Raw genomic sequence first — 112850 nt, 5'->3', positions numbered from 1 at the left:
GCACTCCGTCCATATCGGACAACCAGCTCTCTATCGGCCTGCGCTCGTTCACCGTTCTCCTGAGTGTCGGGGGCAACTTTCACCACTTTCCATGCGAATCCAGAATGACAGGTGCCCGGCCCGGTCCGTCACCCACGCCGCACCCTGCCGCGACCGTCGTGACCAGGGCGCACTGCCGGATTCCGGCCCCTGCGGCTAGAGTCCCTGAAGGTGGAGCGAATCGAGATCAACGGGGCCCCCGCCGCCGTCGAGGATCTTCGGCATCCGGCCCTGCGCAATTACGGGCACTTCAGCGCCATGCAGGTGCGCGACCGCAGGGTCAGGGGCCTGGGCCTGCACCTGGACCGGCTGGACGCCGCCACCAAGGAGCTGTTCGGCCGCGAGCTCGACGGCGAGCTCGTTCGCGCCCGCGTCCGGCACGCGCTGAGGGGCGACGTCCACGACGCCTCCGTGCGCGTCTACATCTTCGGCCGCGACCTGCCCACCTGGGGCGAGGTCGAGCCGTGCGTCATGGTCACCGTCCGGCCGCCGCAGGACCCGCCGAACCCGCCGCGCAACGTCTGGCCCGCCCCCTACCAGCGCCCGGTGCCGCACATCAAGCACGTCGGCGGCTTCGGCCAGACGTACTACCTGCGCATGGCCGAGCGCGCCGGATACGACGAGGCCCTGCTGGTCGCGCCCGACGGCACCATCGCCGAGGGCGCGATCACCAACATCGGCTTCTCGGACGGCGAGTCGATCGTCTGGCCGGAGGCGCCCATGCTGCGCGGGATCACGATGGCGCTGGTCGAGCGGGGGCTGGCCGAGATGGGCGTCCCGGCCCGCCGCCAGGTCGTGCGCCTGGCGGACCTGCCCGCGCTGCGGTCGGCGTTCCTCACCAACTCCTGGGGCATCATGTCGGTCCAGCGAGTGGGCCGGCAGCGTCTCACCGTCGACTATCCGCTGATGAAAACCCTCCAGGACGCCTACGAGAGGAACCCCTGGGACCTGATCTGAACGCCGGGAAGCCCGTCCACGGCCGACGGCGGCCACGCCGCACCGAGCAAACCGGACGCTAGGGCGCCAGGGCCGTCAGGGCCTCCTCGGCGCGGCGCATGGACGCGTCGGGGTCTGTGTCGAGGGCGGAGATCTCGGGGTCGAAGTTGAGGTCGTGGAACAGCTCGGTGAGGCCCGTGGACGCCAGCGCCTCGACGTCCGCGCGGATCTCCTGCGGCGAGCCGGTCAGCCGCGGCCGGTCGGGCAGACCCGCCTCGCGCAGCTTGGTGACGCCCCGGCAGATGAACCTCAGCGACTCCGGATCGCGCCCGGCCTTGCGAGCCGCGTCCTTTACAATGTAGATCTGCTCGTTGGATGGTGGCCAGGTCGGCGCGGCTGGAGCTGATCCAGCCGTCGGCCAGCTCCCCCGCGCGGCGCAGCGCCACCTCGGCCGTCCCCCCGAGCAGCACCGGCGGCGGGCCGGGGCGCGGCTTCGGGTCCTGGTGGGACGGCGGGATCTCGTAGAACTCCCCCCTGTGCGAGATGACCTCGTCGGTCCAGAGCCGCCGCAGCACCTGCAGGCACTCCACCGCCCTGCGCCCCCGGCCCTCCATGGGGACGCCCGAGGCCGCGAACTCCTCCGGCAGCCACCCGAGCCCGAGCCCGGCGTCCAGGCGCCCTCCCGAGACGGTCTGCAACGTCGCGAGCTGCTTGGCGAGCAGGGCCGGCGAGTAGAACGGCAGGTTGACGATCGCGAGCCCGAGCCGGATGCCCTCTGTGACGCCCGCGAGGTACGACAGGGTGACGATCGGATCCTGCACGGCGCGGTAGACCGGGCCCATCGGGTGGCCCACCGGGTAGAGCAGCCGCTGGAACGTCCACAGCGAGGCGTAGCCCAGCTCCTGCGCCCGGCGCGCGACGCGGGCCATGTTCGCGGGCGTCGCCCACGGGCCCGACACGGGCACCCCGAAGCCGATCTCCATGAGATCACCTTACGACCCGGACGTCGCCGTAGATTGGACCGGTGACGGTGCGGGACGAGGACGCGTCGGCCTCCACTCTGGCGCGGCGCCTCGCGCGCGTCGCCGGCGAGGGGTCGTGGACATTGCTGAAGCACACCCGGGTGACGGTCGTCCGCGCCGGTGACGTCGTGGTCAAGGCGCACCCGCCCGGCACCGACGAGACGGCGCTGGCCGCGCGCCTGCGCGTGGCCGCCGGGCTCCCGGGCGTGCTGCTGCCCCCGGCGTCGCCGCGGGTCGAGCACGTCGGCGGCCGCCCGGTCACCGTGTGGCCGGCGGGCGAGCCCGTGGACCCGGGTGATCCCGGCGCCGCGCCCTGGGAGGCCGCCGCGGGGCTTCTCGCACGCCTGCACGCCGTTCCCGTGGACGACCTGGCCCTGCCCCCGGCCGGCGGCCCCGCGCGGGTGGCCCGCGCCGTCGCGCTCCTGGACGGCCTGGACGGCGGGTACGCGGCGCCGGAGGCGGTGATCCGCGAGGCCTTCCGCACGCTGCCCCCGGACGCGAGGCCGGTGCCCGAGGGTCCCGCGCGCCCGGCGGCCCCTCCCCCGGTCGTCCCGAGCCCCCGGCCCCCGGACGGCGGCGGGCCACCGCGGGCGCGGCTCACGCACGGCGACTGGCATCTCGGGCAGATCATCCGGTACCAGGGCGATTGGCTGCTGATCGACGTGGACGACCTCGGCGTGGGCGTCGCGGCGTGGGATCTGGCGCGGCCCGCCGCCTGGTACGCCACGGGCCTGCTGGACCCGGCCGCCTGGCACCGGTTCCGCGGCGCCTACCTCGCCGCGGGCGGATCGGCCGTGCCCGCCGGGGATCCGTGGCGGGAACTGGACGTGCCCGCCCGCGCGTTGACGGTGCAATTGGCGGCCACGGCTGTGGCTGCGGCGGGCGCGGAGGGCCGCCCCCTCGACGAGGTCGAGCGGGCCCTGGTCTCGTCCTGCGGACGGATCACGCGCACCGCCGCCGCGCAGTAGGGTCGCCTCAGGCCAGTTTGAAGGAGATCGCCTCGATGCGTTGCCCGAAGTGCAGCGGTAACATGCGGACCTTTGACCGCAACGGCGTCCACATCGAGCAGTGTGACAACTGCCGCGGCATCTTCCTGGACTACGGAGAGCTCGAGACCCTGTCCAGGATCGAGAACCAGTGGGCACAGCAGCAGTACGCCCCGCCGCCCCCGGCGCACGGCGGCGGCCCGGCCTGGGGTGCCCCGCAGCACGGGCACCACCGGGGCCACCACCAGCGCAGCTGGGTCGGCATGCTCTTCTCGAGCTGACGTACGCCTGTGCCTATGGCCTCGCTCCGCTCGGCTGTTCGGGGCGCCTTGGAGTCGGTGATCTTCCGCCGTCACGCGCAAGGGATCGTTCCTCACCCTTGCGCGTGACGACTCCAGAACACCGCCGCGCCCCGAACTGCGCTATGGCCGCGCCTCCGGCACGGCGGTTCGAGGCGCGGAGCCGGCGCGTCAGCGGGGGAACTCGTCCGGGTCCACCTCGGAGCTCGTCGCGTTCCCCCCGAGCACCGACTGCAGGCTGATCGTCCAGATCGTGCGCTGGATCACGGTCGCGCCGCGCACCGTCCGGAACGACAGGGACCTGTCGAACCGCTTGAACACGCAGTCGCGCGTGAAGAGGCGCGAGCCCTTCTCCCAGTCGGCGCCGCTGGTGTAGTAGACCTTGTAGTTGCCGTCCGGCACGCCGTTGATCGTGACGCTCTTCTTCTTGCGGATGTAGAAACGGGTCACCACGCTCTTGCCCCGCACCATGCTGAGCACGGTGTCGAAAGACCCGCCGTTCTTCACGGTCAGGCGCCCGAGCCCGCCCCGCGGGCCTCTGCGGACGAACGCGCCGTTGGCCGGCCGCCGCGTCTGTTCCTTGGGCGTTCTGAGCTTGGCGACGTCGGCCGGGTAGTCACCCTTGGCTGCGAGGTCCCGGCCCGCCGATCTGACCTCGCCGAACCCGTCGGCCTTGCCGAGCCGGGCGAGGACGGCCGAGGGCGCGCACAGGGAGTGCCCGGCGACGCCGTCGCGCAGGGTGCCGAGGTCGCCTTCCAGCCCGCGCAGCGCCGCGAGGTAGTCGGTGTGCTCGGCGGTGACATCGGGGGGCGGCGTGGCCGCCGAGAGGCCTTCCACGGCGTCGCTCGTAGCGTTCTGGGCGCGTTCGAGCCGCTGGTCCAGCGACTTCATCGAGCGCGACTTGGCGAGGCCGTCCAGGGCGGTCCGCAGCGGGCCGGCCGTGTCCGCGAGGGTCGTGCGGTAGGCCGCGGACACGTCCACCGTGGGACTGGCGGAGACGCCGCCCTCGGGGGCCGAAGAGCCGGAGGAGCCCGAGGAGTCCGGTGGGGCTGATGTCGCCGGTGTGGCGGGACCCGGCGTGCACGCGGCGAGCGAGGCCGCCGAGGCGAGGGATAACGTCAGGGCAAGCGCGGCGGGAGTCCGCCGGGAGGCGCGCATCCGGAAATGATCGATCACGCCCGGACGACGCGTCAAGGCGATATGCCGGGCGGACAGTACGACAAAACGGGCAGGCCAGTCGATAGGGCAGAAAACCAGGAGGGAACGCGGCAGTCCCGGGACGGGCCCCTCGCGCACGTGGCCACCCCTCACCCGGACGGCCCGGAGCGGGCCGCCGGAGGACGGTCAGGGAAGGGGGCGGCGGCCGGGGAAGCCCAGCTCGCTGCGGTGGTACCAGCCGAGCGTGGTCTCGCCCTCGATCCAGCACAGGCGCACCGACTCGCCGGACAGGACGGCCGGGAAGTCGACGAGCAGGGGCGCGACGCCCTTGACCTCGATGCCCTGGTCGCCGAACCAGCCGAGGATCTCGGCGACGCGCGCCTCCAGCGCCTTGGCCTCGGCGATGCCCCCGAGCCGCGAGCGCCCGGTGCTCGCCAGGTCGTGGCCGATCTCGGCCAGGTCGGCGCGGATCGCGATCAGGTCGTTCGCGTACCCGAGCAGGGCCGGCATGAGGGCACGGGCCTCCTCGACGGTGAAGATCCTGTTCACCACGGCGCCGCCGGTGATCCGCCCCGCGCCTTGATGGCCTTGGAGCAGCGTGCCAGCAGGGCGCGCAGCGTCTGGCGCTCCTCGGGGGTGAACTCGTCGAAGATGCGCCGCTCGATCGCCACCGCCCGCTCGTCGGCGACCCGCAGGGCGGCGCGGCCGGCGTCGGTGAGGTGGGTCTGCAGGACGTTGCGGTGCCAGCGGTGGCGGGTGCGCCGCACGAGGCCGCGTCCCTCGAGGTTCCTGATCACGACGGTCATCGCCTGGGGCGTGACCATGCAGGCGCGGCCCAGCGCGGCCGAGGAGATGCCTGGATTGTCGGCCAGGGCGAACAACGCGGCGTACTGCGGGACCGTCAGGCGGGCCGTCCTGACCGCCTCGTTCCTGGCCGCCATGAGCTCCTGCTCGACCCGCTTGATGTCGAACCCCAGCCGCTCTCCGGCGGGCATGCTCATGACCGACATGCTATATGACCTTGGACGACACCTCACGAGCCGCCGCTCCCCCCGCCTTCCCGCTCACGTCCGCGGGATGCGCCCGGGGCCGCCCGGAGCCATGGTCACACGCGCGGTCACGGTCACACGCGCGGGGCCACCGGCGCGCGGGAGACGGGCGCGTCGTCGTCGAGGGCGTCGCGGATCACCTCGTCCACGTCCAGTTCGACCACCCAGACGCACCGCTCGTCCCCCTCGCGCCGCCGCGCCCCTCCCTCGTCGCGCCCGGCGTGGCCGCCGTTCACGGTGGCGCACGCCTCGTCCACGGGAGGCCGCGAGCGGCTGAAGGCCGCGCGGAAGACGCGCTCCTCGCCCACCAGACGGCACAGACCGATCACCCTGGTGTACACGAGAGGAGCCTCCCCGTGCCCGGGACGGCACCCCGCCGTCGCCAGGCCGCCGCCGAGCGCCCGGGCGACCGCCTCGGACAGCATCGGATCACTGCTCATGTGCACCTCCGGTAACCGAGTGTGTCGCCATGGTGACACCTTCGCGTCGGCCGGGTGGCCGGAAGGCCGGAGCCGGGGGAGTTTTCTTCACCTCGGGTGGCCGTATGTCCGCAGGTGAATAAGTCATGACGAGGCGGGCATCGCCCCGCCCGCCCGCCATGCGCCCCCCTAGGACGGCGGCCGTGAGAAGGCGGCGAGCAGGCGGTCGGCGGCGAGGGACGGCGTGAGGGTGCCCTCCAGCACCTCGCGCTCGACCTCGGCGCTCAGCGCCCTGACCCCAGGATGGTCCAGCAGGCGGGTGAGCAGGCGCTCGCGCACCAGCGTCCAGGTCCAGCCGACCTGCTGGCGGCGGCGCTTGGCCGCGAGGTCCCCGGAGGCCTCCAGCCGGTCCTGGTGGCGCACGATCGTGGCCCACAGCTCGGGCAGCCCGGCCTCCTCCAGGCCGCTGCAGGTGAGCACGGGCGTGTCCCAGGTGCCGCCGCCCCCCCGCAGCAGCCGCAGCGCGCCCGCGAGCTCCCTGGCGGCCTTGCGCGCGTCCATCTCGTGCGGGCCGTCCGCCTTGTTGACCGCGATCACGTCGGCCAACTCCAGCACGCCCTTCTTGATGCCCTGGAGCTGGTCGCCGGTCCGCGCGAGCGTGAGCAGCAGGAAGGTGTCGACCATCTCGGCGACGGCGGTCTCGGACTGCCCGACGCCCACGGTCTCGACCAGGACGACGTCGAAGCCCGCCGCCTCGACGACCACCATCGCCTCGCGGGTGGCCTTGGTGACGCCGCCGAGCGTCCCGGAGGTGGGCGAGGGCCGGATGAACGCGTTCGGGTCGGCCGACAGGCGCGCCATGCGGGTCTTGTCGCCGAGGATGCTGCCGCCCGTGCGCGTCGAGGAGGGGTCCACGGCGAGCACGGCGACCCGCAGGCCCTGGCCGGTCAGGTGGACGCCGAGCGCGTCGATGAACGTCGACTTGCCGACGCCGGGCACGCCGGTGACGCCGACCCGCCTTGCCTTGCCGGACAGGGGGGTCAGCTCGACGAGCAGCCGCTGGGCCAGGTCCCTGTGGTCGGCGCGGGTCGACTCGACCAGGGTGATGGCCCGGGCGATCCAGCCGACGGACCCCTCGCGGACCCCCTGGACGTAGGACTCAAGCACCGGCATGGCCCAGCCGGGTGGACAGGTCGCGCAGCAGGTCCAGCGCCGCGTCGGCGATCACCGTGCCCGGCGGGAATATCGCGGACGCCCCGGCCTCGCGCAGCGCCGCGAAGTCGCCCGGCGGGATGACCCCGCCCACGACGATCATGATGTCGTCGCGGCCGTGCTCGGCCAGCCGGTCGCGCAGCTCGGGCACCAGCGCCAGGTGCCCGGCCGCCAGGGACGAGACGCCGACGACGTGCACGTCCGCCTCGACGGCCTGGCGGGCGACCTCGGCGGGCGTCTGGAACAGCGGGCCGACGTCGACGTCGAACCCGAGGTCGGCGAAGGCGGTGGCGATCACCTTCTGGCCGCGGTCGTGGCCGTCCTGGCCGATCTTGGCGACGAGGATGCGCGGCCTGCGGCCCTCCTCGCGCGCGAACGCGGCGCTGGCCGCCCTGACCTTCTCGACCCCGGCGGCGTCGCCGGCCTCCTCGCGGTACACCCCCGAGATGGTACGGACCTGCCCGGCGTGCCGTCCGAAGACCTCCTCCAGGGCGTCGGATATCTCGCCGACGGTCGCCTTGGCGCGGGCGGCGTCCACGGCCAGGGCCAGCAGGTTGCCCCCGCCGGCGGCGCCCCGGGTGAGGGCGGCGAGCGCGTCCCGGCAGGCCCGCTCGTCGCGCTCCTCGCGCAGCCGGCGCAGCTTCTCGATCTGCTGGGCGCGCACCGCCGTGTTGTCGACCTTGAGCACCTCGATGTCCTCGTCGGACCCGGCGCGGTACTTGTTGACGCCGATCACCGGCTGCCTGCCGGAGTCGATGCGCGCCTGGGTACGCGCGGCGGCCTCCTCGATGCGCAGCTTGGGCAGCCCCGCGTCGATGGCCTTGGCCATGCCGCCCGCCGCCTCGACCTCCTGGATGTGCCCGTGGGCGCGGCGCGCGAGCTCGCAGGTCAGCCGCTCGACGTAGGCGCTGCCGCCCCACGGGTCGATCACACGGGTCGTGCCCGACTCCTGCTGGAGCAGGAGCTGGGTGTTGCGGGCGATACGCGCGGAGAAGTCGGTCGGCAGGGCGAGCGCCTCGTCCAGGGCGTTGGTGTGCAGCGACTGGGTGTGCCCCTGGGTGGCCGCCATCGCCTCCACGCAGGTGCGCACCACGTTGTTGAACACGTCCTGGGCGGTGAGCGACCAGCCGGACGTCTGGCAGTGGGTGCGCAGCGACAGCGACTTGGGGTTCTTCGCGCCGAAGCCCTTGACGAGCCCGGCCCACAGCAGGCGCGCGGCGCGCAGCTTGGCGACCTCCATGAAGAAGTTCATGCCGACGCACCAGAAGAACGACAGGCGCGGCGCGAACGCGTCGATGTCCAGCCCGGCGGCCACCCCGGCGCGCAGGTACTCGACGCCGTCGGCGAGCGTGTACGCCAGCTCCAGGTCGCAGGTCGCCCCGGCCTCCTGGATGTGGTAACCGGAGATCGAGATGGAGTTGAACTTCGGCATCCGCTCGGAGGTGTAGGCGAAGATGTCCGAGATGATCCGCATGGACGGGCCGGGCGGGTATATGTAGGTGTTGCGGACCATGAACTCTTTGAGGATGTCGTTCTGGATGGTCCCGGCGAGCTGCTCGGGCGCCACCCCCTGCTCCTCGGCCGCCACGATGTAGAGCGCCAGCACGGGCAGCACGGCGCCGTTCATGGTCATGGACACGCTCATGCGGTCGAGCGGGATGCCGTCGAAGAGCTGCCGCATGTCGTAGATCGAGTCGATCGCCACGCCCGCCATGCCGACGTCGCCGGCCACGCGCGGGTGGTCGGAGTCGTAGCCGCGGTGGGTGGCGAGGTCGAACGCCACCGACAGCCCCTTCTGCCCGGCGGCGAGGTTGCGCCGGTAGAAGGCGTTGGACTGCTCGGCGGTGGAGAACCCGGCGTACTGGCGGATCGTCCACGGCTGGGTGACGTACATCGTCGGGTACGGGCCGCGCAGGTAGGGGGCGACGCCGGGGTAGGTGGACAGGAAGTCCAGCCCGTCCAGGTCCTCGGCGGTGTAGAGCGGCTTGACGCCGATGCCCTCGGGCGTGTCCCACACCAGGTCGCCCGGGTCCTTGCCGGTCTGCTCCTGGACGGCGCGCGCCCACGCGGCCGGGTCGGCGGGGCCCGTGCCGCCGCCGGTCAGCGGGACTCCCGTGAAGTCGGGGATCATGGGGCCACTCCCAGGTCGTCGAAGGCGGCGCGGAGCACGCCGAGGGCGTCGCACCCGGCGTACAGCAGGGCGTCCACGCCGTCGTACTCGCCCTTGCCCGCCAGCCAGATCTTCTTCGCGCCGGCCCGCCTGAGCGCGGCGGCGACGGGGGCGGCGTGCTCGGCGTAGAGCTTGTCACCGGAGCACAGGCAGGCGACGGGCGTGCCGCTGCGGGCGAACGCCTCGGCGATGGCTTCGGGGTCGGTGCCGGGGCCGGCGGTGCCCGGGCCGGCAGTGACGGTGGCGAGACCGCCCGCCTCGAAGAGGTTGGCGGCGAAGGACGCCCGCGCGGTGTGCGCCGCGACCGGGCCGATGGTGGCCAGGAAGACCACGGGCCGGGGCCCGGCATCGGCGGCACGGTCGGCGCGGTCGCGCAGGTCCTCGTAGGCGCCCGCGTAGCGGACGCGGGGCAGCCCTCCCCTGGCGGGCTCGGGCGCGGGCGGCCTGACCGGGCGCCGCTCCCTCAGGTCGGGGAACTCGCTGACGCCGGTGACGGGGTACGCGCGGTGGGCGATGTCGCGGGACCGGCGCGCCCAGGTGGCGGCGAGCCGCTCGGGGATCAGCCGGTCCAGGGCCGCGGCGGCTCCGCCGGCGCGCTCGATGTCCTGGAACCACGCCCAGGCGGCCTCGGCGAGGTCGGCGGTGAGCCGCTCGACGTACCAGGAGCCGCCGGCCGGGTCCAGGACGTGGGCCACGCCGGCCTCCTCGACCAGCAGGGAGTGGGTGTTGCGCGCGATGCGCCGGGCGAAGGCGTCGGGCAGGCCGAGCCGCGCGTCGAAGGGCTGGACGGTGACGGCCTGCGCGCCGCCGGTGCCCGCTCCGAAGCAGGCGAGCGTCGTGCGCAGCATGTTCACCCAGGGGTCGCGGGCGGTCATCATCGCCGAGGAGGTGACCGCGTGCTGGACCTGCCCGCCGTGCCCGGGGACGCCGCAGGCCTCGGCGACCCGCGCCCACAGCCGCCGGGCCGCGCGGAACTTCGCGATCGTGAGGAACTGGTCGGCGGTGGCGGCGTACCGGAACTCGATCTGGCCGAACGCCTCCTCGATCGGGAGGCCGCCGTGGGTGAGCGCGCGCAGGTAGGCGACCCCGGTGGCGATCGAGCAGCCGAGCTCGTCGGCGTCACCGCCACCCGCGTCGTGATAGGGGGTGGCGTCGACGGTGATCGCGCGCAGCCCGGGGTATCCGGCGGCGCGGCGGGCCAGGGCGGCCAGCGCGGCGGGTTCGGCGAGCGAGGTCTGGACGCCGGTGCGGGCGCGCAGGCCGAGGGGGTCGGCGCCGAGGTTGCCGCCCGCGGGGCCGGCGCCGAGCCCGGCGGCCAGCCGGAGGTAGACGTCGGCGGCCTCCGCCGTGCGGGCGCCGGCGTCGAGCACGACCGGGGCGAGGTCGAGGTAGACGCCGTCCAGCGCCTGGGGCAGGGCGGCCGGGTCCAGGCCGCCGTCGCCGAGGACCAGCCACAGCGAGGTGACGCCGTTCTCCAGGTCCGCCAGCACGGCCTCGCGGGTGGCGGCCGGGTCGGGGTGGGCGTGGCGCTGGCGCACGTCCCAGCCCCCCGGCGCGGCGCCCGCGGCCCGGGCGCCCCTGACGTACGGCGCGAATCCGGGAAGCCCGGCGTCCCCGGGCAGGTCGGCGGCGTCGTACAGCGGCGCGACGGTCACGCCGTCGTAGGTGGTGAAGGACATGGAGGCCAGGGCCTCCTCGGGCGAGCCCACCTCCACGCCGGATTTGCGCAGCACGCCCACGGCGAGCCGCCCCCAGTCGTCCCGCGTGGCGGGAGTGAACCCGGCGGCCGGTCGGAACTCCTCAGGCTGCACCCTCATGTCCCGGATCGTAAGCGCTCGTCTCTCGGGCCGGGACGCCGGGGACCCCTCTGCGAGATCGGTATCGCTCGGCGTGACCAGGAGGGCGGCGGCCGGGAGGACCGTCGAAGATCAGGTCTCCCGGCCAGGACCGGAGGGCGGGCGGTCTGGCAGCCCGTCAGGAGAGCGGGGCCTCCCAGGCGGCGTCCCAGGTGACCTTGCCGACGACGCCATCGGGGTCGAGGCCCTGCTCGCGCTGGAAGGCGACGCACACCGCCTTGGAGGCGGGCCCGTAGGCACCGTCCGCGTCGATGTTCGCGCCGCGCTTCTTCATCTGGGCCTGCCAGGTGCGGACGTCGTCGCCGCGCATGACCGGCGGGTACTTGAGCAGGCGGCCGGGGAACTTCGGGTGGCCGCCGGGCTCGGGGGGCGTCTGCCCGCCGCCCGGCCGGGGCGCGCCCTTCTTGACCCAGGCGTACAGGGTGTCGCCGGGGCAGTCGGTGGAGTAGCCGTCGCGGTGGCCCTTGATCTCCGGGCCGGCGCCGCCGGTCTCGCGGAGGTAGTCGATGGCGTCCAGGACGCCGTGGAGCATCTCGTCGTTGGGCTGGATCAGGCCCGCGTTGCCGACGAGGGCGAGGACGGCGTAGTGGCCGCTGTTGAGGTCGGGGCCGTTGGCGGCGGGCAGATGCCTGGGGCCCCGGCCGACGAAGACCTTACGATGCGGACAACTGACCATACTGTATCCGATATCCAGCCAGCCGTTGCCGTCCATGTGGAAGTTCTGGATGGACCTGACCATGGCGACGCAGCGGTCGTGGTCGTCCAGGATCGCCGGTTCCACGCGGCCGCCCGTGTAGTGGACTTTGACGCCTTTCGTGGAGGTCAGCGTGGAATAGGAACCTCTGGGGGCACGGGCGCCCCAGTCTTTGCGCGACACGATGTCGATGGCCACGAACAACTCCAGGGGGAACGAGCGCTTTCCGGACCGGCCCGCGGACCCGCCTTGCCACCCCCGCGCCGAACCCCGGCTTCACGGCGCACGGCGAGCGGAATCCGCATCTTGCCAACCCTATCCGCATGCTGATGCCCACATGGGCGGTTCGGCGATGCCGGTTTCTCGATGCCGACTTGTTTGCATCTCTGCGCGAAAATGCTTGGACTTCCCGCACAAACGGCTGAATCATGAATATATGTCCATTGTGGAGGAGGTCCGTTTCCCCGCCGCGGAAGCCCTGCCCATGCGGCTGTGGCTTGACGACGGCGACTCGCCGATCGATGTCATCGACGCGCTGGCCCTGTCCCCGTTCGCCAACGGGAACCAGCCCTACGCGCGTTCCGCCAGCCTGGAGCGGGTGCGTTCCGACGCGGCGCTGATGCCCGCCCAGGCCCGACTGACCCGCTCCGCGCGCGAGCAGGACGGCCGCGAATCGCGCCTGGCGTGCGGGGACGGCTGGACGCTCCGGGCCGTCCGGTACAGCAACCGCGCCGCCGTGGTCACCGTGACGGCCGTCAGCGACGAGCTCGCCCGCTCGGTGCTGGAGGAGGCCACCAAGGACGCGGCCGAGCCGATGCCGCAGGACAGCGGCCACGTCGACATGGGGTTCTGGTGGACGGGCGCCCGCGGGCCCCGCCGCACCGAGCGCCCCATCAGCGCCCCGCTGTGGCCGGCGATCCAGGCGAACTATTCCAAGGCGGCGCGCACGGGACTGGAGGGCCTGATGCGCGTGACACCGTCCGAGGTGGACGGGCGGCTGATCCTGTTGCACGGGCCGCCGGGCACGGGCAAGACCACCGCGCTGCGGGCCGTGGCCCGCGAATGGGCCGAATGGTGCCAGGTCGACTGCGTGCTCGACCCCGAGCGGCTGTTCGCCGACCCCGGCTACCTGATGGAGGTCGCCGTCGGGTACGACTCCGACGACGACGGCCACCGCTGGCGCCTGCTGGTGCTGGAGGACTGCGACGAGCTCATCCGCGCCGAGGCGAAGGAGGCCACAGGGCAGGGGCTGTCGCGCCTGCTGAACCTCACCGACGGGCTGCTCGGGCAGGGCAGGGACGTGCTGGTGGCGGTGACCACCAACGAGGAGCTGTCCCGGCTGCACCCGGCGGTCGTACGCCCGGGCCGCTGCCTGGCGCAGGTCGAGGCGGGCCGCCTGCCGTACGACGAGGCCGTCCAGTGGCTGGGCTCCACCGAGGGGGTCGGCCGGGCGGGGGCGTCGCTGGCGGAGCTGTTCGCGCTGCGTTCCGGACGGGCCTCCTCCGTCCCCGCGGCGCCCGCGGAGACGACCGGCCTCTACCTCTGACGGCCCCTCCGCCCCGATCGCGGGGCCTGATCCGCTACCTCGGCACCGGTCCGGCTTCGGCCGCCCTCCGCGCGGCCGCCGCCGGGCCGGTCCGGGTCAGCAGGGCCGGCTCGGTGCGGGGCAGCCCCCGCCCGGCGGCCGGGACGGGGTCCGGCTCCGCCGCCTCGCTCCCCCAGAACGGGCCGGAAAGGCCGAGCTCCTGGAACAGCGCGCGGGCCTCGTCCGGGGTGCGCCTGCGGTACTCGCGGGTGAGGCGGCCGGCGTACCACCGGGTGGCCAGCAGCCACAGCGTGCGCATGCCGAGGATCACCCCGCGCGGGTTGCGGGTCTCGCGCAGCCACCGCCCGACGTGCTCCTCGGAGCAGAACAGCGACTGGTGCGCGCAGGCGTACACCACGTCGTCCCACATGCGCGGGATCGGCACCAGGAAGTGGGCCACCAGGTCGGCGGACGGCGGCTCGTCCGGGCAGACGTCCAGCGCCAGGGCCCGGCCGCAGCCGGGGCAGTGGGTGGCGACCAGGCACGGCTCGCCGACCAGCGCGGGGATCGCGAACGAGTCCCAGGCGCAGCCGCCCCACCACTTGACCCGCGGGCCGGCCACGACGAACCCCAGCGGCGCCGCCGACCAGGGGTGTGCCATGACGATCCGCCGCCTGTCGCCGTCCAGCACGAGCAGGTGGGCGTCGTGGAGCGCGCGGAGCGCCTCGAGCGCATCGGGCGTCCCGATGCCGAGCTCGGCGGCGACCTCCTCGGGCCGCGGCGGCTCGCCCTGCTCGGCGAAGCGCCGGTAGACGAGGACCCGCACGTCTGCGAGATCGTGCATGAAACTGACGATACCCATCCTGACCTGGGTCGATACCGGCAGTCCCGCGGGGGCGCCGCGGCCGGGCCGACCCGCGCGGGCGGGGCGGCGATACGTAAACCATCCGATGTGCCCGATGATCCCCGAAACCACAATCGGCAAGGTGGTCACCCCATCGCCCGTCGGACTCAGCCGTGTAACCCACCACCGGTGGACCGCCGTGGTCCCCTCGGAGAGCGGCGTGACCGGCTACCTCGATCCGTTCGGCGGCGAGACCACCACCTGGCCGTACGCGCGGTGGACCTCCGAGGAGCGCGAGATCGGCTTCCCCGCCACCGAGCTGGTGCCCTCCTGGACGGCGGCGGCGCCCAAGGGCTCGTGGCTGCGCGTCGAGCTGCGGGCGCGCACGGTGACCGGCGGGCTGACCAAGTGGTACGACATGGGCCGCTGGGCCGAGGGCGCCGACGACATCCACCGCACCTCGCTGCCCGGCCAGGGCGACGAGGACGGCGACGTCGCGGTCGACACCTTCGTCGCGGCCCGTCCCGTCATCGCCTACCGGCTGCGGATCACCCTGTACGGCGCGGGCGCGCGGGTGCGCGCGGCCGGGGTGATGGCCTCGGCGCCGCCCCCGCGGGCCGGGGTACCGGTCAGCGCGCCCGGCGAGGCCCGCGGCGCCGAGCTGGACGTGCCGCCGCGCTCGCAGTGGCTCCACGCCGGCCACTACCCCGAGTGGGGCGGCGGCGGGGACTCCTGGTGCAGCCCCGCCTCGGTGACCATGGTGCTGCGGTACTGGGGGGCCGGGCCGGACCCGGGCGAGCTGGCCTTCGTCGACCCCGCCGACCCGTGCCCGGCCGTGGACCACGCCGCCCGCGACATGTACGACCACAGCTACCAGGGCACGGGGAACTGGCCGTTCGCGGTGGCGTACGCCGGGCGGTACGGGATGGACGGGTTCGTCACCCGGCTGCGCTCGCTGGCCGAACTGGAACGCTTCATCCGCGCCGGCGTCCCGGTGATCACCTCGCAGTCGTTCAAGGAGCGCGAGCTGCCCGGCGCGGGGTACTCGACGGGCGGCCACCTGATGGTGGTCACCGGGTTCACCCCCGAAGGCGACGTGATCGCCAACGATCCGGCGGCGCCGTCCGACGACACGGTCAAGAGAACCTATCCGCGGGCCGCGTTCGAGCACGTCTGGTTACGCGCGGCCGGTAGCGGGGGAATCGTCCATGTCATCCACCCGCTTGATGTCCCGCTTCCGTTTCCGTTCGCATCCTCAGAGGGCACCTGGTGATCGAGTCTCCCATCACTGCAGCCGACGTCGCACGCGTGGACGACCGCCCGTTCTGGGCCGACATCGTGCCCGCCCCGGGCGGGGAGGAGGTCTGGTGGGACGAGCCGCGCCCGGCCGAGGGCGGGCGCCGGTGCGTGGTGCGGCGCACCCCGGACGGGCGGGTGAGCGACGTGCTGCCGCCGGGCTGGAACGCGCGCAACCGGGTGATCGAGTACGGCGGCCGGTCCTGGCGGGCGCTGCCCGGGGGCGGGCTGGTGTTCACGCACTGGGACGACCAGCGGCTGTACCGCCTCGACCCCGGCGGGGAGCCCGTGCCGCTCACCCCGAAGGGGCCGTCGCGGTACGCGGACCTGATCGTCCCCGGTGACCCCGCCGACGAGGTGTGGTGCGTGCGCGAGACCGAGGACCGGCGCGACCTCGTGGCGGTGCCGCTCGGCGGCGGCCCGGTCCGGGTGGTCGCGACGGCGCAGCACTTCCTGTTCAACCCCCGCGTGTCCCCGAACGGGCGGCAGGTCGCCTGGATCGGCTACGACCACCCCAACATGCCCTGGGACGGCACCTTCCTGTGCGTGGCCCCCCTGCGCGACGACGGTACCGCCGGGGCGTACCGCGTCGTCGCGGGCGGGCCCGAGGAGGCCGTGGCGCAGTTCGAATGGCGCGACGACGACGCGCTGTACGCGGTCACCGACCCGACCGGCTGGTGGAACATCCACCTGGTGCCGCTGGACGGCGGCGAGCCGCGCGACCTCACCCCCATCCCGCAGGAGTTCGGCGACGCGGCCTGGAAGCTCGGCTACCGCTGGTTCGCCCTCGCCGGGGACAGGATCGTCGCCGCGTACGGCACGGCCGACGGCAAGCGGCTCGGGGTGCTCGACCCCGAGACCGGGGAGATGAGGGACGTCGCGGAGGAGTACACCTACTGGGCGCCCACCATCTCGGCCTCGCCGGACGGCGCGCGTGTGGTGGGCGTGGCGGCGACGCCGTACAAGCCGTTCGAGGTGGTCCGGGTGGACCTGGCGAGCGGGGCGTGCGAGGTGCTGTCCCCCGCCAAGGAGCTTCCCGGCCCCGAGGTGCTGCCCGTGCCGCTGCCCATGGAGTTCGGCGGCGTGCACGCGCACGTCTACCCGCCGCGGGGCGCGCGGGACGGCGTCCCCTCCCCGTATGTGATGTTCGTGCACGGCGGGCCGACCGGCGTCAGCCCGCTGGTGTTCGACCTGGAGATCGCCTACTTCACCAGCAGGGGCATCGGCGTCGCCGACGTCAACTACGGCGGCTCGACCGGGTACGGCCGGGAGTACCGGGAGCGGCTGCGCCACAACTGGGGCATCGTGGACGTCCGCGACAGCGAGACCGTCGCCCGGGGGCTGATCGAGGCCGGGCTCGCCGACCCGGAGCGCGTCGCCATCCGCGGGGGCAGCGCGGGCGGCTGGACGTCGGTCGCGGCGCTCGTGCACAGCGACGTGTTCCGCGGCTGCGTCGCCCGCTACGCGATCACCGACCCCGAGGGGTGGGCGCGGGAGACCCACGACTTCGAGTCCCGGTACCTGGACGGCCTGATCGGCCCGCTGCCCGAGACCCGGCAGCGCTACCTGGACCGCTCCCCCACCCTGCACGCCCACCAGGCGTCCGGGCCCGCGCTTATGATGCATGGCCTGGAGGACGCCATCGTCGACCCCGGGCAGGCCGAGCGGTTCGTCGCCGCGTTGGAGGCGCACGGCGGCCGGTGGGCGTACCTGACGTTCCCCGGGGAACAGCACGGCTGGAGACGAGAGGAAACCATCGTCGCGGCGCTTGAGGCCGAGCTCGCGTTCTACGGGCTCATCTTCGGCTTCCCCACCCCCGAGGTGCCGCCGTTGACGTTGAAAGGACCAAAGTGAAAGAGGTAGCGAGCATCTGCTCGGACCTGCTCAAGATGGACACGACCAACGACGGCACGCCGGACGGCTCGGGAGAGCGCGTGGCGGCCGAGTACGTCGCGGGGCTGCTCTCGGAGGCGGGCATCGAGCCCGTCGTCTTCGAGTCGGCGCCCCGCCGCACGAGCGTGGTGGCCCGCGTCCCGGGGGACGACCCCGAGGCGCTGCTCGTCCACGGCCATCTGGACGTCGTCCCCGCCGACCCGTCCGAGTGGAGGCTGCACCCTTTCTCGGGTGAGGTCGAGGACGGGTGCGTCAACGGGCGCGGCGCGGTGGACATGAAGGGCACGCTGTCCATGACGCTGGCGCTGGTGCGCGAATGGGCGCGCACCGGGCGGCGGCCGAAGCGGGACATCGTGCTGGCGTTCCTCGCCGACGAGGAGGCCACCGGCGAGTACGGCGCGGGCTACGCCGTGACCCGCCACCGCGACCTGTTCGAGGGCTGCACCGAGGCCATCAGCGAGTCCGGCGGCTTCAGCGTCCAGGCCGGCTCCGGCGACGCCCGCGTCTACCCCGTCGCGGTGGGCGAGCGGGGCACGGCGTGGATGAAGGTGACGGCGCACGGCGTGGCCGGGCACGGGTCCAAGCCGCCGGTGGACAACCCGGTCGCCGAGCTGTGCCGGGCGCTGGCGCGGCTGGCCGACCACCGCTGGCCCGTACGGATGACGCCCGCCGTGGCCGAGCTCATCGACAGGCTCGGCCGGGCGCTCGGGACGACGATCGACCTGGACCGGCTGGACGAGGAGGTCGAGCGGCTCGGCAGGGCGGGCACGCTGTTCAAGGGCGTGATCCGCAACTCGGCCAACCCGACGATGCTGGATGCCGGGTACAAGGTCAACGTCATCCCCGGCACGGCCGAGGGCCACGTGGACGGGCGGTTCCTGCCGGGCTTCCGGGACGAGTTCCTGGAGACGGTGGACAAGCTGCTCGGGCCGAAGATCACCCGCGAGTTCGTCAGCTTCGACGACGGCGTGGCCTCGCCGACGTCGGGACTGTTCGACGAGCTGTGCGCGGCCCTGCTCGCCGAGGACCCGACCGGCCGCCCGGTTCCGTACGTCATGACCGGGGGCACCGACGCCAAGTCCTTCGCCAAGATCGGCATCCGGGGGTACGGCTTCGCGCCGCTGCTGCTGGACCCCACGCTGGACTACTTCGGGATGTTCCACGGCGTGGACGAGCGCGTCCCTGTCGCCGGCCTGGAGTTCGGCGTCCGCGTCCTGGACCGGCTGCTGACCTCGCCGGCCGCCTGAGTTTCGAGGGCCTTCACCAATGGGGGCAGGAGCACTGGCACTCCTACCCCCATTGGGGTACAAGGCAGCGCCTCGCGACCGGCGGCGGGAGTACGGCGGCGATCCCCCGCGCCCCGCCGCCTCCGTATCGCGCTCGCGACGGCGGCCGTCGCGGCCTTCTGGCTGCTGGTCCTGCTGCCGCTCGTCACCCGCGGGGCTTGAGCACCGCGTCGATGATGTAGAGGGTCGCGTTACGGGTCTGGACGTTGCCGCAGAGGACGCCGGCGCCGTCGGCCTTGTAGGTTTCACCGGAGACGCTCGTGGTCACCTTGCTGCCCTCCAGCGTGGTGAACCCGCCGCTCTTGAAGTCGGCGGGCGACTTGCGTCCCTCGACGATGTGGTAGCCGAGCAGCCTGGCCAGCGCCCGCTTGTCCCCGACGATCTTGTCGAACTGGTCCTTGGGGATCTTCGCGAAGGCCTCGTTGGTCGGCGCGAAGACCGTGATGTCCTTGGCCGAGTTCGCGGCGTCCTCCAGCCCGGCCTTCCTCACGGCGGCGACCAGCGTGGACAGCTCCGGAATGTGCGAGACGGCGGTGGCCAGCGGCTCTTTCGCGACCTCGGAGAGACTGCCGGGGCCGGACTTCGGCAACGACCCGCATCCGGACCCCACCGGCGAGGGCGACGGGGCGGCGTGCGCGGCGGCACCGGAGGTGAGAACCGTGAACGACAGGGCGGCCACTGCCGGAAGGGCGGAAAGTCGGATTCGCATGCCGGTCCCCTTTGCGTCGGCGACCTTTTCAATTATCGCCGAGCGCCCGCCCCCGGTGCCCATGCCAGGGAAGACCTGCGGCAAACGTCCCCCATCGCCGCCTGCCCGGACGGAATGCGCGGGCAGGCAGGGGGAGATCCTTATCCGGCCTCAGTGGCAGTGCTCGGCCGGGGCGCCGGTCTCGTAGGTGTCGTGGTGCGGGAACTCGTTGACGTACCGCTGCCGGCCGAGCGGCGTCAGGTCCAGGTAGTTGTACGTCGTCAGCAGCAGGTCCGGCCCGCGCCCGTACGTCGAGTACGTGTGGAAAACGCGGTTGCCGTCGCGCAGGAAGACGCTCAGCCCGTGGGCGTCCTGGCCCTTGCCGACGAAGAAGCCGATGCCCTTGGACTCCAGCGTCGCCTTGTCCATGTAGTTGTACTGGGAGGGCGCGACGATGTCCTCGTCCGCGGTGACGTGGAAGTCGTAGTTGAAGTCGTTGTCGTGCGAGGAGTAGAACGGCAGCGTCCAGCCCATGCGCTGCCGGAACCGCTCGATGTTCGCGATCGGGGCGCGGGAGACCAGCGCCAGCGTGGTGTCGGCGCTGTTCAGGTGCCGGACGTCACCCACGTTGTCGACCAGGAACGAGCAGCTCGTGCAGCCGACGTCGCTGTCGTGCATCCACATGAAGTGGTAGGTCATGAGCTGGCGGCGCCCCTCGAACATGTCGATGAGGCGGGCCTTGCCGTCGGGGCCCTCGAACACGTAATCCTTGTCGACCTCGACCATGGGCAGCGCGCGCCGCTGGGCGGTGACCGCGTCACGTGCGCGGGTCGCCTCCTTCTCTTTCGCCAGCAGCTCCTTGCGAGCGGCCAGCCACTCGTCGCGCGACACGATCGGCGGTGTTTCCACCGGTCCTCCTTGTGATCCGAAGCGAACGGCCCCCGGCGTCATACCGACGTACGTCATGCTCGCGTACCCGCGCGCGGACTGCCAAACGACCCCAGAAAGCGCGCCGGGCGCTCTGGGGTTGACGAATCCCGGGTTTATCCGGTAGCCGAACTCGGCCGTCGTCGCGAATTAATCGCCCGCATTCCTGCCGCGTTTCCGATATCCACGGCCGCCATGCCATTCGACGCTTTCCCCTCATTCACCGGCCCCTTGGACCCGGTTCAGACCCGGTTCGCCGGCACGACGAGTCGCGGCGCTCGATCCCGCCGCCGACCGCGGCATCGGGTGGCTGCGCACGGCCGAGGAGCAGGGGGTCAGCGCCGAGCTGCTGACCCCGTTCACGACCCTCATGGAGCGCCGCCTGGCCGGGGGCCACGGCGACGAGGGCACCACCGGCGTGATCGACCTGCTCCTCCGCCGAGGCGCCCCGCCGCTTTCCGGCCCGCGCCGGTCAGCCCTTGGGTGTGAGGACCGAGTCGATCAGGTAGAGGTTGGCGTTGCGGGTCGGGATGTCGCCGCAGAGGACCTTGGCGCCCTCGACCTTGATCTTGCCGCCGGACCCCTTGGTGGTGAGCTTGCCGCCTTCCAGCGTCGTGAAGTCGCCCTTCTTGAGGTCCGCCGGCGTCTTACGCCCCTGGACGACGTGGTAGGTGAGGATCTTGGTCAGCGCGGCCTTGTCCTTCTCGAGCTTGTTGAGCTTCCGCTTGCCGAGCTTGTCGAACGCCTCGTTGGTCGGCGCGAACACGGTGATGTTCTTGGCCGAGTTCAGCTTGCTCGTCAGCCCGGCCGCCACGAGGGCCGAATGGAACGTCGACAGGTCCGGCAGGTGCGCCGCCGCCGTGTCGACCCGGAGCCTCCCGAGGTCGGCGAGGCTCCCCCGTCCCGACGAGGGCAGCGATTTGCACGCCGGCCCCACCGGCGCGGCCATCACTCCTCGGACGGACGAGAGCGGAGACGCCTGCACGGATGCGGGGGTGACCAGGCCCCAGGCGGACGCCGATGTGAGCGTGCCTCGGTCGTACCGGGGCGAAAGGTCCTGGACGGAGCCGCGCGCCGCCGTGGTGACGGTCGCCAGCGACAGAGCCGCCACGATCGGGAGGGCGAGAAGACGAGTGCGCATATGCCTGTCCCCCTGTTCCACGCGATTCTCGCGCTTGAGGGCGGCCGTCAGGCAGGGGTCGGCACACGGCCGACCGGCCGCAGGAAAGTGCCGCCCGGCGCTCGCGGACGACGGTGCCGCCCGGTGCTCGCGGACGACGGCCACGATCTCACCGTCGCACGACCAGGCGGTCCCGGACGCTCCTCCGCGAACGGAGCCCCGGCCCGCGGGCGACCCTTCAATTATCGCCGCGCGGCCGCCCCCGCCCCCCATGCCAAGCACCACAACCCCCCAAACCTCCCCCATCACCACCCCCTCCCCCTAGCCAAACCTCCCCCCGAGCACAGACACCCACAAGAAACCCCGCGAACCTCCCAATTCCTGTCCGCCCGGCCTCGTCCGGCGCCCACCACGCCCCCGCCGCCTGGCCGGGGCGCCGCCGCACGGCCCGTCATGGGTACGCCCCCCTGCCGAACCTGGTACGAGACACCATGCGCGGTTGAGTATCTCCGCCGTTCACCCGCCCGGAGCTCGCTTGATAGACCGTTAAGGGAGCGGAAGGGGATGCCCGGCCATGGCGGACAGCGGCACCGAGAAACCCCGTGCGACCCCGGGAACACGGTGGGTGGCGTGGCGGGCGTGGATTTCGGGTGGATCGGTGGTCGCGCGAATTCGGCGGGTGGCCGAGCGGGCGCCGACGCGGCGGGATCGCTACGTCGACCTCGTCCGGGCCTTCGCGATCACGGCCGTCGTCACCGGTCACTGGCTGGTCGTCTCGATCACCCACGGCCCCGGAGGGTTCTCCGGGCGCGCCGTGCTGGAGACCGTACCCTGGACGCGCCCGCTGACGTGGGTGTTCCAGGTCATGCCCCTGTTCTTCCTGGTCGGCGGGTACGCCAACGCCGCGTCCCTGAGGTCCCACCTGCGGCGCGGCGGCGCCCCGGCCGCCTGGGTGCTCGGCAGGACGGCCCGGCTCGCCGGCCCCACCACCGTGCTGCTGTGCGCGCTCGCGGCGGTGGCACTGGCGGCGCGGCTCGCGGGCGTCGGCCCGTCCCTGATCGGCCTCGCGGTGTGGCTGGCCACGATCCCGCTGTGGTTCCTGGTCGTCTACATCGCCGTGGTCGTGCTCACCCCTCCCATGTACGCGCTGCACCGGCGCGCGGGCCTGGCCGTCCCGGTCGTCCTCGCGGCGCTCGTCGGCGCATGCGACCTGGCGCGGCTCGGCCTCGACGTTCCGTACGTGGGCCAGGCGAACTATCTGCTGGCGTGGCTGGCCGTCCACCAGCTCGGCTTCGCCTGGCAGGACGGGCGCCTGCCCGCCAGGCCCCGGGTCGCCGTGCCGCTGGCGGTGCTCGGCCTGGGCGCCCTGGCCGCGCTGACGGTGGCCGGGCCCTACCCGGTCAGCATGGTCGGATTCCCCGGCGAAGCGGTACAGAACACCGCGCCGCCCACCCTCGCCCTGCTCGCCCTCGCGACCTCGCAGACGGGGGTCGCGTTGTGGCTGCGGGACGCGGGGAACCGGTGGCTGCGGCGGCCGGGCCCGTGGACGGCGGTGGTCGGGGTGAACTCGGTCATCATGACGCTGTTCCTCTGGCACATGACCGCCCTGATCATCGGCGCCCTGGCCCTGTACGGGACGGACGTGATGCCCCAGCCGGCCGCGGGGTCGCTCGCCTGGGTGCTGCTCCGGATCCCCTGGCTGCTGTGCCTGGGCGTGATCCTGGCGGCGCTGGTCGCGGTGTTCGGCCGCGCCGAGCGACGCGTGGAACCACCCGCCACCGCCTCCCCCGGCATGCGGAGGCCGGTTACCGCCGCTTCACCCGGCACGCGGGGACCGGTTACCGCCGCCTTTCCGGGTACGCGGGGGCCGGTTGCCACCGCTTCACGTGGCGCGCGGGGGTCGGTGACCGCCGCGCTGACCGTCCTCGGCGCGGCCGCCGTGGTCGCCGCCCTCCTCGCCGTCGCCCTGGCCGGGCCCGCCTATCACGGGCCGACCGGCCTGCCCCCGTCCGCGCTCGCCGTGTACCTGGCGGGCGCGTCCCTGCTGGCCCTGCTCCGGCGCCGCGACCGGGCCCGCCGGCCCGAGACGGCCGATTCGTCCTCGTAAGCCCCGAGCCTCCTCTCACCATCCTCGACCACGACGGCCGGTGCATCCACCTCCGGCAACTGTCCTGAGGCCGGGCCGCCACCAGTCCGTCACATGGTCCGCGTGACGGGCAGGGACGCGGAGCGTCGCGGGTCAGAGCCGGATGTGCGGCCGCACCGGGCCAGAGCCGCGTCGGTCCACGACTCGGCCGCGAGTGCCGCAATCGCCGCCGGGCGGCCGGGGGCCATCGTCCCGACCGACATCCGCGCCGGAGGACGACTTTCACCGGCGGCCACGGTCGCCGGAACGCCCGCAAACGGCCGTCCGTCACGGCTGAACTGGACCCTCCTCACAAGGGCCGCTTCGAGGCTCGTCCTCATGACCAACAACGGCATCACCGCCGATTCCACCAAGGCGGCGACGGCCGCCTCGTCGCCTACCTCCTCCAGTCCTCCGAACCCCTCGTGGCCACCCCGTGCCACCCCGCTCCCCCTGCATGACATGGCACTCCCCGGGGAGAAAACGCCGACGGCGCGTCCATTAAATACTTATATGACAAACCGAAATTGCGAAATCGCGGAACCGCGCAGGAAGTCCTGGAACATCCATCTTGCTCACCTCGGGTTCTCACTCCTGACATTCCCAGTTAGGCGGAATCACGCAGGAGATCCTGGAATCTCCACCTTGCTCACCTCTGATTCTCACTCCTGACATTTCCAGTTAGTTGGCGAAAAGCGGAAGCCAACTGATGATGCCAGTGGTGTCGCGACGCCCCCGCCCTGCTCAGGGGCAGACCGACGAATGCTCCCCACCCCCAGAGGATCGAGGATTCATGTCCACCGAAAGTCCCGAAAAGAAGAGCCGATTCCGCGGCCTGGCCCGGCGCGTCGCCGCCGTCGCGGCCGTGTTCGCCTCCGCGAGCGCCTTCACGCTCCCCGCTTCGGCGGCGCCCGCCTTCTCTGACGGCAAGTTCAACTTCGTCATGACAGGCGTCGGGTCGGACACGACCTACTTCGCCATGCAGGACATGGACGACCTGTTCAACGAGTCCCCCGGCTGCGCGATGACCTTGCCGCCGATTCTCCCGCCGTTCACCTGCGTCACCCCCCAGCCGGCCAACATCGTGGAGACGGAGAACTACGACCACGAGGTCGCCACTGAGATGTACCCGCAGGGCTCCTCGGCCGGCCTCCGCATGCTGTGCGTGGAAAACGACGGCCTGCCGGGCACCGGGGTCTACGCCTATGCCCGTTCCTCCTCGGCGCCCGCCAGCGCTCCCAGCGAGTGCAAGAACGACCCCAACGACAAGCTGCGCTACGTCGGCTGGGCCAAGGACGCCGTGACCATCCCGCGGTGGACCGGCGGCGCATCTGACGGCGTCACCAACCTGACGCTGGACCAGCTCAAGCAGATCTTCCTCGGCACTCCCCCCGCCGGCAGCCCGCCCGGGACCATCGGCACCTGCAACCACAACTGGAACGAGTTCGGCGGCGGCAACGCGGCCATCCGCGTGAACGGCATCCAGACCAGCTCCGGCACCTACTCGACGTGGCAGGGCTTCCTCGGCGGCGACCCGAACACCTGTGTCGCGGCCACCGGCGGCCAGGTCCTGTTCGAGAACAACTGCACCCCGATCAACAACCTGCCCGCCGTCGACCGTCAGCGCTCGATCTGGGCCCTGTCCTTCGGCAAGTACACCACCGGTGAGGCCAACTGCAGCCCGACCGGCACCGCTCTGATCGGCGTGAACGGCGTCGCCCCGTCGCCCACCACGATCCAGAACGGCACCTACCAGTTCAACCGCACCCTGTTCAACGCCTACCGCCGCGGCGGCCCGGCGTGGATCCAGGGCTACGTGGGCGAGGCCGGCTGGATCTGCAAGCCGAACGCCCTGCACAGCAAGCCGGTCGGCGACCCGAACCCGGGCCAGGAGAACGCCAACGTCGACCGTAACTGGGGCGTGGCGATCGACCAGGTCATCACCTCCAACGGCTTCGTGAAGGTCAACCCGACCGGCAACAAGTGCGTCACGTTCGACGTGAACTGACGTAGTCACCGGTTAGGCACCCTCAACAGCGGCACCCATTCCGGGCCGGGCTCCCAGCGAGCCCGGCCCGGTTCTGCCGTCTTGACGCTCTCGTTACGGCTCCGACCCTGACCGACTCAACGGCTTCATGCGGGAGCTGGGCATGGGGCTGGACAAGCCGGAGGACGAGGCCGCGTGGGACGCCGCCTGGGACGACAACCACTACACCGCCGTGCCAAGGGGCTTCGCCCTGGCGGCGAAGGTCACCGGGGTGCCGTTCACGCCGGACATGCTCGGCCGCCCGATGCTCGTAGGACCCATCGTGGATCCGTGAGCGGGCTGTTCGCCTTCCCCCCGGGATCGGTCCCCCGCCCGTGCGGTGAGCGCCGGTTCCTCCTGCGCCGCCACCGGCGCCGCGGAGCCGAGGCCCGCGGTAAGCGCCGACACCACGATGAAAACGGCCAGGACGTATTTCTTCTGACTGCCATGGAAGGCAGCTCACCAAGCAGGTAACGGCGAATGCTGTGATATACGGGCGACGGCAGGAATGCCACATTTTGGCAGGACTAAACCGGTTGCACGGTGCGCACGGCCCGATACATGCTGGTGAATATGACTCCATTCCGATCCGTGGTCGCCTTCGCGGGGCAGGACGTCACCGCCTTTTGACTCGGCCTGGTCAGCAAGATCTTCGCCGACCATATTCCCGGGAGCGCCGAGTATGACCACGGGGGCGATCGGGAGCTGGTGACCTCGACAAGGTCATGTCCGAAATCGAGCCGGATCCGTTGCCCACGGACAGGGGCGGGTCAGGGCTCGATGACGACCTTGCCGAGGGCACCGGGTTCATTAGTCTGCCGACGTCGATGTAGCCGACCCCGACAGCCGGAGACGGCATCCGACGGATCCAGGGCAGGGATTGGGCTACCGTGGAGCTGAACACGTGTTCGAGCCATCGAGGCGGAACCGACCGCCGTCCACATGACCAGATTGAGAGCCGCGCCGTGAACAGCGACGCCGTCGTCCCTTCCCCGCGAGCCCCGCAACGGCCCATGCGCCTGATCGTGACGGGAGGCGGGACGGGGGGCCACACCTACCCCGCGCTCACCGCGGTCCGCACGCTCCAGGCCCGGCTGGCGGCCACCGGCGGGAAGCTGGAGGTTCTGTGGATCGGGACGGCGGCCGGTCTAGAAGCCCGTGTCGCGGCCGCCGAGGGCATTCCGTTCGCCGAGGTCGCCACCGGCAAGATCCGCCGTTCCAGCAATCCCCTCGGCCTGCTGTCACCGGCCAACATCGCCGACATGGGCCGCGTCCCTCTTGGCGTCGCCCAAGCCCGCTCGCTCGTCGCCGACCACCGGCCCGATGTGGTGCTGGCGACCGGCGGCTACGTCGCCATCCCGGTGGGTCTAGGGGCCGCGCTGTGCCGCCGTCCTTTGGTGGTGCACGAGCAGACCGTACGGCTCGGCCTGGCCAACCGTGTGCTCGCGCGGGTCGCGGCGCGGGTCGCGGTATCGTCGGCGTCGACCGTGCCGCTCCTGCCCGAGTCGGTTCGGGCGGCCGCCATCGTCACCGGCAACCCGGTCCGACCCGAAATCCTGCACGGCTCCCCGGACAAGGCGGTACAGGCGCTTGGGCTGCACGGCTTCCACCCGGCAATGCCCACGGTTTACGTCACCGGCGGGTCACAGGGCTCGCAGCAGATCAATGGCCTGGTGAGCGGCATCCTGCCGTGGCTGCTGTCCCGAGCGAACGTCGTCCACCAATGCGGCCTGGCCAACGTGGAGGAGTTGCGCGGCCGCGCCACCGCGCTCCCGGCCGATCTGGCGGCCAGGTACCTGCTCACCGGCTACGTCGGACCCGAACTCCCGGACGTTCTCGCCTTGGCCGACGTGGTGATCTCTCGCAGCGGCGCCGGGACGATCGCGGAGCTGACGGCGCTCGGCAAGCCCGCGGTGTTCGTTCCCCTGGCTTCCTCCGCCGGTGACGAGCAGGCGCACAACGCGCGGTACCTGGTCGAGGCGGGCGCGGCGACGGCCCTGCTTGACGAGGTGTCCGCTGCGGCATTGCAGGACGCCGTGGCCCCGCTACTGGCCGACCCCCGCCGACGCGCCGCCATGGCCGACCGTGCCCGGGCGCAGGGCCGTCCCGACGCGGCCGAAAGACTCGCCGACGTCGTCCTGTCCGCCGCGCGCCGCTAGAACACGCCCCTCGGTCCCCTGATCGCGCAGCGTCGGCGTTGCGGCACCCGGCCTGTTCCCGGGTGAAGTCGTTGAGCGGCCAGCCGGAGTTCGCCTGGCGCGGACTAGAGGAGAGCCCTCGTTCATGGCGAGGGCTCTCCTCTTACGGCTGGTCGCGGTGTGCGGCGGGCCGAAGGGCCGGCCTAGATGCCTAGCCCTCCGGCCTTGACGGCGTTCACGAACGTCGACCACTCGCCCGGAGAGACGACGAGTACCGGTCCCGCGAGGTTCTTGCTGTCCCTGACTCCGACGACTTCTCGAAGATTCGACGCCACCTCAACGCAGTTGCCTCCGGTGTTGCCACTGCGCGAGCTCTTCACCCATGCGGCCTTGGAGAGGTCCAGATTCAGGTCTCTTGCTTCCGCTGCCATTGGTCTCTTACTTCCTTAATCATTTGGAGGGATGGACCAGGGCGGTACGCCTCTGCTCGTATCCTGTCATATTGCCCCCAGACGGCGGCCACAAGTTCATGCGCGGCGGATACCTCACCTGTCCCCGCAGACTCTATGGACACGGCCGTCGGCGCGTCCGGCAATTCCGCGATCGTGAAGCTCGACAACAACCCGTCCGTACACGGACTGTCGAAAGGGACGATCTGAACTCGCACGGCGGAGCGGTCGGCGATGTCCACCAGGTAGTCGAGCTGTTCGGCCATCACCGCCGCGCCTCCGATGGGACGGTTGAGGACCGACTCCTCGATCAGAACCCACAATTCCGGCGGATTGTCGCGTTCGAGAATCAGCTTGCGCCGCATGCGGGTCGTCACCCGCTCCTGGATCTCCACCTCTGGGGCCGCGCGGCCACCTCGGAAGACGGCTCGCGCGTAGCTCTCGGTCTGAAGCAGGCCGGGAATGAGCAGGGGATCCCAACTGCGCAGGATGCGGGCGCGGGGTTCGATCTCGTCGGCCCACTCGATGAACCAGCCAGGACCGCTGGACGGAGAAGTGACCGAGCGGCAGAGGCGGCGGAAGAGGTCACCTGTTCCGAACACTTCATCACACCGGGCCGCCAGGTCTGGCTTAGGAGTCCTGTCGCCGATCTCGATGTGTGCCACCAGCGACGACGAGCACCCCAGGCGTTTACCGAGCGCGACCTGAGTCAGATCCACCTCTTTGCGGGCACGGGCCAGTTCCCTGCCGAATCGCTGGAGCGGCGTTAGTCGGGGATCAAACGTATTCGCCATGTTCGTCCATGTTCATCTCGCCCCTTTCACTGACGCCACTGACAGATTTATGACAATCCACCCCCAACAGTGGAGCTATTTGTGGCCCTATTGTCCAGTGATACCGCCCTTACTTCAAGCCACTCACAGGCACTCTAGAAGCGCAGGGGCGCTGCACACATGTCCACCTGACACAAAATGGACACCCCTGCCAGCGCGCTCGCCAATTACTGACAGCCGGGAGGCGATCTGTGAGCGGAACCAAATATGAAACGACATGAATCCGGCCATATGCATCCAGAAGAAAGGGAAGAGATGGTCACGGCCAAGAAAGGAAGCCCTCGGACTACAGGGGAACAGCGGTTCTACCACCTCGTCCGGCTGGCCTGGGCTCTGAACAGGCGGGGGCTGCGGGCGGTGGTGGATCTTCCCCTTAAGAGCGAGCCGGTGCTGGTGGTGCCTCGGGAGGGCGGAGTGCTGCGGGTCATGGCGTTCTCGCACAAGGGGGCCTGGGTTTACACCTGGGGCAGGGGTCAGGGGCAGCGGGTCCAGGTGTCGGCGGACGACGCGGCGGACCGTATCTGGGAGGTCGCGCAGTGACGACGCTCGAACTCCTCGGGAAGGCCGACCTTCTCGGAACCCCCGGCTCGATCATGCTCGCGCGGATGTACGTGCGCGAGGTCCTGCTGAGGGCCGGGCATCCGGCCGTGGACGACATCGTGCTCCTCGCGGCCGAGCTCGTCGGGAACGCGATCAAGCACGCACGGTCGGGCAGCAGGCCCGGCGGCGTGGTCAACCTGATGGTGTACGCGGACGCCCGGACGGTACGGGTCGAGGTTGCCGACGAGGGCTCGTCCGACACGATCCCGCAGATCCCCGCCCAGACCGACCCCATGAGCGAGAGCGGCCGAGGCCTGTGGCTGGTCCGCGAACTGTCATCGGCCTGGGGCTGGCAGCAGAACGACACGGGCCGCACGGTCTGGTTCGAGGTCTCCACGCCGAGTACTCCACCGGGAGACTCCGCCGACAAGGCACGGGACGGTACATGAGCCCGTACGTCGGCTGGCCGCGTACATCGGCCCCAGTGGCAGGCGCAGGGGTCGCTTCCGGGAGGCGGCGAGCAGTTCGTCTCATTCCGTGAGCCGTAGTCGGGTCGTGGGGGGCGTTCGGCTCGTCAGTAGTGGGAACGAGTAAACGCCGACGGGTGAGACGCCGGTCGCACGCCAGGATCCTCTGCGAGGAGGGCGAAAGGCGGATTCGCGATCCTTAGCCTTCGGGACATGGCAAAAGGCAGGCGGCGGTGGCCGCGTATCGTCCTCCGGTTCGTGTTGGCGCTCGCGCTGGTGGCGGCGGCGGGTTTCGGATACGAGACGATCGCACGATCCGGGGACGATGAGCGCTGGCCGCCGCCGGGACGGCTGATCGCGGTCGAGGGCCACCGCATGCGTCTGTACTGCTCGGGACGGGGCGGGCCGACCGTCGTACTGGAGGCGGGGCTCGGCGAGTCGAGCGCGAGCTGGGCCGGAATTCAACCACGGCTCGCCCGGCACGGCCGGGTGTGCAGCTACGACCGGGCCGGGTACGCGTGGAGCGAGGACGGCCCGGCGCCGCGCACCGCCGGGCGCGCCGCACGGGAACTGCACGCGCTGCTCGCGGCGGCCGGGGAGTCCGGGCCGTACGTCCTGGTCGGGCACTCCTACGGCGGAGCGGTCGTGCGCCTGTTCGCCGCCGACCGGCCCAGGGAGACGGCCGGGCTGGTGCTCGTGGACGTCATGGACGAGACCGGCACCGCCGAGCTTGGCGCGGCCAAGCCCTTCCTCGCCGTGCAGTTCACGCTCTACCAAGCCGCCGCGCGCCTCGGCCTGGTCAGGCTGCTCGGCGATGCCCTCACGCCGTCGGGAGCGCCGGAGGCTGCCCGCAGGGCCGCCCCGATCGTGTACGGCGCGGGCACCATGGCGGCCGCCCGCGCCGAAGGCCTGGCGTCTCTCGACAGCGCGGCCGAAGTGCGGGCGACCGTGCGCCCGGGGGCGTGGCGTGACATGCCAGTGGTCGTGATCGCCGCCGCCGGGCAGTCGGATCAGGTGCTGGGCCACTACCGCGACCTGGCCGCCCTCTCCACGCGGGGCCGGCTGGTGGTGGCGAACTCGCCCGAACACTACGTGCAGTACGCCGAGCCACGCCTGGTACTGGACTCGATCCAGGAGGTCGTCACAGCGGCACGACGAACCAAGTAGGTATATCCGCGGTGGACGCCCCGGCCCAAGCCCGGCACGAACGGTGACCAATCCGCCACCGGCTGCCTGGACGCCGTGCCGAGATCCCGTCCCCGGACACGCGCGCACACTACGCCTGCCTTTCCAGCGGTCGCCGTGCTGCTCAGGCGGGATCAGCCGTGATGGTGGCACGGATGGCCTGGGCGAGCTCTTCAGGCAGGGGATACGGGGATTCCCGGGGAGGCATGTCCTTGACGTCCCGGCAGTCGCGCAGCGCCTGTCGAATGTCACTGACCTGGTCGGTGAGGTCAATGATCGCCAGGACCCATCGATCGAGGTAGCGGGCGACGACGTCGCCGGACAGACCCACTTGGATCGATCGGTAGGGCAGGGGATTGTGGTGTATCGGGTGCGCGGGTGCGTCCCCTGACTAAAACTCTTTGCGTGGCGGGCCCCGAGTGCCTAGCGTTGTTGCTCTCTATGTGCGCGGAGGATTTGCCCTGTCTGCGGCTTTGAGTCAAAAGATCGGAGGTGCGGAGCGGAATGACTTGTCACCTCCACGCACTCTGCTTCGATGCGAACGATCCGCTCCGTCTCGCGCGCTTCTGGGCCGGCGTCCTGGGCTGGGAGATGGCCGACAACCCCGAAGACGGCATCGCGCTCCTGCCGAGCGATGACACCGGGTTCCGGATCCGGTTTCTTCCGACTCAGGAGCAGAAGACCGGCCAGAACCAGATGCACTTCGATCTGACGAGCACGTCCCTCGAGGACCAGCAGCAGACGGTGGCGAAGGCGCTCGGACTCGGCGCTCGGCACATCGACATCGGTCAACGCCTGGAGGAGGGTCATGTCGTGCTCGCGGACCCCGAAGGCAACGAGTTCTGCGTCATCGAGCCGGGCAACAAATTCCTCGCCGACTGCGGATTCATCGGAGCGCTCGCGTGCGACGGTTCGCAGGAGGTCGGGTACTTCTGGAGCGAGGCGCTGGGCTGGCCGTTGGTCTGGGATCAGGACCAAGAGACCGCGATTCGCTCGCCGCACGGCGGTCCGAAGATCACCTGGGGCGGTCCGCCGCTGATGCCGAAGGCCGGCAAGAACCGGCTGCATTTCGACCTCTCTCCGCCTGCCCACGGTGATCAGCAAGCGGAGGTCGACCGTCTCATCTCTCTGGGGGCGACTCGCGTCGACATCGGCCAGGACGAGGTCGGCTGGGTGGTCATGGCCGATCCCGATGGCCATGAGTTCTGTGTGCTGCCCCCGCGATAGCGCGACCAGATCCCGGGTAGCCGGTGACACGCACGATCGCTCCGGGGAACGGCTCAGTCACATTCGGGCTTGGGACGCGGTTGACGAACTCCTCGACCATTTCGCCCGCGGATTCGCCCGACGCCGCCCTGCTCACCCCCGCCGACCGGCGCGGCCTGACCCCGCTGTTCTGGCAGCACGTGCGCCCCTACGGCGAGGTCCGGCTCGACCTGAACGCCCGGCCGAGCATTGGCACCCTGGGAGCGAGCCAGCGGACGCCCTATCACTCGGGGTGGCGGGATTCCTTTGCGGGGCCGGCTCCAGGTAGATCCCGTGACGCCCGTGCGGTCGCGGCGATCAGGTGGCCTGGCCGCGGGCGATGTAGAGGTTCATGTCGGTGAAGTCGAGGGTGATGTTGTAGGGCTTGAAGAAGCAGTGGAAGAAGGCGGCCGGCACGCCGAACCCGAAGGGGGCGAGCTCGGCCTGTGAGTGCGTCTCGCAGTAGATGTCCTTGGCGGCAGCGTCGCCGAGGCGGATCTCCTTGGGGTAGCAGGGGTAGGTGACGGCTGGGTGGCTATGGGCAAAGGTCCCGATCGGGCGGTCGTAGTCGCTGCGGATCCCCAACCGCTCGGCCGTGTCCCCGAACACGACCGCGGCCATCTCGCCCCTTCCGCCGAAGTTCACGCCCACCACCCCTGTGCGGGAGCCGGCGACGCCGGCGATGCTGCCCCTGCTGTGCAGATATTGCTCACGGACCAGCCACAGCGGCAGGGGCTCGGCGCCCGCCCGTGTGGCGGCGGCGCGCGCCTTCCTGGCCGTTTCGGGAGTGCGGCGGCGCAGGATCAGCTGCCGGCCCGCGTAGTCGAAGGTGGTCAGCAAGTGATAGAAGACCCACGTGCCGATCATGCCGTCGGCGTCGGTGTCGACATCTTCGCCCGACTCCGTCGCCGACCAGCCCACGGGGACGTTGCGTAGTTCGATGCCGCCCAGCTTGAAGGAGTCCAGTATCCCGTAGTACGCCCAGATGGTGCCGCCCTCGAAATCGATCTTCTGACTGGCGACGGGGCTCAGCCCGGCCTCCTTGGCTACCGTCGCGGTCAAGCCCAGATTCGGGGCGCCGGTGTAGAACGTGAAGCGCTTCGTTGGTCCGCCGTTGACCGAGGCCTCTACCAGCGGCATCGGGTCCATCTGCTGCAATGGCAACCGCGCGATGTCGCCGTGGATCTGATACGGCTCGCCGCGGACCGCCGCGAACCACTTGGCGTAGCTGTCCTCGCCAGCGGCTTGCCAGTGTGGTGCGGACAGGGAGAATTTGTCCTGCCGGATGTAGCAGTCGGCCAGGTAGTAGTTGGTGTCCTTGTCGTCGGGCGCCAACTGGAGGGCCATCTTGAGGTATTTCTCGGCGTCGGGGAACTGGTTGGCCAGGAGCCCGACAAAGCCGCGCCGACGGGCCGCGTGCAGGTTCGCGGGGTCTGTTTTCAGGATCTCCTCGTAGGCGCGGCCGGCCTGCTCGAACTTTCCGGCCTTGAACAGCGCGTCGGCGGCACCGCTACCGGCTTTCGCCGTGGCCGCCCCGCCTAGCAGCGGCGCGGTCGCGGCGGCACCGGCCAGCACGGTGGCGCCCCGCAGCAGCGAACGCCGGTCCCATTGTCTGTCATCAGCCATGTCTTCTCCTTCTCGTGATCACCTTCGCCGTGACTTTCTGTCCGACGGACGGTCACAGCAGCTCCGGCCGGCTCATCTCGCCCTGCTTGCTGAGGGCGACGCCGGGGCCACCCGGGCCGCACGGCATCGTCCTGATGCGGGCGGCCCAGATCGGTGGCCGCGCGCCGGGCCGGGGCCACCTCGATGGCCGGCCCGTCCGGCTTCGACCAGCCGACCCGATACCGTCACCGTGCCGCAGGACCGCCTCCGGCCGGTCCGGACACGGCCCCTCCACGTTCCAGTCCGCGGTGGACGGTTCGGGTCCGGGCCTGCTCAAGGCCCTCCCTCACGGCCGGTCATCCCCGATCAACAACACGCACGACACGCCGCCGGGTTTCGCCGCACGCTCGGTAACTCACCGCAGCTCGCCCGCCGACCCCATCCACTGTCGACCGGTCGTGTCTCCGCCTCGTCCGCGCCGTGTCATGGTCGTGTCACGACCGCAAACGACGGTGGCAGCCGTCGAGAAACCGCGGCATGCGGCAGACAACGCGCGCACATTCGGCACCAATCGTGGTTGGTGATGAACGAGCCACGCGCCCTTCCACTCGACGCCCTCGCCGAAGACGGCTACGACGAGCTGTTCCAGGAGAAGATCTCCAGCCGCCTGCGCGGGGACCGTCCCGAATTCGCCGCCGCCCTGGCCGCGCTGCGCCCCTGCGACACGCTCAAGTTCTGGAAGTCCGACCGGTGGGGCCGCTCGGCCGGGCACGTGGTCACCGTGGTCACCGAGCTACGCGAGCGCGGCCCCGCACCCGGCTGCGCCGGGTTCCGCTCACACCGTGACGACGACCTTGCCCGCCGCATGGCCTTTCTCCTGGTAGGCGACGGCCGTGGGGATGTCCTCGAAACCGTAGGTGCGGTCGATGACGGGGGTGATGTCGCCGTTCTCGATGAGGTCGGTGAGCGTTGTCAGGTTCTGCTTGATGGTCGTGCACCTGACGACGTCCGCGAGGACCGCCCGGCGGGACATGAGCGGCGACAGGGCGATCACGCCGAACATGTGGCCGACGGGCTGGAACCAGCGGCCGGCAGGGCCGCCGACCAGGACGTGCCTTCCCTCGCGGGTCAGCGCGCGGCGGCACGCCCACACCGGGTGGCCGCCCGCGATGTCCAGCAGGACGTCGTAGCGCCGCCCGTCGCGGGTGAAGTCGCTCGTCCGGTAGTCGATGACGTCCTTCGCGCCGAGCGAGCGGACCAACTCCAGGTTGCGCGGGCCGCACACGCCGGTGACCTCGGCGCCGAACGCCTTGGCGATCTGCACGGCGAACGTGCCCACGCCGCCCGAGGCCCCGTTGACCAGGACCTTCTGCCCCGGCTCGACGTGTCCCCCGTCGCGCAGGCCGATCAGGGCGGTGCCGGCCGCCAGCGGCACCGCCGCCGCCTGCTCGAACGAGAGGTTCTCGGGCTTGCGGGCCAGCTCGGTCTCCCGTACGCATACGTACTCGGCGAAACCGCCCTGCTTGGGCATCGCGAACACCTCGTCGCCGGGGCGGAACCCGGTCACGTCCTTCCCGACCGCCACGACCTCCCCCGCCACGTCGGCGCCCAGGATCCTGATCTTCGGGCCGCGCAGCCCGGGCCCGCCGCCCATGAGGCGCGCGACGTACGGCTGCCCGCGCATGAGATGCCAGTCGTAGGGCTGGACGGAGGTCGCGCGCACCCGGACCAGCACCTCGTCGCCGCCGGGCGCGGGCGTGGCGACATCGGTGAGTTCGAGCGCGGCCGGTGAACCGTACGCGCGTAAGACGAAAGCCTTCATCGGGGTTCTCCTCGTCCACGAGGTGGGGATGAGGAGAAGTGTCCCGAAGACCCGTGCGCGGGACCACGGCCGGAAGTACGACACCGTGGTCGGCCTATGGGCCGGCCGCGCCGCGCCTTACCCGGCCGGCACGGGGACGGGCGACACGGCGTCCAGTCGGCCGGTGGCGGGGACCCTCCCGGTGCGGATGAACGCCGTCTGCAGCGCGATCACGCAGGACGCCGCGTTCCCGCCGCTCTCAGGGATGTGTGCCCGCTGTTGGGCACGACGATAATCCGCGAATACCTCAAGTCAGGGTGGTACAACGCCCAGCGCCTGCACACCGCCATCGGCTGCGTCCCGCCCAACGAGTACGAAGCCGACTACTACACTGACACCAACCCCACCAGGCTGTTACAGCCAGATGATCAGCCTCCATCAAAGTCGGCGCGCTTCACTCCTGGATTAATGGCCCAAGTCAACGAAAATGTCCTCGTGTCTAATCAGCTGTTGGTGTACCGGCTTCGTCCAACTCGAAGGCAACTGTTCTGGGAACTGGTGACACCCCTGTCGCCATGCTTGCCATTGTCGGCCTGATCAGGCTGTTCGGTGTGCCGCTAGACACGAGCATTGCGATCCCGCTTAGCCTGGCCTACATCTCACCGTCGATGCTGCGTATCGCAGCACGTCGCCAGGCGGCCCACCTCGCTGAACTCCACGAGGGGCATTTCGTCGTATCGGTCCGCGACAAGACATACGAAATCCCAGCCGGGACTCTGCGCTCCGTCCGGCTCAAGCGATTGACCCTTATGGCCGTGTTCGAGGGACCGGAGGGCAGCTTCCTCGTCGATTCATCCTACGTGCAACTCCTCGAGCCGAAGGACCTGGACAATGGACCTCTCGGGACGGCTCGGCCATCACACGGTTTCATCGATCTAACTCGCAGACTGTGGGACCTTAACCGCGGCTTGAGTCCCGCCAACCGCTTAACCGACAAGACCCTTCGGCGTTACGGTGCGGAACTTGTCGAATTGAGCCCCTAGAGATCACGGGCGCTCTGCCCCGGCCGTGTACGTGCCATCCCGGCGCATGACCGCGAGTTCGTCATACGGCGAGTCGGTCAGCGCCCTGTTCGACGCCCCTGACCCGCGCGGACCGGGCATGCTCCCCCGCGCGGGGAACCGGGGAGAGCAGGACCGGCACGGGCCTGCCGGCGCACTCCCTCGCGAGCGGGAATCGTGCTCGTTGGCCAGATGGACGAATAATCCGCCCGTCTTAGGTAGCGGCGGACGAATTGCCTGCCCCCTCCCTTGTCATACCGTTGCGGCAAACATCCCCGGAGGGCTGGTACGTGTCCGTTGATCTTCATCACTGCGCCGTGGTCGCCGACGACCCGCTGACCGAGGACGACCTCGTCGAGATCCTCGGCCGCGACGCGCTCCGGCCGTTCCGCGCGGAGCCGGGGCGGTCGCGGTGAACTTCGGCCTGATGCTCCAGGACCTTGAGGAGCTCGTCGTCTGCGAGTCGTTCTCCGCCGACCACCAGGCCGTGGCCCGCAGCGCCGGCGTGGTCGCCGACCAGGGGTTCAGACGGCTCGGCGCGCACCCGGAGACGATCGTGATCGACGGGGTCAGCCACCTGCGGTGGACCTTCGGCACGCCCCGGGTGCTGCTGCTCGGCCACCATGACACCGTCTGGCCGATCGGCTCGCTTCGCGAGCACCCCTGGTCGGTGGCGGACGGGGTCGCCCGCGGACCGGGCGTCTTCGACATGAAGGCCGGGCTGGTGCAGATATTCCACGCGCTGGCGGCTCTGCCCTCCCTTGAGGGGGTGTGCGTGCTGGTCACCGGGGACGAGGAGCTCGGCGCCCCCACCTCCCGCGCGCTGATCGAGGGCGCGGCGCGCGGGTGCGCGGCGGCGTTCGTGACGGAGGCGTCCGCCGACGGCGGCGCGCTCAAGACGGCCCGCAAGGGCATGTCCGCCTACCAGATCACCGTCCACGGGAGGGCCGCGCACGCGGGCCTCGAACCACAGGCGGGCGCCAACGCCGCCGTCGAGCTGGCCCACCAGATCATCGCGCTCGGCGCGATGGGCGACGGCGCGACCACGGTCACCCCGACCGTGCTGTCCGGCGGGACGACGACCAACACCGTGCCCGCGCTGGCCTCGGTGTCGGTGGACGTGCGCGTCCCCACCTCCGAGAGGCAGAAGCTGGTGGACGAGCAGGTGCGGGCCCTGACCTCCCGCCTCGCGGGGACACGGCTGCTGGTGAGCGGAGGACCGAACCGGCCGCCGCTGGAGGCCGCCTCCTCGGCGCGCCTGTTCGAGCTGGCGTGCCGGATCGCCGAGGATCTTGGCATGCCGCCGTTGCGAGGCGTGGCCGTGGGAGGCGTCTCCGACGGCAACCTCACCGCGGGCGTCGGGTGTCCCACGCTCGACGGGCTGGGCGCCGTCGGCGGCGGCGCGCACGCGGCGCACGAGCACACGCTCGTCACGGAGATGCCCGGCCGTACGCGCCTGCTGACCGAACTGGTCCGGGCGGTGCTCGGATGAGCGGCGTCGTGCTGCGCGAGCTCCACTCCATCGAGGAGTTCGAAGCCGTCGTCCGGCTTTTCGACGACATCTGGCATCCCGACCCGGGCAACAGGCCCATCACCGTCGAGCTCTTGCGTGCGCTGTCGCACGCGGGCAACTACGTGGCCGGAGCCTACGAGGGAGATCGCCTGACCGGCGCCTCGGTCGGTTTCCTGGCGGCCCCGGCCGGGCGGGGGCTCCACTCGCACATCACCGGGGCCTCCAACGGCCGCGGGGTCGGCTTCGCGCTCAAGCTGCACCAGCGCGAGTGGGCGCTCAGCCGCGGCCTTGATCGGATCACCTGGACCTTCGACCCGCTGGTGCGCCGCAACGCCCACTTCAACCTGACCAAGCTCGGCGCGCGCCCCGAGGCGTACCTGCCGTCGTTCTACGGCGCCATGGAGGACGCGATCAACGCGGGGGACGCGTCGGACCGCATGCTCGCCATGTGGCGGCTGACCGAGCCGCACGTGCTGGCCGCCGTCCGGTGCGAGCCGTACCCGCCGCGGGTTCCACCGGACGCGGCGGTCGGGCTGGCCGACCGCGACGGATGGCCGATCCCCGGCCGCACCGACGCCGGGACGATCCTCGTGGCGGTGCCGGGCGACATCGAGACCCTGCGCCGCACCGACCCCGGCGCGGCCAAGGCGTGGCGGCTCGCCGTACGGGACGTGCTCGGCGGCCTCCTGGGAGAGGGCTGCCGGATCACCGGCTTCCACAGCAAGTCGTGCTACGTCGTGGAACGCACGGTCTGATATCCCGGAGACAGGCGGACCGGCCCCGGCCGAACCGGCGGGAGGCGCCACGCGGACCGCGCAACAGTTCTAGACAGCCGCCCGGCCGGCGGCCGTATCGGAGGGAGACGCGGCGAGAGGCCGCACACATCATGAAGATCACTGGATTCGAACTGCGGCGGATCGCGATGCCGCTGGTGGCGCCGTTCCGTACCTCGTTCGGCACCGAGACCGAACGCGACGTGCTGCTCGTGCGGGTCGTCACGCCCGACTCGGAGGGCTGGGGCGAGTGCGTGGCCATGTCAGAGCCGCTCTACTCCTCCGAGTACGTCGACGGCGCCGCCGAGGTACTGCGGCGCTTCCTCATCCCCGCCCTGCGGGCCAACACCGACGCCTACGGAGCGAACCGGGCCATGGCGCCGTTCAAGGGGCACCGGATGGCCAAGGCCGCCCTGGAGACGGCCGTCCTGGACGCCCAGCTCCGCGCGGGCGGCCAGCCACTCGCCTCCTTCCTCGGCGCAGCCAGGGACCGGGTGCCCTGCGGGGTTTCGGTCGGCATCATGAACTCCATCCCCGAACTGCTCGACGCCGTCGAGGGCTACCTGTCCGAGGGCTACATCCGGATCAAGCTGAAGATCGAGCCCGGCTGGGACCTCGAGCCCGTGCGCGCCGTGCGCGAGCGCTTCGGGCCCGACGTGCCGCTCCAGGTCGACGCCAACGCCGCCTACACCCTGGCCGACGCCCCCCACCTGGCCAAGCTCGACGCCTTCGACCTGCTCCTCATCGAGCAGCCGCTGGCCAACGACGACATGGTCCAGCACGCCGCGCTCGCCCGTAAGATCACCACGCCGATCTGCCTGGACGAGTCGATCGAGTCGGCCGAGCACGCCGCCGCCGCGATCACCCTCGGCGCCTGCTCGATCATCAACGTCAAGCCCGGCCGCATCGGCGGCTACCTGGAGGCCCGCCGCGTCCACGACCTGGCCCGCGCCCACGGCGTCGCCCTGTGGTGCGGCGGCATGCTGGAGACGGGCATCGGCCGCGCCGCCAACGTCGCCCTGGCCGCCCTGCCCGGTTTCACCCTGCCCGGCGACACCTCCGCCTCACGCCGCTACTACGCCACCGACATCACCCCTCCGTTCGAGCTGAGCGACGGCCACCTCGACGTCCCCACAGGTCCTGGCATCGGCGTCGACCCCGTACCGGACATCCTCGAAGAGGTCACCACCTCCACCGAGTGGATCAGCACGTAGAAGCCGCCCCGGGCCGTCGTCGCACTCCCGGTCCGCCGAACCTCCGGCGGACCGCGGGGAACCTTCGAGCCGAACACCCCCGGCGCCCGGCCTTGGGACTCCAGGAGGTGAGGGCCCGGACGAGAACGAGCCGCTCACCGGATCAGAACCGGTAGCGGACGATTTGCGCTCGACGGCCTGTTCGGCGAGCGGGTCGCGCAACACGGGATCGGCGGACCGGCTGTGCACCGCCCGCCCGTAGAGCGTCGCGAGCAGCGTCGCCGGAAAGCAGGGTCTCGGCCGCCTGGGAGGCCAGGTCGAGGCAGCCCGTGTCGCCCGTGGCGCGGGCCGTGGCCAGCAGGAAGGCCCCGACTCCGGCGACGCCGTGGGCGAAGCCGTAGTGGACGAGGCCGGCGAGTTCGGAGGCGAAGTCCCGCTCGACCGGCCACAGGATGCGACCGTCATGACGGCGGGCGGCGGCGGTGACCGCGCGTGCGGCCTGGCGGGCCCGATCCAGGAACGTCTCGTCCCGTGTGGCCTCCCAGAACCGGAGCTGGGTGAGCCCGGCCCCGGACGTGCCATGGCAGACGTCGGGGTTCGGCCAGGCGAGCGGGACGCGCCGGGCCAGGTCCCCGGCCAGGCCGACGATGTCGTCGTCGCCCAGCGCCTGCCCGGCCTCCAGCAGCGCCCAGGCGGTGCCCGACCGGCCGAAGTGCAGTCCCGGCAGGGCTCGCGGCTCGCGCGGCAGGTGGCGGGCGAGCCAGGCGGCCGCCGTCGCCATCGCGTCCCGCAGGGCCGGGTCCGGACGGACGTCATGGGCGCGGGTGAGGACGCCGAGCACCCCCGCGGCTCCGTGCTGGACGTTGAGCGGATCGGTGTCCGCGCCGAACCCGGCCGTCGCCCAGAGCCGGCCGGAGTCGCCTGGATCCATGGTGGCCAGCAGGTGCCCGGTCGCGTCCGCGATCATCCGGTCGAGGTCCGCGGTACCGGGACGCGCGGCCGGCGTGGCTCCGTCGCCCGCGTCCGCACCCTCACGCCCGTCGAGGAGGGCGCGTACGGTCTCGAGCCGCGGGCGCCGCGCCGGGTCCGGGTGCAACAGCGGGACGATGACCGGCGCCAGCCACCGGGCGACGGGGTTGACTACGGCGAGGTGACGGAGCAGGGCGGCGGCGCGCTCCTGGACCGGCCGGGTCGAAGGCTCGTCCTTCGCGAACAGGGGATCCGCCCCGCCTGCGAGGTAGTACAGGGTGGCTCCCAGGCTGTAGAGGTCGGCGTCCTGCGCGGGGGCGGCGCAGATCGGCTCCATGGCGACCTGCTCGGGTGCGGCGTACCCCGGCGTGTACGCCCGGAGGACCCGATCCCCCGGTCTGGCCAGCGTCTCCAGGTCGATCAGGCGAAGGCCGGCGTCATCCGTCACCATGATGTTGTTGGGGGTGAAGTCCCGGAGCACCAGCCCCTCGGCGTGCACGAGTTCGACCAGGTCGACCAGGCCCCGGGCGATCCGCCGCGCGGTGTCCGCCGGCGGCCCCCATCCCTCGCCCTCGTCAGGCTCGATGGCGTCCGGCACCCACTGCCGGAGTGTGACGCCCTGGATCGCCTCCTGCGCCAGGAACAGGTCGCCCTGCTGCTCGAACACCTCGACCAGGCGTGCCGTCGCGCCGGAGTGCTGGATGACCTCCCGCACCAGGTACCGGCCGTTGAGGAGGACCGGCTGCGGCGTCCCGCCCTCGGTGCCGGGCGCCGGGGCGGGGAGCCGCCCGGTGAACGGGTCCCGCGGCGCCCACCGCGGCGGGGAGAACCAGGCCTTGCGCTGATCCAGCGCGAGGCTCCCGTCGGGGCGACGAGCATCGCCTCGTAAGCACCGTCGTTGCCCAGCATCGGCACCCCGCCGAACACCCCGTACCGGTAGTGGACGAGGCTACCCGGCCGGTAGGGCCGGTCGGACAGGATGCCGGGACCGGGCAGACCCACCGTCGCCCGGTGGAGCCCTTCGGCCAGGTCCCGCAACCGGTCTTCGCCGCCGCAGGGGTAGACCGTGATGAACTTGCCGCCCCCGCCCCGGTCGTAGGTGCCGGACACGAGCTGCTCGACCAGATCTAGGCTCCGGGCGAACTTGAACGCGGTTCCGTGGCGTACGAGGATCTCGGCACATCTGGTCAGCACCACCGGCGCCGACAGGGGTGTCGCCGAGATATGGAGCTTCCACCCCTGCACCTGGGGACGCCCGCCGGGCGGCCGCGCGTGGCACCAGAACTCCTTGGGCTCCACGTGCCAGTCGTGCGCCCGCCGGCGGTCCAGCGCCGCCCGGACGCCGTCCACCAGCAGGTTCTCGTCGCCGCGCGCGACCCCCGGCGCCCGGCCGGCGTCCGTGACCTCGACATCCATGATCTGCTCCCCGCGTTGAAACGTCCCACAGCGACCGGACGCTCCCGGTTCGGCCCGCCTGCCCAGGGTGAGCGGTGCGAGGGCGCGGCGTCTTAGGGGCGAACCCGAATCCGGTCCCCGAAGATTTCGGGCGGTCAGGGCTCAGACGCGACGCCACCCCACCGGAGATCTGGTGACGCGCCTGACCGGGAACTCCGCGACCGCCGCGACCCTCGTCCCCGGCCAGGTCAACGCCGCGGTGGCCGGTGTGACCTCCCTCGGCGGGCTGGTCGCCCTGTGGCTGGTCGACTGGCGGCTGGGCGCGGTCTTCGTCGTCATGGTGATCCCGCTGCTGCTGGTGCTCCGGCTCCTCCTGCGACGCGTCACCGTCAGCTACGGCGAGTACCTCGAACGGCAGGGGGACATCGCGGCCCGTCTCACCGACGCGCTCTCGGGCAGCAGGACCATCCGCGCCTGCGGCACCACCTGGCGGGAGATCCACCGCGTGCTCGAGCCGCTGCCCGGCCTGGCCAAGGCGGGGCTGGCGACATGGCAGGCACAGCGCAACACCTTCTGGCAGGTCGATCTGGCGCTGACCGCGCTCCGGGTCGCCGTGCTGATCGCCGCCGGCCTCGGGGTCGCCGATGGGCGGCTTTCCGCGGGACGGTTCCTGGAGGCCGCCCTCTACCTGTCCTACGCTCTCGGTTTCCTGGAGCAGGTCGACGGCCTGGTGCATCTGGCCGATGCCCGGGCGAACGCCGGCCGCGTCTTCGATGTGCTGTCCGCGCGCCCGCACCCGCGTCCACGCGGCGGAGCCGCCGCGATTGCCGGGATCCTCCCGCCCGGACCGGGAGCGCTGTCCTTCCGGCGGGTCTCGGTGCGGCATGGCGACCGGACCGTGCTGCGCGCGGTCGACCTCGACATCCCGCCCGGCGCCGCGGTCGCGCTGGTGGGGCGGTCCGGGGCGGGCAAGACCACCCTGGCCCTGCTGGCCGGCCGGCTCGCCGATCCCGACGAGGGAGAGATCGTCCTCGACGGGGTTCGCGTGGACGCGATCGAGCCGCGGGCTCTGCGGCGCGAGGTCGCCTACGCCTTCGACCGCCCCGTACTGCTCGGCCGGACCGTCCGCGACGCCCTGGCCTACGGGCTCGAGAACACGAGCGACGCGCGGATCCTGCCCGCGGTCACGGTCGCGCACGCCGACGGTTTCCTGCGCCTGCTGCCCGAGGGGATCGACACCCCACTCGCGGCCACGCACCTGTCCGGCGGAGAGTTACAACGTCTCGGCCTGGCCCGCGCGGTGGCGCACGGAGGCCGTGTCCTGGTGCTGGACGACGCCACCTCCAGCCTCGACACGGTCACCGAGGCCCAGGTCACGCAGGCGCTCACCGAGGGACCGACCGGCCGTACCCGGCTCGTGGTCGCCCACCGGGCGGCCACCGCGGCGCGCGCCGACCTGGTGGCCTGGCTGGACGAGGGGAGGATCCGTGCGCTCGCCCCCCATGCGCGCCTGTGGATGGAGGAGCCGGACTACCGGGCGGTGTTCGCCGCCGAGCCGCGATCGCACGAGAACGACCTCAACGAGGACACGCCATGAGCGCCAGACCGCCGGCGCGTCGCGCCCGCCGCCTGAACCGTCCCGGCCGCGCCCTGCTCCTCCGGGAACTGCGCCGGCGCCGGGGAACCCTGGCGCGCATCGCCCTGTGGTCGCTCGCGGAGTCGGTGCCGGCCCTGCTGTCCGGCCTCCTGATCTCCGCCGCGCTGGACCGCTTCCTGGCCCGCGACGTCACCGCCGGGGTCGCCGCCCTCACCCTCCTGCTGGTGGCCGCGGCGGCGGGGGCGGTGGCCACCTACCGCGTGCTCCCCATGCTCGCGGCGATCGTCGAGCCGGTGCGCGACGCGTTCGTCACCGCGGTGGTCGAGGGCGCCATCGCCACGTCGGTCCGCTCGGCGTCCCGCCCCGACGCCGCGCGCGTCGCCCAGCTCACCGAGCAGGTGCACACGGTGCGGAACATTCTGTTCGCCCTGATGCGTTCGGCGCGCCAGGTCGTCTTCACCTCGTTGGCCGCCCTGATCGGGCTCGCGCTGATCGCCCCTCTGGCCGCACTGGTCACCGGCGCATTGATGGGCGTCTCCCTGACGCTGTTCGCGCTGCTGCTGCGCCGCCTGGTCGGCCGGCAGAGGGCGGTGCTGCTGGCCGAGGAGGAGGTCGCGCGCCGGGGAGGGGAGGTCTTCGGCGGCCTGCGCGACGCGATCGCCTGCGCCGCGGAGGACCGGGCCGCCGAAGAGGTGGGCCACGCGGTCCAGGCCGAGGCGGCGGTCACCCGCGAGCTGGCCCGGACCACCGTTCTGCGAAGCCCGCTGGTGTTCCTCGGGGGGCAACTACCCCTCGTGGTGCTCCTGGCGGCCGCCCCGTGGCTGTTGCGCGGAGGTCACCTCACCGTCGCGGAGCTGGTCGGCGCGGCCACCTACCTGACGGTCCGCATCGAACCGGCTCTGCGCGGCCTGTTCGGCACGATGGGCGCCTGGGGCATCGAACTGGTGGTCACCCTCGACCGCCTGGGAGAGGGATTCGCCGAGCCCGATCCCCTCCCCGAGGAGACCACTTCGGAGCCTTCCCGGTACGACCTGCGGATACGCGACCTCACCTTCGCCCACGGACCGCACGCGGCCGCGATCTTCCGGAGCTTGGACCTCACCGTCCCCGAAGGGGAGCACATCGCAGTCGTCGGGCCCAGCGGGATCGGCAAGTCGACGCTCTCCAGCCTCCTCATCGGGCTGCTGTCACCACAGCACGGATCGGTCCACCTCGGCGGTGTCGACGTCCAGGGGCGCGCGCGCGACCTGCGCCGCGTCCTGGCCCTCATCCCGCAGGAGGCGTACATCTTCGCGGGAACACTGCGCGACAACCTCACCTACCTCGCGCCGGACGCCACCGACCGCGACGTGGCCCACGCCGAACCGGCCGTACGCCCCGATCCGCCGTACGGCCGGTTCGGTGCCGCCCGGAGCCGGCGCCGTGAGGTCCGGCGCGCCCCTTCGCCGGCTGAAGCCGTGCCGGAAAAAGTGCACCGCGTCCCCGGTCCCTCCCGGTCTCGGAATCCGAGGCCGGGTGTCCTTTCGCCCCGCCCGTGGCGACGCCGGAGCGGAAACCTGGCGGAGGCCCGTGCGCTGCTCTTCGAGGGAATGGAGATCGCCCAGCGCTGTCACGCGTCTCCTCTCGTGAAGGCGGCGCGCAGCGAACTCGCCGCCGCCGGGACTCGTCCCAGGCGTGCCTATCTCACCGGTCCCGAGTCGCTCACTCCGAGCGAGGTGCGGGTCGTCGGGCTGGCCGCGGAAGGCCTGACCAACAGCCAGATCGCTCAGCGCCTCTATGTCACGATCAAAACCGTCGAGGTCCACCTCTCGAACGCCTACCACAAGCTGGGTGTCAGGCGTCGCCACCAGCTGCGCGACAAGCTGGCCACGAGCAACGGCTGAGAGGCCGGGGCCGCGAGACTTCCGCGCTACGCGGTTTCCGTCGTGCGGGCGCTGTCGCGGAGTTGCGCCACCGCGCGGGCGATGAGGTCGCCGCGGCGCCGGTCCTCACCGGCGTGGACGACGATGCGCCGCAGGACGGTGGGCCGGATCACGGGCCTGGCGACGAGTCCGCCGGAGAGTTCCGCGACGGCCAGGCGCGGCAGGACGGTGACTCCGATGCCCGTCTCCACCAGTCGCAGCGCCGCCCGGTGATCGTCCAAGCGGGCGGCGTAGCGCGGCGTGAAGCCAGCGACTCTGCAGGCGCTCAAGATGATCTGTCCGATCGGGCTGTCGTAGATGTCGTGATCCACCCAGGGTTCGCCTTCGAGGTCCCGGAGAGCGACTTCGCGGGCATTGGCGAGCGGGTGCGCGTGCGGGACCACGGCGACGAGCTCCTCGACGGTGAGTTCGTGACGCCGGTAGCCGTCCAGGTGCACTTCGGCTCCGTCGGCGGGCTCGGTTCGGATGTCGAGGTCCGGTTGCCGGCGGCCGCGCCCGTCGAGGGGTTCGTTGAGGCTGATCTCGACGGTGAGGTTCGGCCGGTACCGGCGAACGGTTCGCACGACATCGGGTATCCACCGCTCGACCGCGGAAGCGAAGCAGGCGATCGCCAGATGCTGCGCCTGACCGCCCCGCAGATCGGCGACTACGCGTTCGAGGCGTTCGAAGTCGGCGAGGAGCGGCTGGGCCTGATCTGCCAGGTGCCGTGCGGCATCGGTGGGGTCGATGCCGCGTCCTCGCTTCTCGAAGAGGATCAGCCCGGTTTCCTTCGCCAGAGCGGTCATGTGCTGGCTGATCGTCGCGGGCGAGTAGCTGAGGTTCCGTGCCGCCTTGTTGATCGACCCGGCCGCCAGGACCGCGCGCAGGATCGCGAGACGTTGCGGGTTGAGCATGGCACCAACCGTAAGGCAGGGCCGAATGGTCAGGGGCATTTGTTTGCTTGTTATAACTCTTACCGCCGATCGAAGATGGCATCTGGGCAAGACATCCGGCGTCGTCTCGGACGCGGGCAGAGAGGGTTGGCGATGGACACGACGTTTTGGGACGAGGCGGACCGCCTGCTGATCCGCTACGGATCGGGCTTCACCCCGCGGGTCATAGAACGCGCCTCTGGCGTGTATGTCTTCGATCGCCAGGGCGCACCGATTCTCGACTTCACCTCAGGGCAGATGAGTTCCATCCTCGGCCATGCGCACCCGGACATCGTGGCGACGGTCTCGTCCGCGGTCGCGTCGCTGGACCACCTCTACAGCGGCATGCTCAGCGCTCCGGTGGTGGAGTTCGCCGGCAGGCTCACCGCGACCCTGCCCCCCACGCTGGGCAAGACGTTGCTGCTCACCACGGGGGCCGAGGCGAACGAGGCCGCGATCAAGATGGCCAAGCTCTCCACCGGCCGCTATGAGATCGTTTCCTTCGACCGCTCCTGGCATGGAATGACCCAAGGGGCGGCCTCCGCGACCTTCTCGGCCGGGCGGCGCGGCTACGGTCCGCCGGCACCGGGGAACCTCGCCCTGCCCACGCCGAACGCCTACCGTTCGCCGTTCCGGTCCTCCGACGGGTCCCACGACTGGGAGGCCGAGCTCGCCTACGGCTTCGCTCTGGTCGACCAGCAGTCCGCCGGGAGTCTCGCCGCCTGCCTCATCGAGCCCATCCTGTCCTCGGGTGGGCTCATCGAGCTGCCGCCCGGGTATCTACGTCGCCTCAAAGAGATGTGCGACGAGCGCGGGATGCTGCTCATCCTCGACGAGGCGCAGACCGGTCTCGGCCGTACCGGGACGATGTACGCGTTCGAGCGTGACGGGGTCACCCCGGACATCCTGACGTTGTCGAAGACCCTCGGAGCCGGGTTGCCCGTGGCGGCCGTCGTCACGACGGCCGAGATCGAGCAGGTCTGCCACGACCGGGGGTTCCTCTTCTACACCACGCACGTCTCCGACCCGCTGGCGGCCGCCGTCGCGCTGACGGTCCTTGACGTCATCCACCGCGAGAACCTGGTCGAGCGTGCCGCGAGGCTGGGCGATCAGCTCACCGAGCGACTGCTGGCGCTTCACGACGGCTACGAAGTCGTCGGTGACATCCGCGGCCGTGGCCTGCTCCAAGGTGTCGAGCTCGTGCGGGACAAGAAGAGCAAGGCGCCCGCCGACGCGCTGGGCAGCGCGGTCACCTCGGCCTGCCTCGAACGGGGCCTGCACATGAACATCGTCCAGCTACCGGGCATGGGCGGCATCTTCCGCATAGCCCCGCCTCTCACGATCAGCGACGACGAGCTGCACACCGGCGTGGACATCCTCGAGGCGTCTCTCAGGGCCGTGCTCGACGACGCCGCCCGGTGACGTGAACGTCCGCAGTCGCGTGTGAGCGGCGGCTCCCTGGTCAGCGGAGTTTCGGGTCCAGGGCGTCGCGGACGACGTCGCCGAGCATCAGGAAGCTCAGGACGGTGGCGGTGAGGAACAGGGCCGGGAAGACCAGCAGGTGGGGGTACTCCGAGAAGAAGGTCTGGGCGACGTTGAGCTGGAGCCCCCAGGACACGTCGGGGTACTGGAGGCCGACGCCCAGGTAGTCGAGGGTGGCCTCGCCGGAGATGACGTTGCCGACGTTCAGCATCGCCACCACGAACACCGGGGCGATGGCGTTCGGCAGGATGTGCTTGACCATGATGCGCCGGTCGCTCGCGCCCAGGGCCCGGGCGGCCTGGACGTAGTCGGAGTCGCGCACGGCGATCACCTGGCCGCGCATCAGCCGGGTCATGGTCGTCCAGCCGAGCAGCACCAGCACGATCGTCATGGCCCAGATGCCGTGCCCGGGGAAGGCGACGAGCACCACCGTGGAGCCGAGGACGAAGGGGATGCCGAAGAACACGTCGGTCACCCGGGAGACGATCGCGTCCAGGACGCCGCCGTAGTAGCCGCCGAGCAGGCCGAGGACGACCGCGATGAGCAGGGCGAAGACCGTGACGGCGATGCCGATGACCACCGAGGCGCGGGTGCCGTGGACGATCTGCGACCAGTAGTCGCAGCCCTGCAGGTCGTACCCGAACAGGGCGGTCGCGTCCGGACCCTTCTTGGACATGCGCAGCCGGCAGCCCTCGTTCGGGCCGAGCCGCGCGAACAGCGAGGGGAAGGCGGCCATGGCGCAGGCGAGCAGGAGGATGACCGCCGAGATCCAGAACAGGACGCGGCGCCGCAGGTCGAGCCAGGCGTCGTACCAGAGCGAGCCCCGCACCTCGCGCGCGGGGGCGGCGGCCTCGGCGGACGCCTTCAGGTCAACCACGGCGGGTCCTCGGGTCGAGCACGCCGTACAGCAGGTCGACGAGCAGGTTGGCCAGGATGAAGATCATGACCAGGAGGGTGGTGACGCCCACCACGACGGGCCCCTCCTGGAGCTGGATGGACTGGAAGACCTGCTGGCCGATGCCGGGCAGGTTGAAGATGCCCTCGGTGACGACGGCGCCCGCCATGAGGTTGCCGAAGTCGACGCCGAGGTAGGTGACGACCGGGATGAGCGAGTTGCGCAGCGTGTGCCTGCCGATGACGCGCGACCGGCGCATGCCCTTGGCGGTGGCCGTGCGCACGTAGTCGGCGCGCAGGTTCTCGACGACGCTGGTCCGGGTCAGCCGGGCGACGTAGGCGAGGCCGAAGGAGCCGAGGACCATGCCGGGCAGCAGGTAGCTCACCGGCCAGCCCTGGTCGGTGCCGGCGGTGGGGAACAGGCCGAGGTTCAGCCCGAGGACGATCTGGGCGGTGTACCCGACGACGAAGACCGGCACGGCGATGACGAACGTCGTCCCGGCCAGCACGGCGGTGTCGGCGAGCTTCCCGCGGCGCAGCCCGGCGAGCACGCCGAGGCCGATGCCCACGACCAGCTCGAAGATCCACGCGGTGAGGGCGAGCTGCGCGGTCACGCCCCAGCGGTCCTGGAGGAGCTGGCTGACCGGCTGACCGGTGAACGTCTCGCCGAGGTCGCCGCGCAGGAACACCCCGGCCATGTAGAGGCCGTACTGGACGATCAGCGGGTCGTTCAGGTGGTAGTGGTCGCGCAGCGCCTGGAGGACGTTCTCGGGCAGCGGCTTGTCCCCGGCGAGCGCGAGGATCGGGTCGCCGGGCAGGGCCCACACCATCGTGTAGATGAGGAAGGTGGTGGCCACGAAGACGGGAACGGCCTGGAGCAGGCGGACGGCGGCGTACCTCACGTACCGGCTCCTCCGCTGGACGGCCGGGCCGTACCGCACGGCCCGCCTCGGTCGGGAACCGTTCCGCCGTACGGCCCGCACGCCCCGCTGAGACGGGCGCGGGCATGGGAGGGCCCCGGCCGGCGCGGGGCCGGGCGCGGGATCCTCGTCGCGCGCATTCCTACTTGACCGTGATCGTGTCGAGGTTGGGGCTGTAGGCGTCGATCTTCACGCCGTCGATCTTGCCCGAGTAGCCCGCCTGGTCCTGCCAGTTCCACAGCGGGATCATCGGCATCTCGCGCAGCGCGACGTCCTCGGCCTGCTGGTAGAGCGGGATGCTCGCCTCCATGCCGGACGCCGCGTTGGCCTTGGCGATCAGGTCGTTGAACTCCTTGCTCTGCCAGCCCATGCGGTTGCCCTCGCCCCACATGTTCTGCAGGTAGTTCTGCGGGCTCGGGTAGTCCATGACCCAGTTGTTGCGGTACGGCCCGTCCTCCTTCTTCTCGCGCAGCGTGGAAAGGTAGTCGGCGGCGGGGATCTTGCGGAACTGGATGCCGGCGATGCCGAGGTTCTCCTTGAGCTGGTTGGCCACGGCCTGCATCCACTGCTCGTAGCTCGGGTCGGCGTTGGAGAAGTAGAGGTTCAGCGTGCCGGTGAAGCCGCCCGCCTGGTCGTACAGCGCCTTGGCCTTGGCCGGGTCGTACACGCACGCCTCGCCGCAGGCCGTCTCGCGGTAGCCGGGGACGAGCGGGGGGACCAGCGAGGACATCGGCTTGAAGGCGCCGTTGTAGACGGCGTCCACGATCGCCTGCCGGTCGATGGCCATCGAGATGGCCTTGCGCAGCTCGGGCTTCTGGAACCGCTTGTCGAACACCGGGAAGCCGAGGTAGTCCATCGTGCCGCTCGCCGTCGGGACGTACCGGTCGCCGAGCAGCTTCCTGGCCTCGGCGGAACTGGCGGGCGGGATGGTCTGGAGCAGGTCGACGTTGCCGGCGCGCAGGTCGGTGTACGCGGTGTCGCGGCTGGCGTAGATCTTGAACTGGACGGCGTCCGACTTGGCGGGGCGCGCGCCCGCGTACCCGGCGAACTTCTTGACCTTGATCTGCCGGTTGTGCGCCCAGGCGCCGTCGAGGGCGAACGGGCCGTTGCCGATCGGCGCCTGGTCGTAGGCCTTGAGGTCGGTGAACGCGGCCTTGGGCATCGGCGCGAAGCCGGTGTAGGCGAGCGTGATCGGGAACTGGCTGAAGGGCTCGGTCAGGTGGACTTCGAGCGTGTTCGGGCCGAGGACCTTCAGGCCGCTCATCTTGTCGGTGGCGGGCTTGGCGCCCTCCGCCTCGGGGTTGAGGTCGGCGTAGCCCTCGATGTTGGTGAAGTAGTAGTTGTTGGTCCAGGCGTTGGGGCCGTACGCGACGGCGTTCCAGGCGTCGGCGAAGCTCTCGGCCGTGACCGGCTCGCTGTTGTGGAACTTCTGCCCCGGCTTGATATCGATCGTCCAGGTCTTCTGGTCCTGGCTGGTCACCGACTCGGCGGCCCGCATCTGCGGCTGCCCGCCGGAGTCGATCACGACCAGCGTGTCGAACAGCGCCTGCAGGACCGTGATCGAGTAGCTGCTGGAGGTGTTGCCGGGCGTGAGGTGGTCGGGCTCGTTGAGGGCGACGGAGAACTGCTTTCCCCCGTTGCCGCCCTGCCCGCCCTGCCCGCCCTGAGCGCCCTGGTCACCGCTGGACCCGCCGCACGCGCTGAGGGCGAGCGCCGCCGCGAGCAGGACGGTGGCACCCCGCGCCTTGTTCAGGACCGTCACTGTTCTTCTGCCTCTCCGTCGCTCCGGCGTGATGCCGGAGAGGCTAAATAGGCGGGCAAGGCTCTACATCGGAAGGATTACGTATTCCCCGAACGATCTCTGTCCGGCAAGCTGATCGCGGAGGGTCAATGGATAGCATCACCCTGAGCGCACGCCACCTCCACGCGTTCGCCGAGGTGGGATTCCAGGTTGCCGGCGGATCGGGGGCGCATGGCGCCATGACGGCGCTGCGCAAGATCATTCCGGTGGAGGCGTACGAGTTCGTCGCCTACGACCCCGCGACCGGGCGCCACCGCAGCCTGGTGTCCGCCGGGTACGCCCGCGTCGACGAGGACGCCGCCGAGGAGTACGCCCGCCTGGACCCCTACCGCGAGGCCATGGCCTCGCGCGTCCCGCTGCCCATGGGCTCGCCCGGGACCGAGCTCTACTACCGCAGGCACCTGGAGCCCTACGGCTGGCGCTCGGGCCTGACCGCGCCGCTGTTCGTCGGCGACGTCACCGACGCCCGCTACAAGGCCCGCTACACCGGGCTGCTGCACGTGAACTCGCGCCGCGCGCTGCCGCCGGAGACCGGCACGGTGCTCGGCGCGGTGGCGAGCACGCTGGCGCACGTCACCGACCTGACCCGCTGCGTCATCGACCGGTTCGGCCTGCCGCCGGGCTTCCACGCCATCGCGTTCGAGCGGGGCGGGCGGCGGCGGGCGGTGGCCGGATGGCCGGGGTCGGAGGCCGTCGATCGCGAGCCGGCGATGGCGGACCTGGCCAGGGACTTCATCGACTCGCGCGAGCTGTCGCGGCGCGGGCTGTGGCTGGACTCGACCGGCCAGTGGCGGGAGGTGCGGGTCCACCGGGCCGGGGTGGGGTTCCACGGCGCGATCCAGGGGGCGGTGATCGCCGAGCGGCCGTGCTCACTCCCCTACGACCTGACCGCCCGGGAGGTCGAGGTGCTCACCAGGGTCGCCTTCGGCGACTCCAACCCGCAGATCGCCGCGGCGCTGGTGCTCAGCGTCCGGACGGTGACCACGCACCTGGAGCACATCTTCGCCAAGCTAGGCTGCGACAGCCGTACCCGCCTGACGACGAAGGTGCTGGCCGAGGGGTTGTGCCGCCTCGACGTGCCGTGACCCCGCGACGCGTCACGACCCGGGGACGCCCCTGAGGGGCCGCGGTCAGCGGGCGACCCTCAGGGACTTGCCGGAGTTGTTCGGGGTGACGGATTCGGGGCTCAGCAGGTCGGCGTGCATCTCGAACCACACGTTGTTGATCCCCGCCTCCCGGATGAAGCCCCAGCGGTGCGCCAGGGCCTCCAGGAGCAGCAGTCCCCGTCCCCCGGTGTCGAGCGGCGAGGACGGGCGCCAGCCGAAGGGCGGGTCGATCGAGCCCGCGTCCTGGACGGCGATCCGCACCCACTCGGCGGAGTAGGACACGCTGAGCGTGAACGTCCCGCCGTCCCCCGACTCGGAGTGCACGACGGCGTTGGTGGCGATCTCGCTGGTCAGCAGCACGCAGTCGTCGTGGAGCGGATGTCCCGCGCCGAGCGCGGAGGACACCAGCCGCCGGGCGCGCGCCACGGCGTCGGGATCCCCCGCGAGGTGGAGCACACGGTCACTGTCCGATCCCGCCCTGCCGTACGGTGATGAAGTCATTCGACCCCCGATGAGTGATCTGCTCGCACCCTCGTGTTAAGGACGCCGCGATCATCGTCGGAGATGTCGCCAAAAGGTAGGAACCTGGTCTCCACGGGGTGGTCCTGCCTCACCCGCGCGGGACCTCAGGAGGACGACAGGGGCGGCAGGCCGAAGTGCCCGTCGTCGTCGGAGTCGGAGACATCCTCCTCCACGATGTCCGACGCCGACCGGACGATCAGCGGGTCGGGGGTGCCCACCACGCTTTCGTCCTTGTTGTCGTAGTCGAACAGGCTGAGGACGTGGCGCATGGCCTCCACCCGGCCGCGCTTCTTGTCATTGCTCTTGATGACCGTCCAGGGCGCGTCTTCGGTGTCCGTGTTGAGGAACATGTCCTCTTTCGCCCGGGTGTAGTCGTTCCACTTGTCGAGGGACTGCAGGTCCATCGGGGACAGCTTCCACTGCCGCACCGGGTCCACCTGGCGGATGATGAACCGAGTGCGCTGCTCGCGCCTGGTGACCGAGAACCACAGCTTCACCAGGCGGATCCCGTCGCGGACGAGCATGCGCTCGAACAGCGGCGCCTGGAGCATGAACTCGTCGTACTCATCCGGCGTGCAGAAGCCCATCACCCGCTCGACCCCGGCGCGGTTGTACCACGACCGGTCGAACAGGACGATCTCCCCGGCGGCCGGCAGGTGGGAGACGTACCGCTGGAAGTACCACTGCGTGCGCTCGCGTTCGCTGGGCTTCTCCAGCGCCACCACGGTCGCGCCCCGGGGGTTGAGGTGCTCCATGAACCGCTTGATCGTCCCGCCCTTGCCGGCGGCGTCGCGGCCCTCGAACAGGATGACCAGGCGCCCGCCGGTGTCCTTGAGCCAGTACTGGAGCTTCAGCAGCTCGATCTGGAGCAGCCGTTTGGTCTGGTCGTACTCGGGGCGCGACATCCGCTCGGTGTAGGGGTAGTGCTCGCGCCAGGTGTCGACGGGCCGCCCGTCGGCGTAGAACAGGACGGGATCGTCGTCGTCCCCCGCGTCGACCCACAGGCCCGGCGTCCGGTCGAGCAGCTCACTGGTCGCCAGGTGGTGCGCATGCGTGAAGTCCGACTGACCTAAGTCCATACCGTCAGCATTTCACACATTTGAGACGTATTCGGTACGTGATCGTGAACGATCCGGATCACCGGGACGGCCGGCACCGAATATGGCCGCCGTCCCGGTGAAGGTCAGCGGAACACCCCCGTGTGGCCGAGCGAGTGGAGCCCCGGCTGCGGGTAGACCGCCAGCCCGTGCGGCCCTGCGCCGACCTTGATCTTGCGCACGACGTGCCCGTCGCGGGTGTCGAAGACGTAGACCTCGCCGTTGTAGCGCCCGGCCAGCCACAGATGGCGGCCGTCCGCCGAGACCCCGCCCATGTCCGGGGAGCCGCCGCCCGGGATGCGCCAGGTCTCGACGGGCTTTCGCGTGGCGAACGACACCACCGACACCGACCCCTCGCCGCGGTTGGAGACGTAGAGGCTGCGGGAGTCGCGGCTGACGTAGAGCCCGTGCGCGCCCGCGCCCGTCCTCACGAACCGGTCGACGCGGAACTTCCCGGCGTCGACCAGCCAGATGCCGCCCATGGCCATGTCGGCGATGTAGAACGTCCGCCCGTCGGGCGACAGCTTGACGTCCTGCGGCATGCTGCGGCGCGCCCCGAGGTGGTGGGCACCGTCGTGGTGGGCCCTGTCGTGGTGGGCCCCGTCGTAGTGGGCTGGGAGGTCCACCACCTTGCGCACCTTGCGCGCCGCCCAGTCGACGGCCACGAGATGGCCGGAGAACTCGCAGCTCGCGAGGAAGATCGATCCGTCCACGGTGAAGTCGGCATGGTTGATGCCCCGGCACGGCATGTCCATCGACTCGCGCAGCTTGAAGGTGCGCGGGTCGCGGAAGTCCAGGCGGTTCAGCCGCTCGGCCATCACCAGCGCCGTCGTGCCGTCCGGGGTGAAGTACAGGTTGTACGGGTCCTCGACGGGGACCGGCTTGCCCGGCCTGCCGGTCACCGGGTCGATCGGGGTGAGGGTGTTGCCGTCGTTGTTGTTCACCCAGAGCGTCTTCAGGTCCCAGGACGGGACGACGTGCTGGGGCCGCCGGCCCACGGGGAACTCCCGGATCACCTTGTAGGTCTTCGGGTCGATCACGCTGACGGTGCCGCTCTCGCTGTTCGGCACGTACACGCGCGAGGGGAACTTCGCGACCTCGGGGCTGAGCATGCCGGGCCGGTCGTTGGCATAGACGTCGGTGACGGCCTCCTTGGCGGCCTTCCCGGCCGCGTGCTCGTTCTCGGCCCTGCCCTGCGGCTCGGCCGCGGCGCTCGCCGGGGCGCCCGGAGGCGTGGCGGCCGTCACCGCCTCACGGCCGCGGGCGTCACCGTCCGAGCAGCCGGAGGCCGCGACGGTGAGGGTGGCGGCGAGGGCGAGCGTGAGGACGGCGGCGGGCGTGCCGCCCGGTCGCCCCGTCGTCGCCGTCATCCGCGTTCCGCCGTTCGCCCCCGCATGACCTGCCCTTTCTGTCGTCCCGCCCCGGCTCCGGCCGGCTACGGAAACGCTAGGAGGAGTACGGTCACCGGTCACTCAACCCCGGGTTACGGCGTGTTCGCCTGTGCCCCGGCAAGGCACGCGGCCCAGGACGAAACCACACGAAGCGCGTGTCGTCCCCATGTCAGAGCCCTGCCCCGGACGGGCCCGGCGCGTGCGGAACCTCCCCCAGCGGCGAGGTGGCGGGGGGTAGGGTCGGGCGCGTGGCGCTTCCGGGGGGCATCGACGTGGCATCGCGGGGAAACCGCGGCGTGAACCTGCACGGGCTTTCAGACGCGGCCGTGCCGGTAATCGGCCGGCGGCGAGCCCGGTGGGCGGGCCCGCCGTCGGCGGGTCCGCTGATGACCGGCCTGCTCGTGACCGGCCTGCTGGTGACCGGCTGCGCGAGCCCGGTCACCGAGCCGGTGACGCCCGCGACACGACCGGCCGCGTCCCCCGCCCCGCCGTCCACGTCCTCCGAGCCCGGAGCGTCCGGAACCGCGGGCTCCGACGACGGCTCCCTTCCCCCGGGGACGCCGCGGCCGTCCGCGCACGGCAACGCCTTGCCCGCGCCGGACGCCGCCGTCCCCACCGGCCCGGAGCGCCTGGCGCGGGAACTGGTGCGGACCGAGGCCGCGCTCGGGCGGGCCGTGGACGCCTGGCTCGGCGACGACGGGAAGGCCGAAGGCGAGCCGCCCGAGCCTGTCGTGCTGCTGTCGCTGTACCAGCAGCGCGTGTACCGCCTGATGGGGCACCGGCCCGAGCTGGCCCGCCGCGTCGTCGAACGCCTGCCCTCCCGCCTGGCGGCCCGCGCCGCGGACGACGCGGAGGCGGCCCGCAGCCTGTTCTCTCTCACCCGTCCGACCTCCACGCCCGGCAGGTTCCGCACGCAGGACCCGCCCGAGGCCGAGAAGCTGCGCGGCCACATGCGGGAGGCCGAGCGCAGGTTCGGGGTCGGCTGGGAGGTGCTGGCGGCGGTCATGCTCGTGGAGACCAAGTTCGGCCGCCTGAGGTCGCCGAGCTCGGCTGGGGCGCAGGGCCCGATGCAGTTCATGCCCGCGACCTGGAAGGCGTACGGCCTGGGCGGCGACGTGCGCGACCCGCGCGACGCCGTCCTCGGGGCGGCCAACTACCTGCGCGCGTCGGGCGCGCCCCGGGACTACCGGCGCGCGCTGTACGCCTACAACCACGACCAGCGGTACGTGGACGCCGTACAGCGCTACGCCCGGACGATGCGGCGCGACCCGCGCGCCTACTACACGTACTACAACTGGCAGGTCTTCGTGCTGACCACGCGCGGCGACCTGCGCATCACCGGGCCCCGGAGCTAGCCGCCAGGTCCTCCTCGGCCCGCGGCGCGTCCGTGACCGATTCCGTGTCCGATTCCACGTCCGATTCCACCGGCGCGGGCGCCTCCACCGGCTCCGCGCCGGCCTGGGCGGGGCGGGTCATCCCGGCGAGGACGGCCAGCACGGCGAAGACCGTGATGACGCCGGACCCCCACCAGACGCCGTCCGGCCACAGCGTCCACATCGTGACGCCGATCACCGGACCGGCGGCGTAGCCGATCTGCATGGGCATCGCCGCGGCGGCGATGTACCGCCCGCGCATCCCGGGAGGGGCGACCTGCCCGGGGTAGGCGGACACGGTCGGGGTGCCGACGATCTCGCCGAGCGTCCAGACGAGCGTCGCGACCACGAACATCGCGACCGCGGGCCCGGCGAGGTACAGGTTCATCCCGACGCCGACCAGCCCGACGCCGAGCGCCACGGCCAGCCTCGCGGGCATCCGCTGCACGAACTTGGTCAGCGGCAGCTCCAGCGCGATGACGACGACGGCGTTCAGCGACAGCAGCGCCGCGTACAGCTCCGGGCTGTGGCCGTCCGCGGTGACCTGCAGCGGCAGCACCGAGACGTGCTGGATGTAGACGACGGCGTTGAGGAACAGCGCCAGCATGAACAGGGTGAACCGGCGATCGGCCAGCACCCCGCGGTACGACCTGCGGCCCGCGCCGTCCTCGCCCTTCGCGGAGTCCTTGCCCGCCACCGAGTGCGGGAGGCTGAGCGCGAAGACGGCGAACAGGACGGACGTCACCGCGTCGACGTAGAACATCAGGTCGTAGGAGTAGGTGATCAGCAGCGCGCCGAGCAGCGGACCGGCGGTGGTGCCGAGGTTGAACGCCAGCCGGTACACGGCGAAGACCATGACGTGCTGCCGCTCCGGGGTCAGCTCCACCAGCATCGCCGATGACGCCGGGCGGTACGCCTGCCCGAGCGCGCCGACGACCGCGGCCACCGCGACGATCAGCGGCAGGCTGGGCAGGACGACGATGAGCGTCGTCAGCGCGCCCGCGCCCGCCATGGAGGCCACGATCGTCCACCGGTAGCCGAACCGGTCGGAGACGGCGCCGCCTGCGAGCACGCCCAGCACCGAGCCGACGCCGTAGGCGCCGAGGGCGAGGCCCGCGCCGTACGTGGCGAACCCCTTGTTGGTCAGGTAGAGGACCAGGTAGATCTGCAGGAAGTTGCCCAGCCGGTTGACCAGCATGCCGGCGAGCAGCACCCAGGCCGGCCGCGAGATCTCGCGCACGGTCTGGATGACGGACGGGTGCTCCGCGCTCATCGGGCCGTGACCTCCGCGGGCGGGGCCGGAAGCGGGCGGCCGGTGATCTCGATGATGCCCGTGGTGTCCACCTGGGCCTCCTCGGGGGTGTCTGCCAGGGTGATGATCCGGCCGTATCGGGCGATGTAGCCGCGCGGGGGCAGGCGCAGCACCGCGCCCGGGTCGGCGAGGAGCTCGGCGCTGTGCACCGGCGGGGTGAGCCGGTCCTCGTTCACGGTCACGGTCTCGACCGTGAGGTCCCGCTCGGGGTAGAGGAAGGCGACCGTGGCCGCCTTGCGGTGCTTGACCGTGACGTCGGGCTCACGGCCCGCGGCGACGTCGGCGGCGGCCAGCGCGATGTCGACGCCGGTGGCCAGGTGGCCGAGGTAGGGGATCATGTCGCCGCCGAGGCGGGCGTTGACCTCCAGCAGGCGCGGGCCGCGCGGGCCGAGCCGGAACTCGGTGTGCGTCACGCCGGTGTGGAAGCACAGCGCCTCGTGGGCGCGGCGCAGCGCGTCCACGAGCTCGGGGTCGGCGAGCAGGGGGTCGGCGGCGTCGACGAGGTGGCCGACCTCCTCGAAGAACGGCGCGAAGCCGACCCGCTTGCGCGCGAGGGCCAGCGGCACGCACTTGCCGTCGTAGAAGACCGCGTCGACGCTGATCTCCGGGCCGTCCACGTACTCCTCGACAAGGACGGACACCTCGTACACCGGCACCCCGGGGTAGGAGACGGCGGTGGCGGCGGCGTAGGCGGCGGCGACCTCCTCGGGGTCGGCGGCCAGCTTGACGCCCATGCTGCCCGCCAGGCCGCGCGGCTTGAGCACGACCGGGTAGCCGATCTTGTCGGCGGCGGCCAGCGCCTCGTCCAGGGACGCGACCCCGATGGACAGGGGCTGCGGCACGCCGGCCAGGTCCAGGGCGACGCGGGTGGCGTTCTTGTCACGGCAGGCCGCGATGACCTCGGGCGGGTTGCCGGGCAGGCCGAGGGCCTGGCTCACGAAGGCGGCGGGCCACACCAGGCCCTCGTCGTAGCAGAACACGCCCGCGACGTCGTGGCGGGCGGCGACCTCGCGGGCCGCCTCGACGAGCTTGTCCGCGCCGGTGTTGTCCGCGCCGGTGTTGTCGACGACGGTGTTGCCGACGACGTACGGCGCCTCCCAGGACACCTCCGCCGGCTGCAGCAGCCACAGCCGGTAGCGCGGGGCGACCGACCGCAGGATGAACTCCCTGTTGCGCTTGGAGCTGCTGCCTATCAGTAGGAGCAACGGCTTCTCGCCGGACTCGGCGTCCAGTCCCATCTCCCGCTCCCTCGCCGGGCGGACCTCGTCCGTGCCGGTCGTCGCAGTGGTCGTCTTCGGGTCGTTCAGGTCTTCCGGTTCGTGCGTCGGTTCGTGCGTCAAGGGGAACACCGGTCCCTTCGGAAGGTGTGGTCGTCGGACGGAACGCGCGCGCACCTCATCGCCTCACGGTCAGCTCCCGAGCGAGAGCCGTACGGCGAAGAAGGCGAGCACGGCGGCGGTGAGGCCGTCGGCGGCGCGCGCCACGGCCGGGGTGTGCGCGTGGCGGGCGAGCCGGTCGACCAGCGCCGTCCAGGTGAGCAGCCAGAGGAGGCCCATGGCGAGGTACACGGCGCCGAGGACGGGCACGCCGCGCACCGGGTCCACCCCGGGCGGGACGAACTGCGGCAGGAAGGCCATCAGGAAGACGCCGACCTTCGGGTTCGTCCCGGTGCACAGCAGCCCTTGCAGGAACGCCCGCCCGTGGACGCCGCCCTGGCCGGACGGGTCGCGCGGACCGTGCGCGGCTTGCGGGCCATGCGCGTCCTGCGGGTCCTGTGCGTCCTGCGGGTCGCGCGGGTCCTGTGGGTCTCGCGGGCGCGGGGGCCGCAGGGCCGACCGCAGGGCGAGCGCGGCCATGACGGCGAGCACCGCCGCGCCCGTCCAGCGCAGCGCCGTGAACAGCGAGGGCTGGGCCGCCAGCAGCGCGGCCAGGCCCATCGTCCCGACGGCGAGCTGGACGGCCCCCGCCGTGATCATCCCGGCGGCGGCGGCCACCGCCGGGGCGGCGCGGCGCCGGGTGAGCACCAGCCTGGTGATCAGGGCGAGGTCCGGCCCCGGCGTCATGATGACCACCAGGGACGCGGCGGCGAACGCGAGGGTGACCATGGTCAGGCGCCCGCCGGGTCGATCACCAGGCCGCGCTCCAGCTCCCGGATCACCTTGTAGTCCCGCTCGACCTGCTCGGCGTCGGGGTGGGACAGGATGGCGAAGCCGAAGTCCAGGCTGTCCACCAGGCTCTTGGTCTCCTCGACGTGGTCGCCCTCGGCCAGGTTCATCACCGAGAAGTGGTGGCTCGGCAGGTCCTTGACCGCCTCCAGCGCGGACACGTCGCGCACGGTCCCGGAGGCCCGCGCGATGTGGAACACGCACATCTGGTGGCGCTCCAGCCGGTACCCGGGCGGGACCTCGCCGCCCACCAGGGCGCGCACCGTGCGGTCGATCTGGCTGTCGCCGGTCGCGACCCGGTTGAACCGCGGCTGCCCGCCGCCGTGCGCCCGCGCGCCGAGTTCGATCAGCACCGGGCCGTCGGCGGTGTTCATGATCTCGATGTGCGCGGAGCCGAACCGCATCCCGACCGCGTCCAGCACCCCGCGCGCGTACTCGGCGAGCGCGGGGACGGCCGGGTCGTCCCCGGGCACCCACCGCATGGCGTCGTAGACGGCCATGTGCGGCCCGTTGTCCACCTTCTGGTAGCGGCACACGTCCACCAGGCCGTGCCGTCCGCCGTCGGTGAAGGTGTCGACGACGTACTCGGTGCCGTTGAGGAACTTCTGCACCAGCAGCCGGTCGTCCACGTTGCCGAACTGGTTGACCCGGCCGATGCCCCGGGCGAACACCTCGGCCCAGCCCTCGCCGCCGGCGACCTTGACCACGCCGTCGGTGCTGGCGCTCATCGGCGGCTTGACGACCAGGTCCTGCCCCTCCAGGCCCTCCCGGGCGAGCCACTCGCGGACCTCGGCGGGGTCGTCGGTGCAGATCTGCGGGATCACCGCGAGCCCCGCCTCCGCCACCGCCTCGGCCATCCTCCACTTGTCCCGGCGGGCGGAGGCGAGCCCGGGCACGTTGGCCCGGCCGGGGGTGACCAGCGGCGCCAGGCGCTCGGCGAGCTCCACGCCGGACTCGCCGCCCGCGATCACGCACCGCGGGCTCAGCGCCCGCAGCTCGCCCGCCAGCGCGTCCAGGTCCCCGCCGAAGACGATCTTGCGTTCGTAGTCCTGGGGCCGGTACGACGCGGCGTACGCGTCCGGGGGGCGCTCGGCGGTGAGCACGGCGACCACCTCGACGCCGTGCTCGGCGAACGCGGCGGCGAACAGCGCGCCCGAGGAGTACGGGTCGACGACGACCACGGGGCCGGTCGTGTCGTGCGCGCCGGTCATCGGGACTCCCCCTCGTCCATCGCCAGGGCGTAGGCGGCCACGCAGAACCGGCGCACCATGTCCGCCGCGGGCTCGCTCATCCCGCGCGCCCGCACCGGGCCGTGCACCATGCCGGCCTCCATCACGTACTTGGCCGGGGTGCCCTCCGCGCGCAGCAACTCGACGTACTTCTCGGCGTCGACGCGCAGCGAGTCCAGCTCGCACCCGACGACGTACGCCGGGGGCAGCTCGTGGAACTTGCCCTCCAGCAGCGGCGAGACGTACGGGTCGGCGGCCTGCTCGGGCTCGGGGCAGTAACAGGCGGTGTAGAACTCCATCTCGCCGCCGGACAGCAGCGGCGCGTCCTCGCCGCCGTGCCGCCACCGGGTGAAGTCCAGCACCGGGCTGATCAGCGCCTGGCCGCGCAGCAGCGGGGTGCCGCGGTCGCGCGCCATCATCGACAGGATCACGGCCATGTTGGCGCCGGAGCTCTCGCCCGCGACCACGGCCTTGGCCGGGTCGATGGACAGCCCGAACCGGGACGGGTCGGCGAGCACCGCGCTCACCCCGGCGTAGCAGTCCTCGACCGGGCCGGGAAAGGGGTTCTCGGGGGCCATGCCGAAGTCCAGCGCGATCGTCACCAGGCCGGTCCGGTGGGCGATCTCGGCGACGAGGCTGTGGTGGCTGGTCAGCGAGCCGATGACGAAGCCGCCGCCGCGGACGTAGAAGATGACGCCGTCGCCCTTCGTGCTCGCCGGCTCGTAGACGCGCAGCCGCACCTCGCGGCCGTCGTGCTCGGCGGTGGCGTCCCGCCAGGTGACGCCGTCCGGCACCGGGATGGGCAGGGCCTCGGCGAGCGAGTCGTAGAGGGCGCGCTGCCGCTCCACGGGGTAGGTGTAGAAGTCCGGGGGCAGGGTGGCGTTCACCTTGTCGACGAACGCCTCGATGCCGGACGCGTAGGCCATGGGACGTCTCCTCGGGAGTCGTGGTGTTTCTCGGTTTGTCGCGGTCACGGATGCGGGGGCCCGCCCGGAGGGTCCGGTGCGCCGGGGCACCGGACCCTCCGGCGGCGGGGTCAGGCCGCCTTGCCGCCGCAGAACGCGGGCGACATCGGCCGGTGGGTGGTCGTCACCTCGGAGTCCGCGGGCACGGGGAGCACGGCGGTGACCGTGTTCCCGCGGCGCACGGCCGGGATGCCCTTCTTGCGCAGCCGGGTCATCGAGGTCGCGCGCTCGTGCCAGGGGCACACGGCCCGTGCGCCCGTCGCGTCCAGCTCGGCCAGGTTGAGCGGGCCGCCCCGGTGGGGGCACAGCGCCGGCATCACGAAGGATCCCTTGGCCGTGCGCGCGTAGACGTAGGGCACGCCCGCGACCTCGACGCAGTTGTGCGCGCCTTCGACGTTGAAGTTCACGACAAGCATGCGCGGTAGTCCCCCACCGAGTGGATCTCGTACACGCACTCCTCGGAGTCGATGATCGCTCCGTGCAGGCGGTTCCTCCAGATCACGGTGCCCTCGCCGGCCTCCAGGATCTGGTGGGAGTCGTAGCCGCTGACGAACTTCATCGTGCCGGACACGATGTGGCACAGCTCGTCGCCGTCGTGCTGGTGGGTGTTGGACAGCTCACCGCGCGGCTCGACGATGTGCGCCACGGGCGCCTCGACCTCGCCGCTCTCGATCTTGGCCCAGACCGGCGCGTGCAGCACCTTGTTCCGCGGGCCCGCGTCCATCCAGCGCACCTGCTCGGCGAAGTCGTCGTCGGCGATCTGGGCGATGGCCTGGAACTCCTCGAACCCGCGCACGATCTCGGGGATGACCGACTCGCCGCACTGGTCGACGATCGGCATGATCAGCTTCTCCAGGGCCATCCGGCCGTGGTGGACGTCGATGTGGACGTGCTCGGTGAAGTACTTGACGTCCGCCTCGTCGCCGAAGACGTCGGTGAGCAGGTCCGCGGCGCGGCGGCAGAAGTCGACCAGCGTGGTCTCGGTGTAGTACAGGGCGCCGAGGTACCGGAAGAACAGCTCGTGGTTCTTGCCGAGGTAGTGGAAGTAGTTGCTCATCATGAGGCTGCTGGTCAGGTAGTACTGCCAGTAGCGGTGCAGGTCCGCGCTGAGCCCGACCGAGGCCAGCGTGTTCTCGAACAGCGTGCTGTGCTTGGTGCCGTGGACGCCGTAGCCGTACTCGTCGATCACGATCTTGAACCACTCCGACTGCACGGGCCCGTAGTAGCCCATGACGTTGCGGATCATCGGCGAGGCCTCGGACAGGAAGTCCGGCGCGAACTGGATGAGCCAGTTGCGGGCGGCGCGCTTGGGGTCGCTGGACTCGCGGATGGCCTTCTCGCCGGCCGAGGGCGTGGTGGGCAGGTCCTGGATGCGGCCGAGGTAGGCGGCCAGGCTCTCCTTGGTCCACTCGCCGGTGACCTCGATGTCGTCGAGGAAGCCGAAGACGTGCTTCTCCAGGTACGGGCGGATCATCTCGCCGCGCGCCCGGTTGGTGGAGCTGTAGAAGTTCTTGAAGCCGGCCCACGCGGACTCGCTCATGCCCTTCTTGGGCAGGAACATCAGGTCGGCCTCGTAGATCGTCGCGAGCAGGCGGTTGGCGGCCAGCGCCGAGTAGTCGAGGATCTCACTGGCGGGCAGCGGTTTGCTGAAGTCCAGGTACTTGATGATCTGCGGCCGGAGCTGCCGGTGGTAGGGGTTGTCCTCGTTCTCCCAGTCCTCGTTGTCGAGGTAGATGGGGTTGCTGGCGAAGTCCAGGGCGAGCTCGCGAAGCCGCGCCGGGTCCAGCTCGAACGGCGTGTGGTGGGGGGTGAAGCTCATTTCTGTCCCTTCACGGAGGTCGAGACGCTGATCTTGGAGGCGGAGAGCCGGCAGTCCTGCCAGGCCAGGCGAAGGTGGGCGCGGTCACCCTTGGTGAGCGCGACGGGCTCGGCGAACGGTACGAACGCCTGCATCCAGTGCGAGGCGAGGTTGTCCGGGGAGTTGCGGAGCCGGACGCCGCCGCCGAGCGAGAGGTCGAACCAGACAGCCAGGCCGTGCGCCTCGCCGGTCTCGGTGACGGGGATGTCGACCTCGGTGGACCCGTCGGCCATCGAGCCGGACGCGAAGTCGAACGCGTACAGCTCCACCTCGGGCGAGAGCAGCCTGTGCGGCCAGGTGGGCAGGCGGACGGGGAAGTGGCCGGGGGTGGAGAGGCCGTTGAGCAGGCTGACGTCGAAACCGGCGGCGTGGTCCACACGGTTGAGGCGGTCGACCGCGACGCTGTCCAGCAGCGCGCCGTGGATGCGCGCGGACTCGGGCAGCAGCAGGCCGCCGGGGGCCAGCAGGTGCTCGCGGGCGTGCTCGACGGTCGGCAGGACGCCCTCGCCGATCAGTCCGCAGTCGACGATCTCCGAGACGATGAGGTCGGCACGCCTCGGCATGTCCACGCCCACCACCAGGTCGGTGGAGCGCTTGGCCACGACGTTGATCCTGTCCGACAGGCCGTGCCGCGCGACGATCTGGCGGGTGATCTCGGCGAGCATCGGGTTCTGCTCGCAGGTGGTGACCCACGCGGCCCCGGCGCGCGCCACCATCATCGACAGCAGGCCCGTGCCGGCGCCGATGTCCAGCACGTGGGCGCCCGGGGGGAGCACGCGCTCGATCGCCACCTCGAAGGCGTCGTTGCGCTCCAGGTCGTTCAGCATGGCGAAGTGCCAGCGCGGCACGGTCCGGATCGCGGCGGCGAGGGCCGCCTCCTCGGAGGCGATGATCCCGCGTCCGGGCGAGAGCATCGCGCGGGCCGCGTCCATGGATTCCTGCGCCGCATCCAGAGTGGCCTGCACCGAGGCCATCAATAATGAGGCGTTGACGTCGACTTGCGTTGTACTCGGCATCTTTGTGTCTCCCGTTCACGGGCGCGGCGGAATTCGCCGCCGTCCATGGCGTAAGGTGAAACCGGTGATGGGTCGGAAAGGTCGGCGCGGCCAGGCGGTCCGCGTGCGCGGCCTTTCCTCGGCGCCGGCCGGGAGCCGTTCTCTTACGCCCCCGGAATGCTCTGCTCTCGTCCGCCTCATTCGATGGGCGTGGGCGGCGAGCGGCCGGATTCGTCCGGCCGTCGATCGACGCGGGCAGGCGGGCCCTGGACTCCGCGGCCGCACACTCCTTACTTCGACTCGGGTGATCTGGGGGAACGCGGGGCTGGTCCGCGCCGGTCAACCGGCCCCGGCCCGGGTCAGGCGGGCGGGGACGGCGTTTCCGCAGGCGTCGACGAGGCTTTCACGAGCCCCCGGGGGGCTCGGCCGTTCCGCCGGCACCCGGTATTCCGCCGGGCGTCGCAGGCGTTCTGACGGGCAATTCGAATGCCTCTCGGCGATCCTCTTTGCCGGGCCTCGGATCCTTGCGTCTCGATGTGGCTTGAAACCTTGGGGGCCCTTCCGGTATTCCCGGCCGATTTCGCGGCCACATCGGCGGTTCTCGGTGCCGTTCCCCGTTTGTCGGGCGGGGCGGCGATATCCCAGAACCAGGCGGCGGCCGATCCTATTCCACGCCCTCGGGCGGCTCGTTTCGGCGCCGTTTCCCGCCCATTCACGCAGGTAGAGGGCCTGCTTCCGCGGACGGGGACCGAATCACCGCGATCGGGCGGGACTTTAGGGCCATCGCTCCGTCCCGCGCGCGGTGATTCAGTCGCCGTAATCGCCGCGGAAGGCCCGTGACCTGCCCGGACGTCCAGCCTGGGCGCGAGGAGGTGGATAGCGACGCGAGACCGTAATCCATTTATGTCACCTGTCGGCGCGATATAGGCGGCATAGCGGGCATTTCCCCCTGTCGCGCGCGAGACCACCGCCCGACACCCCTCAGCGCCACCCCCGGACCGACCCCCGTGACGGAACGTGCACTTGTCACAACACGCGGGCCACCCTGTGAGACCCTTGCCATCCCATAGAAACGGGTGTAAACACAGGACAACCAACACACAAACGGCGGTGAAGCAACATCATGTATGCCGAGGAGCGGCAGCAGGAGATCCTCCGCAGGGCGAGGATGGCGGGCAGGGTCGACGTGGTGACCCTCGCCGAGGAGTTCGACGTCACCACCGAGACGATCCGCCGCGACCTCACCGCACTGGAGCGCGCAGGCGTGCTGCGGCGGGTGCACGGCGGCGCGATCCCGGTGGAGCGGCTCGGGTTCGAACCCGCCCTCGCCACCCGCGACGAGGTACTGACCGCCGAGAAGGAGCGCATCGCCAAGGCCGCGCTCGCCGAACTGCCCGAGGACGGCTCGGTGATCATCGACGCGGGCTCCACCACCGGCCGCCTGGTCCCGATCCTCCCGGCCGACCGCGAGCTCACCGTCGTCGTGAACTCCCCCCCGCTCGCGACGGTGCTGGCCTCGCGGCCGAACCTGCACGTCATCATGCTCGGCGGCCGGGTGCGCGGCCGTACGCTCGCCACCGTCGACGACTGGGCCCTGCAACCCCTGGCCCACCTGCACGTGGACGTGGCGTTCATGGCGGCGAACGGCTGCTCGGCCGCCAAGGGACTGACGACCCCCGACCCGGCCGAGGCGGCGATCAAGCGCGCGATGGTGAAGTCGTCCGAGCGGGTCGTGCTGCTGGCCGACCACACCAAATTCGGCAACACCTACCTGGCCGGGTTCGCGTCCCTGCCCGAGATCGACCTGATCATCACCGACACCGGCCTCGACCCGATGACGGCCGCCGAGCTGTCCGCCGCCGGCCCCGAGGTGGTGCGCGCGTGATCCTCACCCTGACCCTCAACCCGAGCCTGGACCGCACGATCGAGATCGGCGCGCTGGCCAGAGGCGCCGTCATCCGGGCCGCCGCGGCGAGGCTCGACCCGGGCGGCAAGGGCGTCAACGTCTCGCGCGCGCTGCTGGCCAACGCGGTGACCTCGTGCGCGGTCGTCCCCTACGGCGGGGACGAGGGCAGGCAGCTCGTCCGCCTGCTCGCCCTGGAGGGCCTGGACATGGTGACCGTGGCCGTGGAGGGCCCGACACGGTCGAACGTCACCCTGGCCGAGCCCGATGGCACGATCACGAAGATCAACGAGCCGGGCGCCACGCTGTCGGCCGCCGAACTGGAGACGATCGCGGACGCGGTGCTCGGCGCGGCCGACTCGGCCGACTGGGTGGTCGCCTCGGGCAGCCTGCCCCCCGAGGTCCCCGCCGACGTGTACGCCCGGCTGTGCCGCAGGTTCGCGGCGGCGGGCATCAACGTCGCCGTCGACACCAGCGGCCCCGCGCTTGTCGAGTCCCTGAGCGCGGCCCCGGCCCTGATCAAGCCCAACCTGGAGGAGCTCGCCGAGGCCACGGGCATGGCCATCTCCTGTGTGGGCGACGCCATCGAGGCGGCCGGGAAGCTCCGCGCCGCCGGGGCGCGCACGGTGCTGGCGAGTCTCGGCGCCGACGGCGCGCTGCTGGTCGAGGACGACGGCGTCCGGTACGGCGAGGCGGAGGTCGCCGAGCCGCGCAGCGCGGTCGGCGCCGGGGACGCCCTGCTCGCGGGCTTTCTGGCCGCCGGTGCGCGCGGTGAACAAGCGCTTGTGGAGGGGCTGTCCTGGGCCGCCGCCGCGGTCGCGCTCCCCGGCAGCCGGATGCCCGGCCCCTCCGACATCGTCCGCGACGGCATCCGCCTCGGCCCGCCCGACCCCGCCCGCCGCCTCACCCCACACGCCTGACGCGCAGGCCCCCCATCCTTTCCTTTAGGAAGGAGCACGACCCATGGCCGACACCTATACCCCCCCGGTCTACGGCACCGGGGTCAAGGCCACCATCCAGCGACTGGGCGGCCATCTGGCCGGCATGATCATGCCGAACATCGGCGCGTTCATCGCCTGGGGCCTGATCACCGCGCTGTTCATCCCGACGGGCTGGCTGCCCAACAAGGCGCTGGCAGAGCTGGTGGGCCCGATCATCACCCACCTTCTGCCGATCCTGATCGGCTACACCGGCGGCCGGATGGTCCACGGCCAGCGCGGCGCGGTCGTCGGCGCGGTCGCGACGATGGGCGTGGTCGTCGGGGCGGACGTCCCGATGTTCCTCGGCGCGATGATCGTCGGCCCGCTCGCCGCGTTCATCCTCAAGCACGTCGACCGCTTCACCGAGGACCGCACCAGGTCCGGCTTCGAGATGCTGGTCGACAACTTCACCGCGGGCATCGTGGGCGCGGCGATGGCCATCGTGGGCGTGTGGGGCATCGGGCCGGTCGTCGAGGCGTTCACCAACGCGGCGGGCGACGGCGTGGAATGGCTGATCAACCACAGCCTGCTCCCCCTGGCCTCGCTGGTGATCGAGCCGGCCAAGGTGCTGTTCCTGAACAACGCCATCAACCACGGCGTCCTCGGCCCGCTCGGCGTGGCGGAGGCGGTCAAGCAGGGCAAGTCCATCCTGTTCATGCTGGAGTCCAACCCCGGGCCCGGCCTCGGCCTGCTGCTCGCCTACTTCTTCTTCGGGCCGCGCGCGCTGCGCCCGACCACCCCCGCCGCGATCATCATCCACTTCTTCGGCGGCATCCACGAGATCTACTTCCCGTACGTCCTGATGAAGCCGCGGCTGATCCTCGCCGTCATGGCGGGCGGCGCGGCGGGCGTGTTCACCTTCATGATCACCGGAGCGGGGCTGGTCGCCACGCCGTCGCCGGGCAGCATCTTCGCCTACCTCGCGGTCACCCCCAAGGGCGGCTGGTTCGGCGTCCTCGCCGGCATCATCATCGCCTCCGCCGCCTCCTTCGCGGTCGCCTCGGCCCTGCTCGGCTTCGGCCACGGCGAGAAGGAGCCCGAGGAGGTCGCGGAGGCGTCCACCGAGACCGCCCCCGAGTCCGGGGCGCGACCCGCCGTCGAGACCCAGACCCGCGCCGCCGGCGCCCCCACCGTTTCCAAGGAGGCATAGATGGCCGCCATCGACAGCAAGGACATCCACAAGCTCATCGTGGCCTGCGACGCGGGAATGGGGAGCAGCGTCATGCTCGCCACCCAGCTTCGCAAGCAGCTCAAGAGCACCGGGATCACGGTCGAGCACACGCCCGTGAACGAGATCCCCAAGGACACCGACCTGGTGGTCTGCCACATCGGGCTGGCCGCGCGGGCGAAGGCCGTGGCGCCGGGCGTCCCGCTGGTCACCTTCCAGATCTTCATCGGCGACCCCGCCGTGACCAAGCTCGTGGCCGCGATCAAGAACGGCGGCACGGTCGATGCCTGACGCCGCGCCGCTCCCGCTGGAGCCGCGCGCCGTGGTGCTCGGCGCCCGCGCCGGCGACCGCGACGACGCGATCCGCCGGTGTGGGGAGCTGCTGCTGGCCGTGGGCGCGATCACCGAGCCGTACATCGAGTCCATGCTCGAACGCGAGCGCTCGATCTCCACCTACGTCGGGGAGGGCGTCGCCATCCCGCACGGCACCGCGAAGGGCAAGCAGGACGTGCTGCGCGACGCCGTGTGCGTGGTGCGCTTCCCCGAGGGCGTCGACTGGGACGGCGAGCGGGTCGGCCTGTGCGTCGGCATCGCCGCCAAAGGGAACGGCCACGTGGCGCTGCTCGCCGCGCTGGCCGAGATCCTGCTCGACCCCGACCGCGCCAGAACCCTCCGCGAAGCGACGGAGGTAGAAACCGTGATGAAGGAGCTTTTGTGAAGGTCGCCCGTTTCCACGCCCCCGGCGACATCCGCGTCGAGGACGCCCCCGAGCCCGAGGCCGGGCCCGGCGAGCTGAAGATCCGGGTGCGGAACTGCTCTACCTGCGGCACCGACGCCAAGATCTACAAGTTCGGCCACCACCACATCCGGCCGCCCCGGGTGATGGGCCACGAGATCTCCGGCGAGGTCGTGGGAACGGGCGAGCGCGTCCAGGTGATCGCCGCGATCCCCTGCGGGGCCTGCGAGGAGTGCCGCAGGGGCCGCATGACGGTGTGCCCCAACCAGGAGTCGATGGGCTACCACTACGACGGCGGCTTCGCCGAGTACATGATCGTCCCGGCCAAGGTGATCGCCGTGGACGGCGTCAACCGGATCCCCGACGGCGTGGGCTTCGCCGAGGCGTCGGTGGCCGAGCCGCTCGCGTGCGTACTCAACGGCCAGGAACTGGCCCGGGTCGGCGCGGGCGACGACGTCGTCGTCATGGGCGCGGGGCCGATCGGCTGCCTGCACGTCCGCCTGGCGCGGGCGCGCGGCGCGTCCCGGGTGTTCCTGGTCGACGTGAACCCCGAGCGGCTGGAGATGGCCGCCGGGCTCGTCCACCCCGACGAGGTGATCAGCGGCGACGCCGTCGACCAGGTCGTCAAGCTCACCGGCGGGCGCGGAGCCGACGTCGTCATCACGGCGGCCGCCTCGGGCGCCGCCCAGCAGCAGGCCGTCGAGATGGCGGCCCGGCAGGGGCGGATCAGCTTCTTCGGCGGCCTGCCCAAGGACGCCCCGATCATCCAGCTCGACTCCAACCTCGTGCACTACCGCGAGCTGACCATCGTCGGCGCCAACGGCTCCAGCCCCGCGCACAACGCCAACGCTCTCAGCCTGATCGCCGACGGGGCCGTGCCCGTCGCCGATCTGATCACCCACCGGCTCCCGCTGCCGGGCGTCCTCGACGCCATCGGCCTCGTCAGCCGCGGCGAGGCGATCAAGGTCACCATCGAACCCTGAGCAGGAAGGACGAACCATGCCCGAGAGGACAGTGGCCGTCGCCTCGTCGAGCGGGCTGCACGCCAGGCCCGCCAAGATCTTCGTCCAGGCCGCCGCCCGCCAGGGGGTGCCGGTGCGGATCCGGGTCGGCGAGGGCAAGCCGGTCCCCGCCTCCAGCATGCTCGGCGTGCTCAGCCTCGGCGCCGTGCACGGCACCCAGGTCACCCTGGACGCCGACGGGCCGGGCGCGGAGGCGGCCCTCGAGACGCTGGTGGCGCTCCTGGCCCGCGACCTGGACGCCGTCGATGGGTGAGGCGCTGCGCGGCCTGGGCGTCAGCCCCGGCCGCACCGCCGGCCCGGTGATCCGGATCGCCGGGCCGCCCGCGCTGCCCGACCCGCGCCCGGTCACCGACGCGGTCGCCGAGGCCGCGGTGGCCGCCCGCGCACTGGACGCGGTCGCCGAGGACCTCGAACGGCGCGCCGCCGCTGCGGGCGACCCCGAGGCGGCCGACATCCTCGAAGCCCAGGCGATGATGGCCCGCGACCCGATGCTCGCGGACGGCTGCGCGGAGAACTGCGACGCCGGGATGGACGCCCCGCACGCGCTCGACGCCGCCTTCGCCGTACACCGGCGGGCGCTGGTGGACGCGGGCGGGTACTTCGCCGAGCGGGCCGCCGACCTCGACGACCTGCGCAACCGCGCCGTGGCCGCGGCACTCGGCCTGCCCACGCCGGGCGTGCCCGCGCCCGGTCACCCGTTCGTGCTGGTCGCCGAGGACCTCTCCCCCGCCGACACGGCCGGGCTGGACGACACCGTCCTGGCCCTGGTCACCGAGAAGGGCGGGCCGACGGGCCACACCGCGATCCTCGCCCGCGGCCGCGGGCTGCCCGCCGTCGTCGGCTGCGCGGGCGCGCTGACGCTGGACGACGGAACGCTCGTCAGCGTCGACGGCGCCACCGGCGAGGTCGGCACCGGCCTGACCTCCTCCGACGCCGAGCGGGTACGCACGGCCGGCGCGCGCGAGCGGGCCGAACGCGGGCGTGGCGAGGGGCCGGGCCGGACCGCCGACGGCCATCCGGTCAAGCTGCTGCTCAACATCGGGTCCGCGCGCGACCTCGCCGACGGCGCCGAGGGGGTCGGCCTGTTCCGCACCGAGTTCCTGTTCCTCGGCCGCAGGACGGAGCCGTCGCTGGAGGAGCAGGTCGCCGCCTACAGTGCGGTCTTCTCCCGCACGCCGCTGGTGGTCGTCAGGACGCTGGACGCGGGCACCGACAAGCCGCTGCCCTTCCTCGGCCTGCCGCAGGAGCCCAACCCCGCGCTCGGCGTACGGGGGCTGCGGGTCGCGCGGCTGCTGCCCGGCGTGCTGGACACCCAGCTGGAGGCGATCGCCCGGGCCGCCGACGCGACCGGCGCCGAGCCGTGGGTGATGGCGCCCATGGTGACCACGGCGGGCGAGGCGGCCGAGTTCGCGTCCCGCGCCCGGGCCCGCGGCATCGCGCGCGTCGGCGTCATGGTCGAGGTGCCCGCCGCCGCGCTGCACGCCGACCGGCTGCTGCGCGAGGCCGACTTCCTCAGCATCGGCACCAACGACCTGAGCCAGTACACCCTGGCCGCCGACCGGCAGCACCCGGGCCTGGCCGACCTGCTGGACCCCTGGCAGCCCGCGCTGCTGGAGCTCATCGGACGCTGCGCCGAGGCCGGACGCGCGGCGGGCAAGCCGGTGGGCGTCTGCGGGGAGGCGGCCGGCGATCCGCGGCTCGCACCGGTCCTCGCGGGCCTCGGCGTGACGAGCCTGTCGATGGCGGCGGTGTGCGTGCCGGACGTCCGCGCCGCCCTCGCCGCCCGGACGCTGGCCGAGTGCCGCGAACTGGCCGCCGAGGCGCTCGCGGCCGATCCACGGCCACCGTCGTCCTGACGGGCTTGCGCCCGCCTGAGGCTCGACCGTGCCTGACGACCGGCCTCCGGCTCCGCCCGACGGCCTCGGTTCCGCCTGAGGGGCCTTGACTCCGCCTCCCCCGCAGCTAGGCTCTCGCTTAGGAAACTTTCCTAAAAGAAACCCCGCCGAGCGTCCGGCCCGGCGGGAGGCGGAGGAGTCACCGTGAAACCCAGGAACCGCGCGGCCGCCCTGGCCGCCACCGCCACCCTCACCACGGCCCTGCTGATCGGCACGGCGCCCGCGGCGCTCGCCGTCCCCACCAACTGCTCCACCAGCTCCACGCCGGCGACGGTGTCCAGCTACTGCGCCACCGGCACCGGCGAACACCAGGTCGCCGTGACCGTCCTGCACGTCAACCCGATGGTCGGCTACGTCTACAGCGTCGGCCCATGGGTGCCGGCCGGCCAAACCTCCACCGCCCAGCTCCCGCCGGGCCAGATCGTCAACCTACGCGTCAACACCCGCTGACCCGGCGGTCCCGGTCCGCCCCTCGCCCGGCCAGCGGCGTACCGGGACCGCGCCAAGGCGCACGCCCCGACGGATCCCGAGGTCGTCGTCCGGACCGACCCTCCGTCCCCCGACGGCGACAACTCAGAGCCTTGGCTCGTCCTGCGGGCCGTGGCCCGGATCGTCCTCCGGGCCGTCCGGCGGCGGATAGGAATCGTCCCGTGGCGGCGGCGGGAACGGAGGCTCGCCGGAAGCCGGGAAGCCGGACTCGTCCGGAGGAGGGGTCCGCGATTCACCGGGGACCGGGGGTGGGACGTGGAACCGGCGGACCAGGTCGTCCGCCACGTCGTTCATGCCCTGCGCGCGGAGAAACGCGACGTTCCGCTCGACGAACAGGGCACACCGCGGATTGTCCTCCGTGAAACCCATCGCGCGCAGGAACGCCGCGAAATGGTCCACCGCGGACAGCGGGTGGCCGTTCGCCTCCCCGTCCCCCGCGTGCGCCGCCGACCCGCCCGGCACGGGAAACGGCACGAGATGCTGGAAACGTTCGGGCACGTCCGCGTTGTTCGCCGCGGAGGAGAGCTGGGCGAGAAGGCCTATGTCCTTGACCGCCCGCTCGACCTGGTCGTCGTTCCTGGCGAGATACCAGACGACGGCGCTTCCGGGGTCCTTCAGCACGTCCTCGCTGAGGTAGTCGCGCTTGCTCTGCTCCTCTTTCCTCTGATGCTCCCAGATGGCCTTGTCCTTGCGTATCCCGGCGAGCCGGTCCAGACGTTTTTGGTCGGCGTCGGAGAGCGTCAGCGTCACCGAAAGCGCCATCGCGCGCAGGTATCCGCCCGGGTCCTGTTTCACCCGGCCGAGAACTCCGTTCAGCTCGTACTGCACGAGTGAGGCTCTGGCCGGGGGCCGCTGCTCGGTGACGGCACGGGCACGGGCCACTATCGCCTCGATGGCGAGACCGGCCAGACCGATCATCTCGGAACTCTCCACGACGCCGGTCGGAGCCCAGCGGACCGTCGCAGAGAACAGAAAGTCGTAGTCCGGCTCCGCGCTGGGAAGCGCGATCTGCTGGATCTGCTCCTGCCGGGGCTCCGGCCTTGGAGGGGGCAGGTACGGTTCCGGCTCTGAAGGCGGTGGCGAGTACGGTTCGCGTCCTCCGCCCGCCCGCACGTACAGGACGGCGAGGACCGCGAGCAGCAGGCCGCCGATGATCAACCACGTCCAGACCGGCAGGGGCGCGAACAGCAGCAGCCCCACGGCTATCAGCCCGCAGAAGAGGAAGAAGTAGATCCCCACCGTCCGGCTACCGTGCCTCACGGCGCGTCCTTCTCGATTCATCGTCATGGCGACACCTCAGGCGGCCGGGATGCCCTGGGCGGCATCGATCTTGTGGAGGACGTACTCGGCGAACGCGCGGCGATCCCGCTCGCCGGGTGTGAACGTCTCGCCCGACTCGGCCCGGGGCAGGTCGCGAGCGGTCACGTACAAACGAGACAGAACCTCGTCGCTGCGGTCGGGGGTGATGAGCACGTCGAGGAGCCTGTCGCGATGCCGTGTCCCTTCGAACGCCGCGCGCAGCCAGGACCGCGCGAAGGGCCCCCACTCCTCGTGCGACCGCCCCTCGAAGACGACACCCCACCCGACGGCAAGTCGCTCCCGCACGACGGCGTCCTCGATGAGCGGACGAGCCGACCGCCGGGACTCGGTGACCATCCCCGGATCGCCGACCGCCAGGAACAGTTCGACGTCGGCAACCCGTATCCGTTCGTCAGGAGAAGGACTGGTCAGCCGCTGCAACAGGAGGCGGCGAAGCCAGGCGTCCCCCTCGCGCACCAGCCGCACGAGTGCCCCCCGCGCGTCCGTGGTCAGACGCTCCCGCCGCGCCAGGTGGTGGAGCCGGACGAGCGCCTGAGGCGGATGCCGTACCGCCATGACCTCCGCGCAGATCGCCACCAGAACCTTGGTGAGCGCGGGAGACAGGTTGGTCAGCTTCGACCATTCGTAGATCGTCTTGCGGAAGAACCGACCATGTTCCGGATGCTCAAGGCCATGCTTCAACGCCTGGGAGGCCGCGCGCAGCCGGACCTTGCTCGCCGGTTCGGACGTCCAGCGTTCGACCAGCGAGACGAGGTTCGTCATGTACAGGGGATGCAGGCATTGGCTGGCGAACCGCTCGACCAGAAGGTCACAGTCTTCGTCGTCAAGGCCGCCGGACTCGACGACGCTTCCTACCCATTCCTGAAGATGCCTGCGCAGTTCCGGAATGTGCGCCCAGAAGTGGGCGCGAACCGCCGCGTCGAAACCGGGCTTCTTGAACCGCACGTTTCCGTCGGCATCGGTCTCAGCTTCGATCTCATCGAACCTTACGGCGAGATCCACGTGTTCTAGCGGGGTTTCGTCCTCGTGCCGCGAATACTTCACCAATGCGAGAAGGGCGGTGGCGGCCTCGGACACCCGGTCAGGGTGGGCACCCTGCAGCATGGCCGTGGCCAGCAACAACGCGCGCTGAGGCCCCTCGCGTCGATCACGCACGAGTTCAGCAACGTCCTTGGTGTGATCGGCCATCGCGTCGCGAGCCCACGCGCACCAAGCCGCGAAATCGTCGCCGTGGCCCTCCATCCGCGCGCGAACGACGAACTCGGCGAAGTGACCGATCTCCAGCATCGAACGGCTTTTGGCCAGGAATTCGTCCAGAGCCGGGGCAGGCCGTTGGAACTCCCCGGCAGGAATGCTGGCCAGCCTAAGATGAAGTCGAACCGCCTCCGAGGCCGGAGGACGCGCGATTCCGACGCGATAAGGGTTCAGCTCTCCCCGGAGCCGCTCGTTCCTATGCTCCGGGAGCACGACCACCAGGTGCGCTCCCCGCCGCCGCACGGTGTGGCGTAGCGAGGAGAGTTCGGCGTGCGTCTCGACCCAGAGCGGTTCGGGCACCGTCGAGAGATCGAGCCAGAGCAGGTCCCTGTCGCCGACGTTCTGGGGATTCAGGCGGGGCGACTCGTCCCTGATCGGCAGTTCGTGCAGCTCTTCGGTGCCCATCCGCAGGCCGTCCAAAAGCATCTTCGCGGCCGCGTTTCGGCCGCTGCCTGGCCGCCCGTCCAGCAGGACGGTGCCGCTCGATCGCAGAACGTCCTCCGCCGTGGCGAATCCCGGGGGCGGGACGAAACGCCGCTTCAACCACAGCAGTTCGTCGTCGGCGACGTCGCGCGGCCTCTTACCTCGGGCATCCGCCGCCAGAGCGTACACAGTGATGTGCTGGTCGCCGTCACCATTGTGCACGTTGTTGCCTTGCGGGTTGTACATCTGGGTATTGAACCGGTCGTTCATCGCGCGTCAGTCCTCGTCCTTGCCGGAGAAGTCGAAGCGCTGGTGTATTCCTCCCTGGTTCTCGCCCGAGATGTTGTTCGTCCCGTAGTGCCGGGAGTTGTCGGTGCGATGGTCGTAGTTGTTGGTCGTTTCGTGGCGCGTGATGTGCTGATCACCCTTTCCCATGTGGAACGTTCCTGTGCTGCCGGTGACGACGTTCTTCACGTCCGACACATCGCCGGTGATGTCCCTGGACTGGATCGCCGGGCCGTGGACGTCGGCGACCGTGTTGCCCACCGCTCCGGGTCCGTCGGCCTCCGTGTGACGGCGATCGGCCTTCTTCAGCGCGGGAACGTAGTCGGCGAGTACGTCCCCGATGTGAACGAGATCGACCGAACCTTTTTGCAGGTCGAGGTGCAGGGATTGGGCCTCCGCGAATTGAGCGAGTTCGGCGGGCAGGTCCGCGACGCTCAGGCGATCGGTCCTCCTGCCGTCGATGACGGGAATGACCCGGGTCCCGCTGGCGTACGCCTCGAGGATCTCCCTGCGGACCCAGTCCCGCTCGTCGTGCAGCCCGGGGTGCTTGGACCACCCCGCGCCGACGACCGCCAACAGAACGGCGCTGGACCGCACGCCGTTGATCAGCTCTTCGGTGTACCTCTGGCCGGCCTGGATGGACTTGGACGCCCGGAAAATGCGCTCTTCCCCGAAGCGATGCGAAAGTTCCCGGTCTAGCGCGGCGGCGGTCTTATCGCCGTCGCCGGTGCGGTAGTTGATGAAGATTTCGTGCATGCCGAAGAATCCCTCCGTCAAAGGAACGATCAGTACGAGGTGCTCTTTATGGGGCGATGATGTGCAGGGCGGTACCGAGCCTGGGTGCCAGTGAGCGCACCGACGGGTTGCGGGGGTGGCGAGCCAGGGTGCGGGCCAGGGTTCGCAGGTCGGCGCCGACGGTCGCCGAGCTCACCGTGATCGCGTCGCCGAGCAGCCGTTCTGCGAGCTCGCACGCGTGGTCGATCTCACCGGCCGCGGCGTAGGCGAGCGCCCGCCGCACGCCGTACCGGACCTGTGTGCGCGTGGCGTGGGGTGGCACCTGCGCGAGCTGGGCGTCCAGGATCTCCGCGGCTTCCCGGCAGCGCCCGAGGTCGTGCAGGCACCAGCCGGTCACCATCGAGACCGAGTCCGGCAGGTTGGTGCTGCCGATGACGGGCGCGCCCGCGTCGGACGTGTGCTGCGCGAGCAGCGTCCGGGCACGGTCGAGGCTCCGCATGGAGGCGTCGTAGTCCCCAGCGAGGGCGTGCCCCTGGGCCTCGCGCTGGGCGGCCAGCCCGTGGATGCGCGGCGGCACCGTACCGCTCTGCGCCCGCCGGGCCAGCTCGACGGTCTGCTCGGCCTCTCCCCGGTAGAGCGTGACCAGCGCGCGCCGTACCAGACCGTACGCGGCCAGGTCGCCGTCACCTCCGGCCGCGGCGAGCTCGACGGCACGTTGTGTCCACCACAGGGCGGCCTTCTCGTCCCCCGCCTCCTGCGCCAGCCAGCCGACGTACTCGGCGTACCGGGAGCCCATCTTCAGCAGGGCGCGGCGGACGCGCGTACCGGCGTGCGCCGACAGGTCGCGCAGGACGTGCGTCTGCGCGATGAGGGCGGGCATCAAAAGGCCGGGACTTCCGGTCTGGCCGAGCCGCCGGTACTCGTCGAAGAGCGAGCGGGACGCCTCCAGGAACCTCTCACCGTCGGCGGAGGACGTCCCCGGCCTGCCGATGCTCATCCCGGCCATCGAGGCGGCGCCCGCGACGATCACCTGCCGCCGGCCCACTGTCCGGAACCAGCTCTGCCCGTCGGGCGACAACTGCATGAGCCACACCTCCTCGTCACCGGTGGTCATCTCCGCTTCGGCTTCGGCGTCGGGCAGGGTCGTGCGCGCCAGGGCCGTGAGAGCGCCCTCGGCGTTGAGCTTGGCGTCGCAGTGAGCGGCCAGTCCCCGGCTGGGCGGCTTGACGCCCCGCTCGACCTTGCTGAGCTGACCCTTGCTGTAGTGCACGAGCCCTGCCAGTTGCGTGAGCGTGAGACCAGCGGCGAGACGGCGCCTCCGGAGCTCTTCCCCGAACCGGTTCGGCTGCTGGACCACGCGGACCTCCGTCACTGTCCGCCCGAACAGCCGTGAGTCACGCTTCAAAGAGTGCGTCAGCCCACGTCGCGCGGGCAAGGCGATCCAGGCGTTTCCCGTTTCCTGCTTTCAGGCAACAGGAAACGGCCGTTGCCGTCGAGACCGAACCGGCGCGCCCCGGTAGTAGACATCTACCCCTCGGTGGATGGTCGCCACGCGAGGCCCCGCCGACCTCGCCACCGCACACAACGTCCTCGCGCAGGTCACCGAGCGCGTCAACCACCTGCGCGAAGAACTGCCCACGACGCGGACCACGGTGGGCACCGGCGCGCCGCCGAAACGGTCGCCGCCGCGACGGGCTGGACGACGAGACCTCCACGGGGACGTAGGATCTGGCGCGGAATCCTGATCTACAGGGCGGAGAGTCGGGTGGCCTTGGCGAGGAGACGATCGCGGCTCGTCACCGTCGACGGGGTGGTGTATCGGTGGCGGGTGCGTCACCGGCCCACCTACGCCCAGGCGAACGGGTGGGGTCCGTTGACGTTCGCGGTGGAGCGTGCCGAACGGCCGGGTCGTGTGCTCGTGGTGTCGGCGCCGTTCGCGCACCCGGGGAACTGGATGTCGCTCCCGAGCGCGGTCGTTCGCCCTTCGACGGTGGCGGCGAGCGTGCGGACGGCCATCCGGGCAGGGTGGGCGCCCGGCGACAACGGGCGGCCGTTCCCGCTCAGCCTCGCGCCGGAGGATATTTCGGCATTCCGCCCTGATCCCAGCTGACCATCCATCCGGTTGAGGGCTTCGGACGCCCGACGCGTCCCGCCCGGCACGTTGACCATGACAGGGGGATCGAGAAGGTGACGGTGGAGACGCGGGCTGACTCGCCGGCCGTGACGGTGGGGCGTCGTCGGCGGCGGTGGGTGGGTGTGCTGGTCTGGGGGCTTGTCGCGCCGTTCGCGGTGTGGGCCGTGCTGCGGCTGGTTCCGGCGGACGTGCACTTTCGCTGGGTGCAGCTCGTCGCGTTCACGCCGTACGCCGCCCTGGCCTCGGCGATCGCCCCGATCGCCGCGCTGGTGTCGCGCCGCTGGACGGCGCTGGTCGTGAGCCTGGCGGTCAGTGTGTCACTCGCGGTGTGCGTCCTGCCTCGTGCGTTTCCGTCCGGGGAGGCGGCGCCCGATGGACCGTCGCTGCGGGTCCTCTCCTCCAATCTGCTGGTCGGCTCGGTTCCCGCGAGCGCTCTGGTGGACCTCGTGCGCAAGCTGCGCCCCGATGTCCTGACGGTTCAGGAGTTGACGCCCCAGGCCGCGTCCGCGCTGAACAAGGCCGGGCTGGCACGGTTGCTGCCGTACAGGACCGAGCGTCCCCGACCCGGGGTCGGCGGCTCGGCGATCTACGCCCGGCATCCCGTCACCCCGGGGCAGGCCATCGAGGTCGGCGGCTTCGGCCAGGCGGAGGCCACCGTGGACGTGCCGGGCGCGGGCCCGGTCGGCGTCGTGTCCGTGCACCCGTGCGCGCCCGCCCGTCCGGACAGGCACCGGTGCTGGGCGGAAGGCCTGGCGGCGCTCCCGCCTCCCGGCCGGACCCCGCGCGTCCTGGCGGGCGACTTCAACGCCACCTTGGATCACGCGCCGGTGCGCGAGCTGCTCGCCGAGGGGTACGCGGACGCCGCCGACGCGACGGGCGACGGGTTCGTGACCACCTGGCCGTACCGGCCATGGCACTTCAACGGCTTCGGCGTCCCGCCCGTGGCGATCGACCACGTTCTCGTCGGTCCGGGGGTGGGTGTGCGCGCCTTCGGTGTGCACCCGGTGCCGGAGACCGATCACCGGGCGGTGTTCGCGGAGCTGGTACTTCCCCGCGTCGGCTGATGTCCCGGCATTTCAACCTTTATCCGGTCGCGGAGCCCGGGGCCGCGGGCTGCATGTGCCCGTTCTTCGCGCCCGGGGTCAACACGCTGCGCGCGGCGTTCCTGGAGCCGGAGATGCGCGCGTTCTACCGGGACCGGCAGCGCTGGGTGAACGCGATCTGTGATACCAGATCAGCGGCCCGGTTGGCCGCATCCAGGGTCGCCCACCTGACGACCCGGCCGTCCACCGGACGGGAGCGTTGGGTATGACGTCACCCATGCGAGGAGTGCGTCGAGGCGCGGACCCACGGGGCGGGTACAACGGGGGTGCGGTCGTGGCCGGTGCGCAGGGTGCGGTGCCGAGCGGGGCGTCCCTCGACTACTACCTGATCGCGGCCGACGACGACGGCGGAACCGCCCGGCGGCCGGCCGGAATCCTGGTCGAGGAATTCGTGCTCGCCGACGACCACACCGCGACCGGCCTCGACAACGCCGGATGGACCACCGCGGACGGCGGCTGGTGGAGCTCCGCCGCCCTCGGCCGTGAGGTCCGTACGAACCCGGACCTACGCCGGCGGATCACCCCGATCGACCGCCACGACGCCGAGACCGTGTACCGGCGCCTCAGCGGACGCCCCCTGCCCGCCGAGGCGACGCTGCGCACCTACTTCCGCGACACCGCGCCGCTGCCCCACTCCCCTCCCCTGGTCTTCACCCCTCCGGAGGTTCCCGCAGGCTTCCACGAGGAACGTCTCTACCGCGTCCTCTTCGCCAACGACGTGGACGACGCCGCTCTGAGCCGCCTGCACACGGCCTGGACGGCGTCCGGCGACGGCTCACGGGCGCGCGTCTCCGGGGCGTCCCACCTGCACGTCCCCCCGGACTCCTTCAGCTGGCGGCTGCACCAGATCGGCCCGGGCATCGCCTGGTGCCTCGACGTGACGGCCCTGCTGGGCGGCCGATCCGCGGACGTCCTGGCCGCACTGCTCAGGGAGCTCACGAAGATGGTCCGCCTGGAAGGGCTGATCCCCGTGACGATCGAGCGCCTCTCCTGACCTGAACGGCCGCCCGCGCGGCGCTCGCCGCGTTCGACGCGCCGGCGCGGCCGTTCACGGCGTTCCGCGGTCCCGGCCGCTGCCCCACGTGAGCCGGTACAGGACGATGGCGACGATCGCCCGGGCCGCGGTCCCGGCCGCCATCGCGGCGACGGCGGGGATCCGGGTGGCGAGCGTCCACACGCACAGGGCGTAGGCGATCATGCCGATCGCGCCGAGCACGGCGCCGCGCGCGTCCTGAGCGGCCAGGATCCGGTTGCGTTCCTCGGTCTCGATCAGCGTGAGGGTGGCGGCCAGGACCGCCGGGAAGGCGAGGAAGATTCCGCCCTCGAGCGGACCCCAGCGGCCGCCCACCCAGCCGGAGACCATGGAGACGACCGCCCCGAAGGCGAAGCGCAGCGCCATGGCCGCCGGTGCGATCTGGCGCAGCTTCGCGGGCTCGATCTGGATCTTGTCCGGGGGGCTCATCTGATCAGCAACCAGCCGATCGCGGCCACGGCCGCCCACACCGCCATGGCGACCACCGAGCCGGCGATCGCGCCCAGGCGTTCCTCCAGAGGCGCCGCCGTCGCGCAGTACGCCACCAGCGCGACCGCCCCGACGATCATCCCCAGCGCGGACTGCGCGACGTGCCGGCTCCCCATGAACACCAAGGTCACGCTCATCCCCGCCAGGGCGACGGCCGGGCCCGCGGCGAAGATGCCGGCGAAGCGCTTGGGGCTCACCATCTCGCCGATCAGGGCGAACACCGTGACGAGCAGGCCCCCGCACAGCCCGCGCAAAGCGATCGACCACGCCTCGCTCACATGCTCGCCCCCTCGGCCCCGAGTCGCCGCCGGAGCGGGTTCCCGCGTCGTCATCGCGCCGCCGGAGCCCCCTCGGCCCTGCGGCGCGCGTCGCGTTTCCGGTATCAGTTCCCATCCGATCTCCCGGCAGCACCAGGCCGTTCCCAAATCTGGCCGTTCGTTGGGACGGGGCGGCCGGGCGGACCTCGGATCCTGACTCAAGGACATTGCCTTAGTAAGGCGACCGCCTTAGAGTGGGAGCGCCCGGTCTTCGAGCTGGAGGGACACGATGACTGCCGACGCGATCCCCGACTTCCCCTTCGACCGCGCAACGGCGTTGGAGCCGCCGCCCGAGCTGGCGGAACTTCGCGAGCGGTGTCCGGTCGCGCACGTACGGCTGCCCAGCGGCGACGTCGCCACGGTCGTCACGCGGTACGACGACGCCCGTACGGTGATCGCGGACCCGCGGTTCACCCGCGACCTCGCGCGGGAGGGCGCGGCGCGCATCTCCACCACCGAGGACGGCGGCCTGTTCAACCGTCCCAGGCCGGACGCCGAGAACATGACCGAAGGGGCGGGACACCAGCGGTGGCGGCGGCTGCTCAGCCGCTCCTTCACCATCCGGAAGATGGAGGCGTGGCGGCCCCGGGTCCAGCAGATGACCGACGAGCTGGTGGACGCCATGGTGGCCAAGGGCTCCCCCGCGAACCTCTCGTCCCAGCTGGGGCTCCCGCTGCCGGTGCGTGTCATCTGCGCGCTGGTCGGCGCGCCGAGCACGGACCAGGACAAGTTCGCGCACTGGTCCCGTGTCATGCTCACCCTGACGCGCTACACCCAGAGTGACGTGGACGGGGCGTACCGGGACTTCGACGCGTACGTGTCCGATCTCGTCGACCGGAGGCGGGCCGACCCCGGAGACGACCTGCTCAGCGAGCTGATCGCGATCACCGACGCCGAGGACGGGCGGCTCAGCAAGGCCGAGCTCATCGTCACCGTCCGAGGCATCCTGCTCGCGGGCCACGAGACGACGTCCAACATGATCGCGATCATGGCGGCGATGCTGCTCTCCGAGCGGGAGCGGTTCGAGGCCGTCATCGACGATCCGGCGCTGATCCCGGGCACCGTGGAAGAGGTCCTGCGCCTGGACACCACTCTCGCCGCCATCGGCGGCATCCCGAGGTTCGCCACCGAGGACGTCCAGCTCGGCGAGACCCACGTGCCCTCGGGGACGACGCTGATCCCGAACCTGCCCTCCGCCAACCGGGACCCGCGCAAGTTCCCCGACCCGGACCGGTTCGACCCGCTCCGGGAGTACAACCAGCACCTCACCTTCGGCGCGGGGCCGCACTTCTGCCTCGGGCAGCCGCTGGCCAGGCTGGAGCTTCAGGTCGTGCTGGGCACTCTGGCGCGGCGGCTGCCGACCCTCAACCTGCGGGACGCCCCCCAGGATCTCCGGCTGCGCACCGGAGGGATGTCCGGCGGGCTGGAAGACGTGTGGGTGACGTGGTGAAAACCGCGGCACGGTGAGCGGCCGGCCGGGGCGTGTCCCGCGCCGTGGCCGACCCCTCTCGCGGCTCTCCCGTGAGCCACGCGCCGTCACCTGCCTCGTGAGCTCAGGTAGGCCGCCCTTCACCCTCGTCACCCTCGTCGCCGGAACACCGCGCGTGGGCGGCCGACCGGTCGGTGATTAAGATGGACATCTAGGTCGTTCTGGGTACCCTGGCCCGACGACCGCCCGCATGACGATCTGCGGGCCACTCCGGCGGGCGGCCCTCCTGAACCGGAGCGAACGAGGACGAGACCAGGGAGCGGTCATGAAGGTCGGTGCGGAATGACACTGTCCGCGGCGGCGACCACACTGTCTCCCCGCTCGCTGATCGCCCGGGACAAGATCATGAACACGGCGGAGCGACTGTACGCGGAACACGGGTTCGCGAACGTCTCCGTCAGGAAGATCGGCGAGGCGGCGGGCCAGCGCAACAAGTCCGCGGTGCAGTACCACTTCACGTCCCGCGACGAGCTCATCCAGGCGATCCTGGCGCGGCACGCGGCCGGGATCGAGAGGCACCGGATCCGGATGGTGGCCGCGCTCGACCCCTCGGGCCGGGTGACCCGCCGGGAATGGATCACGTGTGTGATCGCGCCGGCCATCGAGCACCACATCGAGCTGGGCACACCGTCCTGGTACGGGCGGTTCCTCGCGCAGGCCGTCGTGGACCCCAATCTGCGCGAGTACGCGATCCGGGCGCACCTGGACGCCCCGTCGTTCCGGCGCCTGGAAGAGATCCGGCGCCTGCAGGGCCGCAACGACGATCCCGAGCTGTCCGAGCAGTACGGGGCGATGATCCGCCAGCTCATCGTGCACATGTGCGCCGAATTGGAGGCCGACCTGGCGCACGGGCGGGTCGGCCCGGCCGCCGCCGAGCGGTCCTGGCGGCGGCTGGGTGAGAACCTGATCATCGCGGTGTGCGGGCTCAGCACGGCCCTGCTCGGAGACCGCTGACCCGCTCGGCGCCGGGGAGCGCGGCGTCGTCTCGCCGCGCTCCCCGGCGGGGTCAGCGCACGAGGCGCACGAACCTGCGCAGTTCCTCCGTGAACAGTGCCGGCTGCTCGAAGGCGGCGAAGTGGCCGCCGCGCTCGGGCTTGTTCCAGTACCGCAGGTCGCGGTACACGCGCTCGCCCCAGATCCTCGGGGGCCGGTACAGCTCCTTGGGGAACACGCTGACGCCGACGGGCAGGTCGAGCTCCTGGGTGATGTAGTCCGTGGCGAGGCCCTCCCAGTACAGCCGCGCGGCGGAGGCGGCGTTGTCGGGCACCCAGTACATCATGATGGTGTCGAGAATCTGGTCGTAGCTCCAGATGCTCTCGGGATTCTTACCGCTGTCGCTCCAAATGGCGAGCTTCTCGTAGATCCAGCTCGCCTGACCGACCGGAGAGTCGGTCAGGCCGTAGGCGAACGTCTGCGGCTCGGTCCGCATGGCCTGGGAGAAGGCCGCGCCATTGGCCCCGTGCTCCGCCATCTGCGCCAGGGCCTCCTGCTCCTCCGATGTCGGCTCGGGCGACACCGGCGCGCCCATCAGCATCGGGAAGTTCAGGTGAACCGCGGCGAGTTCCCTCGGCCGGAGCTTGCCCATGAAGGTGGTGACCGTACCACCCCAGTCACCGCCCTGGGCGATGTAGCGCTGGTAGCCGAGCCGCTGCATGAGAGTGATCCAGGCCGCGGCGATGCGCGCGGAGTTCCAGCCGGTCACCGTGGGCTTGCTGGAGAAGCCGAAACCGGGCATGGACGGCACGACGACGTGGAACGCGTCCTCGGGCCGCCCGCCGTAGCGGGTCGGGTCGGTGAGCGGTCCGATGACGTCCAGGAACTCGACGACGGAACCCGGCCAGCCGTGGGTGAGGATGATCGGCGTGGCGTCGCGATGCGGGGACCGCACGTGCAGGAAGTGGACGCTCACGCCGTCGATCAGCGTGCGGTACTGGCCGATGGAGTTGAGCCGGTTCTCCAGGCGCCGCCAGTCGTAGCGAGTGCGCCAGTACTCGACCAGCCTCTGCAAGCGGCGCAGCGGCGTGCCCTGCGACCAGTCGGTCACCAGTTCTTCGACCGGCCAGCGGACGTTCGCCAGCCGGTAACGCAGGTCGGTGAGGACCGACGAGGGGACGTACAGGCGTAGCGGAGTGATCGCCTCGGTGGCGGGCGGCAGGTCCAGCCCCCCGGCCGTCACCGTGGCCGTCCCGGCGAACGCCGGTGAGGCGTTGGATAGCGCCAAGGCCGGCGGCGCGGCGACCGTCGCCGCCACAAGACCCTTCAGCACTCCACGCCGTGACGTGGCGTGCCCTTCTTTCGACATGTGCACTCCCTTGCGCGCGCCGGCCGCGACCGACGACGAGAAACCTTTGTTCGACGCGTCGACTAGGACGTTAGGAAAGCACACCTGAAGAATCAAGAATTGCCGTTCGTCTCTGGGGCACCCCCTACCACTGCGCCCACAGCACCGTGCCCGAGTGCGGCCAACGGGCGCGAACCGTCACAGCCGCGCGGACATGGCGCCTCGGATTCACGGGACCGCGGCTCGTGCGGGCGCTCCCCTGTCATGGCGTCATTGTCACGCAGCGCACTTGACACTTCAAATTCGCCGTGAATTGGCGTAATTGAAGCCGCGAATACAGCCATCCGAGCCGGCGGGCATCGGTCGCGGCCGGTTCTGGCGGCCTGGTTCCGCGAGGCGGAACTGTCGGTGCCGTCCTCTACCTTCTGGAGCAGTGACCCCGATCGACGGCCTGGACCGATGGCCTCGATCGATGACGAGGAGGCTCCAGTGTTCCGCCAGGGAGACATTCTGATCATGCCGGTCGCCGCCGAGTCGGTGCCCGCGCATCTCCAGGCCGCGCCCCGTGACGCGCGCGGCCGGTTGGTTCTGGCACTCGGCGAGGCGACGGGGCACGCGCACGCGGTCCCGGGTCCGGGCACGTTACTGCTGAGCCGCGATTTCGGTTTTCCCGAGTTCCTCCACCTGCCCGACGGCGGGCGGTTGGTGCACGAGGAACATGCCGCCATCTCCCTGCCCAAGGGGTGGTTCCGGGTCGTACGGCAACGCGAATACGTGCCCGGCTCCTACCACCGCTACGTCGCCGACTAACGGCCACGCCCTTCCCTGTCGCCACAACCCGTCGGCCACGGCTCCCATCCCCGCAAATGCCGGACCGCCGGCTCCTGGCAACCGCCTGCCCCACCGCTCACCCGAGAGCCTTGGAGCCACCACTCACCTTGGCACCTTTCAGGCCGCCGCTCGTCCCCGAAACCCCAGGTCCATCCCACGTCCTGAGGACCGCCCTGATGTCCGCCAGGCCTACGACTCACCCCTGACAATCGAGGAAAGCCATGAGCACCCCTGCCCTCTCCCCTGAGCCGGCCGCGTATCTCGCCGACGCCGTGACCAGGTGGGATCTCGCCGCCCATGCCACCGGCCCGGCGGACCGCGCCGCCGCCGAGGACGGCGTCCGTGCCGCCTATCGCGCCGCCGGTCTGCCGGAACCGCAGCAGATCGTCTGGTTCCGCTCGCCGACCCAGGCCGCGGTGGCGGCCGTCGCCCTCTCCGGCGACCCGGAAGCCCGCGGCGTCATGCGCGAGTTCGACGTCCTCTCCCCGGCGCTCCTCGAGCTCGATACCGGGCCGCTCGTCCGCGACCGCGTCAGGACCGAACCGTGGGAACGCGTGCGCGCCCAGGCGGCCGCCGCTCTCACGCCCGCCGGCTGGGCGGCGGCCTGGGAGTTCGTCGGCACGGGCTTCTGGCCGAGGGTGAACCGGTTGGTGAGCGAGATCCGGCGAGGCGTCGGCCGCCTGGCCATCGCGCCCGCGCAAGCCGGCACACCCGACGCGTCTTCCCGCCGACCTGAACCGGACGACCGGACCCGTCCGGCCGAAGCGGACGGAAAAATCGAGGCACTGCTGCGGCGCGCCACCCTCGACGCCGTGCTCGGCCAGCACGACGCTCCCTGGCTCGCGTTCTTCGACGCCCTTGGGCGAGCCTCCGTGGTGGATCTCACCCCGCTGAGCGGCATGATCCAGGTGTCCAGGGAGGCCGGCTGGTGGTGGCCCTTCGAACGTGTCGTGCTGATGTGCGAACGCCCGTCCGAGATACACCGCGACGACCTGGGCCGCCTGCACCGCGCCGAGGGGCCCGCTCTCGCGTTCCCCGATGGTTTCGCCCTGCACGCCTGGCACGGCATGCCCGTCCCCGCGGACTTCGGCGCCGCCATGGCCGACCTGTCCGCGCCGCGCATCCGGCAGGAGCCCAACGCCGAGCTACGGCGGGTGATGCTCGAACACTACGGGTTCGATCGGTACCTGCGTGAGTCCGGCGCCGCCTCCGTCCACAAGGACGACACCGGGGTGCTCTGGAGGGCGGAGTTGGGCGACGACGAGCCCCTCACCATGGTGGAGGTCGTCAACTCGACCCCCGAGCCCGACGGCACGTACCGCACCTACTTCCTCCGAGTACCGCCGTGGGTCACCACCGCCCGCCAAGGCGTCGCCTGGACCTTCAACCTCACCTCCGAGCAGTACACCCCACAACAACAAACCTGACCGCCACCCCCCGCCTGACCGGGCAGGAGTACGACCCGCTGCTCTATCCGGTCAGTGTGGCCAGGTGGCGGGGACGCGTTCGAGGAGGCCTCCTGCGAAGGTGCTGTAGAGGTCGAGGGGTTCGAGATGCACGTATCCGATGTGGCAGTCGCATACGGGAAGGGGGCACGGCCGTGGCCGGAGGGCGCGCAGGGCCGAGCCGTCGTAGAGGTTGCCGATCGTCCGCGTGACGAAGTGGCACCGCCGCACCGTGCCCTCGCCGTCGACCGACACCACGCTCTCGCCGGTACGGCACGGCAGCCCAAGGCTGCGGTGCGGCCGCCTGCTGTAGCCGAACAACGGGTCGATGGCCGTCCAGAAGGCCGCCTCCTCGTCGGAGTAGACGTGCCCCTCGGCGGCGTTGATCCACAGGTACACCTCGGCGGGCAGGTCCTCCCGCAGCCGTCCGGCCGGTTCGGCATGCTCGGGCAGACCGACCACGCCGACGCTGAAGCGCACCCCTCGCGCGAGCAACTCGCGGCACTTGGCCAGGAACCGCTCGTGCGTCACCTGGCTAGGGTGGTAGGTCACCCAGAGGGCGAGCGTGCGCGGGTCCGCGTCCGCGAGCCAGCTCAGCCGGGTGCTCAGGTTGGTCTGGATCGCCACCCTGCGCACGTGCGTCAGATGGCTCAGGTCCACCATCGCCGCACGGTACCACGACCTGACGAGCCCTTCGCCCCACGGCGTGAACAGCACCGAGATCGGGAAGTCCTGCGCCGCGATCCAGGCGGTGAAGCGGGCGAGCGCCTCACGGTCGGCCCGCAGCCGAGCGGGGCTGTCGCGACGCTTGGCGAAGGGGCAGTACGCGCAGTCGTAGTCACAGCTGGCCAGCGGGCCCCGGTAGAGGATGGTCAGCTCGGCCGGCCTGACGCTCGGGTCCGTCGGCCTGCTGCTCAGGTCGCCGGACTTCGAGGCGTCTTCCACAGGCAGCGAATGCACGTGCCGCGGCGTGATGTCCCAGATAGACAGCTTTGGCGGGTCAGCGAAGGTCATAGGAGTTCATGAGGGCGCGGACCCGGGGCGAGAAGAGGGCGGGGCCGATGGCATCGGAATAAGTCATCCCCTCCGGGGTGAGGCGCACGCGGGCGGAGTCCTCCTCCACCCAGCCGCGCGAGGCGAACGCGTCCAGGGAGAAGTCGTCGAGCGGGTCGGCGCCGAAGCGCTCCTTGTAGGCGGCGCGGTCGAGGCCTTCGGCCTGGAGCAGGGACTGGATGAGATGGCGGCGCCGCCGTTCGAGGTCGTCGAGCGCGAAGCCGACGTTGGCGACGGCGAAGGCGTCGCGCGGCAGGCGCACGAACTCGTCGATGATCGCGCGCACGTGCCGCACGCCCACGGCGTACTCGAAGGAGTAGTGCAGCCGCGACGTGTAGGACCGCGCGCCGCAGCCAAGGCCGACCATGCCGTCGCTCTGACACTGGTATTCGGTGGCGGAGGTAGTACCCGGAACCCGGAACATCCGCATGGATACCTGTTCGTACCCGGCGGCCAGCAGGTGGTCCCGGCCCTGGCGGTAGAGGGTGAGCCGCTGGTCGTCCCAGTCGTGCGCGAGCAGCCCGAGCCCGGTGAGCGGCCGGACGTACAGCGGGTAGAGGTAGATCTCCTCCGGACGCCAGGCTAGGGCGGCGTCGAGGGAGTGGCGCCAGGTGGCCGGCGTCTGGCCGTCGATGCCGTAGATCAGATCGATGTTGAGCACGGGGAACGCGGCCTCGCGGATGGCGGCCAGCGCGGCCTCGACCTCGGCGCGGCGCTGCGGGCGCAGGGCGGATCTGGCCTCGGCGTCGATGAAGCTCTGCACGCCGATCGAGACCCGGGTGGTGCCGCGCTCGGCGAGGACGGCCAGGCGGTCCGGCGTGGCGGTGGCCGGGGAGGTCTCGATGCCGAGCGGGATGGCCGGGAAGTCGGCCCCCATGGACCGCTCGGCCAGGTCGAGCAGCCTGGCCAGTTCCTCCGCTTCAAGGTAGGTGGGCGTGCCGCCGCCGATGGCCGCGGTGGCGAAACGCGCGCCGGGCGGCAACGCCTGCCGGACGGCCTCCGCCTGATTCTGGAGCGCGTCGAGGTACGAGGCCACGAGGTCCGCCGGGGCTCCGGTCCTGGTGAACAGGTTGCAGAAGCCGCAGCGCATCTCACAGAAGGGGACGTGCAGGTAGAGAAAGAGCGCGTCGGTGCGCTCGTCCGCCCAGACCTCCCGCAGCGGGGGCCTCGGGTCCAGCGGACGGTAGGCCGTCTTGTGCGGATAGGCGTATACATACCCTTCGTAGGGCCTCACGTCCACTCCCCTCGCTGGAGCACGAATTCGCCGTAGGGCACCGTCCAGACGACCTCGTGGCCGATGCGATGACCGACATATCCGTCTTCGCCGTAGGCGGTGCCGTGATCGGAGCAGACGATGACCAGGCATGGCCGTCGCGCGCTCATCAGCGCGAAGAGGCGGCCGATGTGCCGGTCGACGTACTCCAGCGCGGCGGCGTGCGTCGCGCGCGAGTCGCCGGTCGCGCCGGGCAGGTAGAAGTGGTTCGGCTGGTGCAGCGCCGACACGTTGACGAGCAGGAACACCGGCTCCGCGCGGTCGCGCACCGACCGCTCGGCGCACGCGATCTGCTCCTCGAAGGAGGCAGGCGAGGTGACCCCGAAGGAGGGCCGCCAGTGCGACTCGGCGAACAGCGACGGCAGCGCCGAGCCGAGCGGTGTCAGCTTGTTGAAGAAGCCGACCCCGCCGACGCACACCGTGTGATAGCCCGCCTTGGCCAGCCCGCCCGGCAGGTCGGCGGCGTCGAACACCCAGGTGCCCGGGGCGGTGGTCTCGCTTCCGGGGAAGGCCGCGGCGAAGAGCCGGGGGTGCGGGCCCGGGCCGGCCGGGGTGGGCAGGAACCCGGCCAGGATCGCCGCGTGGGCGGCATAGGTGAAGCTGCCCGGCGCGTGCCGCCTTTCCCACACGCCGCCCGGCAGCACGCTCGCGAGCGTCGGAAGCCTGCCCCGGCCGAGCAGGCCGGCCGCCACGTCGTAGCGCAGGGTGTCCAGGGTGACCAGCAGCAGGTCGTGCGTGCCGATGATCGGGCCCATGTCCCTCATGCCGCGCTCCGGGCCGCGAGGATGTGGTCCACCTGCGCGGCGTAGCAGTCCAGACCGGCGGCGCCCGCGTCGGGCAGGCCGGTGAGCCGGGGCAGCAGGTCTCCGAAGGCGTTGACCTCGGCCACGGCGAAGCGGCGCCAGGTGACGCCCACCATGAGGTCGACCCCCACCATGAGCGAGCCGGGGAAGCAGGCGGCCGCCCGCGCGCAGACGCCCATGGCCCGCTGCCACCCGTCCGCCCCGAGCCGGGCCCGGACCCGCTCGATGTCGCCGCGAACGCCGCCGAGGTGCAGGTTCGTCATCGGCACGTGACTCGCACGCACGACGGCGTGCGTCGGCAGCCCGCCGATCACGACGACGCGAAGATCGAAGACGCGCCCGCCGGACGACGCCTTCGGGAACCACCGCTCCACGTGCAGCCCGTCGGGGGCGAGCCTGTCGATGATCGCCGCCAGGTCGGCCTCGTCGGTGTAGGTGCGCACGCGCAGCGAGTTGTGCAGTTCGAGGCCGTCAGGACGGGCGTCCCCTCGGCCGCGGACGAGCTCGACCGAACTGACCGCGCTGATCCTCTGCCCGCTGACCTGGAGCGCCAGGATTCCCGAGGCGGACGAGCCGTGGGCGGGCTTGACGAACACCCGGCTCCAACCGGCGCGCGCCATGCTCTCACGCAGGCCGGAATAGCCGGTGATCGGCGCGGGCAGCGCGGGCGGCACGGGCACACCCGCGGCCCCCAGGCGGGCGTGGGCGCGCCGCTTGTCGAACATCACGGCGATCTCGCCGACGTCCCCGAGCAGCCGCGCGCCCGGCGTCCGCGCCACGGCCCGCCGCACACGTTCGAGGCCGCGCACGAACGCGGCATGCCAGGACGCCCCACCGCCGACCCGGGTCGGGTCGCCGGGGCCGCGGAGCAGCACGTCCGCCTCGGTGTCCTCGCCGGGTGAGTCGACGCGGACGTACGCCCGCTCGGGGATGCGGAGCTCGGCGCCGGCGAGCACATCACGCCAGGGGACGACGAGCGGCCCGGGCAGGCCGCGCGTCCGCAGGGCCTCCGCGAACATGGTCACCCGCCGGTCGCCCGGCGTGCCGACGACCACGAACGGCGGCGCCGGGCCGGGCGGATCGGCCGACGCCGGGGCCGCCCCCGCCGTGTCGAGCACCGTCACTCGGACACCTCGATGAAGCGCCAATCGTCATCGGGATTCTGCCGGTCGGACAGGTCGACCTCGACTCCGCCGAACGCGCCCGCGAGCTTCGCGGTCATCTCTTCGCTCAGGAAGTGGTGACGCAGGTTGAGCCGCTTGAGATGAGTGAGCGGCTGGCCGGACAGCAGCGCCTCGGCGCCCTCGTCGGTCAGGGCGCCCATGGACAGGTCCAGCGACTCCAGCCGGGCCACGATCGGCGCGGTGGCGATGGCGACGGCCACCTCGTCCTGCCGCTCGCTGTCCTGGAGACCCAGGTGACGCAGCGCGGGCAGGCCACCGCCCGCGAGGATCGGCGCCCAGTCCTCCGGCCCGGAGTCGCCGTGGTAGTTCTCTTCGCCGAGCCACAGCTCCAGGTGGCGCAGCGCGGGCAGGGACGACGCGCCGATCGCGCGGACCACCGCCGCGGGCAGCCCGCCGGACTCGAAGCGGAGGGTCTCCAGCGACGTGTGGGTGACGGGCTGGAGCTCCAGGCCCTCGCTGCCACGCACGTCCAGCCGCTTCAACCGGGGGTACGCGGTCAGCAGGGGTGTCACGTCGGCCTGGCCGATCCAGGAGATCTCGGACTCCTCGCTGACGTAGTCGCCGAGGAAGATCGCCTCCAGCGCGGGGAGCCGGTGTGCCGCCTCGACGAGCAGGCCCACCGGCACGGCGGCGGTGTCGCCGTCGTGGCTCCACCCCCACGAGCCCACGACGAGTGCGCGCACGACGCCGCAGTCGACCTCGTCGAACAACTGCTGGAAGCTGCCGGCGATGCCCTCGCCGTCCTCGTCGGGATCTCCGCCGACGCGCCACGCGACCTGCGAGGCGCCGCGCGCTTCCTCGTCGCCGGCGTCGCGGACGCGAAGGCCGTGGAATTCGGTGAGATGTTCGTGGATCACAAGGACTCCTCAACAAGGCGGGGGAGTCAAGTTCTAGCAGCCACCGCCGACAATTAAGAATCTATGAGCGCGCCGGGCCGGCCCGCTCGAAATCCACGGAACCGCCGCTGCCCGCTCAGGCCCGCTAGAGATGAGCGATGAGCGCGTAGCGCTCGTCGTCCACCGGACCGCCCCACAGGTCGGCGTCGTCACCGAGTGGTTCGACGCGCAGGCCGGCGACGAGCGGCCCCACGGCGAAGGCCAGCTCATCGGCGCCGACACCGCCGCTCCACCGCAGCGATCCGGCTCCGGACACATAGGGCCGCCCGGCCTCACCCCAGCGTCCCTCGACCAGCACGAGGCGGCCGGCGGGACGGAGCCGGGCGACCCACGCGCGCAGCGCCGCCTGCGGGTCGGGCAGCGTCCACACCACGTGGCGGCACAGCAGCAGGTCGAACCGCTCGCCGCCGGTGGGCGGATCGGCGGCGTCACCGACCAGGAACCGTCCGGACAGCCCGGCCACCGCCAGCTTCGCCCGGGCGTGTTCGATCATCCGCGGCGCCAGGTCCACGCCGGTCACCCGATGCCGGGCCGCGGCCAGCAGCACGGACAGAGAGCCGGTGCCACAGCCGACATCGAGGACGTCGGCCGGAGCGGGGGGCGCCCAGGCGCGCAGGCGCCGGTCCCACGCCGCGCGCGTGCGCTCGGCCCGCAGGCCATGGTCGGGCTCCTCGTCGAACGCGGCCGCGGCGGCGTCCCAGTAGTCGGTGATCGCGGAGGTGAGGTCTGCCATGGCGACGATCCTCGCAACGGCCACCGACAATGCGCTCCGGCGGCCCGGTCAGCGGGCCTTTACGGAGATTCCGCGTGCTTCCGGTCAACCTGGGGTGGGCCCTAGGGAGTGTCAGGGGGTGGCTGTCACCGACGAGAGGAGACCGGGTGGACGCGGACTTCGCGGAATTCGTGCGGCACCGGGGAGAACATCATCTGAGAACGGCGGTCCTGCTCACCGGGGATTGGCACGCGGCCGAGGATCTGATGCAGTCCTGCCTCGGCAAGCTGTACAAGGTGTGGCATCGGCTGGACACCAGCAGCGAGCCGGACGCCTACCTGCGCCGCATTCTGGTCAACACCCACCGATCCTGGTGGCGCGCCCGGTGGCGCCGTGAGATCCCGCGCGCTGAAATGCCCGAACTGGTCCCGGTGACGTGGCGGACGCGCGGGCCGTGGCCGAGGACGTTCGCAACGCGCTGGGGAAGCTGCCCGCCAGGCAGCGCACGGCCCTGGTGCTGCGTTTCTTCGCCGACCTGCCCGAAGCGGAGGTCGCCGATCTGATGGGCTGCTCGCCGGGGACGGTCAAATCCCACACGCACCGCGGTCTGCAGGCGATGCGGCGGCTGATCTCACCCGAAACGGTGGTCAACCGAACCGAGCGCCAAGGGAGTGGCATCCGGTGAGACACCTACAAGAGGAGCCGTCCATGAACGAGGAAGAACTGCGCACACTGCTCATCAAGGCCACCGCGGATCGGCCCGCGGGCATCGATCTGATGACGGCGGTCGCGCGAAAGCCCAGCCGGGTCCGGTCCCTGGTGCCGATGCTCGCCGCGGGCGGTGTCGCCGCCACGGTGGGGGCGACCGTGCTGCTGCTGCCCGGGAACCAGCCCTCGGCGCAGGCCCAGGTGGCCACCGCGGTCGAGAACACCGGCAGTGAGAGCTACCGCATCCACGTCGACGCCGGCATCAAGAAGGCCGATGGCGCCATCGATCCCGTCCGGCACGTGGGCGAGCTCACGGGGAGCGGAGGCACGACCGACACCCGCTTCGTCGGCGACCTGATGTACGTACGGGAGCCGGGCGCGGCGAAGTGGACGGTCTACCCGCGCGGCGAGTCGGAGAGGAAGGACGTGCCGCCGGCCACCGCCCTGGTCAAGCTCGCTCCCCAGGACCCTCAGGCCGCCCTGCGGCAACTCCGCTCGGCCACCGACGTGCGGGAGAGCGGCCCGGCCTCCGGCCCCGGCTGGGCGGGGAAGCGGTTCACGTTCTCGCTGAAGTCCGAGGGGCCCGGCTCCGGCAAGGAGCAGAGCACGTCCAGCCCGGCCACTGGTTCTGTGGACGTGGACGACCAGGGGCGGGTCCGGCGCCTGGACATCACCTTCGCTGACAACGGCCAGCGGGACGTCATGGACTTCAGCGACTTCGGGATCCCGGTGACGGTCACGGCCCCGCCCGCCGACGAGGTCCAGCAGCCCCCGGCCGACAAACCGGCCGACAAGCCCAAGCCCACCGGAGAGCCGACCGACAGGCCCACTGACAAGCCCACCGGAAAGCCCTGACCGGGCGTCCGGCACCAATCGACCTGGCCTGGACCGGATCTCCCGGTCCAGGCCACGCGTTCGGCGGCCCGGGCGGCGGTCCGGATGGCGGCGACCGTGACGGGGGTCCGGTCGCCTCAGCGGAACGACCGCCGGTAGGCCGCGGGCGTCGTATCGACGGCGGGCCTCGGCGCCCGCACCGTCGTCGTCGCCCTGGTCGCGATCCCGCGCACCACGGTGTCGTATGGCTGGACGCCGTTCAGGGGCATATCGTCGTGCCGTCGGGTGTGCGTGGTGGTCCGGGAGGTCTTGTGACGACGTACGACGTGGCGAAGGTACGGACGCGGTTCCCCGCGCTGGAGGAAGGCGCGGCGCACTTCGACGGACCGGGCGGCTCCCAGGTGCCCGACGCCGTCGCGGACGCCGTGGCCGCCACGCTCAGGTCCGCCGTCGCCAACCGGGGATCGCGCACCGCCGCCGAGCGCCGCGCCGACGAGATCGTCATCGCGGCGCGCACGGCGATGGCCGACCTCCTCGCCGGCACCCCCGCCGGCATCGTCTTCGGCCGCAGCATGACGCAGCTGACCTACGACCTGGCCCGCGCCCTCGCCAAGGAATGGGGTCCCGGCGACGAGGTCGTGGTCACCCGGCTCGACCACGACGCCAACATCCGGCCGTGGGTGCACGCCGCCGAGGCGCGCGGGGCCACCGTGCGCTGGGCGGACTTCGACCGCGAGAGCGGCGAGCTGCACGTCGAGGCGGTCGCCGGGCTGCTGGGCGACCGCACCAGGCTCGTCGCCGTCACCGGCGCCTCCAACCTGCTGGGAACCCGGCCGGACGTCCCGGCGATCGCCGAGCGCGTGCACGCCGCCGGAGCCCTGCTGTTCGTGGACGGGGTGCATCTGACCCCGCACAGCCTGGTCGACGTCGGAGCGCTGGGCGCCGACTTCTTCGCGTGCTCGCCGTACAAGTTCCTCGGCCCGCACCTCGGCGTGCTCGCCGCCGACCCTGGCCTGCTGGAGCGCGTCCACCCCGACAAACTGCTGCCGGCGACCGACGCCGTGCCCGAGCGCTTCGAGCTGGGCACGCTGCCGTACGAACTGCTCGCCGGGACGACGGCGGCGGTCGACTTCCTGGCCGGCCTGGTACCCGGCGACGGGAGCCGCCGCGAGCGCCTGGTCCGCTCCATGGACGCGCTGGAGCGGCACGAGCAGGCCATGCTGGAACGGCTCGACGGTGGGCTGGCCCGTATTCCCGGCGTGCGGCGGTACGGCTCGCCCGGGCGCGGGCGCACGCCCACCGCGCTGTTCTCGGTCGAGGGCGTGGACTCCGCCGAGATCTGCGAGTTCCTCGCCGCGCGCGGGGTCAACGCACCGGCCGGCAGCTTCTACGCCCTGGAGTGCAGCCGGTGGCTCGGCCTCGGCGACGCCGGAGCCGTCCGCGCGGGAATCGCCCCGTACACGGACGAGTCCGACGTCGACCGCCTGCTCAAGGCCCTGGACGAGCTCACTTCCTGAACCCGCCCGCACCGCCGCCGGGCCATAGTCCCGAGAGAGCGAAACCCCGCCGGACCCGGGCACGCCGGCACGGGCATGTCCGCCTAGTCGCAGACGTGGCGGAGCCGGCAGAGCTTTCCGGCCATCGTGCGGGCGTCCTTCACCAGCGGGCGGAAGTGGGAGGGCAGGAGGCGCGAGGTCACCATGCCCGTCCCCGAGTAGAGGGCGAGCGCCCGCCCCTTCCTGACGACGACATAGCGCACGCGGGACTCGAAGAAGAAGCCGCCGACGCGCAGGGCGTCGTCGCCGATGGCGGTCTTCTTCCACTTGTAGGAGTAGCCGTCGTGCCCGGTTCCCTTGTGGGTCGCGCACCGCTCGAGGTCGGCGCGCAGCGAACTCATGGCCTTGCGCGCGGCTGACCTGTCACGGTAGATGATCACCTGCTCGGTCGTGTAATCGTTCTCGACGGTGTGGGTGATGCCGCGGGCCGCGGCGCGGCCCTTCGGGGCCGGGTCGTCGCCACAGGGGTTCACGTCCAGGCGCTGGCCCACGCGGTCGCTGACGTGCCACGTCTCCCATGGCTTGGACGGGCCCGCCGCCTCGGCCTCGTACAGCAGAAATCCCTTGGGCAGGACGCCCCCGGCCACCGCCCCGGGCCTCGCGACGGTGCCGGCCGCCCCCATGGCCTCGCCTCCCGTAAGTCCGATCACCGCGGCCACACCCGCCACCAGCATCAGCGCTCTGCGCATTTCGCCCCCCCATCGATCGGCTGATGTCAGGTTGGACGCCTCTTTCCCGCCGAATGTTCGGGCCGTGTCCGGGACCGGTCATCGTTCCCGGACGGCCTGTTCCCGCTTCCCGCCCCGAGGTCCGTTGACGTCGGGGTTTCTTCACGACGCTCCTTACTCGGTTCCGGGCCCCCGTCGACCGCCTTGTTCGTGACGTTAAGTGCCGGGTCGATTTCTGAATATCCGTATCGACATCCGTATTTATACGGAAAACAGCCTCGGCGAGCCGCCACCCCGGGGGCTCTGGCCTCGTTGAACGCCGCGCGGACCTCGCTCCTCGGCGAGCAGGCCCCGCCGGTGGAGCGGCCGCCTCCGGGCGACGTTCGCCGGGCCGGCGAAAATGGTTGGCTCCCACCGGCCACTCTGCGTCAACATGGCCTTGGCTGTGAGTATTCAGAGAGGCGGAGTGGCTGTGCTCGGATTACTCGAATCCCCCGAAGTTGAACCATCCGCGCGAAAGTCGGCCGTTCTGCTGGCGCTGCGGCACTACAACGGGGAGTTGCGGAATCAGTGGCGGTTCGCGCTGCCCGCGCTGATCTCACCGGCGCTGGGCAACATCTGCCTGTTCTACCTGGCACCGCTGGCGGTGGGCGGGATCGTGGGGCACCTGTCCGGCGGCGGGGACGGCAGCGTCGCCGCGCTCATGCCGTACGTGCTCGGCTTCGGCGCGCTCCTGCTCACGGGCGAGGCGCTGTGGCGGCTGGGCCTGCACTTCGTGAACCGTACGGAGGCCCGGGGCATCGAGCACCTCGCCGCGACGGGCATGGGGGAACTGCTGGCCAAGGACGCCGCGTTCTTCCACGACAACTTCGCCGGCTCGCTCACCAAACGGGTGCTGAGTTTCTCCGGCGGGTTCGAGTCCTTCACCGACACGCTCACGTTCTCGATCATCGCCAAGGTGGTGCCGCTGGGGTTCGCCTCGGTCGTGCTGTGGCGGTACCACCCCCTGCTGGTCTTGGTGCTCGTTGGCCTCATCATCGTCACCGGCCTCCTCGTCGCCCCGCTCATCCGCCGCCGGCAGAGGCTGGTGGACCAGCGTGAGGCTGCGAGGGTACGGGTGTCCGGGCACGTCGCCGACGTGCTGGCCAACATGGACACGGTCCGCGCGTTCGCCGCGGAGGACCGCGAGGAGGCGGAGCACCGAGCCCGGATCGCCGAACAGCGCAGGCTGACGCTTCGTTCCTGGGACTACGGCAACCTCCGGGTGGACACCGTCGTGGCACCACTGTCGGTCCTCACCAGCAGCATCGGCCTGCTCCTCGCCGTCGCCCTGCACGGCGGCCTCGGCGTGGAGGCGATCGTGGTGACGTTCACCTACTACACGAACACGATCAACATCATGTTCGAGTTCAACCAGATCTACCGTCGCATGGAGAGCGTGCTCACCGAGGCCGCCCAGTTCACCGAACTTCTCCTCACGCCGCCGGGTGTCGTCGACCCGGAGAACCCGCAGCCGCTGCGCCCGGCCGACGCGAGCGTCCGGTTCGAGCGGGTGGCGTTCGCTCACGCCGGCAACCCGCGCCTGTTCGACGGCCTGGACCTGTCCATCCCCACCGGTACCAAGATCGGCCTCGTGGGCCGCTCCGGCGGCGGCAAGACCACCCTCACCCGGCTGCTGCTCCGCCTCATGGACATCGAGGGCGGCCGCATCCTGATCGGCGGCCAGGACATCACCCGGCTCCGCCAGGCCGACCTGCGCAGCCTGATCGCGTACGTCCCCCAGGAGCCCGCCATGTTCCACCGGTCGTTGCGCGACAACATCGCCTTCGCCCGGCCTGGCGCCACCGACGCCGAGATCTACCAGGCCGCGCGGGCGGCGCACGTCACAGAGTTCGCCGAAGCCCTGCCGGACGGCTTCGACACACTGGTCGGGGAGCGCGGTGTCAAACTCTCCGGCGGCCAGCGCCAGCGCGTCGCCCTGGCCCGCGCCGTCCTGCGCGACGCGCCGATCCTCCTGCTGGACGAGGCCACGAGCGCGCTGGACTCCGAAAGCGAGATCCTCGTCCAAGAAGCCCTGTGGACCCTGATGCGTGACCGTACCGCCCTCGTGGTCGCGCACCGGCTGAGCACCGTCGTCCGCATGGACCGCCTGATCGTGCTCGACCAGGGCCGCATCGTGGAACAGGGCAGTCACCGCGAACTCCTGCGGAACCAGGGGCCGTACGCCCGCCTGTGGCACCACCAGTCCGGCGGCTTCCTGATCGAAGAGGACACCTCCGACGCCGTCCCCCGCTGATCCGGGGACCGGTTCGCGGGCCGGCGTTCTCGTAGAATCGGCACCGCCGGATACCGGTCCCGGAGGACACGACATCCGTGTTCCCTCAGGTGTATCAGCCACGGCCAGAAGGGCTTCGAGCGGGATGGGAAGCAGGCCTTTCGATGTGGTGATCCGGGGTTACAGCCCCCGGCACGTGGATGCGCTCTGGGCGAGGGTCGAGGCGAACGAGATCACCTCTGACGAGGTACGTCAGGCCGAGTTCGATGTCGTGATGCGCGGCTATGACCGGCATCAGGTGCATGCCGCCCTCGCCGACGTGGTCAAGAGCCTCGAAGAGAGATCGGAAGAATAGACGCTCCGTCGGCGGCGCCGGTCGCGGCGCTCCCGGATGAGGGCACGGGCGACCCCAGCGCCGTGCCACCGCCCCTGAAGACGCGACCCCGAGCACAACCGTGTGATGGTCACAGCGGTCGAAGCCACTGACGCGCTGCGTACGGCGCTGGCCGAACGGTGCGGTTCGGACGCCGTCGCCCCGCAACTCGCCCACAAAGCGCCATTCCGGACGAATCCCCGATTTCCGCCAGGTACCGGGCATCCGCAACCTGTCGTTCATCGGGGTGTCTCCGGAGGCCTGCTTACTGGGTCGGTTAGAAAAACGACTTCGCTCACCTGGGTGCCGTCGGCGCGACGCCCGGGCGGAGAGGACCTGTACCTGTGTCACGCCTCTCAGGCGCCGCGATATCCGGCAGCACCATCACGCTCAGTTCCCCGACGGCCCCCATGCGGGGCGACAAGCTCACCTTCGACTGGACGACGGACGCGCCCGACCCGAAGAACTGGATCGGCGTCTACGACGGCGACCGCAAGCCGGGCAACGGCGCCTCGCTCGTCTGGACGTACGTCTCCGGAACCTCCGGGCGGACGACCCTCGACACCTCGGGCCTGAGCGGCGGCCCGTTCACCGTCTATCTACTGGCCAAGGACGGCTACGGCATCCTCGCCCAGAGCACGCCGTTCACCTTCGCCGGTCCGCCGACCGGGGACTCCATCGTGCTGCGCTCTCCGGCGTCCCCGTACGAGGGCGACAAGCTCACCTTCCACTGGACGACGGACACGCCCCACCCGAAGAACTGGATCGGCGTCTACGACGGCGACCGCAAGCCGGGCAACGGCGGCTCCCTGGTGTGGCAGTACACCCCCGCCGCGTCCGGCGACATCACCCTCGACACCTCGGGCCTGAGCGGCGGACCGTACACCGCGTATCTGCTGGCCAAGGACGGCTACGGCATCCTTGCCCGCACGACTCCGTTCAGCTTCACCGTGCGGCCCGTCATCCCGCGCCCGCACGCGGTGGTCGACGCGCTGACGACGGCCCCGCAGGACGCCGGCGCGGACTTCAGCGTCCGCCTGGCCGGGTTGTGGATCAGGCCCGAGGGCAACGCGGCGGGCGGCCCCGCCTTCACGCGGGTCTCCGGCGACCCGTGGCTCTCGGTGAGCGCGAACGGCACCGTCAGCGGCACCGCGCCCGCCTCGCGGCCCAAGACCCCGGGCCGGTTGGTGGTCTCCGTCCAGGACAGCGCCGTGGGCGCCGACACCGTCACCGTCCAGGTGCCGGTACGGACGGCCAAGGACAAAATCCAGATCAAGATCGCGACTCTGAACCTCTGGGACGCCGGCGCGCACGTCGGCGGATCCCTGGAGAAGCAACTGCGACTGGTGCTCACCCAGGGCCTGGACGTCGTCGCGCTGCAGGAGACCGGTGACGCCGCGGCCACGGCGCTCGGCGAGGCGCTGGGCTGGCAGACCCACCAGACCGGCTCCGGCCTCGGCATCGTCAGCCGCTACCCGCTGAGCGACCTCCTCGCCCCCACCGCCGACCTGCCCGCCGCGGCCGCCACCGTACAGTTGCCCGGCCGCCGCACGGTACGGCTGTGGACGGCCCGGCTCGACGAGGCCGACTACGGGCCGTACGCGCTGGCGGCCGGGCAGACGGCCGCGCAGGTGGAGGCGGCCGAGAAGCTGACGCTCCGCTACAGCCAGGTCCAGGCGCTGGTGGCCGCGATGCGGAGCGATCTCGCCTCCGATGTCCCCGTGATCCTCGCCGCCGGCCTCGCCTCGCCGTCCCACCTGGACTGGACGAACCGTACGGCTTCCGCGCACGCGGGAGTGGGCAAGCTCCGCTGGCCGGTCACCGACGCGCTCCAGCGTGCCGGTCTCACCGACGCCTTCCGCGAGGCCAACTCGAACCCGGTGAAGGACCCCGGCGTCACCTGGTCGCCCGTACGGCCCGAGCACGACGGCGGCGGCGCCGAACCCCAGGACCGCATCGACCAGGTCCAGTACGCCGGACCGCTGAAGGTCGTCGAGGCCCACAGCCTCTACACGGGCTGGCCGCGTCCCGTTCCCGACACCGCCGCCAACGGCTGGCCCTCCGACCACGCCGCGGCCGTCGTCACCTTCTCCCTTTCCGCCCGCGGCTGACCCCGAAAGACCAAAGGAACCTCCTCCCATGACCGAGATCAGCCGCCGCACGTTCATCGGCGCCACCGCGGCCACCGGGGCGGCCGCCGCCGTCGGACTCCCCGGCATGACCGGCACGGCCAACGCCTCCGACGACAGGCACGACAAGCACGACGGCGCTCGCGGGGACATCCGCGACGTGAAGCACGTCGTCATCCTCATGCAGGAGAACCGCAGCTTCGACCACTACTTCGGCACGCTGAACGGCGTGCGGGGCTTCGGCGACCGGCAGGCGCTGGTCTTCCCCAACGGGGACTCCGTGTTCCGCCAGCCCGCCAGAGGGCGCTCCGATGGATACCTGCTGCCGTTCCGGATGGACTCCACCAAGTACAACGCGCAGAACGCGGGCGGTCTCCCCCACGACTGGGACACCGGTCACACGGCCGTCGCCGGCGGCGCCATGGACAAGTGGGTCTCCGCCAAGGGCGAGCGGACCATGGGCTATTTCACCCGCGAGGACATCCCCTACCAGTACGCGCTGGCCGACGCCTTCACCCTGTGCGACGGCTACTTCTGCTCGCTGAACGGGCCCACCGACCCCAACCGCCTCTACCTGTGGTCGGGCACCGCCGGCCCCGGCGTCGACGGCACCACCGGCCCCTTCACCGACAACTCGGTGGTCACGCAGAACCCGGTGGCCGACTGGACGACCTACGCCGAGCGGCTGGAGCAGGCCGGTGTCAGCTGGCGCGTTTACCACAACCCCGACGGCTCGGACGACCGGTACGGCGACTACGACGACAACGGGCTGTCGTACTTCAAGCAGTTCCACGCCTTCCCGAAGGACGACCCGCGCTACGTCAACGCGATGACGAAGTTCGACCTGACCGCGTTCGACCAGCACTGCAAGGACGGCACCCTCCCGACGGTCTCCTGGCTGGTGGCGCCCTACCTGTTCTGCGAGCACCCGGCGGCCAGCCCCGACTACGGCGCCCACTGGGTGAACACCGCGCTGCAGTCCCTGTTCTCCAACCCCGACGTGTGGAAGCACACCGTCTTCCTGCTGATGTACGACGAGAACGACGGGTACTTCGACCACGTCATCCCGCCGTTCCCCGAGCCGGGGACGAAGGACGAGTTCGCGGCGGGCAAGCCCATCGGGCTCGGCAGCCGGGTGCCGCTGTGGGCCATCTCGCCGTGGTCGCGCGGCGGCTGGGTCAACTCCCAGGTCTTCGACCACACGTCGGTGCTGCGCTTCCTCGAGCGGGTCACCGGCGTACAGGAGCCGAACATCTCGGACTGGCGGCGCACGGTCTGCGGCGACCTCACCAGCTGCTTCGACTTCCGCAGGCCGGACTACAGCATCCCGCGCCTGCCCGACACGGTGGCGCTCATGGCCAAGGCCGACGCCAACCGTTCGCTGCCGTCGGTGAAGCCGCCCACCCAGCAGGCCATGGCCGTCCAGGAGGAGGGGGACCGCCCGCACCGCCCGCTGCCGTACCGGCCGTGGGCCGACGTGTCGGTCGACCGGGCCACCGGTAAGGTGACCTGCACGCTGACCAACGACGGCACCGTCGGCTTCCACTTCACGGTGCTCCCCAACATCGTCAGCACCGCCGCGCCGTTCACCGGCACCCCGTTCACGGTCGCGCCGCGCTCGTCGCGGACCTACGTGTGGGACGCCGCGGCGACCGACGGCCGCTACGACTTCACCGTGCACGGCGCGGACGGCTTCGTACGCCGCTTCTCCGGCACGGTCGTACGGCACGACCAGGACGACGTGGCGGTCCCCTCGGCCGAGGCGAACCCGCGGCACGCCGGGCGGCCGGAGAACGCGTCGATCGACCTGGAGCTGCGTAACGAGGGCGACACGGAAGTCGCCTTCACGATCACGCCGAACGCCTTCACCGATCAGCAGCAGACCGTCTGGGTCCGCCCCGGCGGCCGCACCACGGCGACGTGGCCGACCGACCACGGCCGCTACGACTTCACGATCACAGCGGGCACGGGCACCCGCTTCACCCAACGCTACGCGGGCACCGTCCACCCGGCGTGACGCCCCCGGAAAGGCGCCGGGCACGCCAACAGCGTGCCCGGCCCCGCTCTCGCCCTCGATACGCCGCTCTTCAGGGTCTGTGACCATGTGTCCCTTGGCCTATGCCCGGCCGGTCAAAAGCGTCAGAGGATCCAAGGTGAGCGTGTCGCGCCGGGCGCCACAGTCGTCATACACAGGGCTTTCTGGTCAGCTCGTACCCTCCCCTCCCAGGGCACGCCCGGGCTTCACCGACCCCCTGCCGCAAGGGGCGGCGACGGAGCTCCCCCGCTCGATCTTCACTCGAGGTCGGAAGACTCCGCGGTCTCCCTCCCGGGCTCCTCCAAGGCCCGCAGCGCATCGTTCAGCACGGCCTCTATGTGGGACGCCCCCTCCGCCGGCCGCTCGTAGAACCCGTCCTCATAGCTGTAGCCCACGTCCAGACCGCTCTCGGCGAGCCTCTGCGCCCACCTGAGGGCCGTGTTGATCTTCGCCTGCGGAACGTGTCCGCCCTGGGCGACGGCCGACAGGTTCCGCAGGTTGGTCGCCGGCCCGGTCTGGTTGTGCGCCCGCTTCAGCTTCCACGGAATCGCCCGTCCATGATCGAGCATCGGCTTGGCGAGCCCCGCCGTCCGCTTCGCCTGCAGGATGCCCGACTCGGTCACCCCGAAGTGCGCGGCCAGCTCGGCGTTCGACCGCCCCATGGCGACGAGCCGCCGCAACTCCTCACGATCTATGTGAGCCTTCCGCCCCATACGTCCATCCCGCCCTCTCCTCGCCCGTCACCTTCCCCCAGCCCCATGTTCCCGCGCCGGACACCCCGCGCGCCATCGGCATCCCCAGTCCCAGAAGCGATCCGAAGCCCCGCCTCCACCGCCTCGCGTACGCATGAGCCCTAGATCTGCGCTAAGGTTGTTCTCGCTCGGGAAACACGAGCAACGGGACGTAGCGCAGCTTGGTAGCGCACTTGACTGGGGGTCAAGGGGTCGCAGGTTCAAATCCTGTCGTCCCGACCGGGTAATACCAGGTCGGCAAGGGTGTCACGAGACCACGTGGCACCCTTTCTCGTTCCTGGGTGACTAACAAGGTGGGGCGCCGATCAGTGAGGACCACCTGTTGATTCACGATGATCACGCGTTCGATTGCGTGCCCGGCCTTATCCCGGGCGGGGGCGGCCAGGGCGAGGGCGGCGCCACGGCGTTGATTACGCGAAGGCGATGAGGAACGGCGACTCCGGCCCGTGCTGGTCCGCCCGCGCTTCATAGGTCCCGACGTGACGACCGTGCCGGTATACGTGTACCAGTCCGGCGTCCACAGTGCAGCGGTCGCCGGCCGCCAACAGCTCATGCAGAGCATCGTCGACGACCATGTTGTACAGCGACTGCACCTGCCGGTACCTCACCGTCGCCGAGTCGATCAGTTCGCCCTGGAACCGGTAGATGCGTATCTCCGACAGGCACAGCACGGGACACCGCAGCGCCCGATCCATCTCCGCCACGTACTCCGGTAGCTGGGCGGCTATCGCCGCACGCAGCCGGCCGGCGTAGGCCATCGTCGTCTTGCACGTGTACGAGCACGGCATGTGCGGGACGAGCCCGAAGACGGTGTGGCGTAGGAACGGATTGGCGAGCACCGACGGCGTTCCCGCGACCGCGTCCAAGGCCGCGGCGTACGTGTTGTCGCGGTACCAGTTGTTCCGCTCCCGGAAGAACCGCCGACAGCACGGTGGGTAGCCGAGGGCCTCGCCAAAGGTGTCGTGGTCGGCCCGGTGCTTCTGCACGACCTGGCCGCCGATGAGCAGCGGATACCAGCCGGAGTGTGCCGCCGCGCGCAGGCGGTCCGGTTCGCGGGCCAGGAAGACGTGCGCCTCCGTACCGGCCCGGGGCACGCGCGAGAACCCGGCGCGGGTCGTGGTGAGCTGGGATGCGGGTACCCCGTCCAAGCCAGGCGCGTGCCGGTCGAAGTAGGCGTCGATGTGGTAGCTCAACCCAAGCGCTTCCACCATCTCCCGGAATATCGCCCATCCCTCCACGCGGACCCACACGTCCATCGCAGGCTTGAGCCCGTGGGCCACGGCCATGACGGACGGGAGCTGAGGCCCGCCGGACGATGCCCGCACATACGGCCAGAATCGGCTCTCCAGCAGCGACTCGAGAACCGATGGTGGCATCGTCACCGGGTTGGGAGGGCTCGTCGGGGCCGGCTCCGCCAGCGGCCATCCGTCGTCGGCAACGGCGACCGCCGCTGGATCCTGCGCTGCCGTGACGAGCTCGGCGGTGTGCGTCAGGATATGCAGGCTCGCCCCAAACTGGTCGCAGTGGCGCAACGCGAACGCGTGGCAATGCCACAGATAGGAGCTCGCCGGCTCGTGCCGCAGGCAGACCAGATACCTCTTCGCGGCGTCCCCGTAGTCACGGTCCAGATAGGACAGATGGGCGGCCGTGAGGTCCGCGAGGAACGAGTCGCCCGGCTTCAAACCGGCGACTGCTGCCCGGACCGGTGCCGGGTCGGGCAGAGCGCGGAGCGCGTCGAGGACCATGTCGGCCGGGTACCACTGGCGAAGCGCCCGGGCCGACCATTGAGGGGGGAGGTGGAGCAGTTCACGCAGCCGCCTGTCGCTGTCTGGCGCCGGTGACCGCATCGAGCCTGCAGACTCGGGATGCGGTCGCACCAGATCGCCGTGTGCGTTCTCCCAACGCTCACGATGTTTCCGCCGCTCGTCGTCGACGCGGGTGCGGACCTCCGCGGTCGGCGGCGATACGGCGTCCCGGTATAGCTCCAGACGCCTGGCGAGCGCGCCGTGCAGAGCCTCGCCGATTGGCGTGAACTCCGCGTGGCGGCTGAGCTCGCTCAAAAGTGTGTCAGCGTAGCCGATGATGTGGTACGTGCGGCGCTCGAGCCGCTGCACCGGGGCCAGCTGCGGCGCCCGGACGTAGAAGCCCAGGATATTGACGAACGTGTACGCCGCGTGCAGCAGGCCGCTGAGCGGGCGGGGGTCGTCACGCAGCGGTGAGTAGTACAACGCCTCGTCGGTCGGGCCCGCGAGGAGCGGGTCGAGCTGGGCCAGCGCGTAGAGCTTCTGGTGCGCGTACTCGTGGACGAGCGCCTCCGTGAGCTGGAGATGGTCACCGAGTGAAAGCGCGACCAGCCCGGGCGCCTCACGGAAGCTGGCGCTGAAATGTTTGAGCGGATCGGGCGTCGCGAGCGGGACGATGGCGTTCACCCCCAGCCGCATCTCGGCGCCGAGAACCGGATCGACGTTGTCCACTATGGACCATGCGGTCGCGAGGCGGTCGACCCACTCGACCCCCTCGGGCCGGATCGGTTCGGCGTACATGAAGCGCGTTCGCCCGCCGAGACGGAGATCCTGGTCAAGCCAGTTCACCTCGACCGCCGTCCCCGGCAGGCATGCCACGGTGAGTCTGTCGTATGGCACGGGCGTGCCGCTCGCGTCGGTGAGCTCCACCGTGTCGCCCGCCACCCGTACGGTAATCGGCGCGTACGGCTTTGCCGCCCGCGGTGCCAGGCAGAGCCCTGCGCCGGGGAACACGACACGTCCGGCGCGGTCACCGCGCACCGTGGCCACGAACGAGCCCTCGCCGACGAGATGGCATGCGGAGAGAGCGAAAGCCGAGGCCTTGGCGAGGTGGCGGGCGAAGTGGCCCCCCGGCCGCAACTCGTGTGCCTGGCGCGAAAGCAAGTCCCACGCCACCTCCACCCAGAATGCGACACTCGGGTGAGCCAGCACCCGACGCTGAGTCTCCGCCGGTCGGCTGAGTAGATCGGAGAACGCGGCAGTAAACCCGTACCGGTCGGCCCATTCCGGCGCCTGCGCCGCCAGCCTTTGCTGGATCCGCCTCATACCGATCATCGTCGACTGGAGCCGGGCCAGGAACAACGCGCGCACCAGCGGATCGTTGGCCCCGGTCGGCTCGGCGAGCGCCACGACCGTCGCAGGTTCAAGGCGTACGCTCATGCGAGCCTGGCCAGGTCCTGGTCCACCACCGTCGTGATCTCGCGGATGAGCTTCATGAGATCCGCGCAGTAGACCGAGGGGTTGTTGAAGCCGGCTTCGGCCGAATACCGGTGCGGAAAGTACCCGCCTCCGCATACCCGGACGAGATCACAGGCCTGGCATATCGGGCTCAGCGTCGCCCAAGCGTCCTGACGCGCCCGCACTGACGGCGATCGCAGTGCGTCGTCGAAGCTGTGGTCGAAAACGTTAAGCCCCAAGTCACAGGCGCCCTCGAAGGTTACCTTGAGCGTGTCCACCGCCTGCAGCCCACCGTTCGTCTCGACGACGATGAGATCGACGGGTTGCAGACCCCATTCCTCGGAACTGTTCTGCGCGCCGAGGTGCAGTGCGACGACATCCCGGAAGCGGCGAATCCGAATGGGTTGGGGGCGTTCGTCGTACCATTCGCGGAAGATCCGCAACAGCCAGTCCGCATACGGCGTGGTGCCGGGCGAATCCTTACCCGGCGGCCTCAGGTCGTGGTGCCCGAGGGGCAAAAGGAAATCGATGTTCGGCGGCTCGAAGCCGCGTAGGAACCGGTACACCTCGAGCGGGTCGTGGCGCAGGTCGATCACTGCCAGGACACCGCCCCACACCGGTCGGCCCCAATCACTACTGAGCAGCGTCAAGGCCCGATGAGCGCCCGCGAAGGACGGTCGACCGGCATGGTCCACTCGATGCCGGTCATGTGCCTCCGCAGGCCCGTCGATGCTCAGCCCGAACGACAGGTTCCGCTCACGACAGAACTCCAGCGTCGCCTCATCGTAGAGAACACCGTTCGTCTGACCGTGCCATCTGATCGTGACATTCTTGGTTGGCTCGGTGATCGCGTCGCAAAGTTCGCGCAGATAGGGCAGCCCCAGCAACAGCGGCTCACCGCCGTGAAGGATGACGTTCACCTCGCGTAGGTGATGTGTCATTGCGTGCTCGTTGATCCGCCGACCGAGCTGCGCCGCCGTCCGCATCGACATCCGCTGCGGTTGACGACGCCAGCTCTGGTCAGCGTGGCGATAGACGTAGCAGTAGTCGCAGTCTAGATTGCACCGGGACGCGACCTTGCAGATGAATGTGGTCATGGGTGCAGTGGTCACCGCGGCCGCCGGCGTCAACGCATCCCTGATCTTCGGCCTCACCACGAGGTCGAGGAATGTTGCGAGAAGGAACTGTGCGAGCTGTGCATCACGCCGCCCGCCGCACCCGCACCATCACGGGACGCGTAGACCTCAGTGAGAATGTTGCCGAGTGCGCTGCCCTCGAGGGCGTCGACGCTACCGAGGCCGAAGTCAGCAAGCGCGGTGCTGACATCGACAGGGGATGATTCGCGAGCCTGGTCCATGGATGTCTCCTTGGTGATTCGGGTGCAGGGACCGGAAACCCACGAACATGGCGGGCCTGCACGTGGCGTGTCCGGATCAACGCCGTATTTGTGACTTTGTTTTACACGCGTCGGCCGGGGTGTGAGGCCCCCCTCGTTCCAATGAGGAATCGGGTCTTGACAGGCGGAGACTTAAAGTAGCGAGCATTGATCGATGTCCCTGACTCGGCGTCTTGGTCGCTCGGCTCATCCACCACCCAGGGGTGCGCATGGATCTGGATCTCGGTTTGGTCGCCGACTTCTTGGTGCTGGTGGAGGAGCGGCACTATGGGCGTGCGGCCGTGCAGCTGCACCTGACCTCATCGGCGTTGGCCAAGCGCATCCAACGTCTGGAACGACAACTCGGGGTCGCCCTCGTCGAGCGGGATCCTGCGGGTGTGCTCGCCGTGACCTCCGCGGGCCGGCGGTTCGCGACCGCCGCCGTACCCCTGATCGCTCAGGCCTGCGCCGCCCGCGAGATTGCCCGGGCCGCACCCGCCCGGTACACGCTGCGGATCGGTGTCCCTGCCGGCACGGGCGGGATCCTTAAATACTTCGACATGAGCGGCATCGCGAGGGAGGTCCGCCGCAGCTTTCCCGAGACCCGGCTGGTGCGCCAGGATGTTCCCTTTCCCGTGCTCACCCGCTGCCTGCCCGACCATCAGGTGGACCTCTTGTGGACCTTCGCGCCCGTGCGGCATCCCATCGTGGACTCCTTCCCCCTGACCGCCGTCAGTGCGCGTATCGGCGTGGTCGCCGCCCGGCATACCCTCGCCGACTCCGATGCGGTGAACGTGGAGGACTTCAGTGAGGAACCGATCCTGTACAACCCGGCCATCTCCGAGGAGTGGATGAACCAGTTCTGGCTCGCGGACGTACGGCCCCGCCGCGAGGCGCGCCTGGTCGAGACCGACGTAGGGACCTTCGCCCGCGTCCTGCGCCAAGTCGCCGACGGCACAGCCGTGATAGCCACCGTTGCGGAGATCGCCCCGTTCCTGGGCCCCGCCTTCCGCGCGGTGACGCTGACCGGCGCCGCCCCCGTGGCCTTCCATATCGCATGCCGACGCACTGACCGGCGGGGCGCCGTTCATGCCCTGGTGGAGGCCTTCCAGGCTCTCGGTCCACGCAGCCTGCTTGGCGGGGGGCCTCACTAGGCTTTCGCGTTACTGAGTGACTACGCGCCCGAACGCACACCCCCATCAGCGGATGAAACGCCCTATAAGCGCTCCCCACCGACGGCGGCAGGCTGACGTCGGCGCCTGTCAAGTCGCATCGGGCGGTCAGGTGGCCGGCGTCGGCTCGCCCTTGATCGACCGGATGAGGAGCTGGGCGACGTCCACGACCTCCAGCGTCTCCTTGGCCTGGCCGTTGTTCTTCTTCTCGTTGATCGCGTCTCCCAGCATGACCAGGCAGAA

Annotated in this window: 105 protein-coding genes, 1 tRNA gene and 2 pseudogenes (1 of these 108 running past the window's edge); 54 read left to right on the top strand and 54 right to left on the bottom strand. The window is 71.1% G+C overall.

All coding sequences use genetic code 11. The annotated features are described in order from the left end of the window. A protein-coding gene (locus AB0M95_RS20630) for an HAD-IIA family hydrolase (protein ID WP_363766801.1) crosses the window boundary here: on the bottom strand, positions 1-52 show its beginning. It extends 731 nt beyond the left edge of the window; only the first 52 of its 783 coding nucleotides appear in the window; the start codon lies at positions 50-52; the stop codon falls past the left edge of the window. Positions 53-210: 158 nt separating this feature from the next. Between AB0M95_RS20630 and AB0M95_RS20625 the strand changes: the two genes are divergently transcribed. After that, positions 211-996 carry an aminotransferase class IV family protein gene (locus AB0M95_RS20625; protein ID WP_363766798.1) on the top strand — a complete coding sequence of 262 codons (786 nt, stop codon included), beginning with the start codon at positions 211-213 and terminating at the stop codon, positions 994-996. Here the strand turns inward: AB0M95_RS20625 and AB0M95_RS20620 are convergent. After that, a complete protein-coding gene (locus AB0M95_RS20620) occupies positions 966-1958 on the bottom strand; it encodes a TIGR03619 family F420-dependent LLM class oxidoreductase (protein ID WP_363766795.1) in 993 nt (330 codons plus the stop codon). The genes AB0M95_RS20625 and AB0M95_RS20620 overlap by 31 nt on opposite strands. A gap of 41 nt (positions 1959-1999) precedes the next feature. On the opposite strand from AB0M95_RS20620, the gene AB0M95_RS20615 reads away from it, so the two are divergent. Then, positions 2000-2965, top strand: a complete 966-nt coding sequence (locus tag AB0M95_RS20615) for an aminoglycoside phosphotransferase family protein (RefSeq protein WP_363766792.1) — start codon at positions 2000-2002, stop codon at positions 2963-2965. Positions 2966-3000: 35 nt separating this feature from the next. Next, complete coding sequence (locus tag AB0M95_RS20610) at positions 3001-3264, top strand: zf-TFIIB domain-containing protein (RefSeq protein WP_358514449.1); 264 nt, start codon at positions 3001-3003, stop codon at positions 3262-3264. Positions 3265-3453: 189 nt separating this feature from the next. Here the strand turns inward: AB0M95_RS20610 and AB0M95_RS20605 are convergent, their stop codons facing one another. The 8 genes from AB0M95_RS20605 to AB0M95_RS20570 all read right to left on the bottom strand — a co-directional run bounded on the left by AB0M95_RS20605 (position 3454) and on the right by AB0M95_RS20570 (position 12038). Beyond that, a complete protein-coding gene (locus AB0M95_RS20605) occupies positions 3454-4458 on the bottom strand; it encodes a hypothetical protein (RefSeq protein WP_363766789.1) in 1005 nt (334 codons plus the stop codon). Positions 4459-4626: 168 nt separating this feature from the next. After that, positions 4627-4992, bottom strand: coding sequence for a DUF2203 domain-containing protein (locus AB0M95_RS20600; RefSeq protein ID WP_363766786.1), 366 nt, complete (start codon positions 4990-4992; stop codon positions 4627-4629). After that, on the bottom strand, positions 4986-5441 hold the full coding sequence (locus tag AB0M95_RS20595) for a MarR family transcriptional regulator (RefSeq protein ID WP_363766783.1): 456 nt from the start codon (positions 5439-5441) through the stop codon (positions 4986-4988). Before AB0M95_RS20595 ends, AB0M95_RS20600 begins: the two co-directional genes overlap by 7 nt. A 122-nt stretch (positions 5442-5563) precedes the next feature. Beyond that, positions 5564-5929, bottom strand: coding sequence for a hypothetical protein (locus AB0M95_RS20590; RefSeq protein WP_358514441.1), 366 nt, complete (start codon positions 5927-5929; stop codon positions 5564-5566). Between the two features lie 168 nt (positions 5930-6097). Continuing rightward, positions 6098-7081, bottom strand: a complete 984-nt coding sequence (gene meaB, locus AB0M95_RS20585; RefSeq protein WP_363766780.1) for a methylmalonyl Co-A mutase-associated GTPase MeaB — start codon at positions 7079-7081, stop codon at positions 6098-6100. Continuing rightward, positions 7068-9251: a methylmalonyl-CoA mutase gene (gene scpA, locus AB0M95_RS20580; RefSeq protein WP_363766777.1), complete on the bottom strand. Its 2184-nt coding sequence runs from the start codon at positions 9249-9251 to the stop codon at positions 7068-7070. Before scpA ends, meaB begins: the two co-directional genes overlap by 14 nt. Beyond that, positions 9248-11107: a methylmalonyl-CoA mutase subunit beta gene (locus AB0M95_RS20575; RefSeq protein WP_363766774.1), complete on the bottom strand. Its 1860-nt coding sequence runs from the start codon at positions 11105-11107 to the stop codon at positions 9248-9250. The genes scpA and AB0M95_RS20575 overlap by 4 nt, the downstream gene beginning before the upstream one ends. Before the next feature lie 157 nt (positions 11108-11264). Then, positions 11265-12038, bottom strand: a complete 774-nt coding sequence (locus AB0M95_RS20570; protein ID WP_363766771.1) for an N-acetylmuramoyl-L-alanine amidase — start codon at positions 12036-12038, stop codon at positions 11265-11267. Between the two features lie 238 nt (positions 12039-12276). Here AB0M95_RS20570 and AB0M95_RS20565 point away from each other — a divergent pair, with 238 nt between their 5' ends. Continuing rightward, positions 12277-13386, top strand: a complete 1110-nt coding sequence (locus AB0M95_RS20565; protein ID WP_363766768.1) for a DUF5925 domain-containing protein — start codon at positions 12277-12279, stop codon at positions 13384-13386. 34 nt (positions 13387-13420) lie between these two features. Here AB0M95_RS20565 and merB read toward each other — a convergent pair whose 3' ends face one another. Then, positions 13421-14209 (bottom strand): organomercurial lyase, encoded by a 789-nt coding sequence (merB, locus tag AB0M95_RS20560; protein ID WP_363766765.1) that lies wholly within the window; start codon positions 14207-14209, stop codon positions 13421-13423. Positions 14210-14324: 115 nt separating this feature from the next. On the opposite strand from merB, the gene AB0M95_RS20555 reads away from it, so the two are divergent. The 3 genes from AB0M95_RS20555 to AB0M95_RS20545 are packed head-to-tail and all read left to right on the top strand — an operon-like array spanning position 14325 to position 18645. Further along, positions 14325-15482: a C39 family peptidase gene (locus AB0M95_RS20555; RefSeq protein WP_363766762.1), complete on the top strand. Its 1158-nt coding sequence runs from the start codon at positions 14325-14327 to the stop codon at positions 15480-15482. Continuing rightward, positions 15479-17359 carry a prolyl oligopeptidase family serine peptidase gene (locus AB0M95_RS20550; protein WP_363766759.1) on the top strand — a complete coding sequence of 627 codons (1881 nt, stop codon included), beginning with the start codon at positions 15479-15481 and terminating at the stop codon, positions 17357-17359. Before AB0M95_RS20555 ends, AB0M95_RS20550 begins: the two co-directional genes overlap by 4 nt. Further along, the gene (locus AB0M95_RS20545; RefSeq protein WP_363766756.1) at positions 17356-18645 is read left to right on the top strand and encodes a M20/M25/M40 family metallo-hydrolase; all 1290 of its coding nucleotides are present in this window, start codon (positions 17356-17358) and stop codon (positions 18643-18645) included. The genes AB0M95_RS20550 and AB0M95_RS20545 overlap by 4 nt, the downstream gene beginning before the upstream one ends. A gap of 184 nt (positions 18646-18829) precedes the next feature. Here the strand turns inward: AB0M95_RS20545 and AB0M95_RS20540 are convergent, their stop codons facing one another. The 3 genes from AB0M95_RS20540 to AB0M95_RS20530 form a co-directional block, all read right to left on the bottom strand. Continuing rightward, positions 18830-19393, bottom strand: coding sequence for a fasciclin domain-containing protein (locus AB0M95_RS20540; RefSeq protein WP_363766753.1), 564 nt, complete (start codon positions 19391-19393; stop codon positions 18830-18832). 150 nt (positions 19394-19543) lie between these two features. Continuing rightward, on the bottom strand, positions 19544-20281 hold the full coding sequence (locus tag AB0M95_RS20535) for a DUF899 domain-containing protein (protein WP_363766750.1): 738 nt from the start codon (positions 20279-20281) through the stop codon (positions 19544-19546). Positions 20282-20771: 490 nt separating this feature from the next. Then, positions 20772-21440 carry a fasciclin domain-containing protein gene (locus AB0M95_RS20530; protein ID WP_363766747.1) on the bottom strand — a complete coding sequence of 223 codons (669 nt, stop codon included), beginning with the start codon at positions 21438-21440 and terminating at the stop codon, positions 20772-20774. A 637-nt stretch (positions 21441-22077) separates the two neighbouring features. Between AB0M95_RS20530 and AB0M95_RS20525 the strand changes: the two genes are divergently transcribed. The 4 genes and pseudogenes from AB0M95_RS20525 (at position 22078) to AB0M95_RS20510 (ending at position 27729) form a co-directional block, all read left to right on the top strand. Then, entirely contained in the window at positions 22078-23526 is a 1449-nt protein-coding gene (locus AB0M95_RS20525) for an acyltransferase (protein ID WP_363766744.1), read from the top strand. Positions 23527-24337: 811 nt separating this feature from the next. After that, positions 24338-25552 (top strand): substrate-binding domain-containing protein, encoded by a 1215-nt coding sequence (locus AB0M95_RS20520; protein WP_363766741.1) that lies wholly within the window; start codon positions 24338-24340, stop codon positions 25550-25552. 100 nt (positions 25553-25652) lie between these two features. Next, a pseudogene (locus AB0M95_RS20515) lies at positions 25653-25865 on the top strand (DUF6461 domain-containing protein); the annotation flags it as partial. Positions 25866-26583: 718 nt separating this feature from the next. Then, positions 26584-27729 carry a UDP-N-acetylglucosamine--N-acetylmuramyl-(pentapeptide) pyrophosphoryl-undecaprenol N-acetylglucosamine transferase gene (locus AB0M95_RS20510; RefSeq protein ID WP_363766821.1) on the top strand — a complete coding sequence of 382 codons (1146 nt, stop codon included), beginning with the start codon at positions 26584-26586 and terminating at the stop codon, positions 27727-27729. Positions 27730-27911: 182 nt separating this feature from the next. On the opposite strand, the gene AB0M95_RS20505 is transcribed toward AB0M95_RS20510, so the two are convergent. Both AB0M95_RS20505 and AB0M95_RS20500 read right to left on the bottom strand, forming a co-directional pair. After that, entirely contained in the window at positions 27912-28139 is a 228-nt protein-coding gene (locus AB0M95_RS20505; RefSeq protein WP_358514406.1) for a DUF397 domain-containing protein, read from the bottom strand. Then, positions 28115-28951 carry a helix-turn-helix transcriptional regulator gene (locus AB0M95_RS20500; protein ID WP_358514404.1) on the bottom strand — a complete coding sequence of 279 codons (837 nt, stop codon included), beginning with the start codon at positions 28949-28951 and terminating at the stop codon, positions 28115-28117. The genes AB0M95_RS20505 and AB0M95_RS20500 overlap by 25 nt, the downstream gene beginning before the upstream one ends. Before the next feature lie 294 nt (positions 28952-29245). On the opposite strand from AB0M95_RS20500, the gene AB0M95_RS20495 reads away from it, so the two are divergent. The 3 genes from AB0M95_RS20495 to AB0M95_RS20485 all read left to right on the top strand — a co-directional run bounded on the left by AB0M95_RS20495 (position 29246) and on the right by AB0M95_RS20485 (position 31164). Further along, positions 29246-29530, top strand: coding sequence for a hypothetical protein (locus AB0M95_RS20495; protein WP_363766737.1), 285 nt, complete (start codon positions 29246-29248; stop codon positions 29528-29530). Continuing rightward, on the top strand, positions 29527-29979 hold the full coding sequence (locus AB0M95_RS20490) for an ATP-binding protein (RefSeq protein WP_363766734.1): 453 nt from the start codon (positions 29527-29529) through the stop codon (positions 29977-29979). The genes AB0M95_RS20495 and AB0M95_RS20490 overlap by 4 nt, the downstream gene beginning before the upstream one ends. A 231-nt stretch (positions 29980-30210) precedes the next feature. Continuing rightward, positions 30211-31164 (top strand): alpha/beta fold hydrolase, encoded by a 954-nt coding sequence (locus AB0M95_RS20485; protein ID WP_363766731.1) that lies wholly within the window; start codon positions 30211-30213, stop codon positions 31162-31164. Positions 31165-31306: 142 nt separating this feature from the next. Here the strand turns inward: AB0M95_RS20485 and AB0M95_RS20480 are convergent, their stop codons facing one another. Continuing rightward, the gene (locus AB0M95_RS20480) at positions 31307-31549 is read right to left on the bottom strand and encodes a DUF4291 family protein (protein WP_363766818.1); all 243 of its coding nucleotides are present in this window, start codon (positions 31547-31549) and stop codon (positions 31307-31309) included. Positions 31550-31686: 137 nt separating this feature from the next. On the opposite strand from AB0M95_RS20480, the gene AB0M95_RS20475 reads away from it, so the two are divergent. After that, entirely contained in the window at positions 31687-32409 is a 723-nt protein-coding gene (locus AB0M95_RS20475) for a VOC family protein (protein ID WP_363766728.1), read from the top strand. A 336-nt stretch (positions 32410-32745) separates the two neighbouring features. Here AB0M95_RS20475 and AB0M95_RS20470 read toward each other — a convergent pair whose 3' ends face one another. Continuing rightward, a complete protein-coding gene (locus AB0M95_RS20470; RefSeq protein WP_363766726.1) occupies positions 32746-34053 on the bottom strand; it encodes an aspartyl protease family protein in 1308 nt (435 codons plus the stop codon). Here AB0M95_RS20470 and AB0M95_RS20465 point away from each other — a divergent pair. Continuing rightward, a pseudogene (locus AB0M95_RS20465) lies at positions 34052-34780 on the top strand (hypothetical protein); the annotation flags it as partial. The gene AB0M95_RS20470 and the pseudogene AB0M95_RS20465 sit on opposite strands and share 2 nt — an antisense overlap. Positions 34781-34867: 87 nt before the next feature. Here AB0M95_RS20465 and AB0M95_RS20460 read toward each other — a convergent pair. Further along, on the bottom strand, positions 34868-35854 hold the full coding sequence (locus AB0M95_RS20460; RefSeq protein ID WP_363766724.1) for an NAD(P)-dependent alcohol dehydrogenase: 987 nt from the start codon (positions 35852-35854) through the stop codon (positions 34868-34870). 554 nt (positions 35855-36408) lie between these two features. On the opposite strand from AB0M95_RS20460, the gene AB0M95_RS20455 reads away from it, so the two are divergent. The 5 genes from AB0M95_RS20455 to menC all read left to right on the top strand — a co-directional run bounded on the left by AB0M95_RS20455 (position 36409) and on the right by menC (position 40394). Then, on the top strand, positions 36409-36876 hold the full coding sequence (locus AB0M95_RS20455; protein WP_363766721.1) for a hypothetical protein: 468 nt from the start codon (positions 36409-36411) through the stop codon (positions 36874-36876). A gap of 308 nt (positions 36877-37184) precedes the next feature. Beyond that, positions 37185-37310, top strand: coding sequence for a hypothetical protein (locus AB0M95_RS20450; RefSeq protein WP_358514392.1), 126 nt, complete (start codon positions 37185-37187; stop codon positions 37308-37310). Beyond that, the gene (locus AB0M95_RS20445; RefSeq protein ID WP_363766718.1) at positions 37307-38386 is read left to right on the top strand and encodes a M20 family metallopeptidase; all 1080 of its coding nucleotides are present in this window, start codon (positions 37307-37309) and stop codon (positions 38384-38386) included. The genes AB0M95_RS20450 and AB0M95_RS20445 overlap by 4 nt, the downstream gene beginning before the upstream one ends. Beyond that, positions 38383-39162 carry a GNAT family N-acetyltransferase gene (locus tag AB0M95_RS20440; protein WP_363766715.1) on the top strand — a complete coding sequence of 260 codons (780 nt, stop codon included), beginning with the start codon at positions 38383-38385 and terminating at the stop codon, positions 39160-39162. Before AB0M95_RS20445 ends, AB0M95_RS20440 begins: the two co-directional genes overlap by 4 nt. 131 nt (positions 39163-39293) lie before the next feature. Next, positions 39294-40394: an o-succinylbenzoate synthase gene (gene menC, locus AB0M95_RS20435; RefSeq protein ID WP_363766713.1), complete on the top strand. Its 1101-nt coding sequence runs from the start codon at positions 39294-39296 to the stop codon at positions 40392-40394. Positions 40395-40536: 142 nt separating this feature from the next. Here the strand turns inward: menC and AB0M95_RS20430 are convergent, their stop codons facing one another. Further along, positions 40537-42057, bottom strand: a complete 1521-nt coding sequence (locus tag AB0M95_RS20430) for a lanthionine synthetase LanC family protein (RefSeq protein ID WP_363766711.1) — start codon at positions 42055-42057, stop codon at positions 40537-40539. A 509-nt stretch (positions 42058-42566) separates the two neighbouring features. On the opposite strand from AB0M95_RS20430, the gene AB0M95_RS20425 reads away from it, so the two are divergent. From AB0M95_RS20425 to AB0M95_RS20415, 3 genes are read left to right on the top strand one after another with little or no spacing between them, the layout of a single operon-like run. Next, positions 42567-42854: a hypothetical protein gene (locus AB0M95_RS20425; protein ID WP_363766709.1), complete on the top strand. Its 288-nt coding sequence runs from the start codon at positions 42567-42569 to the stop codon at positions 42852-42854. After that, the gene (locus AB0M95_RS20420; RefSeq protein ID WP_363766706.1) at positions 42826-44334 is read left to right on the top strand and encodes an ABC transporter ATP-binding protein; all 1509 of its coding nucleotides are present in this window, start codon (positions 42826-42828) and stop codon (positions 44332-44334) included. The genes AB0M95_RS20425 and AB0M95_RS20420 overlap by 29 nt, the downstream gene beginning before the upstream one ends. Continuing rightward, positions 44331-46217 carry an ATP-binding cassette domain-containing protein gene (locus tag AB0M95_RS20415; protein ID WP_363766704.1) on the top strand — a complete coding sequence of 629 codons (1887 nt, stop codon included), beginning with the start codon at positions 44331-44333 and terminating at the stop codon, positions 46215-46217. Before AB0M95_RS20420 ends, AB0M95_RS20415 begins: the two co-directional genes overlap by 4 nt. A 26-nt stretch (positions 46218-46243) precedes the next feature. Here the strand turns inward: AB0M95_RS20415 and AB0M95_RS20410 are convergent, their stop codons facing one another. Beyond that, positions 46244-47188: a LysR substrate-binding domain-containing protein gene (locus tag AB0M95_RS20410; protein WP_363766701.1), complete on the bottom strand. Its 945-nt coding sequence runs from the start codon at positions 47186-47188 to the stop codon at positions 46244-46246. 93 nt (positions 47189-47281) lie between these two features. On the opposite strand from AB0M95_RS20410, the gene AB0M95_RS20405 reads away from it, so the two are divergent. Further along, positions 47282-48589 carry an aspartate aminotransferase family protein gene (locus AB0M95_RS20405; protein ID WP_363766699.1) on the top strand — a complete coding sequence of 436 codons (1308 nt, stop codon included), beginning with the start codon at positions 47282-47284 and terminating at the stop codon, positions 48587-48589. A gap of 40 nt (positions 48590-48629) precedes the next feature. On the opposite strand, the gene AB0M95_RS20400 is transcribed toward AB0M95_RS20405, so the two are convergent. The 3 genes from AB0M95_RS20400 to AB0M95_RS20390 all read right to left on the bottom strand — a co-directional run bounded on the left by AB0M95_RS20400 (position 48630) and on the right by AB0M95_RS20390 (position 52225). After that, positions 48630-49526 (bottom strand): ABC transporter permease, encoded by an 897-nt coding sequence (locus AB0M95_RS20400; protein WP_363766696.1) that lies wholly within the window; start codon positions 49524-49526, stop codon positions 48630-48632. After that, positions 49519-50445 (bottom strand): ABC transporter permease, encoded by a 927-nt coding sequence (locus AB0M95_RS20395; protein WP_363766694.1) that lies wholly within the window; start codon positions 50443-50445, stop codon positions 49519-49521. The genes AB0M95_RS20400 and AB0M95_RS20395 overlap by 8 nt, the downstream gene beginning before the upstream one ends. Positions 50446-50605: 160 nt before the next feature. Then, positions 50606-52225 carry an ABC transporter substrate-binding protein gene (locus AB0M95_RS20390; protein WP_363766691.1) on the bottom strand — a complete coding sequence of 540 codons (1620 nt, stop codon included), beginning with the start codon at positions 52223-52225 and terminating at the stop codon, positions 50606-50608. A gap of 128 nt (positions 52226-52353) precedes the next feature. Between AB0M95_RS20390 and AB0M95_RS20385 the strand changes: the two genes are divergently transcribed. Continuing rightward, positions 52354-53349 carry a LuxR C-terminal-related transcriptional regulator gene (locus tag AB0M95_RS20385; protein ID WP_363766688.1) on the top strand — a complete coding sequence of 332 codons (996 nt, stop codon included), beginning with the start codon at positions 52354-52356 and terminating at the stop codon, positions 53347-53349. A 45-nt stretch (positions 53350-53394) separates the two neighbouring features. Here AB0M95_RS20385 and AB0M95_RS20380 read toward each other — a convergent pair whose 3' ends face one another. The 3 genes from AB0M95_RS20380 to AB0M95_RS20370 form a co-directional block, all read right to left on the bottom strand. After that, positions 53395-53826 carry an ATP-binding protein gene (locus tag AB0M95_RS20380; RefSeq protein ID WP_363766686.1) on the bottom strand — a complete coding sequence of 144 codons (432 nt, stop codon included), beginning with the start codon at positions 53824-53826 and terminating at the stop codon, positions 53395-53397. A gap of 170 nt (positions 53827-53996) precedes the next feature. Further along, a complete protein-coding gene (gene ppk2, locus AB0M95_RS20375; RefSeq protein WP_363766684.1) occupies positions 53997-54971 on the bottom strand; it encodes a polyphosphate kinase 2 in 975 nt (324 codons plus the stop codon). Between the two features lie 104 nt (positions 54972-55075). Continuing rightward, positions 55076-56359, bottom strand: a complete 1284-nt coding sequence (locus AB0M95_RS20370; RefSeq protein WP_363766682.1) for a hypothetical protein — start codon at positions 56357-56359, stop codon at positions 55076-55078. A 407-nt stretch (positions 56360-56766) separates the two neighbouring features. On the opposite strand from AB0M95_RS20370, the gene AB0M95_RS20365 reads away from it, so the two are divergent. Then, complete coding sequence (locus AB0M95_RS20365) at positions 56767-57735, top strand: transglycosylase SLT domain-containing protein (RefSeq protein WP_363766679.1); 969 nt, start codon at positions 56767-56769, stop codon at positions 57733-57735. On the opposite strand, the gene AB0M95_RS20360 is transcribed toward AB0M95_RS20365, so the two are convergent. From AB0M95_RS20360 to AB0M95_RS20325, 8 genes are all read right to left on the bottom strand, one after another. Continuing rightward, complete coding sequence (locus AB0M95_RS20360) at positions 57716-59026, bottom strand: MFS transporter (protein ID WP_363766676.1); 1311 nt, start codon at positions 59024-59026, stop codon at positions 57716-57718. The two genes, AB0M95_RS20365 and AB0M95_RS20360, sit on opposite strands and share 20 nt — an antisense overlap. Then, positions 59023-60405 carry an ATP-grasp domain-containing protein gene (locus AB0M95_RS20355; RefSeq protein WP_363766673.1) on the bottom strand — a complete coding sequence of 461 codons (1383 nt, stop codon included), beginning with the start codon at positions 60403-60405 and terminating at the stop codon, positions 59023-59025. Before AB0M95_RS20355 ends, AB0M95_RS20360 begins: the two co-directional genes overlap by 4 nt. 69 nt (positions 60406-60474) lie before the next feature. Then, the gene (locus AB0M95_RS20350; RefSeq protein WP_363766670.1) at positions 60475-61170 is read right to left on the bottom strand and encodes a LysE family transporter; all 696 of its coding nucleotides are present in this window, start codon (positions 61168-61170) and stop codon (positions 60475-60477) included. Between the two features lie 2 nt (positions 61171-61172). Further along, on the bottom strand, positions 61173-62441 hold the full coding sequence (locus tag AB0M95_RS20345) for an ATP-grasp domain-containing protein (RefSeq protein WP_363766667.1): 1269 nt from the start codon (positions 62439-62441) through the stop codon (positions 61173-61175). Continuing rightward, on the bottom strand, positions 62438-63385 hold the full coding sequence (locus AB0M95_RS20340; RefSeq protein ID WP_358514342.1) for an alpha/beta hydrolase: 948 nt from the start codon (positions 63383-63385) through the stop codon (positions 62438-62440). Before AB0M95_RS20340 ends, AB0M95_RS20345 begins: the two co-directional genes overlap by 4 nt. Positions 63386-63495: 110 nt before the next feature. Next, entirely contained in the window at positions 63496-63840 is a 345-nt protein-coding gene (locus AB0M95_RS20335; protein WP_363766664.1) for a Rieske 2Fe-2S domain-containing protein, read from the bottom strand. After that, the gene (locus AB0M95_RS20330) at positions 63828-65243 is read right to left on the bottom strand and encodes an iron-containing redox enzyme family protein (RefSeq protein WP_363766661.1); all 1416 of its coding nucleotides are present in this window, start codon (positions 65241-65243) and stop codon (positions 63828-63830) included. The genes AB0M95_RS20335 and AB0M95_RS20330 overlap by 13 nt, the downstream gene beginning before the upstream one ends. Continuing rightward, entirely contained in the window at positions 65240-66298 is a 1059-nt protein-coding gene (locus AB0M95_RS20325; protein WP_363766658.1) for a 50S ribosomal protein L11 methyltransferase, read from the bottom strand. Before AB0M95_RS20325 ends, AB0M95_RS20330 begins: the two co-directional genes overlap by 4 nt. Before the next feature lie 1102 nt (positions 66299-67400). Here AB0M95_RS20325 and AB0M95_RS20320 point away from each other — a divergent pair. The 9 genes from AB0M95_RS20320 (at position 67401) to AB0M95_RS20280 (ending at position 74431) form a co-directional block, all read left to right on the top strand. Then, a complete protein-coding gene (locus tag AB0M95_RS20320; RefSeq protein WP_363766655.1) occupies positions 67401-68162 on the top strand; it encodes a DeoR/GlpR family DNA-binding transcription regulator in 762 nt (253 codons plus the stop codon). Continuing rightward, on the top strand, positions 68159-69100 hold the full coding sequence (pfkB, locus tag AB0M95_RS20315; protein WP_358514332.1) for a 1-phosphofructokinase: 942 nt from the start codon (positions 68159-68161) through the stop codon (positions 69098-69100). Before AB0M95_RS20320 ends, pfkB begins: the two co-directional genes overlap by 4 nt. A gap of 43 nt (positions 69101-69143) precedes the next feature. After that, on the top strand, positions 69144-70310 hold the full coding sequence (locus AB0M95_RS20310) for a PTS mannitol transporter subunit IICB (protein WP_363766652.1): 1167 nt from the start codon (positions 69144-69146) through the stop codon (positions 70308-70310). Further along, on the top strand, positions 70311-70619 hold the full coding sequence (locus AB0M95_RS20305) for a PTS lactose transporter subunit IIB (protein WP_358514328.1): 309 nt from the start codon (positions 70311-70313) through the stop codon (positions 70617-70619). Beyond that, a complete protein-coding gene (locus AB0M95_RS20300) occupies positions 70612-71046 on the top strand; it encodes a PTS sugar transporter subunit IIA (protein WP_363766649.1) in 435 nt (144 codons plus the stop codon). The genes AB0M95_RS20305 and AB0M95_RS20300 overlap by 8 nt, the downstream gene beginning before the upstream one ends. Next, on the top strand, positions 71043-72047 hold the full coding sequence (locus tag AB0M95_RS20295; RefSeq protein WP_363766645.1) for a zinc-dependent dehydrogenase: 1005 nt from the start codon (positions 71043-71045) through the stop codon (positions 72045-72047). Before AB0M95_RS20300 ends, AB0M95_RS20295 begins: the two co-directional genes overlap by 4 nt. A gap of 16 nt (positions 72048-72063) precedes the next feature. Next, positions 72064-72339 (top strand): HPr family phosphocarrier protein, encoded by a 276-nt coding sequence (locus tag AB0M95_RS20290; protein WP_358514322.1) that lies wholly within the window; start codon positions 72064-72066, stop codon positions 72337-72339. Then, positions 72332-73942, top strand: coding sequence for a phosphoenolpyruvate--protein phosphotransferase (ptsP, locus tag AB0M95_RS20285; protein ID WP_363766642.1), 1611 nt, complete (start codon positions 72332-72334; stop codon positions 73940-73942). Before AB0M95_RS20290 ends, ptsP begins: the two co-directional genes overlap by 8 nt. A gap of 183 nt (positions 73943-74125) precedes the next feature. Next, positions 74126-74431 carry a hypothetical protein gene (locus AB0M95_RS20280; protein WP_363766639.1) on the top strand — a complete coding sequence of 102 codons (306 nt, stop codon included), beginning with the start codon at positions 74126-74128 and terminating at the stop codon, positions 74429-74431. 123 nt (positions 74432-74554) lie between these two features. Here the strand turns inward: AB0M95_RS20280 and AB0M95_RS20275 are convergent, their stop codons facing one another. From AB0M95_RS20275 to AB0M95_RS20260, 4 genes are all read right to left on the bottom strand, one after another. Further along, positions 74555-75730 carry a hypothetical protein gene (locus AB0M95_RS20275; RefSeq protein ID WP_363766636.1) on the bottom strand — a complete coding sequence of 392 codons (1176 nt, stop codon included), beginning with the start codon at positions 75728-75730 and terminating at the stop codon, positions 74555-74557. 36 nt (positions 75731-75766) lie between these two features. Beyond that, the gene (locus AB0M95_RS20270) at positions 75767-77449 is read right to left on the bottom strand and encodes a hypothetical protein (protein WP_363766633.1); all 1683 of its coding nucleotides are present in this window, start codon (positions 77447-77449) and stop codon (positions 75767-75769) included. A 294-nt stretch (positions 77450-77743) separates the two neighbouring features. Continuing rightward, positions 77744-78508 carry a TIR domain-containing protein gene (locus AB0M95_RS20265; protein WP_363766631.1) on the bottom strand — a complete coding sequence of 255 codons (765 nt, stop codon included), beginning with the start codon at positions 78506-78508 and terminating at the stop codon, positions 77744-77746. A gap of 46 nt (positions 78509-78554) precedes the next feature. Then, positions 78555-79844, bottom strand: a complete 1290-nt coding sequence (locus tag AB0M95_RS20260; protein ID WP_363766628.1) for a helix-turn-helix transcriptional regulator — start codon at positions 79842-79844, stop codon at positions 78555-78557. Between the two features lie 184 nt (positions 79845-80028). Here AB0M95_RS20260 and AB0M95_RS20255 point away from each other — a divergent pair, with 184 nt between their 5' ends. Then, a complete protein-coding gene (locus tag AB0M95_RS20255) occupies positions 80029-80232 on the top strand; it encodes a hypothetical protein (RefSeq protein WP_363766625.1) in 204 nt (67 codons plus the stop codon). Positions 80233-80332: 100 nt separating this feature from the next. Here the strand turns inward: AB0M95_RS20255 and AB0M95_RS20250 are convergent, their stop codons facing one another. Further along, positions 80333-80503, bottom strand: coding sequence for a hypothetical protein (locus tag AB0M95_RS20250; protein ID WP_363766622.1), 171 nt, complete (start codon positions 80501-80503; stop codon positions 80333-80335). A gap of 177 nt (positions 80504-80680) precedes the next feature. Here AB0M95_RS20250 and AB0M95_RS20245 point away from each other — a divergent pair, with 177 nt between their 5' ends. From AB0M95_RS20245 to AB0M95_RS20235, 3 genes are all read left to right on the top strand, one after another. Then, positions 80681-81685, top strand: a complete 1005-nt coding sequence (locus AB0M95_RS20245; protein ID WP_363766619.1) for an endonuclease/exonuclease/phosphatase family protein — start codon at positions 80681-80683, stop codon at positions 81683-81685. Beyond that, entirely contained in the window at positions 81685-81933 is a 249-nt protein-coding gene (locus tag AB0M95_RS20240) for a hypothetical protein (protein WP_363766616.1), read from the top strand. The genes AB0M95_RS20245 and AB0M95_RS20240 overlap by 1 nt, the downstream gene beginning before the upstream one ends. A gap of 65 nt (positions 81934-81998) precedes the next feature. After that, positions 81999-82718, top strand: coding sequence for a hypothetical protein (locus tag AB0M95_RS20235; protein ID WP_363766614.1), 720 nt, complete (start codon positions 81999-82001; stop codon positions 82716-82718). A 54-nt stretch (positions 82719-82772) separates the two neighbouring features. Here the strand turns inward: AB0M95_RS20235 and AB0M95_RS20230 are convergent, their stop codons facing one another. Both AB0M95_RS20230 and AB0M95_RS20225 read right to left on the bottom strand, forming a co-directional pair. Continuing rightward, positions 82773-83186 (bottom strand): DUF3147 family protein, encoded by a 414-nt coding sequence (locus AB0M95_RS20230; RefSeq protein WP_363766611.1) that lies wholly within the window; start codon positions 83184-83186, stop codon positions 82773-82775. After that, positions 83183-83524: a DUF3147 family protein gene (locus AB0M95_RS20225; RefSeq protein ID WP_358514305.1), complete on the bottom strand. Its 342-nt coding sequence runs from the start codon at positions 83522-83524 to the stop codon at positions 83183-83185. Before AB0M95_RS20225 ends, AB0M95_RS20230 begins: the two co-directional genes overlap by 4 nt. A gap of 268 nt (positions 83525-83792) precedes the next feature. Here AB0M95_RS20225 and AB0M95_RS20220 point away from each other — a divergent pair, with 268 nt between their 5' ends. Together AB0M95_RS20220 and AB0M95_RS20215 are read left to right on the top strand one after the other, a co-directional pair. Then, positions 83793-85013 carry a cytochrome P450 gene (locus tag AB0M95_RS20220; protein WP_363766607.1) on the top strand — a complete coding sequence of 407 codons (1221 nt, stop codon included), beginning with the start codon at positions 83793-83795 and terminating at the stop codon, positions 85011-85013. A gap of 321 nt (positions 85014-85334) precedes the next feature. Next, entirely contained in the window at positions 85335-86006 is a 672-nt protein-coding gene (locus tag AB0M95_RS20215) for a helix-turn-helix domain-containing protein (RefSeq protein ID WP_358514301.1), read from the top strand. Positions 86007-86058: 52 nt separating this feature from the next. Here AB0M95_RS20215 and AB0M95_RS20210 read toward each other — a convergent pair whose 3' ends face one another. Then, positions 86059-87354, bottom strand: coding sequence for an epoxide hydrolase family protein (locus tag AB0M95_RS20210; protein WP_363766603.1), 1296 nt, complete (start codon positions 87352-87354; stop codon positions 86059-86061). Positions 87355-87822: 468 nt separating this feature from the next. Between AB0M95_RS20210 and AB0M95_RS20205 the strand changes: the two genes are divergently transcribed. Together AB0M95_RS20205 and AB0M95_RS20200 are read left to right on the top strand one after the other, a co-directional pair. After that, on the top strand, positions 87823-88143 hold the full coding sequence (locus AB0M95_RS20205; RefSeq protein ID WP_363766600.1) for a hypothetical protein: 321 nt from the start codon (positions 87823-87825) through the stop codon (positions 88141-88143). A gap of 242 nt (positions 88144-88385) precedes the next feature. After that, positions 88386-89591 (top strand): DUF6745 domain-containing protein, encoded by a 1206-nt coding sequence (locus tag AB0M95_RS20200; protein WP_363766597.1) that lies wholly within the window; start codon positions 88386-88388, stop codon positions 89589-89591. Positions 89592-89642: 51 nt separating this feature from the next. Here AB0M95_RS20200 and AB0M95_RS20195 read toward each other — a convergent pair whose 3' ends face one another. The 6 genes from AB0M95_RS20195 to AB0M95_RS20170 all read right to left on the bottom strand — a co-directional run bounded on the left by AB0M95_RS20195 (position 89643) and on the right by AB0M95_RS20170 (position 95551). Beyond that, positions 89643-90527: an STM4011 family radical SAM protein gene (locus AB0M95_RS20195; RefSeq protein ID WP_363766815.1), complete on the bottom strand. Its 885-nt coding sequence runs from the start codon at positions 90525-90527 to the stop codon at positions 89643-89645. Between the two features lie 82 nt (positions 90528-90609). Further along, complete coding sequence (locus AB0M95_RS20190) at positions 90610-91896, bottom strand: STM4012 family radical SAM protein (protein WP_363766594.1); 1287 nt, start codon at positions 91894-91896, stop codon at positions 90610-90612. Beyond that, positions 91893-92699, bottom strand: a complete 807-nt coding sequence (locus AB0M95_RS20185; RefSeq protein ID WP_363766591.1) for an STM4013/SEN3800 family hydrolase — start codon at positions 92697-92699, stop codon at positions 91893-91895. The genes AB0M95_RS20190 and AB0M95_RS20185 overlap by 4 nt, the downstream gene beginning before the upstream one ends. Next, a complete protein-coding gene (locus tag AB0M95_RS20180) occupies positions 92696-93862 on the bottom strand; it encodes an STM4014 family protein (protein WP_363766588.1) in 1167 nt (388 codons plus the stop codon). Before AB0M95_RS20180 ends, AB0M95_RS20185 begins: the two co-directional genes overlap by 4 nt. Beyond that, positions 93859-94779 (bottom strand): STM4015 family protein, encoded by a 921-nt coding sequence (locus tag AB0M95_RS20175; RefSeq protein ID WP_363766585.1) that lies wholly within the window; start codon positions 94777-94779, stop codon positions 93859-93861. Before AB0M95_RS20175 ends, AB0M95_RS20180 begins: the two co-directional genes overlap by 4 nt. 124 nt (positions 94780-94903) lie before the next feature. Beyond that, positions 94904-95551, bottom strand: a complete 648-nt coding sequence (locus AB0M95_RS20170; protein ID WP_363766582.1) for a class I SAM-dependent methyltransferase — start codon at positions 95549-95551, stop codon at positions 94904-94906. Between the two features lie 29 nt (positions 95552-95580). Between AB0M95_RS20170 and AB0M95_RS20165 the strand changes: the two genes are divergently transcribed. The 4 genes from AB0M95_RS20165 to AB0M95_RS20150 all read left to right on the top strand — a co-directional run bounded on the left by AB0M95_RS20165 (position 95581) and on the right by AB0M95_RS20150 (position 98589). Continuing rightward, entirely contained in the window at positions 95581-96093 is a 513-nt protein-coding gene (locus AB0M95_RS20165; protein ID WP_363766579.1) for a sigma factor, read from the top strand. After that, positions 95985-96215: a sigma-70 family RNA polymerase sigma factor gene (locus tag AB0M95_RS20160; RefSeq protein WP_363766576.1), complete on the top strand. Its 231-nt coding sequence runs from the start codon at positions 95985-95987 to the stop codon at positions 96213-96215. Before AB0M95_RS20165 ends, AB0M95_RS20160 begins: the two co-directional genes overlap by 109 nt. Before the next feature lie 23 nt (positions 96216-96238). After that, a complete protein-coding gene (locus tag AB0M95_RS20155) occupies positions 96239-97093 on the top strand; it encodes a hypothetical protein (RefSeq protein ID WP_363766573.1) in 855 nt (284 codons plus the stop codon). A 290-nt stretch (positions 97094-97383) separates the two neighbouring features. Beyond that, the gene (locus AB0M95_RS20150; RefSeq protein WP_363766570.1) at positions 97384-98589 is read left to right on the top strand and encodes a cysteine desulfurase-like protein; all 1206 of its coding nucleotides are present in this window, start codon (positions 97384-97386) and stop codon (positions 98587-98589) included. 83 nt (positions 98590-98672) lie between these two features. Here the strand turns inward: AB0M95_RS20150 and AB0M95_RS20145 are convergent, their stop codons facing one another. After that, positions 98673-99317, bottom strand: coding sequence for a hypothetical protein (locus tag AB0M95_RS20145; RefSeq protein WP_363766567.1), 645 nt, complete (start codon positions 99315-99317; stop codon positions 98673-98675). A 451-nt stretch (positions 99318-99768) separates the two neighbouring features. Between AB0M95_RS20145 and AB0M95_RS20140 the strand changes: the two genes are divergently transcribed. The 4 genes from AB0M95_RS20140 (at position 99769) to AB0M95_RS20125 (ending at position 106090) form a co-directional block, all read left to right on the top strand. After that, positions 99769-101592, top strand: a complete 1824-nt coding sequence (locus tag AB0M95_RS20140) for an ABC transporter ATP-binding protein (RefSeq protein WP_363766564.1) — start codon at positions 99769-99771, stop codon at positions 101590-101592. A gap of 175 nt (positions 101593-101767) precedes the next feature. Next, positions 101768-101926, top strand: a complete 159-nt coding sequence (locus AB0M95_RS20135; RefSeq protein ID WP_363766561.1) for a DivIVA domain-containing protein — start codon at positions 101768-101770, stop codon at positions 101924-101926. Between the two features lie 362 nt (positions 101927-102288). Further along, entirely contained in the window at positions 102289-104055 is a 1767-nt protein-coding gene (locus AB0M95_RS20130) for an endonuclease/exonuclease/phosphatase family protein (protein ID WP_363766558.1), read from the top strand. Between the two features lie 28 nt (positions 104056-104083). Then, positions 104084-106090, top strand: coding sequence for a phosphocholine-specific phospholipase C (locus AB0M95_RS20125; RefSeq protein WP_363766555.1), 2007 nt, complete (start codon positions 104084-104086; stop codon positions 106088-106090). A 275-nt stretch (positions 106091-106365) separates the two neighbouring features. Here the strand turns inward: AB0M95_RS20125 and AB0M95_RS20120 are convergent, their stop codons facing one another. After that, entirely contained in the window at positions 106366-106821 is a 456-nt protein-coding gene (locus AB0M95_RS20120; protein WP_363766552.1) for a hypothetical protein, read from the bottom strand. Between the two features lie 184 nt (positions 106822-107005). On the opposite strand from AB0M95_RS20120, the gene AB0M95_RS20115 reads away from it, so the two are divergent. Continuing rightward, positions 107006-107079 (top strand) — tRNA-Pro (locus tag AB0M95_RS20115). Between the two features lie 191 nt (positions 107080-107270). On the opposite strand, the gene AB0M95_RS20110 is transcribed toward AB0M95_RS20115, so the two are convergent. Genes AB0M95_RS20110 through AB0M95_RS20100 form a run of 3 tightly spaced genes read right to left on the bottom strand, consistent with a single transcriptional unit; the run spans position 107271 to position 111417 of the window. Then, complete coding sequence (locus tag AB0M95_RS20110) at positions 107271-110042, bottom strand: HEXXH motif-containing putative peptide modification protein (protein ID WP_363766549.1); 2772 nt, start codon at positions 110040-110042, stop codon at positions 107271-107273. After that, positions 110039-111157, bottom strand: a complete 1119-nt coding sequence (locus AB0M95_RS20105) for an FxsB family cyclophane-forming radical SAM/SPASM peptide maturase (RefSeq protein ID WP_363766546.1) — start codon at positions 111155-111157, stop codon at positions 110039-110041. The genes AB0M95_RS20110 and AB0M95_RS20105 overlap by 4 nt, the downstream gene beginning before the upstream one ends. Positions 111158-111210: 53 nt before the next feature. Beyond that, a complete protein-coding gene (locus AB0M95_RS20100; protein ID WP_363766543.1) occupies positions 111211-111417 on the bottom strand; it encodes a hypothetical protein in 207 nt (68 codons plus the stop codon). Positions 111418-111665: 248 nt separating this feature from the next. Here AB0M95_RS20100 and AB0M95_RS20095 point away from each other — a divergent pair, with 248 nt between their 5' ends. Then, positions 111666-112589, top strand: a complete 924-nt coding sequence (locus tag AB0M95_RS20095) for a LysR family transcriptional regulator (RefSeq protein ID WP_363766540.1) — start codon at positions 111666-111668, stop codon at positions 112587-112589. Positions 112590-112850 lie beyond the last annotated feature (261 nt).

Source organism: Sphaerisporangium sp. NPDC051017 (genome assembly GCF_040683095.1).
Classification (GTDB): domain Bacteria; phylum Actinomycetota; class Actinomycetes; order Streptosporangiales; family Streptosporangiaceae; genus Sphaerisporangium.
Note: the sequence above shows the minus strand (reverse complement) of the source record. Positions and strands in the feature narration are given on the sequence as shown.

Bases quoted from the DNA above. Each gene is read 5' to 3' on its own strand.
- AB0M95_RS20620 (WP_363766795.1), bottom strand. From the start codon at position 1,958: ATGGAGATCGGCTTCGGGGTGCCCGTGTCGGGCCCGTGGGCGACGCCC.
- AB0M95_RS20610 (WP_358514449.1), top strand. From the start codon at position 3,001: ATGCGTTGCCCGAAGTGCAGCGGTAACATGCGGACCTTTGACCGCAAC.
- AB0M95_RS20595 (WP_363766783.1), bottom strand. From the start codon at position 5,441: ATGAGCATGCCCGCCGGAGAGCGGCTGGGGTTCGACATCAAGCGGGTC.
- AB0M95_RS20590 (WP_358514441.1), bottom strand. From the start codon at position 5,929: ATGAGCAGTGATCCGATGCTGTCCGAGGCGGTCGCCCGGGCGCTCGGC.
- meaB (WP_363766780.1), bottom strand. From the start codon at position 7,081: ATGCCGGTGCTTGAGTCCTACGTCCAGGGGGTCCGCGAGGGGTCCGTC.
- scpA (WP_363766777.1), bottom strand. From the start codon at position 9,251: ATGATCCCCGACTTCACGGGAGTCCCGCTGACCGGCGGCGGCACGGGC.
- AB0M95_RS20575 (WP_363766774.1), bottom strand. From the start codon at position 11,107: ATGAGGGTGCAGCCTGAGGAGTTCCGACCGGCCGCCGGGTTCACTCCC.
- AB0M95_RS20565 (WP_363766768.1), top strand. From the start codon at position 12,277: ATGTCCATTGTGGAGGAGGTCCGTTTCCCCGCCGCGGAAGCCCTGCCC.
- merB (WP_363766765.1), bottom strand. From the start codon at position 14,209: ATGCACGATCTCGCAGACGTGCGGGTCCTCGTCTACCGGCGCTTCGCC.
- AB0M95_RS20555 (WP_363766762.1), top strand. From the start codon at position 14,325: ATGATCCCCGAAACCACAATCGGCAAGGTGGTCACCCCATCGCCCGTC.
- AB0M95_RS20540 (WP_363766753.1), bottom strand. From the start codon at position 19,393: ATGCGAATCCGACTTTCCGCCCTTCCGGCAGTGGCCGCCCTGTCGTTC.
- AB0M95_RS20530 (WP_363766747.1), bottom strand. From the start codon at position 21,440: ATGCGCACTCGTCTTCTCGCCCTCCCGATCGTGGCGGCTCTGTCGCTG.
- AB0M95_RS20520 (WP_363766741.1), top strand. From the start codon at position 24,338: ATGTCCACCGAAAGTCCCGAAAAGAAGAGCCGATTCCGCGGCCTGGCC.
- AB0M95_RS20510 (WP_363766821.1), top strand. From the start codon at position 26,584: ATGCGCCTGATCGTGACGGGAGGCGGGACGGGGGGCCACACCTACCCC.
- AB0M95_RS20505 (WP_358514406.1), bottom strand. From the start codon at position 28,139: ATGGCAGCGGAAGCAAGAGACCTGAATCTGGACCTCTCCAAGGCCGCA.
- AB0M95_RS20500 (WP_358514404.1), bottom strand. From the start codon at position 28,951: ATGGCGAATACGTTTGATCCCCGACTAACGCCGCTCCAGCGATTCGGC.
- AB0M95_RS20495 (WP_363766737.1), top strand. From the start codon at position 29,246: ATGGTCACGGCCAAGAAAGGAAGCCCTCGGACTACAGGGGAACAGCGG.
- AB0M95_RS20485 (WP_363766731.1), top strand. From the start codon at position 30,211: ATGGCAAAAGGCAGGCGGCGGTGGCCGCGTATCGTCCTCCGGTTCGTG.
- AB0M95_RS20475 (WP_363766728.1), top strand. From the start codon at position 31,687: ATGACTTGTCACCTCCACGCACTCTGCTTCGATGCGAACGATCCGCTC.
- AB0M95_RS20470 (WP_363766726.1), bottom strand. From the start codon at position 34,053: ATGGCTGATGACAGACAATGGGACCGGCGTTCGCTGCTGCGGGGCGCC.
- AB0M95_RS20460 (WP_363766724.1), bottom strand. From the start codon at position 35,854: ATGAAGGCTTTCGTCTTACGCGCGTACGGTTCACCGGCCGCGCTCGAA.
- AB0M95_RS20455 (WP_363766721.1), top strand. From the start codon at position 36,409: ATGCTTGCCATTGTCGGCCTGATCAGGCTGTTCGGTGTGCCGCTAGAC.
- AB0M95_RS20440 (WP_363766715.1), top strand. From the start codon at position 38,383: ATGAGCGGCGTCGTGCTGCGCGAGCTCCACTCCATCGAGGAGTTCGAA.
- menC (WP_363766713.1), top strand. From the start codon at position 39,294: ATGAAGATCACTGGATTCGAACTGCGGCGGATCGCGATGCCGCTGGTG.
- AB0M95_RS20425 (WP_363766709.1), top strand. From the start codon at position 42,567: ATGGAGCTTCCACCCCTGCACCTGGGGACGCCCGCCGGGCGGCCGCGC.
- AB0M95_RS20415 (WP_363766704.1), top strand. From the start codon at position 44,331: ATGAGCGCCAGACCGCCGGCGCGTCGCGCCCGCCGCCTGAACCGTCCC.
- AB0M95_RS20410 (WP_363766701.1), bottom strand. From the start codon at position 47,188: ATGCCCCTGACCATTCGGCCCTGCCTTACGGTTGGTGCCATGCTCAAC.
- AB0M95_RS20405 (WP_363766699.1), top strand. From the start codon at position 47,282: ATGGACACGACGTTTTGGGACGAGGCGGACCGCCTGCTGATCCGCTAC.
- AB0M95_RS20385 (WP_363766688.1), top strand. From the start codon at position 52,354: ATGGATAGCATCACCCTGAGCGCACGCCACCTCCACGCGTTCGCCGAG.
- ppk2 (WP_363766684.1), bottom strand. From the start codon at position 54,971: ATGGACTTAGGTCAGTCGGACTTCACGCATGCGCACCACCTGGCGACC.
- AB0M95_RS20370 (WP_363766682.1), bottom strand. From the start codon at position 56,359: ATGACGGCGACGACGGGGCGACCGGGCGGCACGCCCGCCGCCGTCCTC.
- AB0M95_RS20365 (WP_363766679.1), top strand. From the start codon at position 56,767: ATGACCGGCCTGCTCGTGACCGGCCTGCTGGTGACCGGCTGCGCGAGC.
- AB0M95_RS20360 (WP_363766676.1), bottom strand. From the start codon at position 59,026: ATGAGCGCGGAGCACCCGTCCGTCATCCAGACCGTGCGCGAGATCTCG.
- AB0M95_RS20350 (WP_363766670.1), bottom strand. From the start codon at position 61,170: ATGGTCACCCTCGCGTTCGCCGCCGCGTCCCTGGTGGTCATCATGACG.
- AB0M95_RS20345 (WP_363766667.1), bottom strand. From the start codon at position 62,441: ATGACCGGCGCGCACGACACGACCGGCCCCGTGGTCGTCGTCGACCCG.
- AB0M95_RS20340 (WP_358514342.1), bottom strand. From the start codon at position 63,385: ATGGCCTACGCGTCCGGCATCGAGGCGTTCGTCGACAAGGTGAACGCC.
- AB0M95_RS20335 (WP_363766664.1), bottom strand. From the start codon at position 63,840: ATGCTTGTCGTGAACTTCAACGTCGAAGGCGCGCACAACTGCGTCGAG.
- AB0M95_RS20330 (WP_363766661.1), bottom strand. From the start codon at position 65,243: ATGAGCTTCACCCCCCACCACACGCCGTTCGAGCTGGACCCGGCGCGG.
- AB0M95_RS20325 (WP_363766658.1), bottom strand. From the start codon at position 66,298: ATGCCGAGTACAACGCAAGTCGACGTCAACGCCTCATTATTGATGGCC.
- AB0M95_RS20320 (WP_363766655.1), top strand. From the start codon at position 67,401: ATGTATGCCGAGGAGCGGCAGCAGGAGATCCTCCGCAGGGCGAGGATG.
- AB0M95_RS20310 (WP_363766652.1), top strand. From the start codon at position 69,144: ATGGCCGACACCTATACCCCCCCGGTCTACGGCACCGGGGTCAAGGCC.
- AB0M95_RS20305 (WP_358514328.1), top strand. From the start codon at position 70,311: ATGGCCGCCATCGACAGCAAGGACATCCACAAGCTCATCGTGGCCTGC.
- AB0M95_RS20300 (WP_363766649.1), top strand. From the start codon at position 70,612: ATGCCTGACGCCGCGCCGCTCCCGCTGGAGCCGCGCGCCGTGGTGCTC.
- AB0M95_RS20290 (WP_358514322.1), top strand. From the start codon at position 72,064: ATGCCCGAGAGGACAGTGGCCGTCGCCTCGTCGAGCGGGCTGCACGCC.
- ptsP (WP_363766642.1), top strand. From the start codon at position 72,332: ATGGGTGAGGCGCTGCGCGGCCTGGGCGTCAGCCCCGGCCGCACCGCC.
- AB0M95_RS20270 (WP_363766633.1), bottom strand. From the start codon at position 77,449: ATGGGCACCGAAGAGCTGCACGAACTGCCGATCAGGGACGAGTCGCCC.
- AB0M95_RS20265 (WP_363766631.1), bottom strand. From the start codon at position 78,508: ATGCACGAAATCTTCATCAACTACCGCACCGGCGACGGCGATAAGACC.
- AB0M95_RS20255 (WP_363766625.1), top strand. From the start codon at position 80,029: ATGGTCGCCACGCGAGGCCCCGCCGACCTCGCCACCGCACACAACGTC.
- AB0M95_RS20250 (WP_363766622.1), bottom strand. From the start codon at position 80,503: ATGGCCGTCCGCACGCTCGCCGCCACCGTCGAAGGGCGAACGACCGCG.
- AB0M95_RS20240 (WP_363766616.1), top strand. From the start codon at position 81,685: ATGTCCCGGCATTTCAACCTTTATCCGGTCGCGGAGCCCGGGGCCGCG.
- AB0M95_RS20230 (WP_363766611.1), bottom strand. From the start codon at position 83,186: ATGAGCCCCCCGGACAAGATCCAGATCGAGCCCGCGAAGCTGCGCCAG.
- AB0M95_RS20220 (WP_363766607.1), top strand. From the start codon at position 83,793: ATGACTGCCGACGCGATCCCCGACTTCCCCTTCGACCGCGCAACGGCG.
- AB0M95_RS20215 (WP_358514301.1), top strand. From the start codon at position 85,335: ATGACACTGTCCGCGGCGGCGACCACACTGTCTCCCCGCTCGCTGATC.
- AB0M95_RS20210 (WP_363766603.1), bottom strand. From the start codon at position 87,354: ATGTCGAAAGAAGGGCACGCCACGTCACGGCGTGGAGTGCTGAAGGGT.
- AB0M95_RS20200 (WP_363766597.1), top strand. From the start codon at position 88,386: ATGAGCACCCCTGCCCTCTCCCCTGAGCCGGCCGCGTATCTCGCCGAC.
- AB0M95_RS20185 (WP_363766591.1), bottom strand. From the start codon at position 92,699: ATGAGGGACATGGGCCCGATCATCGGCACGCACGACCTGCTGCTGGTC.
- AB0M95_RS20170 (WP_363766582.1), bottom strand. From the start codon at position 95,551: ATGGCAGACCTCACCTCCGCGATCACCGACTACTGGGACGCCGCCGCG.
- AB0M95_RS20165 (WP_363766579.1), top strand. From the start codon at position 95,581: ATGCGCTCCGGCGGCCCGGTCAGCGGGCCTTTACGGAGATTCCGCGTG.
- AB0M95_RS20155 (WP_363766573.1), top strand. From the start codon at position 96,239: ATGAACGAGGAAGAACTGCGCACACTGCTCATCAAGGCCACCGCGGAT.
- AB0M95_RS20145 (WP_363766567.1), bottom strand. From the start codon at position 99,317: ATGCGCAGAGCGCTGATGCTGGTGGCGGGTGTGGCCGCGGTGATCGGA.
- AB0M95_RS20125 (WP_363766555.1), top strand. From the start codon at position 104,084: ATGACCGAGATCAGCCGCCGCACGTTCATCGGCGCCACCGCGGCCACC.
- AB0M95_RS20120 (WP_363766552.1), bottom strand. From the start codon at position 106,821: ATGGGGCGGAAGGCTCACATAGATCGTGAGGAGTTGCGGCGGCTCGTC.
- AB0M95_RS20110 (WP_363766549.1), bottom strand. From the start codon at position 110,042: ATGAGCGTACGCCTTGAACCTGCGACGGTCGTGGCGCTCGCCGAGCCG.
- AB0M95_RS20105 (WP_363766546.1), bottom strand. From the start codon at position 111,157: ATGACCACATTCATCTGCAAGGTCGCGTCCCGGTGCAATCTAGACTGC.
- AB0M95_RS20100 (WP_363766543.1), bottom strand. From the start codon at position 111,417: ATGGACCAGGCTCGCGAATCATCCCCTGTCGATGTCAGCACCGCGCTT.
- AB0M95_RS20095 (WP_363766540.1), top strand. From the start codon at position 111,666: ATGGATCTGGATCTCGGTTTGGTCGCCGACTTCTTGGTGCTGGTGGAG.